Here is a 115,343-nt window from a genome sequence, read left to right on the forward strand (position 1 = left end):
TGCTCAATCTCTTCCGGCGCCGGCAAGTAGGCCACCATCGCGTCGAGCAAGGATTCCACGCCCTTGTTCTTGAACGCAGACCCCAATACGACCGGCACGAAGGTGCCCGACAGCGTGCCTTTACGGATGCAGCGCTGCAATTCCTCAAGCGACGGCAAATGTCCGTCCAGATAGCGCGACAGCAGGGCATCGTCCTGTTCCACCGCCAATTCAACGAGCAACTGTCGATAGCGCAGCGCCATTTCGAGCATATCGGCCGGAATCGGCAGCGATTCGTACGGTTCGGCATCCGCCGTTGTCCAGACCAGCGCCTGCATCGCCACAAGATCGACCAAGCCACGGAAGTCGCCTTCCGCGCCGATGGGCAGTTGCAATACCAGCGGCACCACATCCAGCCGCTGCTCGATCATTTCGACCACGCGGAAAAAGTCCGCGCCCACCCGGTCCAGCTTGTTCACGAAGGCAATCCGCGGTACCCGGTATTTATCCGCCAAGCGCCAGTTGGTTTCGGTCTGCGGCTCGACACCCGCCACGCCGTCGAACACGACGACCGCGCCATCGAGCACGCGCAGCGAGCGGTTGACCTCGATATTGAAGTCGATATGGCCCGGCGTATCGATCAAATTGATCTGGTGATCGCGCCAAAACACCGTGGTGGCCGCACTATTGATGGTGATGCCGCGCGCTTGCTCCTGCGGGTCGAAATCCATCGTGGCCGCGCCGTCGTGCACTTCACCCAGTCGATGTTGTTCGCCGGTGTAATACAGGATGCGTTCGGTCGTTGTCGTCTTACCTGCGTCGACGTGCGCGATGATGCCGATGTTTCTACGTTTTCTGGTTTCCATGATGTACCACCTAAAAAGACAAAACCCCTGTCAGGGGACGCCTGCCAGGGGTTTTGTTTTACCTGGAAGGCGCTAGAGGCCTTCCAGACACAATGGTATGGAAAGGCTATGCCGTGTCTTGCGCGGTGGCGCAGGCGCCATGCGATACGCACGCGCCAAACGCCGATGCCATGCCAAAGGACGAGCGCAAGCTCCCGGTCCCTTGGCCAGTGCAAATCGTGGCGATCAACTTGTCATAGGTGCGCATTACAAACTCCTGCGGGTGGTAAACCCGAAAACAAAAAAACCCGGTGGGCAGCAGGCCAACCGGGGTTCTGGTACATCATCCCGGAAGGCAACGGCCTCCCGAGCGAAAGCTCAAGAGGCTAGACGAAAATGGCCAACGCCACGCGCTCGCCCTGCGGCGTAGCGGTGTTGCGATTGAAGGTGCAAAGTTGCGTGGTCATTTTGGGTCTGGCTCTCTAAGGAAAGTGAACTCTAACACCATGGCAGGGGGAATTTCAAGTGGACAACGAGCAGGCAACCGCAGCAAAAAGTCATATCGCGGTGTCCGAAAATACTTGACCACTACACAATGGTCGCTGTGGAAAGCCTACACGGCACGCGTTTTCAATGGCGCCTTCTCGACTACACAAGGCACCTTGCTGCCTGCTTTCTTCCAAGGCCTCTTGCCGGAGGGCGTATTCAGGGACGTTGTGGCGGAACTGCGCGGTTGCCATGCAAAGATCACTTCGAAATGCTTGCTGCCTGCGGCGGTGACCTTCCTGGAAACATATATGCCAGGCCGATTGAACATTATGGATAACCGTCTACTTCAACGTTTTCAATTTTCGGATCGCCTTGAGAGAAAATACTCATGCAGCCATTCCCCGTAACAATCAGCCATTCGGTTCGGCCGGTATCGAACCCTTGCAGATTATTTTCCTCAGCGGACCAACCACCACCATTGATTTTCAGGACGTGATGGCCGAGCGGGAAATTTGTTGCGCTCCAATAACGCGCCAAATCAAGCTCATCGAGCAATCGGAATCCCGTAGCGCATTCGAATTGAATCAGCAAGCCAGATATTTGCTTGCTTGCCAGTATTTCACGCGCCACCAGAACTTGCAGCTGCCCATCTTGCCATTCAACGCTATGGATATCCGAGCCGAAATGTATCGCTTGGGCTTTGCTATATGGCTGGGCATCAATATGCATAAAAAATTCTCATCCCGAATGAATGGCAAAGCCGCAATACACCGAAGTGCCCCCACAGTATTTCCATACCTCACCGCTGAGATCGAAAAGGGGAAACACGCGGCACTTCAAAATGATTCCCGCGCGGAAAGGCTTGTCAGTTTTCCCGTTGACGGTATTGGGCAATCATATCCTTGGTCACTTCACGTTCATAGCAGATCGGTGCGTAGCCACCCCCACGGCTCCAGGCGCTACGCTTGCCACAACTGCGCCCCCGGGCATCTGCATTGTAAGGACAGGGACAATTGCCCGGGTAACCGGCTTTCGATTCCTGCATGATAGCTTGCCTAATCTGGGCGTCTGATTTCTGGGTTTCCTTGGCTTGGGTGGAGAACGAAATTAGTCCGGTGGCCAGCGCGAGCAAAAGCGCGCTCGACACAATGCGCATAGTCGTCTCCATGTCGGTTTGAGGTCGCTACGAAACCCGACCAGAAGCGAATGGTAGACTCTGGGTGTCTTGTTCTCCAGGGAATCTTTAAAAACTTAACGCAGCAGGTCAAGCCTGGCCCGTACCCAGTCAAACCCAATATGTTCCTGCTCCAACCGCAAGTTAGCGCGGATACGGTTGTCCCGCAGATCGTTATACAACTCGTGCTCCTCCCTGGTCAGCCGGTGTAGATCGATACACTGCGGCTTATCCTCAATACCCCATAACTCGGAATAGGCCTGCAAGGTGTCTCGATCCATCGACAACGACGTGACGTGGGGAAAATACTTTCGTAGTTTATCCAGGATGGCAAAGCCGTGAGTATCAATATCACCCCAATAGTAGACCTCGCATCGCTCAAGCCAACGCGCTTTAGCCAACGCCTCCCAGCCATATCCCGAGCCAAAAACAATCATTGAGCCGGATACACATGGAAAGGCCAGGAAATTGGTTTCGTTCTCCGTGATAAACACCCGCCGAACTTCCAGCTTCAATTGGCTAAAGCTGTCCGCATCCAATGTGATATCGGGGCAAGAGATACCCGGCACCACTTGAACGCCCGGATCCAGAATCCGGGAACGAATTCGTATTGGCTTCCCCAGAAAGCCATATCGAGCGGAAAACTGACCCACCCCGGTTTTCGTCAAGTCCATACCCTCAACTGGCAAGCTCAAATCAAGCAACTCGGCCAGCACAGAGCGATGTGATTCAATGAACTTGCTATGAACACCAAGGTAGGCCACCAACTCAGCCAAGCCCTGTTGCAAGGGCTGGGTTGCCACCAGCTCGCTCAAGGTGATCTGCGCCTTGTCCTGTAAAGCGTGGTGGATGTGGCGGATCAGGTGAGCCTTGTCCAGCACCACCTGATCGAACAGCGCTTGCGCATCGATGTCTTCTTCGCCTGCCTGCAAAGCCAGGTCGGTAATCACCGGCTTCACCGCCGGCGTGAACAAGGGGCGCTCCATCGCCAGCTCGATGTCGGCCTGCGCCTCGGCCATCTCCATCACATTGCCCGGTGGCGGCGACTCGCGCAGGGCCAGCGCCTTGCTCTCGATGCCATGCAGGATGTCCATGATGCGGCGGTTCTCCAGCCACGCCTGTCGGGTGCTGCCCAGTCGTTCAGATACTCGAGTGCGGGTTTGGGGAAGGCCGTCTCGCCCTTCTCGCCCAACTGCAACCGCAAGGCATATAGTTCATCTTCCAGCGCCTCGGCCAGGTCCGCTGCTGCCTTCCCCCGTACGTTCGGTGCCACGAACACGCGATGCAGAAAACTCGCCACCAATGGCGCATGGTCCGAGCGCAATAACCGCCATGCCGGGTTGTGGGTTCGGAGGACTTCCAAAGTGGAGAAGTCGAGGGTCATCGAGCATCAATCCTGAATATTTACGACCAGCAACCGAGGACGTGTCGAAACCGTCCTTGGTAGGTACGATGGGGGAGCATTAGGCTGCCTGGTCGCTCTGGACACTGGCCACCTGAGCCAAGTCGAGGCTGCGAAGCTGACTCTCCAGCTCTGCAATAGAACCCCAAGGCAGGACTGGCGAGTTCTGCCTTTCGTCCGGAGGATTCGACGGAAGTTCGTTGGACCATCCATCACCACCAACGAGCGGGAGCAGTGGCCGCTTGTGCAACCAAGCCACGCAGACTTCCGAAATTGTGCCGGCCCGTCCGCCGAATGCCGTCGCAGTATACCTTCAGCAACGACAAGCATGATTCGTCATCGACTGGCGGCGGCTGTAGATAGATCGGCTTCGGTACGGCTTCGCGTAGCAATGACGGAAACCAAGCCGAGTCACCGCGACTGGTTTCTAATGAGAAGATTCGGGAGAGGGTGTAGCGCGTTATGGCAACAAGCGGTCGTATTCCTCCTGTACGACCGAATAGCATTCACACACGCACTTCTCGAGCTTGGCGCGGTTCAAAACGCTGAGCCGACCTCGCGTGCTTTTTTCGACGGCGCCATCGCGCTGAAGCTGGCCTACCGTTTCGGTGATGCTCTCCCGGCGCACACCGAGCAAGTTCGAGATCATTTCCTGCGTAATCACGACTTCGGTGCCATGCAAGCGGTCCATACTCATCAACAGCCAGCGGCAAAACCGTTGCTCGATGGAATGATGTTGATTGCAAACGGCGGTTTGCGAGGTTTGCGAGATCAATGCCTGCGTATACAGCAGCGCCAGATGCTGCAGCTTTCCTCCCAGCGAAAACTCCTGTTTCATGACTTTGCGGCTGAGACGGTAGGCAGCCCCCGCGCACTGCACTTCCGTACTACTGGGCATGCTTTCCCCACCCATGAAAATGGACACGCCGACCAAGCCCTCGTTCCCAACCAAAGCGACTTCACTGGATGAACCATCCTCCAGTACATAGATCAGCGATACGATGCCGGAGATCGGAAAGTGAAGATAATTCACGTGATCGCCCGATTCCGACATAGTCCAGCCCAAAGGCATATCGACGAGCTGCAAATCAGGCAGCAAACGTTCGAAGTCTTTCTTGGGAAGCGCTGCAAGTATGAGATTTTCCCTCGGGTCGGGATTTTGACCTTTTGATTCGCTTGGCATGGGTTATTTCACCGATAACGTAGATTGGACCGCTTGAAGCACTGGCAAGGCCAATGGGAGTATTCCAAACTACCCGGTGAGTTTCCGTGCGCCAACGCACGGACGATTGCGTCAGACACGCGGAGGATTCTTGCGGAAATCTCAGTTCATGGGTTGAGCAAAGAAGAATCTAACCATCTCCTCGCTAGCGTTGGGGCCATGCGCATCTGTAAAACTGCCCTTCCGGTTCCCGCCCGACCATGCGTGTCCTGACCCGTGTACTAGCCAGTGTTCGATCATTGGACTGCCATCCGGATAGTGGTAAACCGTGACCGTATAGCGATGCCCACGCGGAATTTTGCCGTGTTGGACCGAACGGCGTGCGTGTTGAGCCGATGTCTGAGCGGTCCCCTGCAAGGCAAACTCAGCCTGCTTCACCAGCTGCTCGCCATTCCCGGGATGCACGGTTTTATCGTGGTCGCCATGAAACACAATGGTCGGCAGCCCTTTCTCGCTTTGCGGCCGCCGTCCCTGACCACCTTTACCCTGCTGCATGGCCTGTAGCGCCGATGGCATATCGGTTGCGGCGCCGTAGGGGAGGCCGGAATGCACGCCGATGGCCGCATAGAGGCCCGGATAAGTGGTGCCCATGATGACGGCCATGGCGCCGCCCGCCGACAGGCCGGCGATAAATACCCGGCGTGGATCAATGTGGTAACGGTGCACGATATCTTGCGTCATACCCGCCAGAATGGCCGGCTCACCCCTACCCGGCTTCTGGTCCGTTTCTTTAAACCAGTTCCAGCAACGGCTGTTATTTGCCTGGCTGGACTGGGCGGGATAAAGGACAAAGCAGTGCTTGTTTTCTGCCACCACATTCATCTGCGTACCAGCGGCAAAGTCATCCGGATTCTGCGTACAGCCGTGCAGCATCACGATCAAAGGCAAGGGCTGGCCGTGATACGCACCCGGTATATAGAGCTTGTAGGCGCGGCTACCGGCTGCACAGCTGTAGGTGCCGTCGATAAAACCGTGCCCCCCGTGCTCGACGAAAGTACTGCGCGCGTCGCTTCCTGCAGCAATGTCGACAAACACCTCGTCTTGCGGCGGCGCCGGGGTATCGACCACATAGAAAACACCCTCGATAGGGTCTTTTTCCATGCCAGGACCTGTCTCTGCTGTCGGCGGCTCGGGCAAATCTTTACGAAGGGCGCGTTGAATCAGCGCAGTTGCCTCCGCCAAACTACCTTTCGATGTTAAACGGGTTGCTTCCTGCAACTGGCTTAACAAGCGTTCATCCATATATCGCACCTTTCGATCTTGCTTGCTCAATTACAGCCTGATGCCAGGTTCAAACAAAAAATACCGCCAGGCTACGCTTGGCAATTCCGGCGCACTGGCTAGTATGCTGGCTGAACCCCGTTGCACCAAGGTGCAACGGGGGCAAACGACTACTTGGCATGCGGTTTGGCGGCCGGTTTAGGGTCTGTTTTGGTGCTGGTCGCCGTGTGTTTGGCTGGCTCGGGTTTCGAATCCGACTTAGGGCTAGTTGCAGCAGTTTTTCCTGCTCCGGCTGAGAAGTTTTTTTGGGCAGACATATTCAGGTTGACCTCTTGGAGACGCCTGATCTCCGCGGGATGCGGGGCGTCAGGATGGTTGCGACATGGCGACAATGGGTGCAATTGAAATCGCTGTCCGTACGCCAGCGAACGATCACTGGCCTGGACGTCGCCGGCTAACTAGATCAGCAACCTCGGCAGGGCGTAAAAAAGCCCCGCAAACTACCGCTCTCCCGCCATTGTGGAGATTGGTTGAATCGACAGGGCCTTATGGTGCCGCGTATGTGCCAGGTGTCTAGACGACTACTGGCGAGCTATGCGCGCTGATTTTGCAAGCGGGTGTCGGTACGCGCACCATCCGTCCTTGAACGCTGTGAATAAGGCAATTCCGCTGCCTTGCGCGTAGCGGTATCCCCTTCCTCGAAGGCCCGTCCGGTACTGGTGAGCTCTTCTCGGAATGCATCGAGATAGGCGTTGACTGCTTGGCAATAACGCTGGGTATTACGCTCGATAATGGCAAAGTAACGCTGAATCACGTCGCTGGTCACCATGCTGATGGCTTGCGAGTAGGCGAGAAATTGCTGGGCGTCCTGTTTGACCGCTTGCGTGGATCTGTCCACCTCTTGCCTTGCGACTGCTGCCATAGCCCCATCTTGAGTGGGGTCGTTCGCAGGCCGGGTATAGGCCGGTTCACCAAGCGGGTACTTTGGGCCTAGCACTGGCGCTGGCTCACCAGGGGCGGGCATCACTTGCTGGTCGCCTGGTTTCGGATCGATGCCATCGGTTTTGCCGGCGTTGTAACGGGTAGTGGATTCGCTGGGATTGTTCATGGTGACCTCTGAGAAAATCCTGCTGCCTGCGAAATTGCAGGGTTCTGGGATCAGGACGCATGAACCTTGGGCGAGAAAAAAGCAGGTGTCCGTGCGCTAGCGCGCTAAGTCGATTGAGTGGCCAGAGCAAAGATTGGCTTGGCCTCAAGCTGGCGCACCAGAAGCTGCCCACGCGACCGCCCTTTTTCGGGCGTTCTCGCGCTGGCTACCATGCAGCGATCCCCCACGGGCCTTGATCACACCTGCTTCTCAGCCCTCCTACTACATCCAGGATGCGCAGCTGGAAAGTTAACCGAGTTTGGACGCGTAATTCGTATATCAAATAGGCATTGTTAGGCTTCAAAACGAGCTACCGACTCAAAGTCGTGCGCAGTTGCGAGAACTGGTATTCGTTTCGCAAGATTAGTCTCCTTCAGGGCCAAGCCAACAAAATCAGCGAACTTGGCCATGACAAGCAACATGGCTGCCTCGTAGACGGGCTCAAAGTCAGGCTGGAATTTCCAAATGCGCTGCTCGTGGTACCACGCGAATGCCTCTCGAGCAGCATCCATACCAAAGAGCTCAACTTCAGGCCAGTGAGGTGACTGCCACTCACAAAGCCATTCCGTTTCATCGAATTCCGGTAAATAGCTGGAATAGGCAAACAGATCGAAATACCATCGGTCGTAGTTGATGTCGAAACCATTCATCTCAAGATAGACGGCCTTCACTTCGAACTGCGTTTCATTTGCATGAATGAATCGGTTTATTTCATCGACAACCGACGAACTTGGATTCGAGAACGACGCGCCGATAAGGCAGGAAAACTTCTGCGCATCCCGGCTAGAAAGGAACGCTTCGAGTTCCAGTATTGCATTCGCAATATTGCTGTTCCTGAAGTGATTATGTACAGCTTGCCATAGCACCATGGTCTGAGTCCGGACTAGTTTTCGCACACAAAGCCGTGGTCCTGCTTGTAGCGTGCAACCTCTTCCTTCGGCATTGTCTTGAAGAGGACGCAAACGGTAAAGCTACCTATCTGCTTTCCGTTCAGCTCATAGCCCCAATCGGTAATCTGTTCGCGCTTGAAGGCATAGACCTGGCCAGCAGTTACCGAATTGACGATCGACGGATCGTTGGCAAGAACGCCAGCAAAGCCGCCTTTGATTTCCTTGAACGGAATAAACCAAAAATGCTCAACCCCGTTGTCGTCCGACAGCATCACCTTCAATTTGAAATTGATCGCGCCTTCCGGGGGTTCCCTATACAAGGCCAAAAATTTGTCCAGCGTTCTCCTGGCCCGGCCGATGGCAAGGTTCATGTCCCTGTCCTCGGCGCTCACGTTCACTATCTGGTCATCGATCTTGTCGGCGGCCGCGCCGAGGCTTGCGATTCCCAACAGTATTGCCAATACAAATTTCGTCATTGAAAAACCCCCTTGGAAGTAAAGGTCCAGACTGCATATAGGCTGCGGATCCCTACCGATCGCAGGGTTGTCCAGTTGACCACATTGCTAGACAATATACCCCCCGGCCAACACTGCAACTGATGAGACTACATGTGCAATCCCGGTCGGCAGCAGCCGACTTGCGCGGACAGTGAACGCTTCTGCTATGGCGAGAGCTACGGACACCGTAAAAAAGACCAAGAACAGCATTGGCAACGAATGCACGCCAAACCATGCTCCAGCCATTGCGAAACACTTTAGATCCCCATGGCCGACGAATTCCTTCCCGGTTCGGAACTTAACAAACAGGGATAGGCTATAGGGCGCTAGATAAGCTACACATGCACCAAGGACGAAGTTTGATGGATCGCCCACGAGCGCGTGATATAACAGGCCAACCCAAAGCGTTGACTGAACAATGACATCAGGAAGCAATAAGTGCTTCAGATTGATTGCCAGAAGCAGCAGCATTGCAAAAAAATAGAATGTAGCTACCAGCGTCGTCGTGCTTAAGTTGCCGAAATCGAGTGCAATTGCCGAGATGGTAAGGGAAGATGCAATTATTGCGATCCGTTCAATGAATGTGATATTGAATCTGCCTGGATCCAGTGGTTGCGCCAATTCCTTTCCCGATTCAATTACTTCACGCCTCCACGATTGCTCAAGCCGCAGCGGGATGAGACGAGCAAGTACCGGAATGAAAAATGCCCCGAGCAGCGCAGATGCTGCTGCGAAGGCGAGGGACGGAATGTTCTCGATCACTGGGCACCCTTGTGTTCTAACAGTCAAATAGATGGACCGATGGTGACCTGGGCCGAAGGCCACGGGCAAACTCCTCCCGCACCTTGGCAAGCGACGGCTCATGGCCCATTTGAGCTTCGATTTCGCCAACGCAGCCCCAGCAATCTCCGCCGCAATCTACGGAAAGCGGATCGCCAGGATGCTCTAAAAATCGTTTGCAGATCGAGCAATTCATAAGCCTACTGCCTAAGATGATAGGCCAGGCCCGGCTTGCTGGGACTAGTCCTATTGCAACAGACGGCAGGACAAATCAATCAGCTTGAATGATTTGGCCTCACTGTAAGTGGGGCCAAACAAACCTAGCGTCGATCACCATGGCTAGACGAGGCCTAGACTCTAGCCCCAATCGCACTGCTTGTATGGGCATATCCGAGCCGTAGTCGACGACATACACCGAGCATCGTTATGTGTCCAAAAAACAGCTTCATGTGTCCGTGACCAACAACAATTTGTGCATAGCAGTGAAAGCTGAAATTTTTATCACATACGAATCAAAGAGTTGCATTAATAACCGCAGGAAAAAAAAGAAATCAGATTGAGGCAAATCGTGAAATTCTCGCCAAACCGTGGCAAATCGTGAAATTATTGACTTGCCGCTTATGAATAGAGCGCTAGTGCTGATTCTAGAGTGAAGTGCGCCTAGGCCGCAACAGCATCGCTACTTGCTCCCGTTCCGTTCACGCTGCCTAAGGCGCTTCCCATATGCCTCATCAACCCGATCGTCAGGTTCAAGGCGTAGTTCGCCAACGAGGCTAGCGCCGTGTCCGCAAGCTTGAAGCCTCGGGGCAGTGGGCCATTATTCTCCACGCTTTTTTCATCTCCCGTTGGCCGGTCAAAGTCCCCCACCTCTGGCCACGCCACCCCCCAATCCACCCAAGTTAAGAACAATTCTATTTAAAATTAGATAGTTGTGTTGGATTCGTGATCTGTCGCCACGCCGGACTGGGTAAGCGGCAAAGAGTCGCCAGCTGATTATTCCAACGGAGTTAAGTAACGAGTCCGGCGTGGCGATCAGCCAGAACGGCAATATGACCATATTGACCCGTTAGCGTGGCTAGAGGCAGCCTTTTATCTGTTCGATATTTGAGCGATCTGAGCTTTGCCTGCCAATCATGTGGAAGCTCTGTCCGGGCCTTTACGCCTCCCCTTGCCGCTCTTTGCATTGCAGAGGCGTCTGGGGCCGATGCCACTTACGGCGCTGCTAAGTACCCGTAGATAAAGTGCTGCCGGCATCACTTTATAGCATTGGTTTCCCTGGTCAGAAAACCGCTATGTGCGGTCACGAACAGACCTGTGCTTTTCAGCCGAGTATTGCTTGCTCCTCGTTGAGGTGTAGTGCCAGTCCATGGGGCCGTACCTCAGTCATTACGTTAACCAGGTCATTTAAGCCTTGGTTTGCTGGATCTGACTGCAAAGGGGAAGCACATGAATACGATGGCGAGATACACCAGGAAACTGGGGGAATGCACCGCGCTGCTGCTAGTGGCATTGCTGGCGGCCTGCGGTGGTGATGACGGGAGCCCTGATCCGATACTAGGCACAGGCGGCGTTGTGCCTATTGCCCCCACTGTAACGGCCGTCGCACCAACGCCCAATGCCACGGCGGTACCCATCAATACCAAGATCATCACCGCCGCCTTCAGCAAGGCGATGGACCCCAACACACTCACCAGTACCAGCTTTACGTTGACCTGCCCTGCCACCGCAACCCAAACAGGCAGCGTGACTTACAAAGCGCTAGGCAGCGTGGCCTCGTTAACGCTAGCCAACAATCTACCCGCCCGCACCACCTGTACCGCCACCATCACAACAGGCGCCAAAGACACCGGTGGCATCGCGTTGGCCAGCAACTTCAGCTGGACATTCACCACCGGCATCGATGCGGCGGTCGATATCACCGCACCAACCGTCAGCTCGATCATCCCCTTGGCAAACGCAACCGGCGTGGCGCTGAACTCCCGGATCACGGCCAGTTTTAGCGAGCCCATGGATCCACTCACCATCGACACCAACCACTTCAGCTTGGCCTGCCCGGTCGGTACACCTGTCGCCGGTACCACGGGTTATACGGTCAGCGGCAACGTTGCCACCTTCATACCCAATAGCCCACTGCCGGCCAACATCACCTGTACCGCAACAATCACTACGGGAGTCAGGGATGTGGCAGCCAATGCCATGGCTGCACCCTTTACCTGGACTTTCACTACCGGTACGACTGGCGATACGACTGCACCTACGGTGACCTCTACCCTGCCGCTGCTTGGCGCTAACAACGTCGCCACCAATACCCAGATAACCGCCACGTTTAGCGAAGCCATGGCGCCGCTTACCTTCAATTCCGCCAGTTTCAAGCTTGCCTGCCCGGCCAACACGCCGGTTGCCGGTACAGTCGGCTATGCGGTCAACAGCCGAGTGGCAACGTTTGTACCCATCAACCCCTTGCCATCAGGCGCTACCTGCTTGGCAACCATCAGCACCGCCGTGACCGATGTGGCCATGAACGCCATGGTCATGCCGTACTCCTGGCAATTCACGATTGGAGTAGTAGCAGACAACACCGCACCGACCCTGCTTTCCACCTTCCCAGCAGCGAATGCCACCAACGTTGGCACTGACACCCTTGTCACCGTGCTTTTCAGCGAGGCGATGTCGCCCCTGACGCTCACCACAACGCAATTCACCTTGCTCAACGGCAACGCATCGGTAGCAGGCACCGTTCAATACGATGCCACAAGCCACATCGCAACCTTTACGCCGCTGGCACCACTGATGAACAGCACCACTTACACGGCGCAGATTTACAGAGGCGTGACGGACGTAAGGGGTAACGAGCTGGCTATTGGGCCGGTACCCAATAACTGGACCTTCACGACCGCAGCAGCGCCTGTCTTTGAACCCGCCGTCCCGCTAGGCACCGTGGCGCCATTCGGTACCTTCGGCGGCACCGCCGGCATGACCAATACCGGTACCTTGACGCTGATCAACGGCAATATCGGCACCACTGCAACCGGCACGTCGGCAATCACCGGTTTTCACGATACCGCAGGGGACATCTACACCCAGACCCCAGCCAATATCGGTGCCGTTAACGGGACGATCTATACCTGCACCAACTCCACGACCGGCCCTACCTCGGCGGGGGCCAATGCCCCCGCCTGTGCCATCGCCACCCAAGCCAGACTGGATGCACAAACCGCCTACCAGGCGCTCGTAGCAATGCCTCCTGGCGCCAATCCCGGCGGCAATCTGGCTGGGCTCACCCTGACACCGGGCGTCTATACCGCGCCGAGCGGTTCCTTCCTGATCCAGGGTGGCGATCTGACCCTGGATGCGCAAGGCAATGCCAATGCAGTCTTTGTCTTTCAGATGTCCTCCACCCTGGGCGTGGGCGGTCCTGGAGCGGCCTTCCCGCAAAGCATCATTCTCACAGGTGGGGCATTGGCCAAGAACGTTTACTGGCAGGTGGGTAGCGCCGCCATCATCAATGCGGCCGGTGGCGGAACCATGGTTGGTACCATCATCGCCCAGTCCGGCGTTGCGTTCTCCACGGCTGGCAACACCTCGATCCTGACCTTGAATGGCCGGGCCTTGTCGCTAGGCGCTGCGATCACGCTGGTTGATACGGTGATCAACGTTCCTGCGCCATGACCGCCATACACAACAAGTGAAGGCTGACAGGCAATGCCTGTCAGTCGTCCGGGATCACCCATCTGCCATTACCAGCAGTGGTTGCCCGGATACGGATCAGCTCAATCCACTCTGGAGAACACAATGCAACCAATAAGCGGCCCCAAGGCCATAGGCTTGCTGACGCTGGCAATCGCAGTCGGCCAATATGCCATTGCTGACGATGCCGGCTGGTACGCCGGATTCAATGCCGGCCAGTCACGGGCAAAAATTGACGAAGCACGCATCAACAGTGATTTGCTGGGTAGCGGCTATACCAGCACCTTAATCGACAGCGATAACCGAAGTACGGGCTACAAGCTGTTTGGCGGCTATCAATTCAGCCCCTACTTTGCGATGGAGGGTGGTTATTTCGATCTCGGTAAGTTCGGTTATACCGCCACTACCGTGCCGGCTGGCACCCTGAGTGGCGAGATCAAACTGCGGGGCCTGAATCTCGATCTGGTCGGCTTGCTGCCTTTCACTGACCGGTTTGCCGCATTTGGCAGGCTGGGCGCTACCTCTATTCGCGCCAAGGATCGATTTAGCGGTACCGGCTCAGTCGTCGTGCTCAATCCGACCCCCAGCAAGCGCGATACGCTCTACAAATTTGGCTTGGGCCTGCAATATGCCTTTACCGACTCACTCGGCATGCGCACCGAGCTAGAGCGCTACCGTATCAACGACGCGGTAGGGAATCGTGGCGATATTGACTTGATCTCGGTTGGCCTGCTCTACCGCTTTGGTGGTAAAGCGCCAGCGCCGGCCGCACCCATACGGCAGCCTGAGCCCGTGTATGTCGCACCATCACCTCCCCCTCCCGTGGTGATGCAGCGTCCACCAGTGCCACCACCCACACCGCAAAAGGTGAGCTTCTCAGCCGATTCGCTGTTTGATTTTGATAAGTCCACCGTCAAACCCGAAGGCAAGCAGGCACTCGACAAATTTTCAGATGGTTTGAAGGGCAACAAGCTAGGCATCATAACGGTAGTCGGACACACCGACCGTATTGGTTCGCACACTTACAACCAAGCGCTCTCAACACGCCGCGCTGAAGCCGTCAAAGCCCATCTGGTTAACTCGGCCGGTATTCCGGGTGATCGGATCGATGCACGCGGGGTGGACGGTGCGGAACCCGTGACCAAGCCCGATGAGTGCCCTGGTTTGAAAAAGACCAGGAAACTAATCATCTGTTTACAACCAGACCGCCGGGTAGAAGTTACCGTTTCCGGTACGGAGTAAAGCCGCCAGCCATCCCAGCATTGGAGATTGGCAATAAGTACATCAAGGTCTGTTACTTCGAGGCGACAGACGTGCAACGTCTCGCCAAGGAAGTCTTGGCTGCATAACTCAGGCTACAAGCAAAATAACGCTAAGCGTTTGCATCGCTAAATCATTGCCCGTCAACAAGCAAAAGCCCTGCAGTTTGCAGGGCTTTTGCTTGGCTACATATTGTCGGCAGCACAAAAATTGCAGCTTATGGGGGCGAAATTTCAACTTATGCCCCCACGCACACAATTCCTCAATCCCAACTCAAAGCCCCACCACTCTGATATTCAATCACCCGCGTCTCGAAGAAGTTCTTCTCCTTCTTCAAATCAATCATCTCGCTCATCCAGGGGAAGGGATTGGTCGCGCCCGGGAACATCGCTTCCAGGCCGATCTGCTGCATCCGGCGATTACAGATAAAGCGCAGGTATTCCTTGAACATCGGCGCATTCAGACCCAACACACCGCGTGGCATGGTGTCCTCCGCGTAAGCATATTCCAGCTCAACCGCCTTCTGGAACAGGCTCGTGAGGCTGGCCTTGAATTCCTCGGTCCATAGCTGCGGGTTTTCCAGCTTGATGGTGTTGATCAGGTCGATACCGAAGGTGCAGTGCATCGATTCGTCGCGCAGGATGTACTGGTACTGCTCGGCGGCGCCGGTCATCTTGTTCTGGCGGCCCAGCGACAGGATCTGCACGAAGCCCACGTAGAAGAAGATGCCTTCCATCATGCAGGCGAACACGATCAGGCTCTTGAGCAGGGCTTGGTCGGCTTCGAGCGTGCCGGTCTTGAAGTTGGGGTTGGTCAGGGTGTCGATAAACGGGATCAGGAAATCATCCTTGTCGCGGATGGACTTGATCTCGTGATAGGCGTTGAAGATCTCCGACTCGTCCAGGCCCAGGCTTTCCACGATGTATTGGTAGGCGTGGGTGTGGATGGCTTCCTCGAACGCCTGGCGCAGCAGGAACTGGCGGCATTCCGGCGCGGTGATATGGCGGTAGGTGCCCAGTACGATATTGTTGGCGGCCAAGCTATCGGCGGTGACGAAGAAACCCAGGTTGCGCTTGACGATGCGGCGCTCGTCCTCGGTCAGGCCGTTGGGGCTCTTCCACAGCTCGATATCGCGCTGCATATTCACTTCTTGCGGCATCCAGTGGTTGGCGCAGCTGGACAGGTATTTCTCCCAGGCCCACTTGTACTTGAACGGTACCAGCTGGTTGACGTCGGTGCCGCCGTTGATGATGCGCTTGTCTACCGCGCTGATGCGGCTGGTGGTGGGAGCTTGCACGCTGGCCGTGTTGAAATCGGCTACCGCCGGGGCAGATTCGAACGAGTACCGGGGAGCGGCGGGCTGCTGAGGGGCAGTCGGCTCGTCGGTGGTTTTCTGCGTATCGGGGTTGTCGTCCCATGACAGCATGGCGGGGGTCTCCAAATTGGGGGTTGCACGGACGCCGATGCGGCATCCAGCGTGGTGGTCGGGTCAGGCGCGATACGCTGGTGATCGGGATTGCGTCTATCTCATTCGAAGATATGCCGCCAAATCGCTGTCGCCCGGCGGTGTGGTCCACCGTGTGGCGGACTGGCCGGGGCGGGACCGGCATGCAGTGCATGACCAGGACTGCGCCTGAGTGTGATGCCCAAGAATTCTTGAAAATTCATGAATTATCTGCTCTGGGCCGCCCCTCTAAAGGGGACTGCACTGAAGCGATAATAGCATTGGCAGCCCCCCCTCGAAAAGTGCGGATTCACTAAATACCGGGCCGGACAGGGCAAGCAACCACTAGATGTAGTGTTATCAAGTGCTTGCCGCCGTGACATGAAAGGCCTTGACCGATCGTCGGAAAAGTTGTCGCAACACTTCCCGGCAAGCCGGAAGTGTTGGGGTAAAGCCAATCGATTCCATCGCCCGCCCCCCCTACTCCACCCTCGACACCTCGTTCAAAACAAAGTCGATCAACGCCTTCACCCTGGCCGGCAGATACCGCCGCGACGGATAGACCAGATGAATGGGAATATCGGTCGCATCCCACCCCTGCAGTATGGGCACCAGCTTGCCGGCCGCCACGCCCGCACTGGCATGGAAGGTTGGCAGCTGGGCGATCCCCAGGCCCGCCATGGCGGCATCGGTCCACGCTTCGCCGTTGTTGAACAGGGCGACGGCATCGAGGGCGTCGATCAGCATGGGCTTGCCTGCCTGCTGGTAAAGCAGCTTGCGCACCCGGCCGGAGGGATAGGTGTAGGCCAGCAGGCGATGCCCGGCCAGCTCGTCCGGGTGGCTTGGCTGGCCGTGGCGGGCAAGGTAGTCCGGTGCTGCATAGGTGCCGAGGTGGACATGGCCGAGCGGGCGGGCGACCAGGTCGGAGCTGTCCAGTGTCCCTACGCGCAGGGCGAGGTCCGCGCCCTCGGCGACCAGGTCGACGAAGTGGTCGCTCATGCGCACATCCACCCTGAGCGCAGGATGGCGGTCGAGGAACTTGACCAGGTGCGGCAGGAATAGCAGACGGCCGTAGACCACCGGCATTTCGATGCGGATCAGGCCCCGTAGTGCTTCTTTGGCCGATAGCTCCGCCTCGGCATCGGCGTAGTCGCTTAGCAGCTGCTTGGCGCGGGCGTAGAAGGTGGCGCCGTCATCGGTCAGGCTGACCTGGCGGGTGGTGCGGTTCAGCAGCCGTACGCCCAGGCGGGCTTCCAGTTGCCTGATGGCCTTGGCGATACCGGAGGTCGATAGGTTCAGGCTTTCGGCCGCGCGTACAAAGCTGCGTGCTTCGGCTACCCGCACGAACTCTTCCAGTCCGGCGACCCTTTGGCTGAATCGTTCCATGGTCGGCACCTTGATTAAACACTTTCAGTTCACAGTGTATTCGCCGTGGACTGGTTTATACCTCTTCTGACCACCAGCAGAATGGCAACGCCTCGGGGCCAACCTTGCCGGCCCGCTCCACTACTCATAAAAGGAATTCCCATGAAAGCCATCGTCGCCGTCGAACAAGGTAGCCCCGCCGTCCTCCAACTGGTCGATCTGCCCATGCCCAAGCCGGGTCCTGGCCAAGTATTGGTCAAGGTCTACGCCAGCAGCGTCAATCCCATCGATACCAAGGTCCGCCAGTTCAAGCTGCCGATGACGCCGCACCAGTTCCCGGCCATATTGCATGGCGATTTCGCCGGGGTGATCGAAGCGGTGGCCGATCCGGTTTCGCGCTTTCGGGTGGGTGACGAAGTATTCGGTTTTGCGGGCGGTATTCGTGGCCAGCATGCCGACCTGGCCGGCGCCCTGGCCGAGTACACCGTGGTCGATGCCGAACTGATCGCGCTCAAGCCGCGCAGCCTGGGTTTCCGCGAAGCGGCCGCCCTGCCCCTGGTCGCCGCGACTGCTTGGCTGGCCTTGTGCGACAAGGTCAAGCTGAACAAGGACACGACGGTGCTGGTACACGGTGGTACCGGCGGCGTGGGCCATGTCGCCATCCAGTTGGCCAAGGCGGCCGGCGCCAAGGTTTTTACCACGGTGTCGTCGCAGGCCAAGGGCGATATCGCCCGCTCGCTGGGTGCCGATGTGGCCATCAATTACCGCGAGACGCCATCGGACGAGATCCTTGCCCGCCATCAGCTCGGCGATGGTTTCGACGTGGTATTCGATACGGTCGGCGGCGCGGTGCTGGACCAATCCTTCCTGCTGGTCCGCCCCGGTGGCGATGTGATCACGGTGATGGGTGCGAGCAGCCATAACCTGGCCCCGCTCTATCTGCGCGGCGCCAATCTGCACACCGTGTTGGTCCTCAGCGCCATGATGTATGGCCGCGGCCGCGAGCAGCAGGGCCGCATCCTGGACGAGGTCCGCCATCTGGTGGATACCGGCCGACTCAAACCCCTGGTCGATGAAGAAAGATTCGATCTGGCCCGGGCGGCGGATGCCCACCGCAAGTTGGAAGCGGGCAAGGCACTGGGCAAGCTGGTGATCGACGTGCAGTCATAAGTTAAAAAAGCCCTGCAGAATGAACCACAGGGCTTTTTTATTCCTACGGGACCGGGATTCAGCCAATCGTCACGGTATTCGCGACGTCCTGGTAGTCCTTGATTTCATTGAAGTTGAGGTAGCGATACACCTCGGCCGACTTGGCATCCAGCACGCCCACCGCAGCCATATACTCTTCCTTGGTAGGAATACGGCCCAGCTTGGAGCAGATGGCGGCCAGTTCGGCGGAACCCAGGTAGACATTGGAGTTCTTGCCCAGGCGGTTGGGGAAGTTACGGGTGGAGGTGGACATCACCGTGGCGCCTTCGCGCACTTGCGCCTGGTTACCCATGCACAGCGAGCAGCCCGGCATTTCGGTACGGGCGCCGCTCTTGCCGAAGATGCCGTAGTAGCCTTCTTCGGTCAGTTGCTGCGCGTCCATCTTGGTCGGCGGGGCGATCCAGAGCTTGACCGGGATATCGACATTGCCGTCCAACAGCTTACCGGCGGCGCGGAAGTGGCCGATATTGGTCATGCAGGAACCGATGAACACTTCGTCGATCTTGGCGCCGGCGACTTCGCTCAGCGTCTTTACATCGTCCGGGTCGTTCGGGCAGGCAACGATGGGTTCATGGATATCGGCCAGGTCGATTTCGATCACGGCGGCGTATTCGGCATCGGCGTCGCCCTTCAACAGTTCCGGCTTGGCGATCCAGTCCTGCATGGACTTGATGCGGCGTTCCAGCGTGCGGGCGTCGGCGTAGCCATTGGCGATCATGGTCTTCATCAGGGTGATGTTGGACGTCATGTATTCGATGATGGGCGCCTTGTCCAGATGCACGGTACAGCCGGCGGCCGAGCGTTCGGCCGATGCGTCGGACAATTCGAATGCCTGTTCCACCTTCAGGTCGGGCAGGCCTTCGATTTCCAGGATCTTGCCGGAGAAGACGTTGGTCTTGCCGGCCTTGGCCACGGTCAACAGACCGGCCTTGATGGCGTACAGCGGAATGGCGTTGACCAGGTCGCGCAGGGTGACGCCAGGCTGCATCTTGCCCTTGAAGCGGACCAGCACCGATTCCGGCATATCCAGCGGCATCACGCCGGTGGCGGCGGCAAAGGCGACCAGGCCGGAGCCGGCCGGGAAGGAGATGCCGATGGGGAAGCGGGTGTGCGAGTCACCGCCGGTGCCGACGGTGTCCGGCAGCAGCAAGCGGTTCAGCCAGGAGTGGATCACGCCGTCGCCGGGGCGCAGGGCCACGCCGCCGCGGGTGGAGATAAAGGCCGGCAGTTCCTTGTGCATCTTCACGTCCACCGGCTTGGGGTAGGCCGCCGTGTGGCAGAACGATTGCATGACCATATCGGCGCTGAAGCCCAGGCAAGCCAGGTCCTTCAGTTCGTCGCGGGTCATCGGGCCGGTGGTGTCCTGCGAGCCGACGGTGGTCATCTTCGGTTCGCAATAGGTACCCGGGCGTACGCCCTGGCCTTCCGGCAGGCCGCAGGCGCGGCCGACCATCTTCTGCGCCAGCGAGAAGCCCTTGCCGGAGTTGACCGGGTCCTTGGGCAGGCGGAATGCCGTGCTGGGCGCCAGGCCCAGTGCTTCGCGGGCCTTGCTGGTCAGGCCGCGGCCGATGATCAGGTTGATACGGCCGCCGGCGCGGACTTCGTCGAACAGCACGTCGGATTTCAGTTCGAAGTTGGCGACAACGGCGCCATTCTTCTCGATCTTGCCGTCATACGGGTAGACATCGACCACGTCGCCCATGTTCAGGGCGGACACATCGACTTCAATCGGCAGCGCGCCGGAGTCTTCCTGGGTATTGAAGAAGATGGGGGCGATCTTGCCGCCCAGGCACAGGCCGCCGAAACGCTTGTTCGGCACGAAAGGAATATCTTCGCCGGTATACCAGACCACCGAGTTGGTGGCGGACTTGCGGCTGGAGCCGGTACCGACCACGTCGCCGACGTAGGCGACCAGGTTGCCCTTGGCCTTCAGTTCGGCGATCAACTTGACCGGGCCGACGCTGCCGGCGTTGTCCGGCACGATGCCTTCGCGGGCATTCTTCAGCATGGCGATGGCGTGCAGCGGGATATCGGGCCGCGACCAGGCATCCGGCGCCGGCGACAGATCGTCGGTATTGGTTTCGCCGGTGACCTTGAAGACAGTGATGGTGATCTTCTTTTCCACTTCCGGGCGGCTGGTGAACCATTCCGCATCGGCCCAGCTTTGCAGCACGGCCTTGGCGTGGGCGTTGCCGGCATCGGCCTTGTTCTTCACGTCATGGAAGTAGTCGAATACCAGCAGGGTCTTCTTCAGGCCGGCGGCGGCGATGGCGGCCAGTTCGGCCACGTCCAGCAGGTCGATCAGGGGCTTGACGTTGTAGCCGCCGACCATGGTGCCCAGCAGCTCGGTGGCCAGGGCGCGCGAGACCAGCGGCGAAGCCACGCTGCCTTCGGCCACGGCGGCCAGGAAGGAAGCCTTGACCTTGGCGGCGTCGTCCACGCCTGGCGGTACACGGTGGGTCAGCAGTTCAACCAGCACGGCCTCCTCGCCAGCAGGCGGGCTCTTCAACAGCTCGACCAGGTCGGCAACCTGATGGGCATTGAGTGGGAGCGGTGGGATACCCAGTGCGGCGCGCTCTGCGACGTGCTGGCGGTAGGCTACTAGCATGATGGTGACCTTTGCGGTTGCGGTTGCGATTTTTCCGGGAAGCACTTGCTTGCTGCCCATCCGGCCGGGACTGCCGGATCAGCTCGATGCTTTCGCACGAAGCTGCCTATTTTATATGCGATTCGGGTAGGGCGGCGATTTGCCGCTATACGGTGCTTGCCTTGATGCGCGCCAAGCTGCCCGGCGGCGGTAAAAGCGAACTCATCCCGAAGCGATTGGCGCGCAGGTTACGCGTAAGCCCGGTCGCGCACAAACGAGTAATTGCGACAGCCTCTGTGAGATAAAATCACAGCTATGAGCCAAAACCTACCGCCCTTGAATGCCCTCCGCGCCTTTGAGGCTGCCGCCCGATTGGAAAGCTTTTCGGCGGCGGCCAACGAGTTGTTCGTTACCCATGGCGCTGTGAGCAAACAGATAAAGCAGCTGGAAGAGTGGCTGGGCGTACGCCTGTTCGAGCGCAGCGGCGGCCGGGTCAAGCTGAGCGAGGTCGGCTGGCGCTATCTGGTCCAGGTCCAGGATGGCCTGGACATCATCGCCAATGCCACCGCACAACTGATGCAGCCAAACCGCCAGCGCCGCCTGGTGGTGAACTCCACCCCCACCCTGGCCATGCACTGGCTACTGCCCAGGTTGACGCAATTCCAGCGCCTGCACCCGGAGATCGAGCTGCGGCTGATGACCTCGGACCGCGATATCACCCGCCTGGACAATCCTTTCGACGTGGCGATCCGGCGCGGACCGGGCGACTGGCCCGGTTATTTCACCCACCCCTTCCTGGAGGAGTGGGAAATGCCGGTCTGCAGCCCGTCCTTGCTGGCCCATGCGCCCATTCGCCAGCCGGCGGACCTGGCGCGGCATACCCTGTTGTATGCCGATACCCGCCCGACCGCCTGGCAGCGCTGGCTGACGCGGGCCGGCGTGCCGGACCTGAAACCGGCCGCCACCCAGCAATTCGACCATTTCTACCTGGCTTTGCAAGCGGCCATGGATGGCCTGGGCGTCTGCCTGGGGCCGCTGCCGATGATGCAGGCGGAGATCGAGGCGGGAACACTGCTTGCTCCTCTGCAGGGTCCCAGCGTGCCGGTGCGGGGCTACTGCTGGATCGTACCGCGGGCTTTGATGAATGACCCGGCCATTACGGCCTTTTGCCAATGGCTGGAAAGTTGCGCACCGTCGTTGAAATCGCCACGGCAGCGCGCGGAAAAATAAAACCACGCTCGACTATCGTTATATATATGAGAAGCGCCTCGCATCCGGGCTTGCAAGTCACGGAAGCAGGACAAAGATAAAGCGTTCGCGCCAGCGTCCCGCCGCATGCGGCTCGACGCCATTGCCACTCAGGCCACTTCCCGGGCCGGTAAGAGGAGTTCACCATGCCGCACAATCTGCATAGCACGCTCAAGACACTGAACCTGCCTTCCGGCGGTACGCTGCAGTACTACAGCCTGCCGGCCCTGGAAGCCGCCGGGGTGGGACCGGTCGGCAAGCTGCCGGTTTCCATTCGCCTGGTACTGGAATCGGTGCTGCGTAATTGCGACGGCAAAAAGGTCGATGAGGACAATATCAAGGAGCTGGCCAACTGGCAGGCCACGGCCGCCCGGGTAGCCGAGATCCCTTTCGTGGTGGCGCGCGTGGTCTTGCAGGACTTTACCGGCGTGCCCTTGCTGGCCGACCTGGCCGCCATGCGCAATGTGGCGGACCGGATGGGCAAGAATCCCAAGACCATCGAACCGCTGGTGCCGGTGGACCTGGTGGTGGACCACTCGGTCATGATCGATTACTACGGCACGCCCAATGCCTTGCGGCAGAACATGGAACTGGAATTCCAGCGCAATAGCGAGCGCTACCAGTTCATGAAATGGGGCATGCAAGCCTTCGACACCTTCAAGGTGGTGCCGCCCGGCATCGGCATCGTCCACCAGGTCAATCTGGAATACCTGTTCCGCGGCGTGCAGATACGCAATGGCGTCGCCTTCCCCGACACCTTGGTGGGCACCGACAGCCACACCACCATGATCAACGGCGTGGGGGTGGTCGGCTGGGGCGTCGGCGGCATCGAGGCGGAAGCCGGCATGCTGGGCCAGCCGGTCTATTTCCTGACCCCCGACGTGGTGGGGGTGGAGTTGAAGGGCAAGCTGCGCGACGGCATCACCGCTACCGACCTGGTGCTGACCGTGACCGAGATGTTGCGCAAGGAAAAGGTGGTGGGCAAATTCGTCGAATTCTTCGGTGAAGGCGCCGCCAGCCTGAGCGTGGTGGACCGTGCCACCATCGGCAATATGGCGCCGGAGTATGGCGCCACCATGGGCTTCTTTCCGGTTGACGACAAGACGGTGGACTACCTGCGCGGCACCGGCCGGTCCGATGCCGAGGTGGAAGCATTCGAGGCCTACTTCAAGGCGCAAGGCCTGTTCGGCATGCCCGCGCCTGGCCAGATCGAATACACCACCACCCTGTCGCTGGACCTGAATGTGATCGTTCCCAGCCTGGCCGGTCCGAAGCGGCCACAGGACCGGATCGAATTGCCGAAGATGAAAGACACCTTCAACCAATTGTTCGCCGCGCCGCTCGCCAAGAATGGCTTCGGCAAGCTGCCGGCCGAACTGGGCAAGCGCTTCCCTGCCCCTCGCCCATCCGACGAAGGCGTGATGGACCTGGGACACGGCGATGTGCTGATCGCGGCCATCACCAGTTGCACCAACACCTCTAATCCCGGCGTCCTCCTGGCGGCGGGCCTGTTGGCCAAGAAGGCGGTGGAAAAGGGGCTGCATGTGCATCCGCGCATCAAGACCAGTTTCGGCCCGGGTTCGCGCGTGGTCAGCGAGTACCTGAACGAAACCGGTCTGCAGCCCTATCTGGATAGGCTGGGTTTCAATATCGCCGCATTCGGCTGCACCACCTGCATCGGCAATGCCGGCGACCTGGCGCCCGAATTCAACGAGGCCATCGTCCAGCACGACCTGATCGCCGCCGCCGTGCTGTCGGGCAATCGCAATTTCGAAGCGCGCATCCACCCCAATATCCGGGCCAACTACCTGGCCAGCCCACCCTTGGTGGTGGCTTTTGCCTTGGCAGGGCGGGTCAATATCGATCTGGAGCACGAAGCTTTGGGTACCGGCAGCGATGGGCAGCCGGTGTTCCTGCGCGATATCTGGCCCGCTTCCGGCGAAATCGAGGCGCTGATGCACCACGCCATGAATCCGGCCACCTTCCGCCGCCTATATGGCGATTTCACCCGCGACCACGATCTGTGGAACGCCATTCCGGCGCCAGCCGGGCAAGTCTATACCTGGCCCGACTCGACCTATATCGCCAAACCGCCCTTCTTCGACCATTTCAGCATGCAGACCGGCCAGATCGGCGATATCCATGGCGCCCATGCGCTATTGATATTGGGCGATTCGGTCACCACCGACCATATCAGCCCGGCCGGTTCCTTCCGCGAATCCACCCCGGCCGGCCGCTACCTGCTGGAACGGGCGGTACTCAAGCCGGATTTCAACAGCTATGGCAGCCGCCGCGGCAATCACGACATCATGATACGGGGCACCTTCGCCAACGTTCGGGTGAAGAACCTGATGCTGCCGCCGAAGGAAGACGGCAGCCGCGTGGAAGGCGGCTTCACCTTGCTGGATGGCCACCAGGCCACGGTCTACGACGCGGCCATGCAATATATCCGCAGGGGCGTACCGACCGTGGTGTTCGCCGGGGAGGAGTACGGCACCGGCTCCAGCCGCGACTGGGCCGCCAAGGGTACGCAACTATTGGGCGTGAAAATGGTGATCGCACGCAGTTTCGAGCGCATCCACCGCTCCAACCTGGTGGGCATGGGCGTCTTGCCGCTGCAATTCAAGGGTGACGACAGCCACGAAAAGCTGGGACTGAAGGGCGATGAAAGCTTCGATATCCTGGGCGTGACCGAAAACCTGCGGCCCCAGCAGGATCTGACGCTGGTGATCACCCGCAAGGACGGTAGCAGCCAGGCGGTGCAGCTGCTGTGCCGTATCGATACGCCGATCGAGGTCGATTACTACAAGCACGGTGGCATTCTGCCCTTCGTGCTGCGAGAACTGATGGCAAGGGACTAGCTCCCTCAGCCCTTCGCCGGCACCGGCTGTGCCGGCGGCACCGTGCCGTCGGCCCGCTCCAGCAGTTCGGCGATGCGCAGTGCGAATGCGTCGGCGGGCAAGGGACGGCTGAAATAATAGCCCTGGATGTAATCGCAGCCCATCTCGCGCAATAGCTGCCATTGCTGTGCTTGCTCCACGCCTTCGGCGGTCACGCTGGCGCCCAAACCCTTGCCCATGGTGATCATGCTGCGCACCAACAGGCGCGAGGCTTCGTTTTGCAGGTCGTCGATAAACTGCTTGTCCAGTTTGATCTTTTCCACCTGGTAGCGTCGCAAATAGCTGAAGGTGGCATAGCCGGTACCGAAGTCGTCGATGGCGATATTCACCCGGGCTGCTTGCAGGGTGCTGAGATTGGCGGAGATTTCCGGCGAGTCGTCCAGCGCCAGCCCTTCGGTAACCTCGAATTCCAACTGCGAACTATCGACGTCATGGCCTTGCAGGATAGCCAGCAGACGGGCGGCCAGATTGGCATCGGTCAGTTGCCTGGGCGAGAGATTGATGGCCAGCTTGAGCCGTACCGGCAGCGTTTGCTGCCAGCTGGACAGTTGCCGCAAGGCCGTATCCAGCACCCATTCGCCCAACTCCACGATCAGCCCGGTTTCTTCGGCGATAGGGATGAATTCGACCGGCGAGATCGGTCCCAGTTCGGCATGCGTCCAACGCAGCAGGACTTCGGCGCCGACCGGCTTACCGGTACGGGCATCGACGAAAGGCTGGTAAGCCAATGTCAGCCCGCCCTGTGCCACGGCTTGCCGCATGGCTTGCGCCAACGCCAGACGGCGTTCGGTACTGGCGCGCAAGTGTTCGCCAAACCAGACCACGCTTTCCTTGCTGTGGTAGGCCTGATCCAGCGCCAGCGTGGCTTCCTGCAGGCGGGCAACACCCAATGCCTCCGCCGGGCAATGCGTGGCGCCAATGCGGCATTGCGGCCGATAGGCGTGCTCGCCCAGTTGATAGGGCGCCATCAAGGCGTCCACCATGGCCGCCAGGCGTGCCTGTACCCGCTCCGGCGCGGCGGCATGCAAGAGCAGATCGAAACGTTTGCCGCCGCTGCGCGCGACCAGTTCGTCCTCCTCCAGCAAATCCAGCAGCCGGTCGGCCAGTTCAACCAATAAGCGGTCGCCGCCTTCGCGGCCCAACAACAGGTTCACATCCTCCAAGCCCTCCAGCCGCAGTACGGCCACCACCACCATCCCGCTCCAGCTGTGCCGCAGGCTATCCAACTCCTGGCTCAGCCGCAGTGCGCTGGAGAGGCCGGTGAGCGGATCGAAATGGACGTGGCGGTGCAGCGCGTATTCGATACCGCGCCGGCTGCTGGCTTCCAGGGAAAGTGCCGCCAGCGCAGCCGCCGACACCAGGAAATTGCCTTCATCCTGCTGCCAACCCAGCCGGCCGCCACGCTCGGCGATCAATTCGCCCACCAGGCGACCATCGCGCATGATGGCAGCGCTCGCGCGGGGGAAGACATCGTGGTGCATCAGCACGAAGTCGCGCGCCAACTCCGCACGGCGAGCCAGCGGCACCCCGACGATATCCATGCCATCGATCGCCCGATCAGCCGGCACCACCACATCGAATATCACCTGCTCGGGCGCGTGTTCGCCATATAAGACCAAACTGAAGCGGCGTCCCTGCAGCGTTTGGGCCAGTATCCCCGCGAAGAGCCGCCAGAAGTCCTCGTCTATCCCATCTTCGCTCTGGCGGTGCGAATAGACCAGTTCGACCAGGGCGACGGTCGCGGCACGCTGGCCATCCTGTCGGCGTCCAACCGCCAGCAAGGCACGATGGTAGGAGCGGGCATTGCGCAGCAGGGCGTAGCAGATCAATAACACCATCACCACCAGCCACATCGCCGGCTGGATAATGGCGCGCAAGAAGGCACTGCCGCTGAGGGTCGGCGTCCAACTGGCGTAAAGCGGCTTTGTCAGCCTGGTGGTGACGACATTCGCCGCATCAGGCCTGGCGCCGGCAACAAGCACCAAGTCCTGCAAGCGCTGCGCCGCGAGAATGTCGGAGAGGCGCGCCTGATCGACGCAGCGGGCGAACAGCAATACCCGGCTACTATCCGCTTCCGGCTGGGTCTGCGACTGCACCCGCTGGGCCACTACCCAATAGACATGCTTGTCCCAGACAAGATCGCGCGCCAATACTTCACCCGGCGCCAAGGCCAGCGTATCGCGCAAAAAACGCTGCCAGTCCGGCTGCCGGCCCAGATCGAACTCGGCTGGCTTGTGCCATTGGCCTTTCAGCATCAAGCGAAAGACGGGGCCTTCGGCCTCGCTCAGCAACATGAGATCGATATTCAGTTTGGAGTAGAGTGTTTCGGTCGTACTGCTGTCGAACCAGTCCAGGTCCGGACGCTGCTTGCCGCCGACGCGCTGGTACATATCGTCCCAGACCGCGTACTCGGTGATGCTGGAGGCCAGTTGCCGGCGCGATTCGTCCAGCATGGCTTGGACCAGTACTTCTTCGGCCTTGATCGATGCTTCGTTTTGCTGATTGGAAGTATGTAGCAGCAGCAGCCCAATGCCGACGATCAAACATAACACCAGCGCAAGCAGCAGTGCGGCGAAGCGGTCGAAAAAGCTGAAGGACCATCGCAAACGAATACTCATGCAGGGTTCCCGAAAGACGGCGTGTCTAGGTTCGCTGAGCCAACTATAGCCTAGACTGGTCGGGATGCCCCTCGCGTTGCGCGGCGGGGGCATGTGATGGTATTGGATGCGTTGACTGGAACCTATTAAACCAAGCTCGTTCCCACCTGCATGTTTTTGTAGGTTGCAAGGGCCGTGGATATGGTGACTGGCAACGCACATACGGCGCCACCCAATCCGAGCGAGAAAATGATCTTGCAGGCAAGTGGCCACGGCACGGCAAACGACGCGGCAACAAGCCCGGCCCCTAAAGCTATCGGGCAGGAGGCGCCAGCGATTACCGACCCCAGGAAGATACGGCGTGCCAATTTTGCTTCATCGGAATCATTCGATGGGGCTTGGGCTTGATGATTGCCTGAAAGACCCCTGGAATAAGCTGGCGAACCGCTGATCGGCTGAAGCAGCCTATCGCTCGCATTAGCTGCCGTATTACCGGATGGATAAAATCTGCCCGATGACGTATTGATGGTATTTTTCATGGGAATGCACCTTTATCCGCGTATGAAATAAGAATGGGAAAAGCATACCCACAATGCCCCGCTTGCATATATGGCATATCAATTCATGTTTAAATTCAAATAAAATGACTTCTGTAATTCAAGAAAAATTATGATTTTTCATTAAAACAGCGAACGCATGGAAGCCGCGCTTATTCCACCATGGGCTCGCTGGGTCCCGGTACATCGAGCGTCAATCCCAACTCGGTGCACACCACCTCGGGCTCACGGGTGGCGAATACCAGCGTCTGGCGCATGGAGCCCTGCCGTAGATTGACGCCGATGGACTTGGTGATCTTGTCATAGCTGGCGCTATAACCCTGATCCTCGGTGTTGTTGTCCACCAGCATGGTGCCGGGCTTCTGGTAGATCCGGCCGAAGGAGACACGGCTGCAAGCTTCCAGGCTGTCGACCTTCTTGACGATGGCCGGCAGGTCCAGCTCGCTGACCTGCAAGGCCAGCACGGCTTGACCGTCGAGCTTCTTGCCCTTGCAGCTCACCGTGAGGTAAGGCTCTTTCTTCTTGCCCAGTCCGAACATCTGCTTCTCCCTGGTGGAAGTGCGCGCGCCGATCCGTTCCGCCGTTTACCTGCTAACCCTCCCGGGTAACCCGCAGAATCTCTTCCAGTGTAGTGCGTCCGGCAATGACTTGCGTGATGCCGTCGTCGCGCAGGCTGGTCATGCCGCGGGTGTTGGCGTAATCGCGGATGCGTGCTTCGCTGGCGCCATCATGGATCAGGCGGCGGACTTCGTCATCCACCGACAGCAATTCATAGACCCCTGCCCGGCCCTTATAGCCCAGTTGATTGCAATGATCGCAGCCGACGGCGCGGTAAAGCGGGCGCGGCTCGGACATGCCCAAGGTGGCCATTTCCACCTGGTCCGGGGTGTAGGGCTGCTTGCAGGCAGGACAGAGCTGGCGGAACAGCCGTTGTGCCAGTACCCCGATCAGGCTGGATGCCAGCAGGAAAGGTTCGATGCCCATATCCACCATACGGGTGACCGCGCCGGGTGCATCGTTGGTGTGGATGGTGGCCAGTACCAGGTGACCGGTCAACGAGGCCTGCACGGCGATCTGCGCGGTTTCCAGATCGCGGATTTCGCCGATCATGATCACATCCGGGTCCTGCCGCAGAATGGCGCGCAAAGCCCGTGAAAAAGTCATTTCGATGCGGGCATTGACCTGGGTCTGGCCCACTCCGTCGAGGTCGTACTCGATCGGGTCTTCCACCGTCATGATATTGGTACTGGTCGCATCCATGGCCGCCAGGGCGGCGTACAGGGTGGTGGTCTTGCCGGAACCGGTCGGGCCGGTGACCAATACGATGCCGTGCGGCTGGGCGATCAGGTTGTGCATGGTATTGAGCGTATGGCCCACCATGCCGAGTTTTTCCAGATCCAGGCGGCCGGCGGACTTGTCCAGCAGCCGCAACACGGCCCGCTCGCCATGGCCGGTAGGCAGCGTGGATACCCGCACATCGACCGGCCGGCCGGCGATGCGCAAGGTAATACGGCCGTCCTGCGGCAAGCGCTTCTCGGAAATATCCAGGTTGGCCATCACCTTGATCCGCGACACGATGGCGGCATGCAACTGGCGCTTGGGCTCGATCACGTCCTTCAGCTTGCCGTCGATCCGAAAACGCACCACCGACCGGGTCTCGAAGGGTTCGATATGGATATCGGATGCCCCTTCGCGCAAGGCTTCGGTCAGCAAGGCGTTGATCAAGCGGATGATGGGCGCGTCGTCTTCGGCTTCCAACAAGTCTTCGATGGCCGGCAGATCCTGCGCCAGGCGGCTCAGATCCAGGTCGGCGGCCACGTCTTCGGCCACATCGGCCGAATGGCTGTCGCTGCGGGCGAACAACTGCGCCAGGCGCGCATCGAAGGCGCTGCTGGGCATGGTCTCGACCTGCACCGGCCGGCCAAGATTGCGGCGCAGCTCCATCAGGCCGGCCAGATCGGCGCCTTCGCGCAAGAGTACCGACACCGTCCCGTCGTGCTCAGCGATATCCACCACGCCACGGTTGCGGGCAAAGCTGTAAGTAGTGACACGTGCGTAAGTCATGGCTTGCCAAGCGTCTTCACGGTGACGGCGGTCTTGTCTGCTGCCGGCTGCGGATCGGCGGCCGGCACCGGCTCGGCCTGCGGCATCGGCTCGGCGGGCGCGACAGGCGCGGCCTGGTCGGCCACGCCGATCTTGTCGGTCGACCCATGCGCGGCGATCGGCACCGAGGCCGAGGAAGGGCGACGAAGATCGATCGCCGGCAACTGCACCTTGGGCAGGTCGGGCAACATCCAGCGGCTATCCATCTTGTAGGCGCCCTGGGCATCGCGCAACTGCTGGTAGCGCTCGCCACTCAGTGCGCCGGCACTGACACCGTCACGCAGGATGACCGGCCGCAGGAACACCATCAAATTGGTGCGCTTGCTTTCACGATGCTCAAAACGGAACAAGTTGCCGATCAGGGGAATGCTGCTGAGCAGGGGTACCCGATTATCGGTCTGGCTGACCTTGGTTTCGATCAGGCCGCCCAGCACGATGACCTGGCCGTCGTCCACCAGGACCTTGGAATCGATCTTGCGGGTATTGATGGCCACGCCATTGCCCGAGGTATCGACGGTGGGGGCGGCACTGGACACTTCCTGCGAAACCTGCAGGGTGATGGCGCCGCCTTCGGAAACCTGCGGCTTGATCTTGAGCTTGATGCCCACTTCCTTGCGTTCGATCGTGTTGAAGGGGTTCTGTCCGGCGAGGGTGGCCGCCTGCTTGCCGGTCACGATGGGCAGATCCTGCCCCACCACGATGGAGGCTTCTTCATTGTCCAGCGTCAGGAGATTCGGGGTGGACAACACATTGCCTTCACCGCTGGCTTCGATCGCCGTGGCGATCATGGCCAGGTTGGGTTTCTTGCCCGTGCCGTCCACGCTGCCATTGATCAAGCCCAGGGTGAAGCCCGCCGGAATACCCGTCTTGTTCGCGATGCCGGCGATGATGCTGCCCAAATTATTATCCTTGGTCCCAATATTGCCGATCCCCACCGCGTTGACGCTCTTATTGCCGCCGCCGACCAGCCACTGGACACCGAAATCGCCGCCCTTGTCGATCAGCACTTCCGCGATCATCGCTTCGACATAGACCTGGGCGCGCCGCACATCGAGCTTGTCGATCACCGCACGGATATTGTTGTAGACATTGTCCGGCGCGGTAACGATCAAGGCATTGGTGGTGGGATCGGCCTGGATCGCCACGCCCGGCGAGATCTGCCCGCCGCCGCCGCTGCTCGGCGCCGACGAGGGAATCGCGGCCGGGGTCTGGCCGCTGTTGTTGGTACTGCTGACGCTGGTAAAGGTGCTGCCGGGCGTCGCCGCCACATCGGTGCCGGTCAGGATGGCCTTGAGCGTGGCCGCCAGCTTGGGCGCTTCGGCATTGCGCAGATAGATCACATGGATATTGCCGCCGTTGGCGCCCTGCTTGTCCAGGGTATCCGCCAACTGCCTGATCTGCGCCAGGCTGGTGGCGTTATCGCCACGGATAAGCAGCGCGTTGGCGCGCAGATCGGCCACCACCACGGTCTTGCGTATACCTTCGAACTGGGCGCCGGGAATGCCGCCGCTGGCGACGCCGGAAACGCTGACCTCGGGCATCAGCCGGCCTATCATCTGCGCCACATCGACCGCCGAAGCATATTTCAGCGGCAAGGTGACCATATCGCCGGCGGAGGGCTGGTCGATGTTGCCGATGATCTGGTTCAAGCGCTTCACATTGTCGGCGTAGTCGGTGATCACCAGCATATTGGAGCCGGGATAGGCCGCGATGGAATTGTTCGGCGTGATCAGCGGCCGCAGGATGGGCACCAGCTGAGCGGCCGACTCATACTTGAGCGGATAGACTTGGGTGACGATGCGGTCGCCACCGACATTGAATTTCTTGCTGACGGTCGCGCCGAAATTCTGCTTTGCATCGGCTTCCGGCACGATGCGCACGGATGTCGGCGTTTCCACCACCGAAAAGCCCTGCAGGCGCAAGGCGGACAAGAGGATCTCGTAGACCTCGCTCTTGCGGACCGGGCTGGACGAGACGATATTGATCGTGCCCTTCACCCGCTGGTCCAGTACGAAGTTCTTGCCGGAGATGAGTCCGACCGCCTTGACTGTCGAATCGATGTCCGAATTGACGAAATTCAGCATCACCTTGTCGTCCGCCGCCATGACCTGGCCGGCAAGCATGAGCGCAAGGGCGATAGTTTTAATCTTCTTCATGGCGCGGTAGGGCTCTCAATGCGGTAGCGCAAGTTCATGGGGGTGCCATTGCGCTTGATTTCAACGGATATTTGCGAGGCGCGACTGAACGCCGAGTAAAGCGCGGAAATGTCGCCAACGTGGGTCAGCGGTGCGCCGTTCACGGATTTCAGGATATCGCCGCTCTGTAGACCCAGCGGGGCGGCCAATGGTTGCGAAGCAGCGTTCTGTACGGTAATTCCGCCGCCCGGCGCTTCGCCCAGGCCGCGCGACCAATCGGCCACGTTCAGGCGCTGCAAACCCTCGACCAGTTCCTGGCGATGGAGAGAGCGTTCGTTTTCCTTGCGCAATTCGAAGCGTTTTTCCGTTTGCGGCTCGGCCGGCGGCGCTTCCATCGGCGCGGCGGTGATCAGCGACGAATCGCCCCCCCCGGCCGGCGTGGTATCGGCGGTGCCGATGGTGGCGGCCGGCTTGGCGTCCAGTTCCATCCGCTCGCGGCGGCCACGGTTATCCAGCAACACATATTCGGCATTGACTTCGACCAGGCGTACGCCGGCTTCCACTTCGCCGCCGGTCTTGATCGCCAGGGCCGGTTGGCCTGGCACTTCAAACACCGCCACGGCCGGCGATGCGGTGGCAATCACGCCGCGTAGCTTGAAACTGAGGGTGGAAGGTTGCGGCTCGCCATTGGAAGGGCTACCGAACAGACCGTTCAGGGCGCTCATATCCAGTTGGGGCGGGCGTTGCAGCTGCTTGGAAGGCGCGGCCACCGGCGGCAGGGGGCGCGGCGAGAATATCTGCCAGAACAAGCCGGCGGCGAACCAGGCCACCAAGACCAACAGGATGGCATGCAGGCTGCGATAGAACCAGGGCGTTGCGGGCAGGGAAACAATCATCCGGTTTGGCTTATAAGTTCGGTTCTAAAAGGGTTGCGCATTAGTCAAGCAATGCGGAGGGGCCAGCATTTATATCAGCAAGCCCGACGGGCCGCCATCCTGTCGTTGCCTTAGAAAGCGCGAGAAAAGCAGCCTGCCCCGCGCCTGGCAAGGCTACTTACCGCGACGACGGCGCGTGGGCGGGGACCGAAAATCGAAAAGTCATTGATTTAAAATAAACGATTGGCGCCAATGTTTTTCGCGCCGCGAACATGATGCCCGGCATGCCAATTTTTATCGGATTTCCTTTGTGCAACAGCGTTGACACAATTCGAAAGGCTATGCTTTAATCCGCCCCCTTGCAGCAAACGATGAGTTGCAGCGAGGCCAACGCGGAGTGGTAGTTCAGTTGGTTAGAATACCGGCCTGTCACGCCGGGGGTCGCGGGTTCGAGTCCCGTCCACTCCGCCAGAATCAAGATGGTCGCCGCAGCAGCAAGCGTCGGCCAGCCAAACGACGAAAGACTTGACGTAGTTTGGCAGCGCATGTTTCAATGCGCCCCTTTCCGAAATCGGAAACACGGATTTCGGGCGGTTAGCTCAGGGGTAGAGCACTGCCTTCACACGGCAGGGGTCACTGGTTCGATCCCAGTATCGCCCACCAAAGTCATGTAGTTGCAGTACTGGAGTGGTAGTTCAGTTGGTTAGAATACCGGCCTGTCACGCCGGGGGTCGCGGGTTCGAGTCCCGTCCACTCCGCCAATAAAGAGAAAAGCCCAACCTGTGAAGGTTGGGCTTTTCTTATTTCCACTGCCGTTTATACCTTGAAGCGATTCACGGTGTCCTGCAAGCGTCCTGCCAACGATCTCAGCTTGTCGGCCGAGCTGGCGGCAATCGCCACCGACTGCGCATTGCCCTCGGTCATCATGGCGATCTGCTCCATATTGCGGGCAATCTGATGGCTGGCGGTGTTTTGCTGGTCGGTTGCGGTGGCGATCTCGCCGATATGCTGACCGGCCGTGTTCGCGGCGGTATTGATCTGCTGCAGCGATTCCGCGGCACGGCGCGAGAAGGATGAGCCGCGGCTGACCAGGTCGGCATGGTGCGCCATGGCGTCGCCCGCACTGCGTGATTCCTGCTGGATGGCATCGATGGTGGAAGCGATTTCGCGGGTTGCCACGCTGGTCCGTTCCGCCAGCTTGCGCACCTCGTCCGCCACCACGGCAAAGCCCCTACCCTGCTCGCCCGCCCGGGCGGCCTCGATGGCCGCATTCAAGGCCAAAAGATTGGTCTGGTCGGCGATATCGCGGATGGTATTGGCGATCACGCTGATCTGTGCCGAGCGTTGGCCCAGCTGGCCCACCACGGCGGCCATGGTTTCCACCGCGGCGGCCACCCTGTCCATCTCGCCGGCCGCCTCTTGCGCCACTTCACCACCCTCGCGCGCCAAGCGGCTGGTCGCGGCCGACTGGTCCGCCGCTTCGTGCGCTTCGGACGACACATGGCCGATACTGGTACTGACCTGCTCCACCGAAGCGGAAACGGCGGCCGCCAGATCGCTCTGCTGCATGGAAGACTGGCTGACCTTGGCGGCTGCATCCGCCAGCCGAACCGACTCAGCCAGCACCTGGTTGGCGTCTTCGCGTATCTCGCTGATCACGGCACGGAAGTGATTCAACAGGCTATTGAAGGCCTTGGCGATACCGGCGATTTCATCGTTGCCCCGGACCGGCATCGCCAAGGTGAAGTCGCCGCTGGATTCGACCTGGCCGGCGCGTTCCGCCAACTCATGCACCGTACCGGCGATACGGCGGGTCGCCATGATCGTCACCGCGGAGATGGCGAAGAAGCCGGCCAGCACCGCCAGCCCCACGCTACCGATGCCCTTGTTGATCTGGCCGGCCACCTGGTCCACCGGCACCGTCACCGCCACCACGCCCCGTACATCACCCACTTTCCAGTCCTTCTTGGGTGAGTCCGGCCGGGAGTTATGGCAAGCAACGCAGCCCTCCTTCATGATGTCGGCCACGGCATAGCGCGCGTACAACTTGTCGCCGCGCTTTTCCATCTTGGTCTGCGGGACCTTGGGTGCTTTTTCGAGGGCGGCAATGGCGCTCATCTCGAATTCGTCGTAGCGCTCATTGGTCCGATTAGGGAAGGGGTGGCGGCTATAGAGCCGGATCGCCATGCCCGGGTGGTCCTTGGTGATGCTTTCACCCAGGGTCTTGACCAGGGTGGCGGGCAGCGGCAACGTATTGTCCGCCGTGAAGAAATCGAAATTGAGCTTCATGCCGGCCTTCTTGGCGCGCGGACCGATCTCGGCGGTATAGAAGCTGCGCAATGTCACGATCTGGCTGGCGAGCGCTTGCGCGGTATTCATGCCGGCCGCCTCGACGGTGCGTTCGCGGATATGGGCCAGGATGGCCATCACCGCACATAACATGGCGACACCCGCCAACAAGACGGGAATCATTAGCTTGCGACCCAGACCACCGCGCTGCAGCATCGTGCTCTCCTTCCATCCGACCCACCTACCCGGCCGGAGCAGAAAATTAATGAACGCTGACGCCTATATATATAGTTCACGCCCGTTCTGATGTCTGCCCGACTGCGCAATCGCCACAGCACCAAGAATTGTCTTCACCCGGCCACATCGTTGGCGCTATCCTGCCCACCCGCACCCCAAGCCAAGAGCGCCCCTTACCATGGAAAACGCCCGCCAGTTCTTTGAGCAATTGAATCGCGACTATCTCGCCGTACATAAACACAAGGAAGACCTGTTCTGGTCCACCTATATGGCAACCAGCGACGATCACGCCGGTTTTGCCCAGGCGGAACAGGCTTACAAGGATTTTATTTCCGCGCCCGATCGGCTGGCCGAAACCCGCGCACACCTGGCCAGCCTGGATGCCGCGCCGGAAAGCGCCGACCGCGATGCGTTGCGACATGGCCTGCAGGGCTGGCTGGCGTTGTTCGAGAGCAATATCGTGGACAACGAAACCGCCCGCACCCTGATGCGCGAGTTGATCGAAACCGAGTCGGCGCTGTTCGCCAAGCGCCAGCAACTGACTCTGCAACATATCAATGAGCAAGGCGAACGCGAGGACGCTTCGCTGTCGATGCTGGCCACCAACCTGTCGATGAATCCGCAGGAAGCCTCCCGGCGCAGCTCCTTCGAGAGCCTGCGCTCGCTGGAAACCTGGGTATTGGAAAACGGCTATCTCGACATCGTGCGCCTGCGCAACCGCTTCGCCCGCTCGCTGGGTTTCCGCGACTACTTCGACTACAAGGTGCGCAAGAACGAGCAGATGTCGCCCGAAACGCTGTTCGGCATCCTGGACGACTTCGAAACCCGTACCCGCGCCGCCAATACCCGTGCCCTGCAAGGCTTGCGGACAGCGCACGGAGAGGATGCGGCGCAACCGTGGAATCTGCGTTTCCATATGAATGGCGATGTGCTGCGGCGCATGGATCCCTATGTGACCTTCGGCAAGGGCTTGCGCCGCTGGGTGGAAAGCTTCCGCCGCCTGGGCATCCAATACCGCGGCGCCACCATGCAGCTGGATCTGCTGGAGCGTAAGGGCAAGTACCAGAATGGTTTCTGCCACGGCCCCATCCCCAGCTACTTCGACGAACGGGGCAACTGGATTGCGGCGCAGATCAACTTTACCGCCGAGGCCAAGCCCGATCAGGTCGGCAGCGGCTGGCGCGCGCTCAACACGCTATTTCACGAAGGCGGCCATGCGGCCCACTTCGCCAATGTGACGCAAAATTCGCCCTGCTTTTCGCAGGAATTTGCGCCGACTTCGATGGCGTATGCCGAAACCCAGTCCATGTTCTGCGATAGCTTGCTCGAAGATGCCGATTGGTTGAAGCGCTATGCCGTCAACGAGACCGGCGAAGCCATTCCGGATGAGCTGATCCGTGCACGGATCGAAACCAGCCAGCCCTTCGCCGCCTACAACGAACGGTCGATCGCCGTGGTGTCTTACTTCGAATCCGCGCTGTATGGCATGGATGAACGCGAGTTGACGCCTGCCGGCGTGCTGGCCTTGGCGCGCGCCACCGAACAGCGGGTACTGGGCGTGGAAAGCCCCCGTCCGATGCTGTCCATCCCCCACCTGCTGAACCAGGAATCGGCCGCCGCCTATCATGGTTATCTGCTGGCCCATATGGCGGTCTACCAGACCCGCGCCTACTTCCTGGAGCGCTTCGGCTACCTGACCGACAATCCGGCCATCGGCCCCTTGTTGTCGCAGCATTACTGGGGACCGGGCAACAGCATCAATCACAACGCCACCCTGCTGAGCCTGACCGGCGAAGGATTCTCGGCCCGTTACCTGGCGGAGAAGTGCAATCTGACCGTGGATGCCGCTTGGCAATCGGCCCAGGCCAGCATTGCCGCCGCCAAGCAGCGTGATTATTCGGCGGACTATCCGGCCCAGCTGGATGCCATCATCCGTATCGTCCATGGCGACCAGGTGCTGGCGGACAATAGCGTGTCGGAAACGGCGATGTGTGCCGACTTCGAACAGTGGGTGGCAAGCAACTATCCCGCCACTATCCACTGACCAAGGCCACTCAAGCGGCCAGCACCAGACAGGCGGGAACGGGCAAGCCAGCTCGTTCCCGCCGCCAGCCCAGGCCAAGGGTGTCCTCCAATATCAGCCCGGCCCGGATATAATGCGGCCGGCAAGACCCGCGACCCTCGCGCGGGTCTCCCTACGCCGCCGCACCTTGCTCCAAAGCGTGTGGCGCTCGTATCGATTCCGCTTATCAAGTCCTAGCCAGCCATGCTCCCAGCCCAGTTCGATCTCGCCCTTTCTTCCTGTCTGTTGCGCGATCACCATACCTTAAGGCAGAAACTGCGTTCGCTGCGTGAACGGCACAAGCAGGGACAGCCCACCGAACGTGCCGACGCGGAACTGGCGCAGGCCGTCGCCGCCTCGCAGGCCAAGTACGCCGCGCGCCTGGCCAAGCTGCCCAAACCGCAGTTCGACGAGTCCTTGCCGGTCAACCAGCGCCGCGACGAAGTGCGCAGTGCCATTGCAAAGCACCAGGTGGTCATCCTCTGCGGCGAGACCGGTTCGGGCAAGACCACCCAGCTGCCCAAGATCTGCCTGGAGTTGGGACGCGGTGTCGCCGGCCTGATCGGCCATACCCAGCCGCGCCGCCTGGCGGCCCGCACCGTGGCCAGCCGTATCGCCCAGGAGTTGAAGACCGAACTGGGCGACACGGTCGGCTACAAGGTGCGCTTTACCGACAAATCGTCCGAATTGAGCCTGGTCAAGCTGATGACCGACGGCATCCTGCTGGCCGAAACCCAGACCGACCGCTTTCTCAGCCAGTACGACACCATCATCGTCGACGAGGCGCACGAGCGTTCGCTCAATATCGATTTCCTGCTGGGTTTCCTGAAGCAACTGCTACCGCGCCGCCCCGACCTGAAATTGATCGTCACGTCCGCCACCATCGATGCCGAGCGATTCAGCCAGCATTTCGACGGCGCCCCGGTGATCGAGGTATCGGGCCGCACCTATCCGGTGGAGGTCCGTTATAAGGAGCTGCGTTCCAAGGACCAGGACGATGCCGACCTGGAAATGGAAGAAGCCGTGGTCGATGTGGTGCAGGATCTGTGGCGCAACGACGGCATGGGCGACGTACTGGTATTCATGCCGGGCGAGCGCGAGATTCGCGAAACCGCCGAGCAGCTGCGCCGCGCCAAGATCATGGGCGCCGAGATCGTGCCGCTGTTTGCCCGCCTGTCGGCCGAAGACCAGCAGAAGGTGTTCCGTCCCTCCAATGGCCGCCGCATCGTCCTCTCCACCAATGTGGCGGAAACCTCGCTGACCGTTCCCGGCATACGCTATGTGATCGACTCGGGCCTGGCACGGGTCAACCGCTACTCGCCGCGCGCCAAGGTCGAACAATTGCAGATCGAAAAGATCTCGCAGGCCTCGGCCCGCCAACGCGCCGGCCGCTGCGGCCGGGTGGCCGCCGGTATCTGCGTGCGGCTTTATAGCGAGAAGGATTTTCTGGGCCGGCCGGCCTTTACCGATCCGGAAATCCTGCGCTCTTCGCTGGCCGCCGTGATTCTGCGCATGCAGGCGCTCAAACTGGGACGGGTGGAGGACTTCCCTTTCCTGGAAGCGCCGCCCGGCCGCCTGATCGCCGACGGTTATGCCCTGCTGCATGAGCTGGGCGCGGTGGATAGCCTGGGCAGCCTGACCCGCCTGGGCCAGGAATTGGCCCGCCTGCCGATCGACCCCAAGATCGGCCGCATGATCCTGGCCGGCCGCGACGAAGGCTGCCTGGCCGAGCTGCTGATCATCGCTTCCGCCCTGAGCATCCAGGACCCGCGCGACCGCCCCTTCGAAGCGCGCGACGCAGCCGACCGCGCGCACGCCAAGTTCGCCGACGATAAATCCGATTTTGTCAGCCTGCTCAACCTCTGGCACTTCTTCGAACAGGCCCTGCAAAACAAGCAATCCAACAAGCTGCTGGTACAGGAATGCCATACCAATTTCCTCAGCTATCTGCGCATGCGCGAATGGCGCGAACTGCACAAGCAGCTGGCCGATATCGTCGAGGATATGGGCTGGAAGGTGCGCGACAGCCGCCCCGTCGACACGCCGGCACCTGCGGCACTGCCCGAGGCTGCACCCGGTGCCGGCAAGAAAGCCGAGAAAGCGCGCCAGCAAGCGGCGCAGAACCATCACGACGCCCTGCATCGGGCGCTGTGCGCCGGCCTCTTGGGCCAGGTCGGGATGAAGCAGCCGGACGAGGACGAGTACCTGGGCGCCCGCGGCATCAAATTCAGCATCTTTCCCGGCTCGGGCCTGAAGAAGAACCGGCCCAAATGGGTCATTTCGGCCGAACTGGTCGAAACCACCAAGCTATACGCCCGCTGCGTGGCGGCCATCCAGCCGGAATGGCTGGAAAAGCTGGCCGACCACCTGGTCAATCGCGACTATTTCGAACCGCACTGGGACGAGGGCATGGCCCAGGTCACCGCCAGCGAACGGGTCACCCTGTACGGCTTGCCGGTCATCGCCCGCCGCAAGGTGCACTTCGGTTCGATCCGGCCGGCCGAAGCACGCGAAATCATGTTGCGCGAAGGCCTGGCCGGGCGCCGCTTCAATACCCGCGCGGCGTTCTGGCTGCACAACGAAAAGCTCATCAGCGAGATCGAGGAACTGGAGCACAAGGCCCGCCGCCAGGACGTGCTGGTGGACGAGACGGTGCTGTTCGATTTCTACGACCAGCGGGTGCCGGCCGAGGTGATGAACGGCCAGGGTTTCGATGCCTGGCGCAAGCAGGCGGAAAAGGAACAGCCGCAGCTGCTTTTCCTCAATCGCGACGATCTGATGCGCCATGCCGGCGAGTCCATCACCGTGCAGCAGTTCCCCCCCACCCTGCCCTTGGATGGCCTGGAACTGCCGCTGGCCTATCGCTTCGAACCGGGCCATCCGCTGGACGGCGTCAGCGTGCAGTTGCCCTTGCATCTGCTCAACAAGGTCAATGGCCATGCTTTCGACTGGCTGGTGCCGGGCTTGATACGCGAGAAGATCACCCATCTGGTCAAATCGCTGCCCAAGTCTATCCGCCGCCTCTGCGTACCGGTGCCGGATTTCGTGACCCGCACCCTGGTCACGCTGGACAAGGCCGACCATCGCGCCGCACTGCTGCCGCAACTGGCCCAGGCCGTTGGGCGTGGCATTGGCCAACCGGTCGGCGTGGACGAATTCGATAGCGGCGACCTGCCCGGCCACCTGCGGATGAATATCCGAGTGGTGGATGACGCCGGCCAGGAATTGGCCAGCGGCCGCGATCTGGTCAGCCTGCGCGCCCAATTGGGCGAAGCGGCGCAAATGACCTTCCGCGAAGTAGCGGCCCAACCGGCCAAGGCGCCCGCCCCTGCCACCGCCAAAGGAAGCAAGGCGGCTGGCGCGCCGCCGGCTGGCGCACCCGCCTCACCCAAACCTGCCGCCGCCGGCCCCGCCATCGAAAAGGACGGTATCGTCAGCTGGAATTTCGGTGATCTGCCGGCCAAGCTGACCTTCGAGCGGGGCGGCGCCAAATTGACCGGGTATCCAGCCCTGGTGCCTTTCGAAGCCGCCTGCGCCATCCGTCTTTACGATACCGAGGCGGCGGCCGAAGCCGCCCATCGCCAGGGCGTGGTCCGGCTGATGCAGATGGAACTGAAGGAACAGGTCAAGCAGCTGCCCAAATGCTTTGCCAATTTCACCCAGAACGCCCTGCAACTGCGTGGCGTGGCCGATTCCGACAGCCTGATGAACGATCTGGTGGCCTGTGTCTGCGACCGCGCCTTTATCGGCGAAGACGCCCTGCCCCGCTCGCAAAAGGACTTCGACAATCAAAAGCAACGCGCCAAGGCACGCCTGCCCGCCGTGCGCGACGCCGCCTATCGCGTCCTGCAGGAGGTGGGCGGCGAGTACCAGCAATTGCAAGCCCAGCTGGCCAAGCCGGTCCGGCTGCAAAGCGAGCTGAAACAGCAGTTGAGCCGCCTGGTCTATCGCGGCTTCCTGCAAGACACGCCGTGGGAGCAGCTACCGCACCTGGGACGCTATCTGAAGGCCATCAAAGTGCGTCTGGAGAAATACAACGCCAACCAGGCACGCGATGCCCAGCGCGGTACCGACGTGGCGGCGCTATGGGCGCGCTGGGAGGCGGAACAGGACAAATGGCGCAAGTTGGGCCGCGACCCTGCCCCCTTGGCGCCCTTCCGCTGGATGCTGGAGGAATTGCGCGTCAGCCTGTTCGCCCAGGAACTTCGTACGCCCTACCCGGTATCGACCAAGCGGCTGAACAAGATCTGGGAGGATTTGCTCAGGCAATGAGGAAGCACTGAACCATGCGTGATCGGCTAGCTCATACGCAGACAAGCCATGCATGACCTTTCGGAGGCAGCAAAGAAGGAAAAATATCAACCTATTGCGTCAAATACTTTATTTAGCGCAATAGGTTGATATTTTGCATCTCAAGAAAATTTGAAATGCTTAACCTATTGATCCAGACTCATGAAATATTCTCAATAGGTTGATCCAAATGCCTCGTTACCGCGATGATATCAAACCGAACCTGCCGATTGCACTCCAACTGCAACTCGAGTCGCTAGGCGAAGCCATTCGCCACGCAAGGAAAGAACGCGGCCTCAACCAGCGTGCGCTGGCCGACATGATAGGCGTGGCACCAAACACGGTGGTGGCCATGGAGCAAGGCATGCCGACCGTTCAGATCGGGTCATATGCCCTTGCCATCTGGCACCTTGAAGTGCCTGGTGTGAACTTTGGTCCCCTGGACCGACTGCTCACGAGGGTTTGATCATGGCTCGGGAAACGCTAGTACATGTATGGCCCGCCGACGCTGTTGATCCCATAGTCGCGGGAGTCTTCCGGCTTGAACCTGATCGCAGAGTTGGCACCTTCACCTACGACGACCAATACCGTGCGGGCCATTTTCCCGGCTTAGCACCGGATATGCCGATCAAGAACAAGCAGATCAAGGTGATAAACGGTGATGCCATCTTCCCGTTATTTCGCGATGCAGGTCCAGACGACTGGGGGCGTCGCGTACTCGAACGCCGCCTGGGGCGTCCTGTGGATCTGTTCGAATCGCTAGTTCTCTGCCCTGTAGACGGGGTAGGCAATATCGCGTTAGGGGAGCTGGATTCGTCTCGATCAATTGCCTTAACGCTGGACGAGTTCCTTGAGCACTATGAGGCACTGGATACTGCAAAGAAACTTGCAGAAACCCATGTCGAAACGGCGGTGCTACAAGCGGTCAACAACGGTACCAGCCTGGGTGGGACTAAACCCAAACTTTCGATCGAGCGAAAGGATAAGCAATTCCTACTTAAATTTCCGGCGAACGGCGATACGCCTTGGTTACCTCACGTTGAGGCGGCATTGCTTTGCATGGCAACAAAATGCGGCATCAATGCCTGTAAAGCCGAAGTGTATCGCCTGCCTGGCAAAGAGAAATTCGGACTGCTTGTCGAGCGATTTGATAGGTACAAGGTTAACGGAGGGTTTGCGCGCATCCCTTACGTCAGCGCCCATTCGGTTTTAAGAATGGATATCGCAGAACTGAGGGCAGACCCTAGAGACATCGCACTTTACGCTACGCGAGGTTTCGATCCACAGTCTCTGGCCAGAAGCTATCCTGCATTCGCCGACGCAATGATGAGGTGGTGCGGTGGAAAAACCCATCATGCCGAGCAACTTCGCGAGCTGTGGCGCCGTATTGTTTTCAATGGCTTGGTTCGCAACATCGACGACCATACACGGAACCATGGTCTGATTTGTAGCGACCCCCATGCGGGCATCTGGCAGTTGTCCCCGGCCTTCGATGTCGTCACACCGGTTGCAGCCATGCGGCGACCTGCGATGTCAAGCGCCTACCGGTATGTGAAGGCGGGGCGACACGGCACAGGTACGAATACACCCCGTCTGGTTTGGAGCGCGAACCGAGAAGATCTTATCGAGGCAGCCGTCAGTCATTATCAGTATGAAAGGGAGGAGGCTTCAATGTGGTTTGAAGCAACCCAGCAGTACGTGCGGACGCATTGGCAAACCTCCCTGTTGGAACAAGGCATGCCGAATGAAGAAGTTGCCCGTTATGAAAATGCGCTTGGATTGGGTTGGGAATAAGCACTAGTGGATTACAAGCAGGGCACAGTCCCCAATTCGTAAGCGGTACTGCGTGCATGGGTTTGTCCTCCCCCTGCTCCCTGCCCGCCATTCATCCTCGCCCGCAACAAACCGTCGCAGGCCATTCAGTCCGGCACGGCAGGACGTGTACCATCGCCCTTTTTGTCATGTCTCACAAAAGGGATGGGCTGTGTTCAAACTATCGCGCGTTGCATTGACCACGGCGGCCGTGCTGGCCGCCTGGCCGGCTTGGGCTGCCGGCAATGGCTACTTCCGTTTTCCGTCGGTACGGAACGACACCCTGGTGTTCACCGCCGAGGGCGACCTCTGGTCCGCGCCGGCGAGTGGCGGCAACGCCCGTCGGCTGACCACCCACCCGGCCGAGGAAAACCGCTCGTCGATCTCGCCCGACGGTAAGTGGGTCGCCTTTTCCGCCGCGTACGAGGGACCGACCGAGGTCTACGTGATGCCCTTGGCGGGCGGCCTGCCCAAGCGTGTCAGCTTCGAGAACAGCCGTGCCTTTACCCTGGGCTGGACGCCGCAAGGCGAAGTCCTGTTCAGCGCCCAGCATGCCACCGGTCCGAACGCGCAGCGGGTGGTAGCGGCCGTCGCGCCGAAAACCCTGGCCAAGCGCATCTTTCCGCTGGCCGACGCCAACGACGCGGTGCTGGATGATAGCGGCGAGTATCTCTACTTCGTGCGCTTCGGCCTGGCCACCACCGGCGACAATGCTCGCCACTACCGGGGCGGCGCCTTGTCGCAACTTTGGCGCTATGCGCTGAAGGGCGGCCGGGAAGCGGAGCGTATCGGCCCGCAGGACAGCAATCTGCGCCGGCCGATGTGGTGGAATGGCCAGCTGGTGGTAATCAGCGACCAAAGCGGCCGCGATAATCTGTGGAGCATGCAGCCGGACGGCAGCAATTTCAGCCCGCTGACCCAGCATACGACTTTCGACGTGCGTTCGGCCAGCATGGGCAACGGGCGTATCGTCTATCAATTGGGCGCCGATCTGCGGCTATACGAACTGGCCGCCAAACGTGACCAGGCCGTGCCCATCAGCCTTGCCTCGGACTTCGATCAAATGCGCCCGCGCTGGCTGGAAAAACCACTGCGCTATATGAGCTCAAGCAAGCTCGCAGCCGAGGGGGACAAGGTTGCCATTACCGCCCGTGGCCGCGTCACCGTGGCCGGCATCGGCCCCATCCGCCGGGTCGATATCACGCAACCGCCCGGCAGCCGCCTTGGCGCCGCCGTGATCGGCAAGGACGGCAAGTGGCTGTATGCCATTTGCGACGCCAGCGGCGAGCAGGAAATCTGGCGCTTCCCGGCCGACGGCGGTAGCGGGGGCCATGCGCTTACCCATGATGGCAGCGTCGCGCGGGTGGACATCTACCCCTCGCCTGATGGCAAATGGTTGGCGCATAGCGACAAGCGCGGCCGCTTGTGGCTGTTGGAGCTGGCCAGCGGCAAGAATGAATTAGCGGATGACGGCAGCCTGGTCGGCAGCGATGAGTATGCCGACATCGTCTGGTCACCCGATAGCCGCGCCATCGCCCTGGTCCGGCCCACCAATAACCGCCAGCTGAACCAGATCGGCCTCTATTCCCTGGAGCACAAGCGCACCCACTGGCTGACCAGCGACAAGTACGAATCGACTTCGCCCAGCTTCAGCCCGGACAACAAATGGCTGTGGTTCCTGTCCAATCGCAGTTTCCAACTCCAGACCGGCAGCACCTGGGGCGATCGCAATACCGGCGCCCATCTCGACCGCCGCGGAAAAATCTATGCCTTGGCGCTACAGGCGGCCAATCGCTTCCCCTTCCAACCCAAGGATGAATTGCAGGCGGCCAAGCCCACGGTGGAAGACAAGCCGGCCGATGCCGCCAAGCCGGAAGCGAAGGAAGCCAGGAAATCCGACGCCAAGCCCGCCGCCATCCAGTTCGAAGGCCTGGCGGAGCGGCTGTTCGAAGTTCCCCTGCCGGCAGGCAATTTCAAAGCCGTGCAAAGCAGCGACAAGCGCCTCTACCTGCTGGAGCGCAACGACGGCAAGGATGAGCTGAAGAGCCTGGCAATCGACAACACCGTCCCCAAGGCCGAGTTGTTCGTCGCCGATGTCAACGAATTCGCCCTGTCGCAGGACGGCAAGAAACTGTTCTACCGCAAGGGCGACGACGATGGCGCCACCATGTATATCGTTGACGCCGCCGCCAAGGTGCCGGCCGAGCTTGGCCCGTCCAGCGTGCGTATAGGCGACTGGCGCATGCGTATCGATCCGCCGCAGGAATGGCGGCAGATGTTCGCAGATAGCTGGCGCGTGCACCGCGACCAGCTGTACGACCGCCAATTACGCGGCGTGGACTGGCTGGCGGTGCGCAAGCAGTATTTGCCGCTGCTGGATCGGGTGAGCGATCGCAGCGAGCTGGACGACGTCCTGGCGCAAATGGTGGCGGAAGTAGGCAGCCTGCATTCGCAGGTGGTGCCGGGCGATGTTCGCCGCAGCCAGGACGGCGCCACCGCAGCGGGATTGGGCGCCTTGCTGGAGCCGGTCATCAATGGCTGGAAAGTGGCGCATATCTACAAGAGCGAACGCGAACTGCCAAGCGAACGTTCTCCCTTGCAAGCGCCTGGCGTGGATGTCCGGGTGGGCGACGTGATCGTGGCGGTCAATGGCTACCGCAGCAACGAGATGCAGGATATCTCAGAATTGCTGCGCAACCAGGCCGGCCAGCAGGTGCTGCTGGAGGTCAAGCGTGGCGAAACGGCGGTGCGCCGCGTGGTGGTGACCCCGGTCAATGCCCAGCAGCACGCCGCGCTACGCTACACCGACTGGGAACAGCGCCGCCTCGAGTTGGTCGAGCGAGCCGGCCAGGGCAAGCTCGGTTATCTGCACCTGCGCGCCATGGGCAGCACCGACATGGCCAGCTTCGTGCGGGAGTTCTACGGCCAGTACGAACGGGATGGCTTGATCATCGACGTGCGCCGCAACAACGGCGGCAATATCGATAGCTGGATTATCGAAAAACTGCTGCGCCGGGTCTGGGCCTACTGGGCGCCCCCGGGTACCGCACCTTACGCCAATATGCAGCAGACCTTCCGCGGCCATCTGGTGGTCCTGACCGATGCGCTGACCTACTCCGACGGCGAGACCTTTGCCGCCGGCATCAAGGCGCTGAAACTTGGCCCGCTGATCGGTACGCGTACCGCCGGGGCCGGCGTATGGCTGTCCGACCGTAACAACCTGGTCGACGCAGGCCGGGCACGGGTAGCGGAATCGCCCCAATACGGCATGGATGGCCGCTGGATCATCGAAGGTGACGGGGTTCAGCCGGACATGGAAGTGGACAATCCCCCGCATGCGACCTTTATGGGCGAGGACAAGCAATTGGCCGCCGCCATTGCCTATCTGCAGCGCAAACTGGCCAGCGAACCGGTGGCGCCGCTCAAGCCGCAAGCCGTGCCGGCATTGCGATGAATCTGGATGGAGCCCACCAAATGACCGAAACCTGCCGCTGTTCCTGGGCCAACCCGAAGAATCCGCTTTACCTCGCCTATCACGACGAGGAATGGGGCGTGCCCTGCCACGACGAAGCCACGCTGTTCGAGATGCTCAATCTGGAAGGCGCGCAAGCCGGCCTCAGCTGGGAGACCATCCTGAACAAACGCGCCAACTATCGGGTCGCTTTCGATGGCTGGGATGCGGAGCGGATCGCCCTTTACGATGCGGTCAAGGTCGCCAGCCTGCTGGCCGACCCCGGCATCGTGCGCAACCGACTCAAGGTGGCGGCGACCATCGTGAATGCCCAGGCTTGGCTGCGGCTCCGCGACGAGGGGCTGAGCCTGGATCATTTGCTGTGGGATTATGTCGATGGGCGGGCCATTCAGAACAACTGGGCCAAGGGCGAAGTCCCGGCCAAGACGCCGCTGTCCGACCGGATCTCGAAAGACTTGTCCAAGCGGGGCTTCAAGTTTGTCGGCTCCACCATCATCTATGCCTATATGCAGGCGACCGGCCTGGTCAACGACCACACCGTGCATTGCTTCCGTCATGCGGCCCTGAAATAGCGCCGTGTTAGTTTCACCGTCTTTCAAAGGAAATAGCCGATGAGCCAACTGCTCGACGCGATCGAAATGGAGACCAAGCCCCAGGTGGCCTGGTCGGTAATCTGGATGCATGGCCTGGGCGCCGACGGCAACGACTTTGTCTCCATCGTGCCGGAACTGGGCCTGGCCGAGCAGGCCGGCGTACGCTTTATCTTCCCGCATGCACCGATGATTCCGGTCACCTGCAATAACGGCTATGTGATGCGGGCCTGGTACGACATCCTGGAGCTGGACAGCATCAGCCGCCGGGTGGACGAAGCAGGTATCCGCCTGAGCTGCAAAGCGATCCAGGCGCTGATCGCCCGTGAGAATCAGCGCGGCATCCCCAGCGAGCGCATCGTGCTGGCCGGTTTTTCGCAAGGCGGCGCCATGGCTTATAGCGTGGGACTGACCCACCCTGAGCGGCTGGCCGGCATTATCGCCCTATCGACCTATATTCCCTCCGCCAGCCTGCTGGCCACGGAAAGCAGCCCGGCCAACCGGACCACGCCGGTATTCGCCGCCCACGGCCTGCAAGACCCCGTCGTGCCCTACGCGCTGGGCGAAGCGGCTGCCAATCAGGTAGCGGCGGCCGGCAATCCGAGCAGCTGGCATAGCTACAACATGCCGCATTCGGTATGCATGGAAGAGATCATGGCGATCGGCGTGTGGCTGAAGGCGCGGATGGCGGGGGCTTAGGGAACGACAAAGAACTCATTCCGGTGAGTCCAAAGGTACGCATGCCGAACTGCCGTACCTTTGCTCTCATCACTAGCCGCTAGAGGGACCTTGCTATGCTTCCCACGGATTGATGACGGAAACGCCGGCGGCCTCGTAAGGGGCCATATCGCGCGACGCCACGATGAAACGCCGCGACGCGGCAATCGCAGCGATGTAGCCGTCAGGTATTGGGAATCCTCGTCCGCCAGCCTTGGCGTTCACTGCAAGCTCGGCATAGTGCCGTGCCGCATGGGTATCGAAGGGCAGCACCCGCTCGCCGAATAGGCCCATCAGGCCATCAAGGGTCCGTGCCAGACTATCCTTTCGCCTACCAGCTGGGAGTGCAGCGATGCCAAACAGTAATTCGGCCTGAGTCACACTGGACAGATATAACGTTTCGGCAGCTTGATCGTTCAGCCAAGCCCGCACGGCTGGATGCGGCTCGGGTTTCATCGCCTCTGAAACGACGTTGGTATCGAGGACGATCATTCAAATCTCAGCGGCTCGGCCGGCGTTCTATCTTTTACTCGGTCGAAGATCTCGAAATCCTCGTTGCTCAGGCCGTTCTGGCGGCCCAATGCCGCCAGGGCATCACCCATGCGAACACGCTCTTCCGGCTTGACCGCCATCGCCAGAATTTCTCGGACCTCAGCCTCGGTACTGCGCCCATGTTGCGCTGCCCGTACCCGTAAAGCGCGATGCACATCGTCAGGCAGATTGCGTACGGTCAGCATTGCCATGTAAGCACCATGCATAAATGATTTCGACGCATTCATTGTAAAATTTTGAATGCATCGCCGCAAGCCATTAAAAGCTTACAACCATAGCAAAGGCAAACCATCCCCACGCACTGTGGATAAATCCAGGCATAAGTCGCGAGTAAGTCCTGCAAGTCCCTGTTCGCCTTGGCTTTGGAAGGCGCCGCCTGTTTTTTAAGCAGACGCGCCTTTCAAGCGTCGCGGCGCAGCAGCTCGACCGAGGTCCAGATCCAGTCCGGTCCCTTTTCGAGGGTTTCGCCGATCCGGATCATAAAGGCCTTTTCCCTGGCCACCAGATGATAGAGCCGCCCTGGCGCATAGTCGGCCGCGTGCATCAATACGGTATTGATGCGTTTGCCCTCGCCCAGATACGGGATATAGAGGGCATTCTTGCGCAGTACCAGGCCGACCGTATCGATGCCCTCCCCCACCACCGGTACATGGCGTTCTTCATCCAGCGATTTCATGCTGGCGGCTACCGGCGTATTGGTCAGGATCTGCACACCGGCGTAGATCTGCTCGGGGTTGATTCGGTTGAGCCTGCGGATAACGGCGATCATCCAGCTCGATTGCTCGTCGTTGCGCACGGCCAGTAGTACGCCCAAGCGTACCCAGTCGTGTCCTTCGACCGGCAGGATGGCGCCGAAGCCGCCGGCCGATTGGTTTTCCACCACCCATTCGTCGTGCTCGATGGACTTGGCCTTGTTCGCATAGGCATGGTTGCGCGACTGCGCCTGTACCAGCTTTTGCCGGGTCCGTTCGGTCACGTAGCCGTACAGCTTCATATCCATCACTTCGTCGCCGTCCGGCGTGCCGCGCACGCTGGCACGCGCCATGGCGCGCTCGTCGTCGAAGCGCACCGCGGAAAACACCGTGGCAAGGCCGGAGGTGATCTGCACCAGCTTATTGACCTTGGTACGTTCGCTGCGATTGGTATCCTGGCTACGCTCGCGCGACCAGAGGATCTCCAATTGGCGCAGGAATTCCAGGCAGGACGGCATGCGCGCATCGTCGCCCAGGCCCAGGCGGGCAGGCGAATCGCCGGCTTCCAGCTGGTTCATCAGCTTGCCCATCTCCGCCAGCAAGGCGCCCACGCCCCAGAAGCGCAGCATATCGCCTTCGATCGCTTCGTTGATCTTGACCGCGCCCATGGGCTCGGCCAGGTTGACGCAGAACTGGTGTACACCGTCGCGGTACTTGCGTTCCACCTGCACATTGCCGGACCAGATCGACAGCCAGCGGTCAGCCCAGTCGAACTGGCGCAGACTGAAATTGCCGTTATGCAAGGACGACAGCATCTGGATACGGATAAATTCATCCGCGCAGGAGGTCGGCTGGGTTTCCTGGTCGGGATAGAGGCGGAAGGCCTGGCTATCCACGCCGCTGACTTCCGCCAGCCGGTAGAGTTGATTGGCCGTTGCCCACAGCGTGGCCGGCGGATTCTGGAAGCGGAAGTAATGCCACTTCACCTGGATGCCGACATAGTGCATGGCGCGGGCCAGCATCAGGGCGGTCGACTGGATAAAGCCGGCTTCCTCGCCCAGGGCGGGTTCCTCGAGGCGGACGAAGGGCTCATAGGCTGCCAGCATGGCGCGCGCGAAACCGACGATATCGTCCCATAGCTTTTCTTCTATGGCCTTGCCGGCACGGGGATTCTGAATGTATTGCTGGCGAACCTGCTCGTAGGTGGGCTGGATTTTTTCGTCGATGACGAACAAGGCCTGCAGCGTAGCCAGGTTGACGGAATTACGGCCTTCTATCTTGGCCACCATATCCCGTACGGCGGATAGCTGGGTACTGATGTCTTCCTGTTTGATCTCGCGCATCCAGGTCATGGCCGTGCGCGGCTCGGACAGTGGATCCGTGTCGCGCTTGACCATGCCGGTCAGGGATTCGAACAGACGGCGCATCAGCCTTCCACCGGTTGTATTTCAAGCAACCAGCTTTCCGCCTGTTGCAGATTATCGAAGACCAGCACGTCGCTATCCACGAACAGACGCGCCACCCAGGTCGCCCAGGTCGTCCATTGGTCGCTGGTCACCACGGCGATGCGGCCGAACTCGGTGGCATGCTGGCGGGAGAAGCGTATTTCCTCCCACACCACATCCAGGGTGTAGCCCAACATGCCGCTGAGATCGAACAGCAAATTGGGTCGCCCGCGAAACTTCAGCTCATACAGTACGTTCTCTTCGAACTCCCGGTAATCCGCCAAGGTGAATTCGCCGGCAATCGAGGCGAGCACCGCGTGATCCTTGTGTTCGATGGCAATCATCTAGGAGTGTCCTCTTGGTATGACGGTTGAATGGTAACCCGTATGACCCAGTTATAGGCAAGCCGTTCCGGCGCTTTCCAGTATAACGAAAGCCACGGCGGACAATCGTTCATCGCTGAGCGACAGATGGGCATTTTGAATACCCTGTTGTCGCAATAACTGCTGGATCGCCGGATCGAAAATCAGGATGGGTCTGCCGGCTTCATCATGACCGACACCAATGCCGGCCAGCGTGACCGGTGGCCGGATACCGGTACCCAAGGCCTTGGCGAAGGCTTCCTTGGCTGCCCAGCGTTTGGCCAGGAAGCGCGCCGGATCGCTCGCGGCGGCGAACTCGACCTGCTCGTCCGGTGCCAGCAGGCGGGCGAGCAGGCGTTGGCCATGTCGCTGATAACTGTGGCCCAGGCGGGCTATTTCGACAATATCGGTACCGATTCCAAAGATCATTTCAAAGCTTATGCAAGTCGCGCAGAATTTTTCGGGTATGCAGCGGGGCGTCGCCCAGCAACTCGGCCAGCAGTACCCGCATCAACTGTTTGGCCTGCAGTGCCGATTGCGGCTCGCTATAGTCACCCGCGGCCATGGCAGCGAGACTTCGGCCGGACAAACCCACGCCCATGCCCGCCGGGATTTCGTTCGCGGGGACAATGCCTCGTCCACTCAGGAAACGATACTCCCTGGCCGCTTCCACGGGCTGGCCATGTAGATCGCGTGCCAAGGTCAAGCCATATCCCAGCTCGGTCAGCAAGGTCAGTTCGAAGCGCCGCAGGACGGGTTCGACCTCGGTAGGCGCCTTGGCAAGCGCGATCGCGGCGAGCCGATAAGCGTCGAACAGGCCGGGATGGGCATCTTCACGCGGCACCAAGCGCAGCAGCAACTCGTTCAGGTAGAAGCCGCAGATCAGCGGCAAGCCCGTCAGCTGCGCTACCCCGCCCTGCCATTCGGCGGCATGCAGGGTTTTCAGCTCGCCGCCGCCGAACCACGACAGCATCAAGGGCTGAAAAGCCAGCAAATTGCCCCGCAAGCTGGAAGTCGGCCGCCGCGCGCCACGCGCCACCAAGGCCACCCGCCCATGCTGGCGGCTGAGTACCTCGACGATCAGGCTGGTTTCCTTGTACGGATAGCTGTGCAACAACCAGCACGGCGTGGCTTCGACGCGCTGTTTGCTGCGGGCAAAAGTAACGGCGGCCATCAGCAGTTGCCGCGGTCAAGGGCGATGCCGGTCACTCGTAACCGAATTGCCGTACCAAGCGGGTGTCGTCCGCCCAACCGCTCTTGACCTTGACGAAGACCTCCAGATAGACCGTGCAATCGAACATTTTTTCCATGTCGGTACGCGCCTGGGTGGAGATTTCCTTGAGCTTGTCGCCATCGTGGCCGATGATGATGGCCTTTTGCGCGTCGCGGTCCACCAGGATGGAGGCGAAAATGCGGCGCAGATTGCCTTCCTCTTCGTACTTCTCGATCTCCACCGCGGTGGAGTAAGGTAGTTCGTCGCCAACCAGGCGGAATATTTTTTCCCGTATCAGTTCCGAAGCGAGGAAACGCTCGCTGCGGTCGGTGACCTGGTCTTCCTCGTACATCGGCGCGCCTTCAGGCAGCAAGGGCTTGATCACATCGACCAATACATCGATCTTCATGATCTTCTTGGCCGATACCGGCACGATGGCGTGGAACTCGAACTGGGTCGCCATGCGCTGGATAAACGGCAGTAGCTGGCCCTTATCCTTCAGTAGATCGGCCTTGTTGAGCACCAGGATGACCGGGCGATGCTTGGGCAACAGCTTGATGACTTCCAGATCGCGCGCATCGAATTTACTGGCCTCGATCACGAACAAGACCGCATCCACATCCGATAAGGTGGTGGTGACGCCACGGTTCATGGCGTCGTTCAAGGCGCTCTTGTACTTGGTCTGGAAGCCCGGCGTATCGACAAAGACGAATTGGGCATCCGGATCGGTACGGATACCGGTAATGCGATGGCGCGTCGTCTGCGCCTTGCGCGAGACGATGCTGATCTTCTGGCCAATCAAACGATTGAGCAGGGTGGACTTGCCCACATTGGGGCGCCCGACAATGGCGATATAACCAGTGCGGAAGGGAATTGCTTGTTCGGTCATGGCTTGTGCGCTTTCCTGACTGTGGGCAGAGCATCGAGCGCGCGGGTTGCGGCTTCCTGCTCGGCGGCCCGGCGACTCGCGCCTTCGCCCTTGGCAGCCAACGCCAACTCGGCAATCTGGCATTCCACGACGAAATGCTGATCATGCGCCTCGCCGTGCTGGCTGACGATACGGTATTGCGGGAGGGCCAGCCTGCGTGCCTGCAACCATTCCTGCAACTTGGTCTTGCTGTCCTTGCCATGCGTCTCTGGATCGATGGCGGCGATCTTGGGGCCCAGCAGCAAGGCGATGGTCCGGCTGGCCGCGACAAAGTCCTGATCCAGGCAGATGGCGGCGAAGATCGCCTCCAAGGTGTCGGCCAGGATGGACGGCCGTTGAAAACCGCCGCTGCGGGCTTCGCCATCGCCCAGGCGGACGTAATCGCTCAGCTTCAGTGCTTGCGCCAGCTCGGCCAGCGTTTCCTTCTTCACCAGGCTGGCGCGTAGCCGCGATAATTCGCCCTCGCTGCGTTCGGGAAAGGCATCGAACAGCAGCCTGGCCACCACGGCATTGAGTATGCTGTCGCCCAGGAATTCCAGGCGCTCATTATGCGGCACGCCAAAGCTGCGGTGGGTCAGGGCTTGGCCGAGCTTGCCCTGATCGCGAAAATGGTAGGAGAGCGCGGTTTCGAGCCGCGCGGTTTCACCACTCACTTGCCGGCGCCGCCATGGCGTTCCTCGGCGGTGAAGTCGAATAGCAGGCTGACATTGGCGACCAGCGGTATCACACGCTGGTAGGCCACGGTAACCGTGGTGCCCTGCTGATCCTGCAAGATCTCCAGGTCTTCGCCCTTGACCGAGGAAATGTTCTCGATATTGGCCCGCTTGTCGAACGACTCGCGGATATCCGAGACCGGTGCACCGGATTGTTCGACCACCAGCTTCTTGAGCACCGATTTGACGCCGAAGTACTCGCTGTAGGCGGGAATCAATTTAAGCGAGAGGACCAGGGCGCCCCCGAGGATAATGCCCCAGGCAAGCATGGTCACCATGCTGAGGCCACGTTGCTTTTGCATGCTATTTCCTTTTTTATAAGTACGTTGGCGCGAAACAACTAGGACGCACTGAAATATTGCGCGTACTCAAATCGCAGTTCACCACCCGGCAAAGCCGGGTGTTCACGGACTTTGATAAATCAACGATTCCCTCGCTGACTTATCCCACTCCCCCTTACCCGGGCGGCCCCGCCCTCGCCCTGCGAGGGAGCCTCGCTGACGCTCGTTGGCGAGTTAGATCAGTGTATCTCTACGTGATCCGCGCCATTCTAGGGAGACTCGCAAGTTTTGTGAACTTCCGATACGTCCCCGGACTATTGGATACGTGTTCCGATGCGGCTGAAGTCGCCGAAATTCATCCAGATCAGGAAGGCCCGTCCGGCCAGGTGGTCGTCCGGTACGAAGCCCCAGTAGCGGCCATCGTTGCTGTTGTCGCGATTGTCGCCCAGCATCAGGTATCGATTGGGCGGCACGGTGCAGGTAAAGCCGGTCTCGTCGTGCTGGCAATTTTCGCGCATGGGAAAATCCACCACGGAAGCGGGTTGCAGGGTGGGCGTGCCCGGCACATTCAAGGTGTCGTGCGGCTTGTTGCCCAGGGTTTCGCGCATCCTGATCGCCTGCACGGTTTCTACGCCGGTGTCGGAATAAGGATAGTCGCCGACCGGAATGCTATCCACCTTGACGCCATTGATGGTCAGCAGCTTGTTGTGATACTCGACCTTGTCGCCCGGCAGGCCGATCACCCGCTTGATGAAATTGATCTTGGTATCCTGCGGATAGTGGAATACCACCACGTCGCCACGTTCCGGCTTGCCCATCGGAATGATAGGGATATTCAGGAAGGGAATCCGCACGCCATAGGCCGACTTATTGATCAGGATGAAGTCGCCCACCACCAGGCCGGGCCGCATGGAACTGGACGGGATCTGCATCGGTTCGACCACGAAAGTCTTGCCCAGGCCGATCAGGGCCAACACCAGGGCGTTGGAAAAGCCGAAGGCGGCCCAGTCGGGCAGGTTCCGTTCATTGCCCTTGGCCTTGTAGCCGCGCAGGCGGGCGATCAGCGCCAGCACGCTTGCCACCATCATCACGACGAAGAACAGATCGCTTGGGTTGGCGATCATGGAGAGCGCACCCCACGCCCCCACCAAAATCAGGAAGTAGCCCCATAAGGCACCTTCGTTCATCTGCTCGGCATCGTAGACCGGCGTGGCGTTTCGGCGAGCACGCCAAATCAGGATGGGCCCGAGAATCAGGGCGGCAAAGGCGAGCAAAGTCCATTTCATGCGGGCTTCCTTGGCTTTTCTAGTAGTTACGTGGAGCTTGCAGCCTAACGGGAACAAGGACCGCCAGGGATGCTGAAAAGACGAAACGCGGTTTGATGCGTTCGAAACACCAAACCGCGCGATTCATTTACTTATCGCTTACCTGCAGGATGGCCAGGAAAGCCTCTTGCGGAATTTCGACATTACCTACTTGTTTCATCCGTTTTTTACCAGCCTTTTGCTTGTCGAGCAGTTTGCGCTTACGCGAGATATCGCCGCCATAACACTTGGCCAGCACATCCTTGCGTACCGCCTTGACCGTTTCGCGGGCGATGATCTGGGCGCCGATGGCTGCCTGGATGGCGATGTCGAACATTTGGCGCGGAATCAGCTCGCGCATCTTCGAAACCAGCTCGCGACCGCGATAATGGCTGGTGGCACGGTGCACGATCAAGCTGAGGGCATCCACCCGTTCGCTATTGACCAGCACATCGAGCTTGACCAGATCGTCGGCACGGAACTCCTTGAAGTCGTAATCGAGCGAAGCATAGCCACGCGATACCGACTTGAGGCGGTCGAAGAAGTCCATCACCACTTCGGCCATGGGCATGTCATAGGTCAGCATCACTTGCCGGCCCATGTATTGCATATTGCGTTGGTTGCCACGCTTGAGATTACACAGCGTCATGACCGCGCCGACGTATTCCTGCGGCATCAGAATGGTGGCGGTGATGATGGGCTCGCGTATCTCCTCGATCTTGCCCAGGTCGGGCAGGCGCGACGGATTCTCGATTTCGATCAGATCCCCATCACGCATCAGGACCTGGTAGACCACGGTGGGTGCCGTGGTGATCAGGTCCATGTCGAATTCGCGTTCCAGACGTTCCTGCACGATCTCCAGATGCAGCAAGCCGAGGAAACCGCAACGGAAACCAAAACCCAGCGCTTGCGAGACTTCCGGCTCGAAATGCAGGGAGGCGTCGTTGAGCTTGAGCTTTTCGAGGGAGTCGCGCAGCGAATCGTAATCGTGCGATTCGACCGGGTAGAGCCCGGCGAAAACCTGCGACTTTACTTCCTTGAAGCCTGGCAGCGGCTCTTCGGCGGCCGGCTTGACCAGGGTAATGGTGTCGCCCACCTTGGCGGAGGCGATGTCCTTGATCCCGGCGATGATAAAGCCCACCTCCCCGGCACGCAGCGCATCGCGCTGTACCGACTTGGGCGTGAACACGCCGACCTGTTCGCATAGATGCTGCGCCTTGGTGGACATGAACAGCAATTTGTCCTTGGGCTTGACCTGGCCATCCACCACCCGGACAAGCATCACCACGCCGACATAGTTGTCGAACCAGGAATCGATGATCAGCGCCTTGAGCGGACCGTCGGGATTGCCGCCCGGCGCGGGGATCTTGGCAATCACGGCTTCGAGGATATCCTCGATGCCGATACCGTTCTTGGCCGAAGCACGCACCGCATCGGTCGCCTCGATACCGACGATATCCTCGATCTCGGCGATCACCCGGTCGGGCTCGGCTGCCGGCAAGTCGATCTTGTTCAGCACCGCGACCACTTCCACGCCTTGTTCCAACGCGGTATAGCAGTTCGCCACCGTCTGCGCTTCGACGCCTTGCGAGGCATCCACGACCAGCAGCGCGCCTTCGCAAGCGGCCAGGCTGCGGCTTACTTCGTAGCTGAAGTCGACGTGACCGGGGTATCGATCAGATTGAGGTTGTAGATCTGCCCGTCGCGCGCCTTGTAATGCAGCGCCGCGGTCTGGGCCTTGATGGTGATGCCGCGTTCCTTCTCGATATCCATCGAGTCAAGAACCTGCTCACTCATCTCGCGCAGCTCCAGGCCACCGCAGAACTGGATAAATCGGTCTGCCAGCGTGGATTTGCCGTGGTCGATATGGGCGATGATGGAGAAATTGCGGATGTGATTCATAGACTTCGAGCCTTAGCGGCCGGGACACCAATCAAGGTAAGGCGGCATGAAAAATGGGCACGTTGCTACGTGCCCACGTTGAATTTCAAGTGATTTTACCGGATTCGGGCCAGATAAGCATCCAGCGCCATTCGATTGAGGTGATAGAAGCAGATGATCTCGTCCTGATCGCCCGTCAGGACAGGCACCATCCGGTCATATTTCTCTTCGGCGGCGTCGCTATCGTCGATATCGAACCAGACGATATCGAGATGCAGATCCGGCGCCAGCAGACGCAATTCCTCCCGCATCTGCTGGCACAACCCGCAATATTCACGCCCGTAGAGGGTGAGCAGTGCGAGTTCAGTCACTGGATTTCTCGGACTTGTCGCCCAGCTTCAGGCTGACGAACATGGCCGCTTCGCCGCGACGGATCCGCAATGCCACCGAACTACCCGCCTTGGCGGCGGACAGCACACCGTCCAGGTGCGCCAGGGACTTCACGTCTTCCCCGGCGATACCCACGATCACATCGCCTGGCTGGATACCGGCCCGCGCCGCGGGGCCATTGACGTCGACAACCTGCAGCCCGAATTTCAGGCCCAGTTGCCGCAGCAGGCGCGGATCGGCTTCGCGCACGGCCAAACCGGATTTGGCGCCCGCCTCGCTCTTCCTGTCGGCTTTCCGCTCACGTTGCGCGGAACGTCCGTCAGCGGCCTGCTCAAGCTCGACTACCGTTACGGTCAGGGTCTTGGCAGCCTTGTCGCGCCAGATCTCGACCGGCACGCTGGCGCCGGGCTTGGTCGCACCCACGGTGCGCTGCAGGTCGGCCCCGTCGCCGATCTCGACACCGTTGAACTTGAGGATCACGTCACCCGCCTTGATACCGGCTTTACCCGCGGGGGCATCCGCCTCGACATTGTTGATCAGCGCGCCTTTGCCGGATTTCAATCCGAAATCGCGCGCCAGGTCATCGGTCAGGGGCTGGATGGTCACGCCCATGCGGCCGCGCGTTACCTTGCCATGGCTTTTGAGCTGGTTGACGATCTGCATGGCGGTATCGATGGGAATCGCGAAGGACAAGCCCATATAGCCGCCGGAACGGCTGAATATCTGCGAATTGATGCCGACCACTTCGCCGCGCACATTGAACAGCGGGCCACCCGAATTGCCCGGGTTTACCGCGGCATCGGTCTGGATAAAGGGAACGAAGTTCTCGTCTGGCAGGTTACGGCCCTTGCCGCTGACGATACCGGCAGTGACCGAGTTATCCAGGCCGAAAGGCGAGCCGATTGCCACCACCCATTCACCGACCTTGAGTTTTTCGCTGGACCCCAGGTCCACCACGGGCAAACCCTTGGCTTCGATCTTCAGCACCGCCACATCGGTACGGGCATCCGCGCCGATGACCTTGGCCTTGAACTCGCGCTTGTCGATCAGCTTGACGGTAATCTCGTCGGCGTTGGCCACCACGTGGGCATTGGTCAGGACATAGCCATCGGCATCGAAGATAAAGCCGGAGCCCAGCGATTTGGCTGTTTCGTCACGCTGCGGCCCAGGCCGTTGCTGCTGTCCGCCGGGCGGTACGGGGAGGCCGAAGCGACGGAAGAATTCGAACGGATCGTCTTCGCCGAATTCGGGCATCTGGTTGCGGTTGGCCCGTATGGTCTGGGTAGTGCTGATATTGACGACAGCACGCCCTTCCCTGTCGACCAGGGCGCTGAAGTCCGGCAGGCCGGCAACCAGGGGCGCGGCGGTGGCGGCCACCGCCGGCGCCAGGGCAGCTACCTTGGAGGGCGTTTCCACGGCGGCGGCTTCGGTACAGGCGGTTAAACCGCAAGCAAATAACAAAGCGGTCAACAGGCTGTGTTTCATACAAGCTATCCTTTTTTTAGTTGACGGAGAAAGGGGAGACGCAATCGCGGCCACCACAATAGCGGCCGCTTGAGTTCGCTATTTCGAGCACGCCCCGACACATGAGTTCCCTTAGGGACCTCACCTGCGACGGACATGCCGAAAGCGCCGACCAACGGTTCATTTCAACGAACTATCGGGGCGAAAAAGCCAGGGAGAACAGCTGGACGGTGCGCAAGGGCACTTCTCCCAGGGCCGTGATACGCCACCCATCGGCCTGGCGCGAGAAGAAGTTGAAGTTGCTCTTGCCCTGCGTCAGCGGCAGGCTGACCGGACCATTGCCGGCCGGCTCGATAAAGACCGAGACCGTCGCCATGCCATCGCTGTAGAGATAATGCAGCACGGGCAGCTGTTTGCCGGGCAACTGGCTGCGCGTTTCCTTGATCAGCCTAAAACCGCTGGGGAGATTGACGGTGTCGAATTGCGCCATTGCGACGGCCGGCGCCAGACCGGCGGAGGGACGCGGTGGATCGGCCGGCAGGGCGCGCGACGCCAATACCGACTTCAGCAAGCGCTTTTCGATCTGGCCGCCGATATCGAGCTGGGTAAAGGAAAAATGCTCCAGCACTTCACCGTGTTCCGGCCCGTACATGGTGCTCTTCAGCATCAGGCCGGAGTTCGGTTCCACGCACAGCTTATGTGGATGGCGCAGCCTATCCTTGGGCTCCAACAGGATGGACTGACAGTCATGGCCAGCTACCCGTTCGATATTCAGGCGCTTGAAATTGTAGTTATTCAATACGTCGACGGCTTGGTCGGGGATGACGCCAGGAAAGAATTTGTTGGCGGCACGCCTGTCCAGGGTAAACGGCTTTAGATCAGGCACATAGCCGACGATCTGGTCGTTGTTGCGCACGAACTCTCGCGGCAGGCCATCCAGCGACTCGCGCCTTTCCTGCTCGCCGGCCGCATCGAATTGATGCACCAGCCGGAAAGTCTCCATCACATCGGCGTGCTGATAAAAATACACGCCGCTGTAATTGAGCGACCTGGCAGCCACGCCCATTTTCTTCAGCAGATTCGCCGACTCATTGGTCGTCATCAAATCCGCGGCATGCGCCGAAGCAGCCAGCAGCAGCAGGCCGCACAAGCCCGATCGCAGTCTCATGGCAGGCCTTACGCGTCGCACGGCGGTAGCGGCACGAATATCAATGGCGCGCGGTGCCACGTTCAGCCTCCGCCCCGGTCAGGACGACTGCACGATGGTTGAAGCCAGGGTTGCCCAGCAAGGCCTGATGCGCGACCAGGTACGGATTGACCTCATCGACCGCCGGCTTGATGGCCTGGTTGGCGGCGAACTGCGCCTGCGGCGCGGCGACGACACCCGTCCCATTGCCCACATACCAGGCAGTGGCACTGACCAGGGCAACGGAGGCTGCCATGGAAAAGGCAACCCAGCGTTTATGGGGCCGCATATGGAACATGGAGGCACCCTGCCGAACCACGTCTCGTCGGATCGCGCTCTGCTTCATTGCATTAGGCGCCAAGATCGTCGGTTCGGCTTCCAGCCGGGCCGAGAAATTGGCAAGGAAGTTGTCGGAAAGGACTGGCCGACCATGCATCGCGTCGCCAATCAAGTGGTATTCGTGCCAAGACTCCGCGCAGGCGTCGTCTTCGTCGATAGAAGCGATCAGCTCCGCAAGCTCATGGTCATCCCACTCGCCGTCCATCAATGCCGAGAGTTTTTCCTGCATGTTCAGCACCCATCTGCCCTGTAGGTTTTTACCAACGCCGGTCTTTGCCAGCTGATTCGATCATCGGCCGTAGCCGTGTCGCAATCGCTTCACGTGCCCGAAAAATCCGCGAACGCACTGTCCCGATCGGACAATTCATCATCGCGGCGATATCTTCATACGATAGGCCATCCATCTCACGCAGCGTTATCGCGGTACGTAACTCTTCAGGCAACGCATCTACCGCTTGGTTCACCGTCCTGACGATTTGCCGGTTCATCAACTCGGTTTCCGGCGTATTCATATCCGGCAACTGCGATGCGGTATCGAGGGTATCACCATCTTCATCTTCGTACTCGGTCGACAGCAAGGGCCGACGTTTGAGCGAAGCAAGATAGTTCTTCGCGGTGTTGATCGCGATACGGTACAGCCAAGTGTAGAACGCGCTTTCGCCACGGAAAGCCGGCAGCGCGCGGTAGGCCTTGATAAAGGCTTCCTGCGTCACGTCTTCGATCTCGGCCTGGTCGCGTATCATGCGACTCAACAAGCGTCCGACCTTGCGATGGTACTTGGCTACGAGCAGCTCGAACGCCTTCTTGTCGCCGCTCTGCACGCGCAGTACCAATTCGTGGTCGATGTCCCGCTCACTCGACATAGCTACTGTTTTCCCCTGGCTATTGGCGACCACCTGCGGCATTGCCGCCTCAACCGGGGACACATGCGGGCGGGCCGGGATTTTTTCACGGGTCCGTGCCGTTGCGCGCGTTTTTGTTCGCTCGGCCCCCCAGGCATCAAGCAAGTCTACGGGCTGAAGTGTAATGGATTCCATCTGAAGTGGGCCTTTCCGCTCTCTTCCCTTGCGGGTAACAGGTCAAAGACCGGCCGGTTTCAGGAAAGTTCAAACTATTTTTGGTCCAACTGAAAATTTATCCCGCGCGCCGCAGCGCCGGCATCGCCAAACGCCACTCGCTCCCTCTCCTGGCCCGGTGCATCCCGGGGTCTCGCCCTTCGCGCCGGTGCTTGACCGAGCCGGGCGCGGCGATGGTGGTGGCGTCCACAACTCGATCCGCAAGGCGGCCCAGGCCGGGAAAGGCTACTGTTTTTCCTCCGGATAAATAACCGAATTCCCCTTCGGTTTCATCCAGATGTCTTCTTCGCTTAAATTCGTCTCGACGAACTCGATCGGCGCGCCGCTATTTTCGTCAATGATGGCTGCCACTCTAAATCCTTCAAATGGACAGTATGGTCCCAGCACGACATTTTTCCCATTTATCGCCTCGTCCAGGTTGCTCACCTTGAACGCGACATGGGGAACCGTTTTCAGTATCAGGTGCAAAGGGCAATCGTCATCAAAGCGATGATATTGCACACGAAATTCACTGTCCTCGCCGCCCGATGTGTACATTTTGAATGTTGGGCTATATCTTTCGCCCTCCCTTTTTTGAGTGGTAGGGATACCGAGGTGGTGATATTCATAAGTTACCGTCTTGGTATTCATGAATCGTCCTGTTCAGGGTGAGAAATGCGATGTTGTCCGGATCGACGGCAATGCCGAAAACGGCAAGCCGAGGGCTTGCCGTTCGTAAAAACAAACACCTTGGTCATTCTAAGCATGTACTGATGCAAGATTTTTCGGGAATGCACGGATCTTTTGCAATTTTCCCCAGGATCCCTGGGACGATGCCCTCGGCACCGTACGGCGCACCTACGCACGCATGATAACCATTCGCACTGATCCGGGGCCGCCCTTGGTATAGTAGGCGGCACCCGTCCCCTAGATCCTTTCCCATGCAACATTACGACGTATTGATACTGGGCAGCGGCCTGGCCGGCATGACCTTGGCCTTGCAGCTCGCAGAAACGCGCAAGATCGCACTGGTTACCAAACGCACGCTCACCGACGGCGCCAGTCAATGGGCACAGGGCGGGATCGCCGCCGTGCTCGACCAGACCGACAGCATCGACGAGCATGTGCGCGACACCTTGATCGCGGGCGCCGGGCTCTGCGACGAAGCGGCCACGCGCTTCATCCTGGACCGGGCTCGCGAGGCGATCGAGTGGTTGATCGAGCTGGGCGTTCCCTTCACCCCCGATGCGGCGCATGAAACCGGCTTCCACCTGACTCGCGAGGGCGGCCACTCGCATCGGCGCATCATCCACGCCGCCGATGCGACCGGCGCCGCCGTGGTGGCGACCCTGGCGGCCAAGGTCGCGGCGCATCCCAATATCCATTTGCTGGAAGAGCATATCGGCCTGGACCTGATCGTCGGCAAGAAGCTGGGCCACCCCGACTCGGGCTGCCTGGGCGCCTACGTGCTGGACAAGCGCAGCGGCCAAGTGCAAACCCTGCTGGCCGACCACACCGTGCTGGCCACCGGCGGCGCCGGCAAGGTCTATCTCTATACCACCAACCCCGACACCGCCACCGGCGACGGCATTGCCATGGGTTGGCGCGCCGGCTGCCGGGTGGCCAATATGGAATTCATCCAGTTCCATCCCACCTGCCTTTATCACCCGCATGCGATGAGCTTCCTGATCTCGGAAGCCGTTCGCGGCGAAGGCGGCCTGCTCAAATTGCCGGACGGCAGCCGATTCATGCCGGCGCACGATGAGCGGGCCGAACTGGCGCCGCGCGATATCACGGCCCGGGCGATCGACTTCGAGATGAAAAAATACGGTCTCGACTGTGTCTACCTGGACATCAGCCACCAGCCGGCCGAATTCATCCGCGAGCATTTCCCCAATATCCACCAGCGCTGCCTGGAACTGGGCATCGATATCACCCGCCAACCCATTCCGGTCGTACCGGCCGCGCATTACACCTGCGGCGGACTGCTGACCGACCTGGCCGGCCGCACCGACGTGGCCAATCTCTACGCCATCGGCGAAACCGCCTGTACGGGCCTGCACGGCGCCAATCGCCTGGCCAGCAATTCCTTGCTGGAAGCCCTGGTACTGGGTCGCGCGGCGGCGCAGGCCATCCTGTCGGCGGCACCGGTCCAACGGATTCCGGTACCGGCCTGGGATGCCAGCCGCGTGAGCGATGCGGACGAGGAAGTGGTGATTGCGCACAACTGGGATGAATTGCGGCGTTTTATGTGGGACTACGTCGGCATCGTCCGCACCGATAAGCGACTGGAGCGGGCCGCCCATCGCATCGCCTTGCTACGCAGTGAAATCGACGAGTTCTATCGCAATTTCCGTGTCAGCAACGATCTGATCGAGCTGCGCAACCTCGTCGATACGGCGGACTTGATCGTACGTTCGGCCCAATTGCGCCATGAAAGCCGCGGCCTGCACTTCAGCCGCGATTACCCGGCCACGCTGGGGACGGCCGTCCCGACCATCCTAGCCGCCAGGGGCGAGTAGACCGGAATGCGCCTGAACCCGTGCGCCCCAGCGCAGCCAGGCCCGCAAGCGCCGCAGTTCGGCCGGTGCGGCGCTGTCCGGCCACAGCACCAGGCGTATGCGACGGTCATCGGTTAGGGCAAGTGTCAGCACCAGCAGATGCGGGGTGCAATGGAAGGTGGGCATCAGTAGCGCGGCGAAATCCTCGTCGCCGAGCCGCAAGGCCCAACTGCCATCCGCCAATAGCCAGGCATGGCTGGGCAGCTCGCGCCGACAGGAACGCAGCCGCCATAGCGCCGACAGCAGCACGGCGCAGCCGAGGAGCAGTTGTGCCGCCAGTGGCAGGCTGGCCAACCTCGGCATCGGTAGCGCCAGCAGATGCAGCGCGCCCACGCCAAGGCGTTCCAGATTCGAAGGGCGTAATTGCAGCAGCAATTGTGGAGCGGCTTTCAATCCGTACTCCAGAATGTGACAGAGCGGCATTTGCCGCTCCGTCTACCAGCATCCGGCAAGCCATGACGACTTGCCGATATCACGCTTACTGGATTTCGATCGTACCCGACACGCCCACCTGCACCTGGCTGTCGCCCGCTTCCATCGGCGGCGGCGCCATTTCAGCCGCCATGCCGCCGCGCATTGCCTTCATCAGCATGGGCGGTTGCGGCGCATAACCGCCGCTATTGACGCTTAGGTTGACCAGCTTGTAGCTGCCGCCGCCAACGCTCTTGCGTACCACTTCCGCGCGGCCGCGAAACGCCTTGACCGCTTCGTCGATCAACTCGGTCTCCACCCGTTCGCGGGTAGCCGGCGCTACGCCAAAGCTGACACCAGCCAATTGCATATTGGCTTGCAGCTTGCCGATCAGTTCCGCCGCCGCCTTGAAATCGGTGGATTCCAGCCGGATATCGGAGCGGCCGCGCCAGCCTTCGGCCTTGTTCTTGTTGTTGTAGATGGGATAAACGCCATTGCTGCCGGACGAAACCTTGACCGCCGGATAGGTCTTGGCAATCTTGATCGCCTCGGCGGTAGCGCGATTGAGCTTGTCGGCCAGGATCGCGGCACTGGCGTCGCTGAACTCGACATAGAGCGAAGCCTGGGCCAGGTCGTTCGGCACTTCGCGGCGCGCTTCTGCCTGCAGGCCGACGATATTGTATTGAATCGTCTCGGCGGCGAAGGCTTGACCGGCCAACAGGGCGGATGCGATCAGGAGCGGGATTCGCTTCATGGTTTTCCTCTTCTGCAATTTGAATATGAAAGCTGACAAGATTCCCCCGTCGAGCGCCGGGGGGGGAGGCGCTCCAACGGTGGCACGGGCAAAACCTGCGCCCGAACGACGAGCAGTCTCTCCGGTGCCGCCTGAACCCGTGGTGAATCAGTGCAGACCGTGATCGGTAGTGGGGCTGTTGTGAATGTCCTGGTCCACGCTATCCATCAGCACGGTATGGATTTCGACATCGAACCAATCCCAGAAGGTCTTCAGGTTGCGGCTCTTCGGCCACAGCTTGCTATCCTGCGCCCAGGACGCCAGTTCCATTTCGAAAACCTTGTCGGCCATATCGTCGATATAGGCAATACCGTCTTCCTGCTCATTCACCTCGGGAATCATCAACACTGTGCAATCACTGCGGATATCGTCGAGGCTAAGGGTCACTTCGTTCTCGGGCAAACTATTGAGCCACTCGAGAAAAGGCTTCTTGGGCTTGATAACGGCAATCGAACGATCCACAAAATACATACTTTTTTCTCCAGATATACCTGCGTCCGAGCATAGCATGGCACTACCGGCCCGCTATGCAGGCAGCGCAAAAGGGACACACTGAAATATTGCGGGTTCTCGAACCACAGCTCACCACCCGGCAAAGCCGGGTGTTCGAGGTCAGTGAGAAATCAACGATCCCTCGCTGTTTTATCCCACTCCCCCCGCCCTCGCCGCCGCGAGGGAGCCTCGCTAGCGCTCGTTTGCGCATTAAATCAGCGGCCAAAGCAGGATTATGCGACGTTCCCGCTTCGGCCGCAGTGGAACAAGCGAAGCTCACTTGCATTGCTCGCCTATCGAGCACCTCGCCCATCGCTTAGAATTCAACTTAATACAAGACAAGCAAAGGCCAGCGCATGTTCGACCAACGCACATCGGGTCGTAGATTGGTTCGCTGGAAAGCGGCGGTGATCCCGCTCAACCGGCCGGACCATATTATCCAAAGCCACGCCACCGAAGTGGCGCAAAAGGGTATCTCGCTGTTTTGCAAGGAACAATTGTTCCCTCATATCACCTATCGCATCATCATGCAGATCCCCGACGCCATGCATATCAGCGTGTCTTACGTGGAGGTCGAAGGCAAACCGATCTTCTCGTCGCTGGTCGGTTCGATGGGGGAGTTCCGTACCGGGATGAAGCTGACCGATATCAGCAATGAATATCGCAGCAAGATCGATGCCCTGCTGCGCGGGATTGGTTAGCGAAACCTAAGCATCGCCCTGGACCGCCATCGCTGCCAAGCAGTCACCCATGGCAGCCAACAAGGCGGCGTAGGACTGTCGATCCAACTCGCCTCGCCTGGCGGCCAGCTCGACCCGCAAGGCTTCGGCCGCCGCGATCGAGGCGGCAAGCGCGCCGAGACTCCCCCTTAGCGTATGCGTTTCCTGCTGTAAGGTCAGCAGGTCTTCCGCTACCAAGGCGGCTTCGAGCCCGGCCCGCCGCGCCGGCCATTCCGCACGGAACAGGTTCAGCATCTCGGCCAGCAGGGCGGCATTGCCGCCGCAGCTTGCCAGTGCCGTTTCGCGGTCGAACGGCATAGCGGCCTTCTCGACGCTCATCGGCGCCACCGCATCCCGCAGGTTCGCGACGCGTGCCAGCACGGCACGCAGCTTGGCCAGCGAAATGGGCTTGGAGAGGAAATCGTCCATGCCCGCCGCCAGGCATCGCTCACGGTCCTCCGGCAGCGCATTGGCTGTCATGGCGATAATGGGTAGATGGATATCGCCTTCGAGCGCACGGATGGCACGCGTGGCGGCCAGCCCGTCCATTTCCGGCATCTGCATATCCATCAGGATCAGGTCGAAGGTTTCATTGACGAAATGGTCCACCGCCGCGCCGCCATGCCGCGCCAGCCTGACCTGGTGACCATCGCGCTCCAGCAAGGCACACGCCAGCTTTTGATTCAGCAGATTGTCTTCCGCCAGCAGGATGCGCAGTGCGGTCGCGACACCGTCGGGGCGTATCTCGGGCTCCGCTCCGGCCTCTGCCAGCTTGAGCGGCACCTTGAAATTGAATACGCTCCCTCGCCCCAAGGTGCTCCGCACCGACATTTCGCCGCCCATCGCGCGAATCAGCCGGCGCGAAATGGTCAGGCCCAGACCGCTGCCGCCATAGCGGCGACTGATGCTGTCATCTGCCTGGGCAAAGGCATCGAAGATACTGCCCAGCTTCTCCGGTTCGATGCCGATGCCGGTATCGCGCACGGTCACTTCCACCCAAGCCACGCCGCCCTCCTCGCGCGCGCAGCGCAGATGCAGGCCGACCCGCCCTTGCTCGGTAAACTTGACCGCATTGCCCAGCAGATTGACCAGCACCTGCCTTAGGCGGCCTTCGTCGGCCTCCACCCAGCGCGGCAAGGTGGGTTCCATGCTGAGGCTGAGCACCAGCCCCTTATCCTCGGCGTTAAAACGCAGCAGTTCACAGGTACGGGCCACCATGGCGCGAAAGTCAAAGGCGCGGACTTCGATGCTGAGCTTGCCCGCTTCTATGCGCGAGAAGTCCAGGATATCGCCCACCAGCTCCACCAGGCTTTCCGATGAAAACCGTACCATTTCCAGCCATTGCCGCTGGCTTTCGGCCAGATCGCCATCCAGCAACAGGCCGGTCATGCCGACAATGGCATTGAGCGGCGTCCGTATCTCATGGCTCATATTGGCGAGGAACTGGCTCTTGGCCCGATTGGCCGCCTCCGCCTCCTCCTTGGCTTCCAGCATCTGCCGCTCGATCAGCTTGCGGAAGGACATGTCGTACCAGATTGCCAGCAGTAATTGACTATCCCCCACGGTCACCGGCGAGAGCGTGATCTCCACCAGGAACTCGGTGCCGTCCGCGCGCAAATACTGCCACTCGTAGCGATGCCAGCCCAGTTTGATCGCCCGCTCGGCCGCTTCGGCGGCCTGTTGCAGCGAATCGCTGCCGTCCGGCTGCCTGACCGGAAAGAAACGGGTCGGGTCGGTATCGATCAACTGGTTGCGGGTCGCCAGCCGCATCGCCTGCGACGCGGCGCGGTTGCAATCGATCACGCGGTGGCTGTGCGGGTCGTACAGCAGCATGGGATTGGCCGACTGTTCGAACAGCACCTTGAACTTCTGCTCCGACTGCATCCGCTCCGTTACATCCTGGGCGGTCAACAGCATGGCCACCTCGTTGCTGACGGGGTCCATGACACGGTGCAGGCTATAAGCATACCAACGCGGGGTCGGCTTCGCGGTGAATCGCCGCTCGCCCTGATCGGCGCCGTATTCCATCGCTGCCTGCCAGATCCGCCGCGATTCAAACGGATCATCGAGCAAGGCGTTGAAGAAAGTGCCCATCTGCAAGTCCAATTGCGGAAAAGCACGCAAAGCGGCCGGATTCCGCATCAGTATCCGGCCTTCCATATCGAACATCATCACCGCCAGCGAAAAATGCAGCACGGCTTCGACCCCGCGCATGGCGGCCGGGTCGATGCGCGCGGCATCCTGCCGCTGGGCATGGCAGCACAGACCTGCTCCACCGTGTGGCATCACGATCGGCACCGCGGCCAGCACCACATCGATGGATTTGTCGGCCCAGTCCAGACGCCAGTCGGCCCGCGCCCTGCCCTGGCTGGCAATCTGCTCGCGCAGCTCGCTCAACAGTGGCGCCGCACCCTCCGCCCACACCGACATATCGCGCGCCTGCAAGGTGGCGGGATTCTCGGCGGACCATAGTGACGCGGCCGCCGCATTGGCCCAGGCGAAGCGCCGGCTGGCCGGGTCGTACACCCAGACGGGCGTGTCCAACCAGGCATAAGCATCCAGATCAGTCCAGGCAAGAGACGCCATAGCCAGCCTCAGCGCAAGATCGCCATGCCGGTGGAGGCCGGCGGATTATTCACATGCCAGGCCCGCTTATTCCTTGGCCTTTTTCGGCTTCGCCGCCGGTTTTTTCTCGGCCGCCGGTTTCTTCGGCGCCGTCCCCGCTTTCTTCTCCGCCGCCGGTTTCGCCGCTACCGTCCTGGTCTTCGCGACATCAGCCGGTTCGGCTGCAGCGGGCCGTTTTTTGGCAACCGGCGGTGCCGGCACTTCTTCGGATCTACTGATGGCCATCGCCCGGGCTGCCGTTTGCGCAGTCAGGTCGGCAGCCGATTTGGAGGTCAGCTTGGCGACCGAGCGAGCGGCTCGTTTGGGCTCGGGCTGAATGCTGAACTGGTTGGCCACCTTATCCAGCGGCGATTCGAACGTCGCGGCCCCTTCCACTCGCTTGGGCTGGAGCAAGGCAGCGACTTGCGGCGCCCGCTTGACCGCCGGCGCCGCAGTGGCCTTGGCCGCGACAGGCTTGGCCGCTGCCGGCTTGGCTTGGGCGGGACGCGCCGCCGGCTTTGGCTGCTCGACCACGACCGGCGGGTTGGCCGCCGCTTTGTGACCCCCCGTTTTGCGGGCCGGCTTCTTGGCCGGGGCCGGTGGCGCCGTTTCGGCCGCCGCCACGGCTTTCCCCTTCACCGCCGCACGGGGTTTTGGCGCCGCCGGTTCGACAGGTGCCGGCGCAACGGCCGGGAGCGCCGGCTTGGCCGCCTTGCGGGTCTTGGCCGGCTTGGCCTCATCCGGCGCAGGCGCCGCCGCCACAACGGGCTGGGCGATATCAGGCGTGCCGGATTTCTTGCGCTTGCCCCGGCCCTCGGGCGCGGATGCCTGTTGCGCATTCGCAGCCGATTTTTCGCGGGCCTTGTCGAACAAGGCAAAATCGATCTTGCTGGTTTCGAGATCGACCCGCGCCACGCGAATGGTCAGTTTGTCGGTCAAGCCATATACCTTGCCGCTGCGTTCGCCGCGCAAGGTGTGGCTGGCCTCGTTGTATTGGAAATAATCGGTCCCCAGCTCCGAGATATGGACCAGGCCTTCCACGAACAAACCTTCGAGCTGGACGAACAAACCGAAGCTGGTGACCGCCGACACCACGCCGTCGAATACCTCGCCAATGCGGTCGCGTACGAAATAGCACTTCAGCCAGTTTTCCACATCGCGGGTCGCTTCGTCGGCGCGCCGCTCGGTCTGCGAGCAATGTGCGCCGATCTCATCCCACTTGCCCGGGCTATAGGTTGTCTTGGTCAGCACCGCCTTGATGGCGCGATGCACCAGCAAGTCCGGGTAGCGCCGGATCGGCGAGGTGAAGTGGGTGTATGCGTCATAGGCCAGGCCAAAGTGGCCCAGGCGTTCCGGGCTGTAGACCGCCTGCTGCATGGATCGCAACAGCATGGTCTGCATCAGGCCGACATCCGGCCAGGCCTTGACCTGTTCCATCAGCCGCGCGTAGTCGCCGGCTTGCGGCGAATCTCCACCGCCCAGGGACAAACCGCGCTCGTTCAGGAACTTGCGCAGATTTTCCAGCTTGCGCTCGGTCGGACCTTCGTGGATGCGGTACAAAGCCGTGTGCTGATGGCTGCCGAGGAAATCGGCGGCGCAGACATTGGCGGCCAGCATGCATTCTTCGATCAGGCGATGGGCGTCGTTGCGCCGAACCGGGTCGATCCGCTCGATCTTGCCGGTCTCGTTGAAGATCATCTGCGTTTCGGTCGTCTCGAACTCGATGGCGCCGCGTTGGCCACGCGCCTTGAGCTGAGCTTGGAACAGCGCCTGGAGATCGAGCAGATGCGGCAGCAGGGCCTTGCGCTCCTTGGCGGCTTTGCCCTTGGGTTGCTTCAGTATCTCGGCCACCTCGGTATAGGTAAAGCGCGCCTTGGACAGCATCACCGCCGGGTAGAACGTGTACTTGACCACTTGGCCGTCGGCATCGACCTGCATATCGCAGACCATGCAGCAGCGTTCCACATCCGGATTCAACGAGCAGATACCGTTGGAAATCTGTTCCGGCAACATCGGTATGACGCGGCGCGGAAAATAGACCGAGTTGCCGCGCTCGTAACCGGTGGCATCCAGCGCATCGCGGGGCCGCACATAATGGCTGACGTCGGCGATGGCGACCACCAGGCGCCAACCCTTGCCCTGCCGCTCGGCATAGACGGCGTCATCGAAGTCCCGGGCGGTTTCACCGTCTATGGTCACCAGGGGCATTTCGCGCAAATCCACGCGCTTGAGACCTTCCGGTGTCTTCCAGTCCTTCTTGGTCACCTTTTGCGGCGTCTTGCCCGCCTGGCTCTCCGCCTCGGGCGAGAACACATGCGGCAGATCGTGCTTGCGCAAAGCGATTTCGATTTCCATGCCGGGATCGGCGTAGTTACCCAATACCTCGACGATGCGGCCAATCGGCTGGCCGTACTTGCTCGGCTGGGTGATCATCTCGACCGACACCACCTGGCCCGGTTCGGCCTCCAGGCTGCCTTCCGGCGACACCAGGATCTCCTGGCTGATGCGCTTCTCCTCCGCCCGCACAAAACGCACGCCGCGCTCCACCACCAGCCGGCCGACCAGCCTCGTGTTCACATGCTCCAGCACTTCGACGATCTTGCCCTCGCGGCGGCCGCGGCGATCCACGCCGATCTCGCGCACCATCACGCGGTCGCGATGCATCACCTTGTGCATTTCCTTGGGCCCGATAAATAGATCGGACGATCCATCGTCCGGCACCACGAATCCGAATCCATCCGGGTGGCCTTGCACGCGGCCCTTGATCAGGTCGAGCTTATCGGCGATGCAGATAACGCCCTTGCGGTTGATCACCACCTCGCCTTCCCGCGCCATGGCGTTCAAACGGCGGGTGAAGAATTCGGCCTCGTGCGGCTGGATGGAAAACAGCTCCACCAACTCGTCCGGGTACATGGGCGCGCCGCGCTCGGTCAATATCTGCAGAATGTAGCTGCGGCTGGGAAGCGGCATCTCGTACTTGCCAACTTCCTGTTCATAAAAGGGATCCGCCTGGCGCAGCTTCAATGCAGCCTTGGGTAGTTTGGCCGGTTTTCCGGGTTTTTTTTCTTTACTGGTTGACATAAATCGTTCACTCTCTATAATGCGCATCTCTCGACGCGCTGCTGCGTATCATGCAGCGAAGTTCGAAGCCCAGGTGGCGGAATTGGTAGACGCACTAGGTTCAGGTCCTAGCGATCGCAAGGTCGTGGAAGTTCGAGTCTTCTCTTGGGCACCAATACAGCAAGGGCGTATGTAGTTTGTCGGGCGGTTTGCCGACAATGCCGCATAAGCTCCACAAACAACCCAGCCTCGTGCTGGGTTTTTTGTTTTTGGAGTCTTGGCCGTCTGCATAGGCCGGCATTGTGCCATAGCCTTCCCTTCCCACATAAGCGCCGTCTTACGCCAGCCTAGCCAAGCTTGGGGGTTTTTGCCCGAAATGACGGCACTGGGGAAGAAGCGGCACTTATTAATCAGTCGTCCCGCGTCAACACTTCCAACAGCTCGATCTCGAAAATCAGATCGGCATTCGGCTTGATATGGGCACCGACTTGTCTTTCGCCGTAAGCAAGGTGGGCAGGCACCATGAGTTTGCGTTTGCCGCCAACCTTCATGCCCATCAAGCCAATATCCCAACCCTTGATCACGCGACCGGTGCCGATCACGCACTGAAAAGGCTTGCCGCGATCATAGGACGAGTCGAACTTGCTGCCATCTTCCAGCAGGCCCAGGTATTGCGTGGTGATCAAGGCGCCCTTGACGACCGCCTTGCCCTCGCCCTCCCGTATATCTTCCACTTGCAGTTCGCTGATCATCGCACTCTCTTGTCCACCGGACCGGATATACCTGCCGAAGCAGGGCTTCCAACGCCGCCCAATTCGCCATGGCATCGAATTGGGCGACGGCGTGTTTATATACCTGGGTCCGCGGCATTTATCCAATAGCTCGGATTAGCCAAATGGTTAAATTACGGCTTCCTCAAACGTTGACATCGGTGGCTTCGGCCACCGATTTTTTTGCGTGCCGTTTGCGCCGCAACCCTACGATCCCGGAACGTTAGCCAAGTAGTTCGGCATCGGGCCGATGGGCGCGGAAGTGGGCTTGATCCACCAGGAAAATATTGGTCATCCCATCTATCGTGGCCCGCATATAGCGCAACGGGTAATCCAATTCGGCCATCTCGTCATTGAAGGTCAGCAGGGCGGACCTTACCTCGTCGACGTTGTCGTACAGCCAATTCAGTTCATCCGTTTCAAAATCCACCGCGGCGGAACAGATAGCCTGTTGTGCCGCTTCGATAATATCAGCCAGGGCCAGCCAGTCGATTGTCATCATGGTTTCCAATGCGTAGCAGAAATAGGCGCCGCATCATAAAGGATGTAATTGCCTTTGCAAAAGAGTGTGACGATCCAATCTTCAACGGCATGGCCGGCTGCGGCAGTGGACTCCCTGTCGGGAACGCCTCTTCGCGGCTTAACCCCGCACCCTTGCCACCAACTGGTCGAGTGCCTTGTTCCAGCCATCGTGAAAGCCCATTTCCTCATGCTCCTTGCGGCCGGCTTCATCGCCATGCAGCAATCGCACACTGTAGCGGGTACCACTGCCCAAGGGCTCCAGCGAAAGGACGGCGGTAAAGAGAAAATGGCCGCAGTGCCCGGACGCCGGCGGCAGGGCCGGACGAAAGCCCGGCTCCAAGGCATTGGTCCAGACCAGTTTGCGATTCTCGACGATTTCCAGGTAGCAGCCCTGGTTGGGAAAGTCCTGCCCTTCGGGCGAGCGCATCACGGTGCGGAACCGTCCGCCCGGACGCAAATCGATGTCGCATTCCACCGTGCGCCAGGGGTCGGGCGTAAACCATTTCAGCAACTGCTCCGGATCGGTCCAGGCCTTCCATACCAAGGCGGGCGATATATCGAGATCACGGGTCAGCGTCAGATCCAATTGTTCGGTCATTTTTGGGTTCCTCCTGCATGCTGGGTGGACCATCTGCGCGTCGGCGGCTGGACAATAACTGTAGATGCAATCGCCTCCCACCGCCAGAACGCACCCGTAGGTAGCGGGTGACTATCGGTAACGGCGTTGGCGGAGGCCCGTAAAACCTACAGCAAAGGGTCGCCAACATGACCGGCTTGGCCCGGATATCGCGTCGCCGGACAGGCACGCCTTTTGCCCTTCCCTCAAGGCCGTACGGACCGGCCGCCTCTGGCGATCCACACAATCGGTACCGCCACGGCGCCTTGCAGGGCCTAAAAGGAAAGGACACCTTATATGGATTCGGATTACGATCAAACGGGCATTGACTTGGACAAGCCCGGTTCCACGGCATCGGAGGATGACGCGCAAGACAACGCGATCGAGCGGAAGCGGGAGCCTTTGGACAATGGCGGCAGCGCCCGCGAGCTCGACCCGATAGGCGAGGATGACGCAAGGGGCGGAGCAAGTGTTCTCGGCGGCTCGGGGCAGCGAATGTTCAGGGACATGACCCATCTCGTCGCGGCGAACGACCCCGGTCGTGGTGGCAGATCCGTTTGAAATCGCGGGGTGGACGGGGCACCGACTTGGGCGGCGCCCCCTCGCCCGCTTCCGCTATTGCAGGACAATATCGAAGTACTTCTCCACGCACTTCTCATAGTCGCCGGCCTTGAGCGCGCTATAGGGCGTCTGATAGCCGACCAGCTTGCAGGCATAACTGCGCCCATCCGGCCAGTTCGATCCCCAACTCCAATCCTGCTCCCAATAGATCTGCAAGGCGCCCGCTCCGGCAGCCGGAAAAGGCTGCATGCCGGCGCAGTTCAGCACTTCGCCGGCGGCGATCGGCACGCCCAGATAAGCGGCCATCTCCCGGTAATAGGCGATGCGGTTCAGCGCCTGCGGTTTATCGTAGCCATGGCCGCACTCTATCCCGCCGTTGATGATATGGATGGTGGCGCCGTATCCAGCCGAAATGCCGGCGGCCCGATCGGCTGCATTGGCTTGCCAGCTACCATCGACGATATGCAGCATGGAAGGTTTGGGCGGTTGCGGGTAGACGAAGAAGAACACCGCGGAGGCCAGGTTGAGCCAGCTATCGGCTACCCGTTCAGGGTTATCCAGCAGGGTGCGGACCGTGCCGTACATCGCATCCGAAAATGGCCCGTAGTTATAGTTGTACGAGAGCTGCTTGGCTCCCCGGCCGAAGTATTTCTTCCAACTGCCATCCGCTTGCTTGCCGCAGGGCCAGGTCTGCCCCTGCCAGGTGCCGGGCGCGCACTCGGCATTGTAGGTACAAGCCGCCCCGTCCTCGCTGCAACCGGCTTCCCGCAGGTAGTACAGACCTTGCCGCCACTGTGGAATGGCGGACGAGGGATCGTGTGCGCCGGTTTCCTGGGCGAAATGGGCGAATTGGGTGGCCAGCGTCTTGCGGCAGATGGCATCGGCGTCGCGACCGCCGGCTTGATCGCCGCAGACGGCGGGGAATTTGGCGATGGCTTGCAGGAAATTGGCGTAGCTGTAGCTGGCATGGCGCTGCGGAAACAATACCTCCCAATCGGTCGCGGCCAGAATGCGTTCGACCCGCCGAACATTGGCGGGATTGTCGCTTCTGCCCGGTCGAACGGCTTCGACGCTGGCGTTGTCCAGCGTTCGCACCGAGGCTCTCACGCTTTGAAACACGGCGCTGGCAGTCTTGGCCTGCTCATCCGCCCTGACCTGCGCCCGCGTCGGTACGCTGCCGCCCTCCCCGCCTCCGTTGCCAGGCGTACATTCACCGGCCGGACGCGCCTCCCATACGGCGTTACCGCCCGGCGCTTCATTGCGGGTCCACCATTTGGCGCGCCAGGCTTGATTGCTATGCAGCACGTATTGTCCGGCGGTATAGACCTGACCACTTTGCCAGGAATCGCAGGGTGGTAGTAACAACTTCGCCCGCTGGAGCGGCAACTGGGCGGCGTGTGCAACACCGCTACAAGCAGCCGCCAGCATGACAGAAAACAAGAGCTTATCGATTGGGGCTTTCATTCCATCCTCCGGTGTAGTATTGCTGCCTTCAGGCAGCTTAGAACCACTGAAATACCACTACACCGTAGACGAATTTACCTGGCTCGCCAGTTGACCCACTCGCGTCTCAAGCGTCAGAGCCCGCGGACTCTGGCAGCGGCGTTCCCGGCCTTCTCCGGGTGGCCGCCGTCTCATTGATATGGACAAAGGTCCTGGCCACACGCTTGGAGCGTAGGAAATAAGCACCCCATACCAGGATCTGCATGGTGACGATCGGCAGTGCTCGCGCCCATTCCTTGGCGTCATTCTCGGCGCCCGGGATGGCGGAAAGGCCGATCACGCAGATAAGCGCGCTCAGCAGCGACCCTACCCCAAGGCCGATATAGACCCTTGGCAAGAGACGACGTTTCTGGAAGAACAGTACGGCGGTCAATACGGTAAAGACGACCTGTGCAAGCTGCGCCGCCAAGGCGAACAGCAGGGTCGGCGCCCATAGCGGGTGGTAGGCGGCACCATCCAGGCTGGTGATAGCGGCCCAGGAGTCCAAGGAATACACCGGCAGCATTTCGAAAAGCTCCTTCAATGCCCGGAATGGATTAAACGACACGCCAATGGCAACCAGTACCAGCCAACCGCCGATTTTCTCGCCCGGCCCGGTAGCCTGGCCAGGCTTGGCCGGTGGGTCGTAGCGATACAGCATGATGGCAAGCGCGATCCACACTCCCGTCAACATCAAGCCAAGCAGGGCGATGGTCCAATTGAAGTGCACCTTGCCGCCAGCCGGCGCAGGCGCCTCCCGCTCCACCTGCTTGCCCTGTTCATTTGTATACAAGGAATAGCCGAGCCAGTCGAAGGCGACTTCCAGCTTGGCGCTCACCCGCGCCATATCGGCCGGCATGATATGGTCGGTGCGGCTACGGAAACGGTCGTAGATACTCACCAAGGTGCCTTGCACATTGACCGTCTGCCGATATTCGAAAGCCGGATCCTCCACGACGTGGTTTTCCGCTTCCAGCTTCCAGCCGACCGGCAGTTCCACCCGGCTGATTTGCTCGATATCGATGGGAAACGCCCAAGCCAGCGGAGCATTGCGTATCAGTTGATCCGGCTTGCGCAGGTATTCCCGAATATCGGGGGTATATATCTGCGCTTCGCGCCTGCCAGCCTGTTTGTTGCGTGTCCAAAAGTCGGCAATGCGATAGTGCTCGGTAACGGTTACCAGGTTGGCTTGCTTATCGTCTTCCACGGTGAGCGGCGCGGCTACGGTAATACCCGGGTAGAAGCGAGCGTAAAAATTCAGGTAGTTCTTTTGCAATTCATCGCGGTTCTGCGAAGCCAGTTCATTGCGCAGCTTTTCCGCACCGCCGCCCTGCACCTGGGTCTTGACGGTGTAGCCCACCGGCTGATCGGGTCCGGCCTTGGCATCGAACACGGAAGTGATCGTCCGCTGGTGCGGCAGCTCACCGCGAGGGTGCATGGGCAACAAATCGCGCGATCCCGGCTCCAGCAGCAGGGCCAGACCAAAGTCGGGTTGGTAGAAGCTAGCCAGATTGCCGTGCTGGGTAGCGCGGGTCGGATCCATCCAGTAGTTCGAGCCATCCTGCGAGCGTACCGCCACCAGGACATGGTTGAAAGCCCCCGGCGATGGCTGCCAGCCGGCAATGCCGCGCCGCGCCGCGCCTGGGTATTGACCAAGGCTGGCCGCGCCTTGATGCCCAGGGCGTCCAGCATGGCAATGGTCAGCATGGTCTTGTCCTTGCAGTCGCCAAAGCGACGCTCCAACACTTGCAGGGGCGAGCTGGGCGCATGCGAGCCGGCGCCGACCTCCACACCCAGGTAGCGGATTTCACCCTGTACGAACCGCAGCACCGCCATCATCCTGCCGGCCACATCGGGATGCGCGGCGGCGATCTTGTCGACTTCGGCCTGCAAGGCGGGGCTGAGCTGCGCGGGAAGCCGGTATAGCGGCAGCGCCCATTGCACCACGGACGCCCAATCCTTGAACTCGCCCCATTGCACCATCGGATAGGGATCGAACCAGCCAGGTGCATTCTTATCGACCAGCAAGGCCGCTACGTCTTTCCTATCCCACAGATATTCGCGGAAATCGCCGATCTCGCGCACTTGCGGCGTGAGATCGGTATTGCGTGCTTTCAGGCTGATTTCACGGCCCGACGGTACGAGCAGGCGGGCATGCAGCCGTTGAACCGGCGCAGTCCATTGCAGATCGAAGCCGCCGAATACCTTACCGCCGAATACCGGGTTATCGCCGTTCACGGAAAAGGCATACTCGACAATATCGCCGACACGAATGTCCTTCAAAAAGATGTTGGCGGTTTTGCTACCGTCATACATCTGGTATTCCAATTCGGTCTCGCGCTGCAATATATTGATGGTCGCATTGTCCAGCTTACCGATCACCTGCTTGTCGCGAATGACATTGATGGAATGCAAGACCAAGGTCTGGTAAGCGGGATCGAAGCCGATCTTGATGTTGGCCACACCGTCCAGGCCGCTGGCGTTCATCGCACGCGTGGCATAGTGCCGATAGCTGGACTTGGCTTGAGGGCCAAGCCGCACCTGTTGGTCGCTGAGCAGATAAAGCACGCCTTCACCTACCCGCTCAGGCGGCACCGTCCCCTGCGCAGGGTAAGTCACCGGCAGCACCCATTGCGGCGCCGCTGAAATCAGGTACTCCCGTGGCGCGGTATAAGCCGGCAGGGCGGCGAGCAGGGCCAAACCGCAAAAGAGGACGGCGATAAGCCAGGCGCGAGACATTGCAAACGAATTAGGCATGCGGAAATTCATCGCGCTCGGAAGCGCGTTCCAGGAGTAAAGCTGCACGCCGGCTTGGCGGGCAAACTATTGGAGGCGGAGGTGACCGCCACTGGCCAAGCAGGCGGTAAGAACACGAAAGGGATGCGCCGCCTTCACTACGGCAGCAAGCAAGGAAGCATAAACAAGGGGCAAAATTATATAGAAATATCAGTATCTTGCAAGCAGCCCCAATGGATTGGCCGACCAAGCCTTCCTGAAAGTCCTGGCCGGCATTGCCTAGATCCGCTTGATTCTGGAACCACCGATCAGGGGCTTTTTGATTTCCGGTGTGCCTGCCGCTCCCGCTACCGGATTGGATAATTCCAGCTCAAGCGGAAACGGCATGTCATCCCGCGACGCACCCGTCTTGGCCGCGGTGGATGACATGGCCTCGCCGATAGCGGATGCCTGCGGCTCATCGGTTTTGATCCCCAGGCTTTCCTCCAGCAGCTCGATCACCACATCCAGTGCCGCTCTATCCGCCGACTTTCCCAAGTCGAACAGGACTTCATCCTTGTCGGGCACGTGAGCGGCAGGTAGCCAATTGGCGCCGACCGACCGAGCGCTTGCGGGCCAGCCGGCTTCAGCATGCATTGCGTCATGGGAGAACAACCATTTATTCAAATTGTCGAAATGGTTTGCCGCACCAGGCGAAGGTTTTTTTAGGCAATGCCGTTTGTTCGGGCACGAACGGGGTAGCGGCACGCCGACCTCGACAATATTATCCAGGCTGCTTTGCAGGCGGGGGCGTGCGATTGCGTGACTGTCGCGCGGCCGAGGCAGCGCATTTTCCAGACTGCTTCGGCGAACGGCGGGTGCGGGGGCCAGGTGGGATTGGGAGGGTAAGGGAGAAAATACCTCGCGGAGGGTTTTCAGCATGATTATTTTCCAAGCGTATGGGTAGAGAAAATGGCTTCATTTATCATCACCTGCAAGAAAATACCTACAGCCGCCCTTTATGTTCACCCACGCTCTCGGCATTGCCAAAACGTATATAACGGCATAGGGCTTGATCACGGATATTGGCCGGACTACTCGCTGCCATCCTCCCGCTGCCGGCCTCGGCCTGACGACAGACGTCGTTTCGGCACGTTGCACGGCATCCGGCTCCTTACTCGTTTCCGGTCATATCCAGCCTGGAAGACTCGATTTGTGACGGACTGGACAAGATATCGTTGCACGCCTATTCGGCAGCAATTCCCGAGCCTGGTGTTAGCCGATCGAGGTAGGTGAAATCAAGATCGGTGAAGTCGAGATCGGTGAAATTGTTGCCGCTGGCGCGGTAAAACTGGTCGGCGTGAATGGAAGAATAGTACGCTGCGGAAATCAGGGAGTCGTCAGGATCAAGCGAAGGATTTTCGGGGGAAGCCGGCAGCGGCTCTGGGGCCGGAACCGGGATGCCGATGAATTGATTTCGGCACTTATCGTGATTTTCCATAAATTCGTACTTACAATGCATAAAAATTCGATTTTGCATTTTATGGCGAAATAAGCTATCGAATTTATAAACAATTTATCGAAATGTGAATTGTCACCATTAACGGCGAGCGGCGCCGGACCCGGCGGAATGCGGGCCTTGTCCAACCGGGTGGAGAAAGCCATCGTATCCGGCAAGGATGGTCTACGCTGGTTTTAGGCCTCGCCCGCATCGAAGCCGCGTGCAGCCAAGAAGAGATCCGCCCGGCGGATCCGAAGCTGGAGGAAATATGACGAACAACTTCTCCGCCGCGCTGATCGTGGACCCGTCCTCCGCCATCCGGCAAGCGCTGCGCTCAGCCCTGATGAGCCTGGATATCCTCCGTGTCGATGTCGCGTCCTCGGTGGCCGAGGCACGCCGCCGCCTGGTGGAGTCGACCTACAATATCGTGCTGTGCGAATACCACCTGGGCAACGAGGAAAGCGGTCACGACTTCCTGGAAGAACTGCGCAAGAACAAGGCGCTGCCGCTGTCCACCATCTTTATCATGATCACCGGCGAAGCCAGCTACCCCTGCGTGGTGGCCGTGGCGGAAGAAACGCCGGACGACTATATGCTCAAGCCGGTGCAGACCGGCGACCTGACCGACCGCATCCGCAAGGCCTTCACCCGCCGCAATGCCCTGATGGATATCTATGAAGCCCTGCACAAGGGCGACGATGAAGAGGTACTGAAAGTCGCGCAGTGGATGATCAGCAATAAATCGCCCTATATCAGCGATATCGTCCGCCTGGCCTCGCAAAGCCTGTTTCGCCTCGGCCGTTACGACGAAGCGACCAAGATGTACCGCGATATCCTGGCCAAGCGCAGCCTGGCCTGGGCAAAGTTGGGACTCTCCAAGATCGCCATCAAGCAGGGCGACCTGGCGGCCGCCGAGCAGGCCATGCTGGGCCTGGTGGAACAACACCTGCTTTATCTGCCGGTCTACAACCAGTTGACCGAGCTGTACCAGATCCAGGAACGCTACGGCGATGCACTCGCAGTCACCGAAAAGGCCATCAAGATCACCCCGCGCAGTATCCGCCGCCTGCAATATGCCGGCCAGCTTGCCTACAGCCTGGGTGATGCGGTCAAGGCCGGCGACTTTCTGAACCAGGCGGTACGTTTCAAAGGCAATGTGGTCGATCTCGACTATCGCAGTATCTTTTACCTGGCGCTGTTGCAACTCGATACCGGCCAGACGGCCGAGGCATCCAGCCTGATCAAGCAGATGGGCGCCAAGCTCAGGGCGGACCCCCATTCCTCGAAGAACCGTTGCGCCACCTGGTACGGCGCCTTGGCGCAGGCAACCGAGATGATTGCCAAACGCGAAACCATGGCGGTGATCGATATCATGCGGCAGTTGGCCGACCAGTGGAACCAACCCGATTTCGACTTCGATTTCGCCCTGGACTATCTACGCGTGGTGGACCGGCTCTATGCCGCCGACCTGGCCGAAACCTTGGGCGATTGGATACGTCCGCTGGCCGGACGGTTCGCCAGCAGCCGCTACGCGCACGAATTGATGGTGCAGCGGGTAGCCGAGCATCCCACCTTGGCCGAGGTGATCAATCTGGCGGCGGGAGAGATCGCCACCATCACCGAAGAAGGCGCGCGCCTGTTGATGGAGGAAAAACCGGGCGAGGCAGCCGAGCGGCTGGCCGACGCCGGACTGAAGAACTACAACAACCGCCTGCTGGCCGCAGCCGCGAACGCCGCTGCCCGCAGCTTCCAAGTGACCCGCGACCAGATGGACAAGATGCAGGTGGAGATGTGCCTGGCCCGCATTTATCCGCAGGACGACAATCTGAACCAAAGGTTGAGGATGCAGATTAATGGTCCGGGGGGGTGATTCACCTAGTACAGCGAAGTGAATACGAGCACGGGTTTAACTCATACGGCCATTGGCTTTGGCGAAACTGTCGGCGTATTCATCGTTATTAAATTGAAACGTTGTGCCAAAATAGGTTTTTCCAGCAAACCTTACGGGCGTGGCACTTCTTGCCCAGAAGAAAAGACCCCAATATAGTGTCGTGTAGGTAACGGAACCATAAGGAAAATCTTCGGTTTCCTTGCCATGGAGTAAATTGCCTGTTATCCGATAGATGGCTAGCGACGCAGCCAGGGCGGTAAACATGGATAGAACGCCCAGCATCAGATAGAACAAACTTCGCTGAGATAGGCCGCTGGCAAACCAACCAGATAAGAAATGCCTATTGCAAACGGGATATCTAATTCTCGTAACTTTACCTATTGTAACGACACCCGCCCCAAAAGGGACCACTGCTTTCGTCTCCTTGCTGTCAACGGTTAGGACTCTGGTTGCGGAGCCATTGCAGGCAGCGCATTTGTTTGGCCATTTTAATTTTTCTAGATCAACGGTAACTTTCTTCATTTTATATCACTCAAAAAAAGATTCATGAACGCACGGGTTTGAACCAGCGGCTAGCAGGTTGGTGAGAAATTCTTGGCTTCATTCGAGCTGGGGGATCTGACCGAATGGGAGACGATCGCTCAGAAAATAGGCAAAAAAATATCCGCTGCTTGAGCGGACTCTTCGGATTATAAAGCATTTCCGCCCTTTTGTGCGGGTCCGACTAATCTCCCCCAACCAGTGTCATGGCTGACGTGCGAAAATTAGGTAGAGAGCCTCTGGTCCTACTGGTATATATGAGTTCATATAACTTCTAGCCGGCTTTGACGGGAGTCCCTGATGTTTGCCACACGCAGAGCCAGCTTATGGATTAGATTCTTCGAGCAGTTGAGAGCCATTGACGTGCCGGACGACTTCATGACCGAACGCCCGATGAACGCGCCAAGGGAGGAAGACGGGGTATTCGATGACGAATTGCCGCTTCATACCCGGGTCGGAGGGCAATGAGGTGGCCTATGCTGGATGCCGACCCGGCAAACTACCCCGTTAATGAGAAGCCTTTCGCCATTGAAACATACTAGCTACGGTGCCGGACACTACCCCATACGCTCACTCATATAATCCAGAAAACAAGCAATCCGCGCCGCCAGCGCCGTGTTGCGGTAGTACACGGCGTGCACCGGCTGCCGCACTTCGACCGTGTGCTCCGTCAGGATAGGCACCAGCTCGCCACTTTGGCGGTCGGCCGCGGTCATGAAGTCGGCCAGGCAAACAATGCCCTGCCCGGCCAAGGCCAGCAGGCGCAGGGTCTCGCCGCTGGATGCCCGCAGGCTGGGGGTGATGCTCCACCGCTCGCCCAATGGACGGCGCAAGGGCCAGTTGTTCAGGCTGTCCGGCTGGGTAAAGCCCAACAGACTATGGTTGGCAAGGCTTTCAACATCACGGGGAATACCGTGCAAGCGCAGATAGGCCGGGCTGGCCAATACGCGTAGACGGTGGGCGCCCAAGGGTTTGGCGCGCAGGCTGGAATCGCCCAGTTCGCCGATGCGGATAGCGATATCGGTGCGCTGCTCGATCAGGTCGATGATCTGGTCATTGGTGTGCAGCTCCAATTCGATGGCCGGATAGGCTTGCCGGAACCCGCCCACCAAGGGTACCAGCACATGCTGCATCAGGGGCGCGGCGGCATTCACCCGCAGGCGGCCGGCGGGCCGGTCGCGCCGGACCGCCATCTGTGCTTCGGCTTCTTCGACTGCGGCGAGAATTCGTCCGGCCTGCGCCAGGAATAAGCGCCCTTCTTCGGTCAATTCCAGCTTGCGTGTGGTTCGGTGCAGCAGGGTGACGGCCAGCTTGGTTTCCAGCCGCCGCAAGGCACGGCTGATGCCGGAGACGGTCTGGCCCAACTGCTCGGCCGCGGCGGTGATGGAACCGCTCGCCACCACCGTGCTAAAGGCTTGCAGCTCATCCAGGGTCGTTTTCATTCTTGCATTTCAGTCAATTATCTACTGCTTGTCCACGGCTTTTTCGGCAAGCAACACGGGTGGACACTGCGGCCCTCGACCTACCGCAGGATAGCTCCCATGCCCAAAGCCTTGCTGGCGCTGACCATCAGCGCCTTTGCCATCGGCACCACCGAGTTCGTTATCGTGGGCCTGATACCGACCATTGCCGCCAATCTGGCTGTCAGCCTGCCCTCGGCCGGCCTGCTGGTCAGCCTGTATGCCCTCGGCGTCGCCATCGGCGCGCCCTTGCTGACCGCCCTCAGCGGCCGGCTGCCGCGCAAGCAATTGCTGCTGGGGCTGATGCTGCTGTTTACCCTCGGCAATCTGCTGGCCTGGCAAGCGCCCGGCTATACCTCGCTGGTGGTGGCCCGCGTGCTGACCGGCCTGGCCCATGGTGTATTCTTTTCCATCGGCTCCACCATCGCCACCAGCCTGGTCAGCAAGGAAAAGGCGGCCGGTGCCATCGCGACGATGTTTTCCGGCTTGACGGTTGCCCTGGTCACGGGCGTGCCGCTGGGCACCTGGATCGGCCAGCACTTTGGCTGGCGCGCGACCTTTCTGGTCGTCGCGGCCCTGGGACTGCTCGCCTTTCTGGCAAGCTTGCTGTTCGTCCCCCGTAATTTGCCTCACACGCCGCCGGCCTCGCTTTGGCAACAATTGCAGGTATTGCGTCAACCACGCCTGTTGCTGGTGTATGCCATGACCGCGGTGGGATATGGCGGCTCCTTCATCGCCTTCACCTATCTGGCACCCATCCTGCAACAGGTGGCGGGATTCAGCGCCGGCGCCGTCAGCCTGGTCTTGCTGGTGTATGGCGTGTCGGTGGCCTTCGGCAATATCCAGGGCGGCAGACTGGCCGACCGCCATGGTCCCATCGCAGCATTGAAGCTTATCTTCGCCGGATTGGCGGCCGTGCTGTTCGTACTGACCGTTACCTCCCCCCACCCTTGGCTGGCTGCGGCAACCGTGCTGATCTGGGGTGCCTTCGCTTTCGGCAATGTGCCAGGCTTGCAGGTTTATGTGGTGCGACAAGCCGAACGCTATGCGCCGCAGGCGATCGACGTTGCCGCCGGCCTGAATATCGCTGCCTTCAACCTGGGCATCGCCCTCGGCGCCTGGGGTGGCGGACTGATCGTCGAGCGGATGGGACTGATGCACACGCCCTGGATAGGCGGGCTGATCGTCTTGGGCGCGTTGGCCTTGACCGCATGGAGCGGCCGATTGGATAGCCGCGACCCGGCGGTCGGCCGGGCCGTACGTGCAGACCGGCCGGCTGTCGCGCATTGAAAGCCAGCCAGCTGCCTCTCTCGCCTTATTGGACTGTGAATCCGCCATCCATGGTCAAGCCCTGGCCGCTGATATAGCTGGCCGCGCCGGATAGCAGGAACAGCACCGGTTCGGCTACCTCATCCGGCTCACCGGGACGCCCGCCGGCGAATCCACCATCATGGCATGCAGATTATCCGAGCCGCCCATGGCCAGTTCCGCCATGGGCGTCGTGATTGGGCCAGGGCAAACGGCATTGATGCGTATACCTTGCTTGAAATATTCCAGCGCGGCGGTGCGGGTCAGTCCCATGACCGCGTGCTTGCTGCTGTTGTAGGGGGCGATATTGACGAAGCCTACCTGGGCGGCGATGGAGGCATTGTTGACGATGGCGCCGCCGCCGGTCTTGAGCATGGCTTCGATCTGATATTTCATGGACCAGAACACGCCCATGACATTGGTACGTAGCACTGCTTCAAAGTCCGCCGTGCTGGCTTGATGCAAGGGTGCGGCGCTACCCAGCAACCCGGCGTTATTGAAGGCGCCGTCCAGTTTGCCGAAACGATCCACGGCCGCCTCCACCAGGCGGCGATTGTCCGCTTCGACGGAGACGTCGGTCTGCACCACCATCGCCCGGGCGCCGGCGGCAACGATCTGGGCCGCGAGGTCTTCGCACACCGCCTGCCGGCGCGCGGCCAGCACCACGTTGGCGCCGGCATGCCCCAGCGCCAGTGCGGTAGCGGCACCGATGCCGGAGGAAGCGCCGGTGACGATATAGGTCTTGCCGGCCAGATCGGATAAGAGGTTCTTCATGGTTTGTTCCTGGAAAAGGTTGGGAAATGCCACGCAGCGAAGACTACCCGTCGGTACACTGTGCGAGAATCCCCATTCTCCAGTACAAATTGATGAGTTATTTTCAGCAATATGATGCCCAGCAGCACCATCGCCTTACAGGCCTTCGCCACGGTCGCCCGCTTGCGCAGCTTTCGCCGGGCTGCCACGGAACTGGGTGTTTCCCCCTCGGCGCTGAGCCATGCGCTGCGCGGCCTGGAGGAAGGGCTGGGTGTGCGCCTGCTCAACCGCACCACCCGCAGCGTGGCGCCGACCGAGGCGGGTGAGCGGCTATTGGCACGCATCACCCCTGCCCTGCTGGATATCCAGACCGCGCTGGATGAAGTGAATGACTTCCGCGACTCCCCCATTGGCACATTGCGGCTGAATTCGCCGCGCGCTGCCGCCGAGCTGGTGCTGGCGCCCTTGTTGACACGTTTTCTGGCGGCCCACCCGGGCATGAAGGTGGAGTTGGTCTGCGACGATGCCCTTACCGATATCGTGGCGGCGGGATTCGACGCGGGCGTGCGCTTCGGTGAACGGCTGCAACAGGATATGGTGGCCATTCCACTTGGGCCGCCACAGCGCTTCGTCGTGGTGGCTGCGCCCGCCTATCTGGCCAGGCATGGCATGCCAAACCATCCACAGGATTTGCAGCGGCATGCCTGCGTGGGCATCCGCTTCCCGAGCGGCGGTATCTACCGCTGGGAATTCGCCCGCGGCGCCGAGCAGCTGGAAGTGGAGGTAAGCGGTCCGCTATCGGTGGAGGATATGCCGCTGATGATCCATGCCGCCGAGAACGCCGTCGGCTTCGCCTATGTCTATGCGCAATACGCCGCACCGGGTCTGGCGGCGGGCAGGCTGGTCACGGTGCTGGACGATTGGTGTCCTGAAATCCCCGGCTTCTTTCTCTACTACCCCAGCCGCCGACTGATGCCGGCCGGTCTGAAGGCGTTCGCCTCCCTCGTCCGGGCGGACTCGCTGGATCGCTAAGCCGGGGAGCACGTCTCGGCCTGGCCCAGATACCCCATCAGCACTTCGGTAATCGTCGCGGCGATGTCCTCCGTCGAAAACCGGGCCGGCGGATCGATCACCGCGGCATGCACCAGCGATTCCATCACCTGCAGTACGGTCCAGGTGGCCAAGTCGAGATTGCCCGGCCGCAGCTGGGCCCGATGCGCATCCAGCAAGGTCCATACGCTGCGATAAATAGCATTGTCGGCGGCACTTTCTGCCTTGGGCGCGTCAAAGAATGGGAATTCCTTTTCCAGCACCTTGTGCAAGGCCGGCTCCAGTTGGTGGGCGGTCAGCAAGGCCTGCACGATGGCTTCGATCCGGCCACGCAATCCAGGCGGCCGGGACCCGGCCAGCACCCGCTCGATGGCCTGGCCCATTTGTGCGGCATGGCGTTCGTGCAGCGCGGTGACCAGCGAGTCCTTGTTGGGAAAGTATTGGTAGATCGATCCCACGCTGACGCCGGCGCGTTCCGCTACCAGGTTGGTGTTGGTTCCCGCGTAACCGCGCTCGGCCAGAACGCGAGCCGTTGCTTCGAGAATCACCTCGACCATCTGTTGCGAACGGGCCTGGCGCGGCGATTTACGGGCTTGCGGGAGCGCTGGCATGGCGGCTTTCCAATGCGAGTTTTAAACACGAGCTATTACTCATATTCTAGCCGGAACCTGGCAGCAGCTTGGCTTTATCTGGAGATTTACATGAACAAGGCGCCTCTTGCCTCCCCTGCCGCCGCTACCACCGCAGCGGCTTCCCCCTCGGTATTTATACGGTTACTACCCATCACCCTGGCTGTGTTTATCGTCTTCCTCACGATCGGCCTGCCGTTGCCGGTACTGCCGCTGCATGTGCACGGTACGCTGGCAATGAGCACCCTGGTGGTCGGTGTGGTCATCGGCAGCCAGTTCGCCGCCGCCCTGCTCTCGCGCGCTTGGGCCGGCGGCATGGCCGACACCGTCGGCGCCAAACGGACCATGCTGGTCGGCAGCTGCATGGCAGCCTGCTCTGGGCTTGCCTATTTGCTGTCCGATGCCTTTTCTGCCCTGCCGGCCGGCGCGGTAGCCGTCTTGCTGTTGGGCCGGCTGCTATGGGGTTGCGCGGAAAGCCTGCTGGTTACCGGCGCCTTGAGCTGGGGAGTGGGTCTGCTCGGTCCGCAACATGCCGGCAAGGTCATGGCATGGGTGGGGATGGCCATGTATGGCGCTTACGCGCTGGGTGCACCGATAGGCGTGTGGATCTACCGGCACTACGGTTTTACCGGTATCGCCGCTGCCTGCACGGTCATCCCGCTGCTGGCCTTGGCCCTGGTCGCCACGGTACGGCCCAGCGTACTGGGCTCGGTCAAGCGGGTGCCTTTCTATCGGGTACTGGGTACGGTCTGGCTGCCCGGCGTGGGGCTGGCCTTGTCCAGTGTCGGTTTCGGCGTGATCACCGCCTTTATCGCCCTGCTGTTCGCCGCCCGGAACTGGGGTAATGCATCCATGGCCTTTACCGCCTTTGGCATGGCTTTTATCGCGGCCCGTCTCCTGTTTGGCCATTTGCCGGACAAGCTGGGCGGCGCCAAGGTAGCGCTGGTTTCCGTGCTGATCGAAGCGGTGGGGCAATTGCTTATCTGGCGGGCGGAGGGCGTGATGTTGGCTTATCTCGGCGCGGCCTTGACCGGTTTTGGCTACTCGCTGGCCTTCCCGGGCTTCGGCGTGGAAGCCATTCGACGGGCGCCGCCGGAAAGCCGCGGTGTAGCGATGGGCGCGTATGTCGCTTTCCTGGATGTCGCATTGGGCATCACCGGCCCGCTGGCCGGCATGATCGCCAGCCATCACGACCTGGACACCATCTACCTGGCCGGCGGCATTGCGGTTTTCTGTTCGACCGCGGTCGCCTTGTCGCTGCTGGTGCGGCCGGCCGTCGCTATCCCACAGACAGGTAAAGGTGGCTTGCAGAAATCACCACTTTGAAGCGCGGACGATGGGGGCTGGGGGCCGGGGAACTGCGATGAGGGGAGCATTGCGAGGGAGGGAAAAGCGATTGGCGGACCCTACCTCCGCCTGGCGGTTTCCCGCGTTACAGTGTCGCAAACTGTTCGTGCCGGCACTTCTGTTGCCCGGTAGCCGGCCACCGCGCAAGCTAGGCGTTAACCTTAAGCAACATTCAAGTACTGATCCCCGTTAGCCGGAGTCGGTACATCGAATTGCTGCATTACTTGCAGATTAGAAGGTTGGTTACCATCTAAGGATTTGCGCGGATTACGTCCGTCGCCTTTCGGGCTGCGTCTCTTCCTTCGTATACCCCGTCGAAACCAAGTCAGCCCCGTCGATGGTGGAGCTGGCGGGATTCGAACCCGCGTCCGAAATACCTTGGGTTGAGCCGGATTACAGCCATCAATTGCCGTGTTGCCTTTCGGCTTCACTGCAATTGAATGAAGTGTCGCTTACTCCCGCTCTCCAGACTTCCGAAAAATATCTGTTCCTTTTGTTTTTCGGAATGTTGCGGGATATAAGCCTGAGCGGAAGTCCGGACGAGCGCGTTCAAACGCAGTGTGCGACCAGCGTGGCGTCAATCGGAGAAAGTATGATATTTGGAAACAACGCGACCATCCTGGGAAAATCCAATATTCCAAGCGCTGAGGAAGTATTCATAGCGCACTTCGGTAACGCAACGTCCATCGTTCTTGCCACGATATTTGTTGTCGCTACCCCACCAGAGGTTTTGGCTGCACGCATGTACGCCACTTGGCTCGCCAAGAAGGGCAACGACCTTCTGCCTGGTCGTACCCATGGCGACTTGCTCGAATGCGTTTCCGGCACGACTGTCGAAAAATAGATTAATAAAATAGGCGACAATCAGACCAGCCACCAAAACAAATGGCGAAATCAGGAAAAGCACCAGGATATTATGAGCTACCGGGCGAGTTATTTTTTTACAGCTCGACATATATTCCTCAGGATTTTATGAATATTGCAGAATCAACATCACCAAGATTTAAAACCTACGCAGCCGGGCCACGCGCGTCCGCGCACCAGGAAGGAAGCCGACTGTTTGTCGGCTCCCAACAGCACAAAGCACACACTTCTGGCTTGGCTGTCTTTGCGGAAATTGCTGAATACCTGTCCCTGCTAACCGAACGGCGCCACCTTCAGCGCCCGCAAGGCCTCTTTCAAGCTGTCCAGGCTTAGCGGCTCGATAAATCCATCAATGCCGGCATCACGCGCGGCGGGCTGATCGGCTTTGAGCTTGAGCACGGCCGCCTTGATCTTGGCCGCGACCTGGGGATCGAGCTTGTTCGATGCCACCAGGAACCACTCCGGATAGAGCGGGGTGCTGTGCAATAGCTTCAATTCATCGTTCTTGCCGTCGACCAGGGCGAACTCGGTCAACTTGATCTTGCCCTCCTTGGCCATCGATTCCAGCAGTCCGCTGCGTACGAAGCCGACATCCACTAGCCCTTTTTGCACGGCCAGCACGATATCGTCCTGCTTGTTGGACTGGCGCAAGCTGAAGTCCTTTTTCGGGTCCAGCCCGTTGGACTGAACGTAATACATCTGGAAGACATAGGCGCCGGCCGAGGAAGTCTGGAAGGCCATCACATTCTTGCCCTTCAGGTCGGCGACCGTCTTGATCGGGCTATCGGCGCGGGTGATGATGGCCCCGGCGAACTGGGCGGTTCCCTTGGCCTTGAGGGTAGCCAGCGGCTTCGCAATGTTCTGCTGGATCACATCCGCGGCCGATACCGGGTTCATCAAGGCCAGCTTGATGGCGCCCGATTCGACTTCCTTGTCGATACGTGCCGGCGGGGTGCCCGAAACGGTGACCTTTTCGCCGGTCTCGGCACTCAGGTAGGCCGCCAGGGCATTCCACTTCTGGATATCTTCCTGTCCGCGCGGTGCATTGACGGCAAGACTCAATTCGCCAGCCTGCGCAACCACCACGCACAAGGACAGCAAGCTGGTAATCAGGACTGCGAATCGCATGATGTACTCCTTTCACGTCGGATACCCGGGGCTTTCCCATGCGATTCATCGTAGTCCGCCACCGTCATCCGGACAGTTCTTCTTGCGTATATTAGATTATTAGCATATTGTCTAATCAACGACACGCTTCAGCGCCGACGTGGCAGCCAGGAGCGGCCGGATAGTCCCAGGAGGAATACCAGAATGCCGCTCTCCCCCGCCGCTTTCGATTTCATGCGCGTGCAGTTCGCCGTGACGGCCAGCTACCACTATCTGTTCGTACCGATCACGCTTGGCTTGATCCTGTTGATCGCCCTGATGGAAGGGGCCTATCTGTACAGCCGCGATACCGGCTGGCGGACGGGCGCCCGCTTCTGGAGCCGCTTCTTTTTCTTCGCCTGGTGCGTGGGCCTGGCCACCGGCCTGCCGCTGCGCTGGCAGCTCACCCACAACTGGGCTGGCTATAGCGACTATGTCCGCGAGGTCCTGAGCCGCGTGCTATCCATCGAGGGCATCGTCGCGCCTATCATGCTGGTGTTGACCTGCATGATGGTGTTCGGCTGGGACCGTCTCAACAAATATGTCCACTTTGCCGCCACCTGCCTGCTGGGCCTTGTACTGTGCATCCAGGCATCCACCATCCTGACCATGAATGCCTGGATGCAGCATCCGGTCGGCGTGACCGTGGCCGAGGGACGAGCCGTGGTGATCTCGCTGGAGGAAATCTTTCGCAGCCCGGTGGCTTTCGACAAGATCTCCCATGCGCTGCCAGCAGCCGTCGTGATCGGTTGCCTGTTTGTGCTGGCCATCTGCGCCTGGTACTGCCTGCAAGGCAAGCATCTGCCGATCGCACATCGCTCTTTCAAGCTGGCCGCCGTGGTGGGCCTGGTCGCAACCCTGGCCACGGTGGTTTCCGGCCATCATAGTGCGCGCAGCGTAGCCCGACACCAGCCGCTTAAATTCGCCGCCATCGAAGCGCTATGGCGAACCGAAGCGGCTCCCGCGCCCTTGACCTTATTGGCCGTGCCGGACCGTGCCAGCCGGAGCAATCGCTACGAAATCCAGCTACCCTACCTGCTCAGCCTGCTGGGAAACCACCGCCTGGACCAAGCCCCCAAGGGCATGGACGAGCTGGTGGACGAGGCCGCCTCGCGTATACGCCATGCTCGCCACGACGGCGTGGAGGATGGCTATGACCTACTATCCCGCGATCTGGAACAACGTACCGGCCATCGCGTCCAGGAAGCCGATATCGCTGCAGCGGCCAATCGCCTGGTGCCGAATGTACCGGTCCTGTTCTACTCGTTCCGGCTGATGGTGGGGTGTGGACTGGTTCTGTCGCTACTGTTCGGCCTGGCCGTCTGGCGGCGCAAGCAGCTGGCCGCGGGCGGACAGCGCTGGTTGCTGCGCCTTATCCTGGTCTGCCTGCCTCTCCCCTGGCTGGCCACGCTGGCGGGCTGGATGGTGGCGGAGGTCGGACGGCAGCCTTGGGTGGTATATGGCATGCTGCCCACCGCCAAGGCCGTCACGGTGGGCGGCAGCCTGCTCAGCCCACAGATGGGCATGCTGGCCGCCGCCGGCTATCTCCTGTTGGCGCTGTTTTTTTGCCGTGCCACGCTACTCACCATTGCCCTGGGACCGCAACAGAGCCCCTTCAGCTGGGACAATTTCCTGCGTCTGTTGGGCTGGCGCGCCATTCGGCCACGCGCCGGCACGCTGACCCTCCATGCCACCCCGCTCACGCTCGCTACCCGCGGGCTGAGGTAAGACCGTCCAAGCGCTGCATACCGGAAGTTGGATTCCAGTCTTGTGCGGGTCCCAAACATGCGAAAAGCGCCATTCCTGGCGCTTTTCCTGGTCCCAGGCCGCTGGCCCGGCCGTCCCGCTTAATTGGAACGGGCTATCGTGATGTTGTTACGTACATCCTTCACGTCCGGCACATTGCGGGCGATCTGGGCGGCATGGGTTTTTTCCGTATCGGAGGTGGCGAATCCCGATAGTTGCACCACGCCCTTCAAGGTTTCCACATTGATGCGCATGGCGCTGACGGTCTTGTCCTCGGCGAAGCGCGCCTTCACCCGGGTGGTGATGGTGGTGTCGTCGACAAATTCACCGACGGAACTCTGGCCGCTGGTGACGGCACAGCCGGTGGTGCCGAAGGCGGTCATGATGGCCAGCGAGAGGGCGATTAGCAGCTTGTACATGGCAGGTCTCCTTGTTGTTGAGCAGGTACGGCGCCATTGGGAGGGCCGTTGTTGAAGCAAGTGCAAACGTTGTGCCTGCTTGCCGGCCGGGCAGGTCTTTCTGCCTGGATATTCACGCCGGCACGGCGTCCTGGCTGCACCTTTGCCAATGGCGGTGCGCGCCGATCGCGTCGATAAACTGCGCCGCGACGTCGGCCAGCAGGGTCTCGCCGGTTTGGTAGACCACCCCAGCCGGACAGGTCTCCGGTGGAATACCGGCCTCATCCAGTAGTTCCAGGCCGTCGCCACTGGCGGCAATGGCCTTGCCGTGCTTGTAGGCCTCCAGCACGAAACGCAGCGCGTCGCCGCAGGCACGCAATCCATGGCTACCGCCAGGCACGAAAACCGCATCGAAGACCACCGAAGGCGTGGTGAGCAAGGTGTGATCGACCGACAGTGCGTCACCGCTTGCGCTGGTCACCGTACCAAGCGTCAATGCGACCAACTTGCAAACCGCACCGGCTGCTTCCAAGGCCTTGCGTACTCTCTCGACCGCCTCGCCATCGACGCCATCGGCCACCAGGATGGCGATCTTGCGGGTGCGGATGGAATGGTCGCCGCTGCCCAGCATGCTCAGCTGCGGAGACGGTTCCGGCTCCGGTAAGGGGGTAGACCGCACCGTGGCTTGGTGATCCTTGAGACCCAGGCCGCGCGCAACGCGGCCGGCCAATACCGGATCGACGTTTTCCAGTGTGCGCACCATGCGCTCGCGAATGGCCGGCACCCCGACCTTGCTCAACTCGAAGGTAAAGGCCAGCACGATATGGTCCTGCTCGACCAGGCTCTGGCTTACCCAAAAAAGGCGCGCCTGGCTGAAATGGTCGGCAAAGCTGGGGCTGCGGGCCCGGATCTTGGGTGATTCCATTCTTTCCGCCACGCTGGCGAAACCGCCCAGGGCCGGCTCGATTTCGTGCGGTTTGCCGTCCGCCAGGGAATTGGGTTCGTAGGCTACCCGGCCGATGGCGATGGACTGTCTATGCATACCGTCGCGCTGGTTGTTGTGGAAGGGGCAGCGCGGCCGGTTGATGGGGATTTCGTGGAAATTCGGACCACCGAGACGTGACAGCTGGGTGTCGGTATAGGAAAACAGCCGTCCCTGCAGCAGGGGATCGTTGCTGAACTCGATGCCGGGCACGAGATGACCGGGATGGAAGGCCACCTGCTCGGTCTCGGCAAAGAAATTGTCGGTATTTTGGGTCAGCGTCAGCTTGCCGATCTTCTGCACCGGCACCAGGTTTTCCGGGATCAGCTTGGTGGCATCGAGCAGATCGAAGCCCAATTTTTCGGCATCGGCTTCCTCCACCACCTGCAGGCCCAGCTCCCATTCAGGATAGGCACCGCGGTCGATCGCCTCCCATAGGTCGCGGCGATGGAAATCCGGGTCCCGCCCGGCGAGCTGCTGCGCCTCGTCCCAGGCCAGCGCATGGATGCCCAAAACCGGCTTCCAGTGGAACTTGACGAAACGCGACACCCCTTCGGCATTGACCAGGCGGAAGGTGTGCACGCCAAAACCTTCCATCATGCGATGGCTGCGAGGAATGGCACGGTCCGACATCACCCACATGATCATATGGGTGCTTTCCGGCATCAGCGAGATAAAGTCCCAGAAGGTGTCGTGGGCGCTGGATGCCTGCGGCATCTCGCTATCGGGTTCGGGTTTGAGGGCATGCACGAGGTCGGGAAATTTGATGGCGTCCTGGATGAAGAACACCGGAATATTGTTGCCGACCAAGTCGAAATTACCTTCACTGGTGTAGAACTTGACGGCAAAGCCACGGGCATCGCGGGCGGTGTCGGCCGAGCCGCGCGAGCCGGCCACCGTGGAGAACCGGACAAACACCGGCGTTTTGGCGGCCGGGTCCTGTAGAAAGGCCGCGCGGGTCAGCTTGCTCATCGGCTCGTACACTTCGAAATAACCATGCGCGCCTTCACCACGGGCATGGACAACCCGCTCGGGAATACGCTCGTGATCGAAGTGGGTAATCTTTTCCCGGAGTATGAAATCCTCCAGCAAGGTGGGGCCACGCGCGCCGGCCCTTAGCGAATTCTGGTTGTCGCTGATGGCCAGGCCCTGATTGGTGGTCAGCACCTCACCCGCCTCGCGGCGGTCGGCCTCCAGGTCCTGCGACTTCATGTCAGAGGGCACACCGGTGCTTACCGGGTGGGATGGATGCTGGGTGGATGACATGGGAAGCTCCTGAACATGGCCGCGCAAAGCGGAATATCCTTGTTCAGGCAAGCCTCATACCCATTCGCCCGCTGCGGTTTGACGCGCGTGCCGGACGCCGGCGCCGCAATGTTTTCCGCACCCTGGTAAATCCTGCGGCAATCCTCGATACGACCACCCATAGCGAAACAGCCACCCAGGCCGGCGTGGCTGTCAATCGGCAAGGGCGTGCCCGGATAGGATGGAAAGCGGGCTACGGGGAGGGGATCGCAACCGGAATCGCCTTCCCTCCTATCTGGCCCGGGTACGCGGTCTACTTGCCCTTCGGCATTTTGTCAGGGGTATTGGCACTGACACCGCTATTGCCCAGCGTATTGTTGTTGCCTAAGGAGTTGCTGGTGCCGGTGCGGCCGGCTGCGTCGCGGTCGCTGCCGCCGCCGCCGCCGCCGACGCTACCGCTGGACTCGCGGCTCCTGCGCCATTCGCTGAACTCGTCGGCGAATTTGCCGTAACGTTCCTGGCGCCAATTGTCGTAATCCTGGTCGAGCTTGCTCACCTGCTCACTACGCCATTGGTGGTAGTCGGGATCATAGTGGCGGGTCCCGGGCTGCGGGCCGAACTGCTGTTCGCCGCCTTGATAACCGCGATCGAAGCCGCCTTGGTACGGGTCATGGTGAGCGCTGCGATATCCACCCTGGTCATGACCATAGGGACCTTGCTGGCCTGAGCGGAAGCCGCCAGGGTGGCTGGACTGGAATTCACCGCGCTGTCCGAATTGGCCTTGGTCGGCATTGCCGTAGCCGCCCCGCTCCATCCCACGGTGTCCGGATTGGCCCTGTCCATATTGGCTATACTGGCCCGGGCCGTCGTAGCCCTCGATACCGCCGCCGCGTTGATAGCGCTCATCGCCTTGGTAGCCGTACTGGCCCTGCTGGCGCTGTCTGTCTTGGCCATGAACGCTATTGGGACGATTGCCCTGGTAGCGATTGCCACCATAGTACTCATCCTGATAGGCGCCCTGGCGGGATTGACCTTGCCGGCCGCCTTGTTCCATTGGCCGATTGCCTGGCGTACCGGATTGCCAGACATCACCACCGACAGGCTCGTTGCCACTGCCTTGCATGTCATTTTCGTAGTCATTGCGCGGATAGGCGCGATTGCTTTGGTTCATCATTATTCCCTTCTAAATTAGTTGAGAGAGAGGGGGAGAACTTCTGCCAACACGCCGGGAAAAGTACTTAATTACCTACATTTGTAAGCTTTTCCAAAGCCATGGTAACTATTTTTGAATAGTGGCTTCTTGCTCGCTGGCGCATAAAAAGGGAGCAATCGTTGTTCCTGGCCTGATCCGTCCTACATGAAGTAGTAAGGGCCGGGACAACTGGCTTGGGCAGCTTGCGCCTGCAGCCACGCGTACTCACGCTCGCAAGTCGGCTCGACGCGATCCCGTTCGTCGTCCCGCACCTTGAGTGGCGGCTGCACTGGCAGCACGGGCGGATCGTCGGAGGGATTCGGCGGTAGCTGCCCGGGGGCTTCCTCAGGGACGGGATCGGCGAGCGGGTCCGGTGCGGGCATGGCCAGCCACAAGGCCCGTTTCCTGGTGGAAATAGGTAAGGCCCGTGGATCGTTCTGTGTGACGGCTTGCATGGCGTGCTCCTGTCCGTGAGGGAAGTGTTGCTGAAGTAATAAGAGCAAATAGCTCGCCCACGGTCCGTGGCATGAAATATGCCCCTCGAAAAGGTGGACCCAGCTACTGGGCATCCCGTTTACCGACCATCGAGGAGAAGCGTCATGAAAACATTGATCACCGCTGTATCCGTATCCCTCTTAGCCGCCGCATCCCTTCCCGGCTGCAGTACCTCGCGCCAGGATCAGGCTCCGTTGCTACTGGCGGAACGACAGGCCGACCACTCCCCCTACGGTGTAGTGCAATCGGTGGAAGAAGTGGTCCAACCAGGCAAGCGCGGCCCGGGTGCCGGCGCCGTGCTGGGCGGCGTGGTGGGTGGCGTGCTGGGCAATCAAGTCGGCAAGGGTGACGGCAATACCGCCGCAACCATCGTAGGCGTGGTAGGTGGCGCCGTCGTCGGCGATAAATTGGACGATAGGCACAAGGAGCGCGTCGCCTACAGGGTATCGGTCCGCATGGACGACGGCAGCTATCAGGCCATCACCCAGGACAGTGCCAATTTTCGGCGTGGCGATGTGGTTGCGGTACGCGATGGCCGCGTGTGGCGGCGTTGAGGCCTTGCCGGAAAAAAACAGCCGCTCTGCAAAGAGCGGCCTGTTTTTTTGGCATCTATTGGAGCGCGGTCAACCTCGGCCTCGCCTAAAGAGGCCCATGACCAGCGTCACCACAAAGATGACCAGGAAGATAAAGAACAGGATCTTGGCGATTTCGGCGGCACCAGCGGCAATACCGCCAAATCCCAGTACCGCGGCAATCAGGGCAATAACAAAGAATACGGCAGCATAGTGCAGCATGATGCTCTCCTTGAGTGGGAGGGACGCGGGTTAAAGCCTGCGCCCCCTGCTTGGTCCGACGGCAAGGCGTTCAAACCATATGCCGACTGGCTTGCTGGATCATCGGCACGGTAGCCGGCTCCAATGGCCGGAATTCGATCCGGCGTGGTCGTCTATCGCGCCTTGGCTGAACCGTCGGCAACTCCAATACGGTTCTAGCCAGCGAGATCTGGAAGGGGCGTTCCGTGCGCGCCGCATACTTGGCCGGAGTTGAAGCGTCCGACCTGACGGCATGGATGGCTATCGTCAAGCTGCATATCACGGCGGTGACGATAAACAAGGCAAGTGCCTGTCTGATCGATTTGCGTTCCGAATCGTTCATTTGCCTTCCCCTTCCTGCCCGGTGACCGGCCGGTGCTTTACCCGACCGGTCGGCAGTCAGCCTAGTGACGGCTTTCCCAGGACTTCAGCTGCTCTTCCGCCTCGTCCTTGGTAATGCCGTAACTTTCCTGGATCTTGCCGGCCAGTTGATCGCGCTTACCGGCAATCCGGTCGAGGTCGTCATCGGTCAACTTACCCCATTGCTCCTTGATCTTGCCGGTAAATTGCTTCCAGTTTCCTTCTGCGATATCCCAGTTCATGGCTTGGCTCCTTGATATGTCTAGTTTGAAATCCGGCGACGACATGCCACCGACAATCCCTATTCAGCAATGCGCATGCCTACGATATTCATGTTTAATTTCAATAATTTACGCACAGCCACAGAAACTCGCGCCGAAACTGCCCAAGTAAGGCTTACCCACGATCTGTAAAAACTGCGGCGACCTGAACACCCTTAAAGCCAGTACTGCCAGATTCGGGCACCCGCCTCCTTGATACGCATCAGCAAGGAACGCCGTGACCATTGGGAGGCGATGATTTCGTCCGAGCTCTGCAGGTCGCGCTGGAACATGGCCTGCATCTGGCTGGCAAAGCCACTGCCCAGCACGGCGGCGTCGACCTCGTTGTTATGCAGGAAGCTGCGCCAATCGAGGTTGGTGGAGCCGACGCAAGACCAGACGCCGTCGATCTCGGCGGACTTGGCATGCAGCAAGGCGCCACGGCGCTCGAATATCCTTACCCCTGCCGCCAATAACTCGGCGTAGCGCGAACGGCCGGCGTGGTAAGTCGCCCAGAAATCGGAAGTGCCGGGCAGGATGAGTTTGACTTGTACACCGCGCCTGGCGGCCTGCTTCAGCGCATTCAACAACTGCCTGTCGGGCACGAAATAGGCATTGGTGATGGAAATATGATCACTGGCGCTATCGATGGCGGATAGCAAGGTCAGGTAGTTGACGCTGTGTTCGGCGTCCGGCGCGCTGCCCAAGGCGCGTACCAGCTCAGGCCCCTTCTGCGCCAGCGGCGGAAAATACTTGCGGGCGGCCAACGCTTCGCCCTTTTGCTTTTGCCAGGTTTCCAGGAATAGGCGCTGGAATTCGGCGACCGCCGGCCCCTGGATCCGCAGATGGGTATCGCGCCAGGGGGTCTTGTCCTTGTCGCCGCTGGAGCGGGCAAAGGAGCCGCGCGAATACACACCACTGATATTGATGCCGCCCAGGAAAGCGGTTTCGCCATCCACCACCAGCAATTTGCGGTGATCCCGGCTATTGAGTTCCCAACCCTTGCGTGCCTTGAGCGGATTGACCGGATTGAACTCCAGCACCCGTATACCGGCATCCCGCAGCCGATCGAAAAAGGCACGCGGGGTATTGATACTGCCCACACTGTCATAGATCAGATTGACCTGCACGCCCTGAGCCTGCTTGGCCAGCAGCATCTCGGCCACTTTGCGGCCCAGTTCGTCATCCTCGTAGATATAGGTTTCGAGATTGATATGGTCGCGGGCAGCCTCGATGGCCGAGAACATGGCTTGGTAAGTAGCGGGACCGTCTATCAGCAAGCTAACCTGATTGCCCACCAAAAGCGGTCGCCCCACCACCGCCTCCTCCACCGCGATATGCCGTCCCAGTAGATCGCTGTCGCCAAACCGGCGGCGCAGCGGCTCGAGAATCGCCTTGCTTTGCTTGATACTCAACGGCCCACGGGAATTCGCCAGTTGGACCTGGCCGCTTTGTTGCGGTAGGTCGGCAGGCGCGCTGGAGGGGAGCGAACTGCAGGAGACGGCCGTAAAGACACAGCAAGCGCTGATCAGGCCGATGCGAGTGGCGTGTTGCGGGATTTTCATGGCGATGCACCTCGTCGGCTGCCGTATGGCGCGCTTTTGCCAGACTCAGCAAATTGGGTGCCGGGGTGGATGGCCATATTGCCAGGGGAAGGGTGATCCTTTATTTGCGGGGCATCGCGGGATGGGCAAGTTCGAATATGGTGGCAATCAGATCATTCGGCCGCAACGGCTTTGCCAGGTAGCTATCGAAACCGGCGGTCAGGGCCAGCTGTTTGTCTTCCGCCCGGGCGAAAGCGGTCAAGGCAATGGCAGGCAAGCGTAGGCCGCCACGTTCACGTTGCCGCACTTCGCGAATCAAGGCATAGCCATCCTGGCCCGGTAAGCCGATATCGCTGATCAGCAAGTCCGGCCGCTGCTGCTCGAGGCAGTGCAAGCCTTTGGCGAAGTTGCAGGCGGACCGCACACGCGCGTCGCGATCTCGCAGTATCAGACATAGCATCTCCCGCGTTTCGGCATCGTCCTCGACGACAACAATGTTGAGGCCCGCCAGACTGGTAGCCAATTGTGCGTCGCCGCCGTCAGCGTCTTTCGTGCTCCTGCATGGTTGTGGCGCATCGGTCTTGATGGGGAAGACGGCAATAAAGGCGGCGCCTTGGCCGGGACCGGAACTGAGCGCCGAGACCGTGCCGCCATGCAGCTCCACCAACTGTTTGACGATGGACAGGCCCAGACCCAGCCCACCGTGATAGCGGTTGCTGGCATAGTCGCTTTGGGTAAAGCGATCGAAAAGAAAAGGCAGGAAATCCGGTTTGATGCCTTGTCCGTCGTCACTCACCGTCAGCGTCAGATTGCTGTCGTCCTGGCGCAGGCCGATATGGATCTGCCCGCCCGACTGGCAAAACTTGATGGCATTGGTCAACAGGTTCCAGACAATCTGCTGTAGCCGAGCGGGGTCGGCAACCATGGGCCTGCTCACCTCGTTTGTCTCGACCTCCACCCGCAGCGCCTTGTCGCGGATGGAGCCGCCCAGCGCGGATACGGCCGAGTTCACCAGATCCCCCACATTGACCATTTCCAGATCCAGGCTCAATTTGCCCAGATCCATGCGCGACACATCGAGAATGTCGGAAATCAGCCGTGTCTGGGTCTTGGCATTGCGTTCTATCGCTTCCAACCCGCGCGTCAGATGCTGCGCCGGGTCCTGCTTGAGCACATGCACCCAGCTGAGAATCGCATTCAGCGGTGTACGCAGCTCGTGCGACAGGATGGCGACGAATTCGTCCTTGGAACGGCTGATCCGTTCCGCCGCGGCACGCGCCGCCTGTTCCCGCTCCAGCAATTGATCGCGCTGGTGCGACAAGGCAATGCGCTCGGAGATATTGGTGGCGATCGCCATGCTGACGCCCGGTTCCAGATGAGCCGACCAGCTCCACTCCAGATGCACCAGGCCAGCGTTGCTATCCAATAAGGGGAACTCGCCGAACCACATGCCGGTACGGCTGTCGGCCAGGTAGGCATCGATACGCTCGACCCAGCAGGATGGCGCGAAATCGACCAGGCGCCGCCCCACCACCTCGCTCTGGCTGCGCTTGAGGAGGTCTAACATGGCCGGATTGGCTTCGATAAAGCAACCGGCCGTATCGAACAGGCAAATGCCGTTCAATGCCTGCTTGTAGATGGCCCGAAAACGCGCCTCGCTACGGCGCATGCCATCCTCGACCGCTCGCATGCGCATCAAGGTCCGTACGGTCGCCACCAGGAGGGCCGGTTCGACCGGGTGGGTCATATAAGCATCGGCACCGCAATCGAGACCGCGCACCTTGTCGTCATCGCTCACATAGGCCGCGGAGAGATGGATAACCGGCAGCTGGAGGGTCCCCTGGCGGCTACGCAGGCAACGGCAGACTTCGAAGCCGTCCAGATCGGGCAGATGCACGTCCAGGATGACCGCCGAGATGCCGGCATCCGCCAACTCGATTGCCTCGGTACCGGTGCCCGCCTCCTGTATCTGGAAACCCGCCGCTTTGAGTACGCGCGAGGTGGAATAGCGGGTCGTGGGATTGTCATCCACCACCAGCACGGCCGGACCATCGATCGGTGGTTCGTCGAAAAGGCTCATGATTGCTCCGCCCCCCTTGTACCTGCGCTTTGATTGGGCAGACGAAGCGGCAGACGGATCGAGAAGACCGCCCCATTCCCCAATTCACTTTGCAAAGCGACCGTGCCGCCCAGCAATTCGGCCAGCCGCTTGCTGAGAGACAGGCCCAGACCGGTCCCGCGCAAGCGCTTCTGGATAGGTGAATCGACCTGGACAAAATCCTGGAAGATCGCGTGATGGAATTCCGGCGCTATGCCGATGCCGGTATCGGCCACCGCGAAAGTCACGGTATCGTCGTCGTTGCGGCGGGCGGATAGGCGGATTTCGCCCTTCTGGGTGAATTTCAGGGCATTGGAAATAAAATTTCGCAGGATTTGCGCCAATTTGCGGTCGTCATTGAACAGCGACGGCACCTCGTGAGGTTCTTCGAATACCAGCGCCACATCATGGTTGGTCAGCATGGGTTTGAACATGCCGCGCAGGGCCGAGAACAGATCGACCATCTCGAACCATTCAGGGCAGATCTCCAACTGACCGGCCTCCACCTTGGCCAGATCCAGCAGGTCGTCCACCATCTCGGAGAATTCCGCCGCGGTGTCCTGGATAAAACGCACCTGGGTCTCCTGCTCGGCCGTCAACGGACCATCCACGCGGTCCATCAGCAGGCGGGCAATACTGCGGATCGCACCGATGGGCGTGCGGAATTCGTGGCTCATATAGGTCAGAAAGCGACTTTTCAGCTCGGTGGCGTGAAGCAGGTCTTCCGCCCTTATATCGAGTTCGGCATGGAGCGCCAGTACGCCGCGATTGGTTTCATCCAACTCGGCCCGCAAGGCTGCTATCTCAGCCACCTTGGCCTGCACTTCCGCGTGGGACGCGCATACCGCTTGTCGGTCAGGGTCTTTCATCAGACATCCCTCCGTTTCACCACCACTACGCTGGCATCGTCACGGCCACGGCAATATTCGCGCATCAGCCAGGCAGCGATAAGCCCTGGGTGGTGCTGCAGGATGTCGGCCGCGCCTTCCAGCTTCCAGCGCGAGAACAGTCCGTCGGAGTGCATCACCAGCACCGCATGTGCAGGCCAGTCGCAATCCACGACATGCAGGCTGCCCAGCCGTAGGCCCGCGGTGCCGTGCTGGGAAAGCAGCGAACGATCGACCAGGCCGGATATCAGCCGGCCGGCGATATTCCCTACACCGGCAAACCGTACATGCGTACCAGCCGGGTCGAGTTGGGCCAGGGCCACCGCCGCGCCGCGGCTTGTGCGCAGTGCCTGATGGATTTTTTGCAGCATGGCGCGGGAATCATCGAAGGGCGCCGTTTCGAAGGTAGCGAGGGCAAGGGATGTGGCTTGGGCCGCCTCCCAACCGTGGCCGAGACCGTCGGCCAACAGGACGGCGGTACCCGCCTCACCTTGCCTGACGGACCAGCCGTCGCCACATGCCGTCTCGCCGGGTAGCGCCAGCGCGACCGCACCTACCACGAAAGGGCCGCTCGGCGGAGGGGCCGGCCGGGTCGTCAGCCGGGCGAGGATGACCGTGCCGGACGGCACCGAGCTATGGATATCGAACTCGTCGGACAAGCGCCGCACCGCCCCCAAGCCGGTCCCCGACGTCCCGCCGGTGGAGTGGCCATCCGCCATGCAGGCGGACAAATCGGCGATGCCCGGACCGTGATCGAGCGACAGCATTTCCACCGCCAGCTTGCCTGGGGTGCTCTCTACCGCCGCCAACAGCACGCGTCCACGGTTGGCGTAGCGCACCAGGTTGCTCCCCAGCTCGGTGGCCACCAGGGCGACCCGCCCCCTGGTGGTCTCGTCGAAACCCAGCTTGGCGGCCATGGCAACGGCGACACGACGCAACTCGCCTACCTGGCTGTTGTCGTCCAACTCGAACGCAAGATGGCCGTTCCGCCGCGCTACTTCCCACGCCAACGCGTAATGATGACGCATGTGCCCTCACCCACCTTGCTGCGTATCTCGAACTCGTTAACCAGCCGCCGGCTACCCGACAAGCCCATGCCCAAGCCGTTGCCCGAGGTCCAGCCATCCCGCAGGGCTTGCTCCAGGTTGTCGATGCCGGGACCCCAATCCTCGAAATGCAGACGCAAGCCATGGCGTATCGAGTCGCTCAGCACTTCCCAACGCATCTCGCCGCCGCCGCCGTATACAACGGTATTGCGCGATAACTCGCTGGCCGCCGTGATCATCTTGGTCTGGTCGACCAAGGAGAATTTCAGCGACTTGGTCAGTTCGCGCACGGTCTGGCGACTGAAGACAATGTCCTGCTCGCTGCGAAGCGGAAGCACCCCGCTAGAATTTTGGGTCACATTCACGCTCCCAGGCGGCGGCAAGCATGCGCATGCCACGCTCGGCATTCAGGGCGGTGCGCACACCGCCGAACGACAGCCCCAGCTCCACCAGCGTGATCGCCACCGCCGGCTGGATGCCCACCACCACCACGCCGGCACCCAGCAAGCCGGCGATATTCGAAATTGCCGTCAGCATCCGGCCGATAAAGGAATCCACGATTTCCAGGGAAGAGATATCGATCAGTACCCCCTGGGCGCCGGTGGCGGCGATCCGATCGGCCAGGTCGCTTTGCAGGGTCAGGGCGATCTGGTCCCGCAAATCCACCTGTATCGTCACAAACAGACAGTTGCCCATCTGCAGAATGGGGATGCGTTCCATTGGACGCTCCCCTTAGGCCGTGGCGCGGGTGACGAGGTGGCCGGTGGCCTTCAGTGCCAGACCCAGGGCGTCAGCCAGGGTCGCCTTGGTGGTGATGCCTTGCAGTTCGATACCGAGATGGACGATCGTCTGGGCGATCTGCGGCCGGATTCCGCTGATGATGCAGTCGGCGCCCATCAGGCGGATGGCCGTAACGGTCTTGATCAGATGCTGCGCCACCAGCGTATCGACGGTAGGCACACCGGTGATATCGACGATGGCCAACTCGGAGCCGGTCTCGACCAGCCGCTGTAGCAGGGATTCCATCACCAACTGGGTACGGCCGCTGTCCAGCGTGCCGATGATGGGCACGGCCAGGACGCCGTCCCACAGCTTGATCACCGGCGTGGACAGTTCCAGCAACTCCTGCTGCTGCCGGTGGATCACTTCCTCACGCGAGCTTTGATACGCCCTGGCGGCGTATTGCGCCATCTTGTCGGCCAGGTTGGAATTCCACCAGATCGCCTCCATCAACGCCCGCACATCCTCGGTGATACGCAGCTGGAGGGCGGCGAAGATGGGACGCTTGATCGCCAGCACGAACCGGCTGGTATCGCCGGCCGACGCGCCCTGTGCGGCGCGCGAGGCCGACAGCTCATGCAGTACCGCGTGCAGGTTTGCCCAGGGCGGCGCCTCGAACTGCGCCGGCTCGCCGTCGGCGCGGATGCCGTCGCGCAAGGCCCGTACCAGCTTGGCGGCATCGGTCTGCGCACTTGCCGGCGCCCTGACCAGGGCGCCGTCCTGCAGCGACTCCGCCAGCCAATCCTCGATAAATTGCTTCAGATCGTTTTGCAGAATTTCATCCAGCACTAAATTTTGCGTCTTCATGACTTCCTCGTATCGATTGGCCAGCTATCGAACGCAGGCGGACTCGCGCCGCCGTATCCAGTGAGATGGCTTAAGACATGTGACAAATATTTCAATTTGAATGCATCAACAAAGGCACGTACCGCACCTTGCAAGCGTGCGACTTCGACGAACGGCCGTGGTTCCTCAAGCCAGGCGAATCGATGCGGCCAATTCGTCGAACAAGGTCACCACCGCGCGCAGGGCCCGGCAATCCGGGCGGGTCAGCAGCCATAGCGCGGTATCGCACGCCGGCAAGGGTGGGGTGAGCGGCAGCACATCCGGGAACCGGGGCAAGACGAACTCGGGCAGTATCGCCGCGCCCAGCCCGGCCCGAACCAGCTCGATGGCCGACTGCATGGAATTGCACTGGAAACGCGGCATCACGCCTGGCAAGTGCTGGCGGCGCCAAGCCACGGTGGCATGGTCGGGCAGGAAGTCGTCCAGGCCTATCCAGGCCAGGCCGGCCAGCTCCGGCGCCACGCCGGTGGCCAGGTAGGCTTGGGCCGCGCAGACACGGTAGGCAACCGCCCCCAGGTGCCGGCCGACCAGATGCGCCGGCGGGGCCGTGGTCAACCGCAAGGCGATATCGGCATCGCGCCGGCTCAGATTGGCGAACGCGTTCGATGTCGTCAGTTCAAGGTTCAAGGCCGGATAGGCGGGCATGAAGCGGGCCAGCGCCGGCAGCAGCAGACCTTGCAGGACCGAATCGGTACAAGTGAGGCGAACGGTGCCGCTGACCACATCGTGGCCTTGTTCGAGGCCGACCTGGGCAGCCAGCAAGGCCTTTTCGGCCCGCTCGGCTTGATCGGCCAGCGCCAGGGCCATGCTGTTGGGCACATAGCCCGCCCGGCTCTTGCCGAATAGCTCCCTTCCCAGCGCGGCTTCCAGTTTGTGGATGGCGCGAAAGACGGTGGAAACATCGACGCGCAACAAGGCGGCCGCCCGGGCCAAAGTCTTGCCACGCACCAAGGCAAGGATCAGTGAAAGGTCGGTATAACTCAGTCTACATTGCATGGCTGCACGATATGCTTGCGGAAATGCCAATTTTCATGGCGTCAGCACCAACTTATAGTCGCCGTCATCAAACGACAAGCCTTTTCGAGGGAGCAAGCAATATGAGCATGCAAACCGTGCATATCGCCCTGGTCGGCGACCATGACAAAACCGTACCGGCACACCAGGCCATTCCGATAGCGTTGCACCAGGCAGCGGAACAGCTTGGGCTGGCGGTCAGTTTCGAATGGCTGCCGACCGATGGCATCACCCACGCCCGCAGCCTGGCCGGATTCGACGGCATCTGGTGCGTGCCGGCCAGTCCCTATCGCGATATGGATGGCGCCCTGCTCGCCATCCGCCATGCCCGCGAGCAAGGGATACCCTTTCTCGGCAGCTGCGGCGGCTTCCAGCATGCATTGATCGAATATGCCCGCAACCAGCTGGGCTGGCAGGATGCCGTTCACGGTGAAACCACGCCGGACGGCAAGTGCCTGGTGATTGCACCGCTGGCCTGCGCCCTGGTCGAAGTACGTGGCGGCATCCAGCTGGTAGCGGGTTCGCATATCGCGCAGGCTTACGGCACGGTCGAAATCGACGAAGGCTATCATTGCCGATATGGCCTCAACCCGGCCTTCGCCGAGCAGTTGCTCAGCGGCCCGCTGCGCGCCAGCGGCCATGATGCGAATGGTGAAATCCGGGCGGTGGAGCTGACAAGCCATCCCTTCTTCGTCGCGACCCTGTTCCAATCCGAACGAGCCGCACTGGCCGGCCGGTTGCCGCCACTGGCAGCCGCCTTCCTGCAGGCCTGCGCGAAAGGATCATCATGATCGCCGCCACACCTGAACCGCCCTATTACGCAGTGATCTTCAGTTCGCTTCGTAGCGAAGCGGACGAGGGTTATGCGCAGGCCGCCGAGCGCATGCTGGCGCTGGCGCGGCAGCAGCCCGGATTCCTCGGGGTGGAGTCGGCACGCGGCGAAGACGGCCTGGGCATCACCGTGTCCTATTGGCGCGACGAAGCCGCCATCCTTGCCTGGAAGCAGCATGCCGAGCATAGCGAGGTAAGGCGCAAAGGCCGGGACAGCTGGTATGCGGCTTTTGCCACGCGGGTATGCAAGGTCGAACGGGCCTACGCCTTCGAACGCTGACGCAAGCGCGAAATATCGACCGTCTGCACGGCACGGGCGCGCAACTGGCCGCAACCGCCGTCGATGTCCTGGCCGGCGGAATTGCGCACCTTGGTCAATACTCCCCGCTCATGCAGGTAGCGGGTCATGCGCTGGATATCGTCGCGGTCGGGACGCTGGAATTCGTCCGATTCCAGGCTGTTGTAGGGGATCAGATTGAGCACCGCGAACTTGCCCCGGAACAGCCGCAGGATGGCGTCCATCTCTTCCTGGCTATCGTTGATGCCCTTGAGCAAGGTCCATTGATACTGGATGGGATAACCCACCCGCCGCGCGTAGGCCTCGCCCAGCTCCATCAAGTCCGCCGGATCGATCTGCGGTGCGCGCGGCAGCAGTTGCCGGCGCAGATCCGCGCGGCTGGTATGCAGCGATAGCGCCAGCGCCGGCTTGACCCGCTGCTGCGGCAGCCGCTCGAACACCCGCGGATCACCCACCGTGGAAAATACCAGGTTCTTATGCCCTACCCCGCCATCGGTACCCAGCAGGTCGATGGCCTCCAATACGTTGTCCAGATTGTGGGCGGGCTCGCCCATTCCCATGAACACCACTTTCTTCACCGGCCGCTCACGCCGGGCCAGCGCCACCTGCGCGACGATCTCGGCACTACCCAACTGGCGCAGCAGACCGCTCTTGCCGGTCATGCAGAACACGCACCCCACCGCGCAACCGACCTGGGTGGAAACGCACAGGCCATCGCGCGGCAACAGCACGCTTTCCACCATCTGCCCATCGGCCAACTCGACCAATAGCCGCGCCGAACCATCGCCGGCCGGATGCTGCGAACGCAGGCGCGCCAGCCCTTCCAACCCTTGCTGCAAGGCCGGCAGGCCAGCCCGTACGCTCAGCGGCAGATAGTTTTCGGATTGCTGGTGACGGGTACCGGTGTCCAGCGGCAGGCCTTTGAGCCAGGCGCGGCTTACCCGGCCTATATGGCAGGGTTTGGCGCCGAGCTCGGCGAGGGAATGGTGAAAGTCTTGAATGCGCATGGGGGGCGCATCGTACCATCGGTCGCGGTGCCATGGCGCCCGGGCGGATGGACGGACGGCGCCGCCCTACTTCGGCAAGGGCGCGGCAGGATCGAACCAAAGGCTCTTGTCGGCCAGCGGTGTCTGCGGTGGCAGCTCGCTGTTTTGCAGATGGAGCACCCGCCGCTCGTTCACATTCGCCCTGCGTATCCACTCGCCGTTGTAGCGCCAGAATATCTCGTCGAAGCTGCCGTCCTTGATCATGGCCCGCAAGCCTTGCTCGATACGTTGCGCCAGGCGGGTATTTTCCTTGGCGACGAAAAAGTAATAGGGATTGTCGTAGCGGATCAAAAAACTTTGTTCGATCGCCAGATTGGGAACGGCGGTCCGGTTGGCTTCGTACTCGCTGAATGCCTCGGACAGCCCGCGCGGGAACAGGTCTATCCGGCGGATTGCCAGCATGCGGAAGAGGCTGTCGTAATTGCTGGTGACGACATTCAAACCGGCGGCGGTCAGCAGCTCGTTGCCCGCCCACCCGTTGCCCTGCCCTACGATGAATTTCTTCAGGTCATCCAGGCTGCGGACCTTGTCGAATTCCCCCTGCCGGCCTTCCGCGATCAGCGCGATACGAAAGCCGCCCAGCCCCTTGCGCAGGCAAATGCGGATGGGCAGGAAATCCTTCTCCATATCCAGCGAGGTACTACCCCAGCCCAAGGTCAGATCCTTGCCGCTGGCGAGCGTCACCTGCTGGCGCGCCTTGTTCATCACAATACCGGCCGGCCGCATGGTGTAGCCACCGTACTGCTTGCGGGTGTGCTCCAAAGCGCCTTTGAGCAGCTCCAGCTTGTCTTCGTGACGCACATCATTGATACCCTCGGGTGCAGGGTAGATCACCTCATCGGAGGCTGGCGTAGCGGCGGCCAGATGCACACTGGCGAACAGGGCAAGCACGAAACGCATGGACGAAAAAGCAAAGGCGGGCATACCCCATCATAGCAGCGCCGATTTTATGTTCCGGCTTTCAAGACCCCAAGGCACGCGAGCGAAGCGTTCCCGCAGCTTTGGCGATCATGGCCGCCGACAGCAACGGTAGCCATACCCAGCAAAATTCCGACAGCAGTACCGCCAGGCCCCGTTCGGAAAGAAAACGCCCGACGCCTATCGGCGAGACGGCAATGACCTGCCACGGCAGAAAGTAACGCTCGTCCGACAAGGGCCATAAAAAAGCGACGCCCAAGCCTCCCGTGGTCAGCGCATCCAATACGCCATGCGAAGCCGCCGAGAGAGCGACGAAACCCACCACCGTGCTTTTCCTGGCTCCCATCCAAACCGACCACGGCATGGCGGCCAAGCCCAACAGGCCGGCAAACAGCAGTGAATGGCTGAACCCGCGATGCCCGAATGGGGATGCATACGGAATGCCGAACTTGAACGCGAGCACATCGGCATCGGGCAAGAGCGTCGACAGGATGCCAAGCATCAGCAAACGCGGTGGAATGGTCTTGCTGCCCAGCGCAATGGCGAGGGCAAGCGGCACGGCGGGGTGAGAGAGAAGAGAAGCCATGGGACGCGAGCTTCGCAGCCGCACGGACGCGCCGTCAAGTTCCTTGGTCCTCCCCTCGGATACATGCCAACAATCCAAGCGCGTGCCGCCTCAATACTCCTTCCAAAGCTGCCGGAACCTCGATCGAAAAGGAAAAGGGCAGCCGCGCCAACTCGCGCGCCATCCAATCAAGATCATCCGCCTGGCTATGCAGCAAGGTGCCGGCTGCCACTGATTCCAAAATACCCAAGCTGGTAAACACCGACGCGCTCGCCGTGGCCAGATCGGTATGCAATAGCACCCGCACGCTGTGCGCGCGCGGAATGGTGGCCATGGCGGTAGTCAGAAAACGCATGGCATCAAAGTCGGCCGGCCGGGCAAAACTGGCCGGCAGCAACTCGGCCAGCAAAATGCGGTCTAGCCGAAACGAGCGTTTGTCCTGGCGTAGGTGGCAAAAACCGACCACGAACCATTTGCCCCCTAGATAACTCAATCCGTAGGGATCGATTGCGCGTTCGGTCCGAGCTTGCCCCGGCGCGCCATAGCGCAGCCTTACCCGCTGCCGGTTCTGCGCTGCCGCGCTGAGCGTCGCCAGGATTTCGGTATCGCTGGCCGTCTTCGCGCGAGCGATATCCAGGCTCACCGTCTCGCCGACCGCGCGCATTCGCTGGCGCAATTTGTCCGGCAGCACCCGTTCGAGCTTGGACAAGGCGCTCTCGCCCGCCGGCGCATGGCTGGCCAAGCCCAGGCTGCGCGAAGCCACCAGGCCCAAGGCAAGCGCCAGGGCCTCGTCATTGGTAAATAGCATGGGCGGTAGCTTGAAGCCCTGCATCAACCGGTAGCCGCCGTCACGGCCCCGTTCGGTCAGAACCGGAATACCCAGCGCCTCCAAAGCCAGGATGTAGCGCCGCAAGGTGCGCGGATCGACCTCGAGCCGGCGCGCCAACTCGGCGCCACTGATCAGGCCATGGTTCTGCAATAGTTCGAGTAGCGCCAGGACGCGGGTGGTGGGACTAGCCATACGGACCATCTTATCCGCAATCAGGACAGGTTCTGTCCTAATTAAGCTTTAATCTTTGCAACAGAAAAACGACCTGACGAAAGGGAAAACCATGGCATCCACCTTCATCCGCCCACCCGCTTCCACATGGAGGTCCACCCCATGAGCGACACGACCAATCTCTGGCTGTATTTCCTGATGGTCTTCGGCGTCATTATCCTGCCGGGCATGGATATGGCCTTTGTCATGGGCAGCAGCCTGACGGGCGGACGACGGGCGGGTCTGGCGGCGGTGGCCGGTACCGTGGTCGGCGGGGTATGCCATATGATCATTGCGGCGACCGGCATCAGCGTGGTGCTCAAGCTGATGCCGGGCGCCCTGCTCGCCATGCTCTTGATCGGCGGCGGCTATATCGGCTGGATAGGCTGGTCGCTAATGCGCGTCAGCAGTTTGACGGGACCGACGCTGGCCAACGGCGGCCATACCGTCTCGCAAAGCTTCTTTCGTGCGTTGGCAACATGCATGCTGAACCCGAAGGCCTATATCTTCATGCTGGCGGTCTTTCCCCAATTCATCCACGCGGAACGCGGTTCCATCTGGGCCCAGGCCGGCGTGCTGAGCCTGATTACGGCGTGCACGCAAATCGGCGTGTATGGCGCCTTGGCCCTGGTGGCGGCGCAGGCACAGACGGCGCTGACGGAACGTCCACGGGCGAATGCGTGGATGGCGAAGGGGGTGGGGTTGGTATTGATGGTGGCGGCGGTGTTGACGCTTTATAGCGGTTTGGTGGGGCTGGTTTGAAGTACGACAACTCAGCCGCCACATGCTGCAATACGAATATTGGCCAGCGCGAATTGAAAGAACAATCGATGCATGGAGTTGTATATGTATATGAATCGAATCACATCAAACCCTGCCGTGATGATGGGCAAACCCGTGATCGACGGCACACGTATCACCGTGGAAAACATCTTGGACCGTCTGGCAGCCGGCGAAAGTATCGAGCAGGTATGCGAAGCCTTGCCACGAGTCCAACTCGATGATGTGCGTGCTGCGCTGGACTTCGCCTCAGGGCTTGATCCATATCAGCGCGACGGTAGCCGAAGCTGGGCTCAATTGGCGCAGTATATGAACGGGAAGGAGATCCGACTATGAGTCGTGGACTGATGAACAAGCTGGCCAACATGCCCACCACCGATAAGGAAGCGGTAAAAGCCTCTCTGTGCAGACCCGACGGGCGGCGCGGCGTCATGGTCGCGACCAACGCCGATGTTTTGCTGCCAAAGCGAAAGCCTGTCGGTGGGCCGCCAACCTTGAAACGCAAGACTGCTTGACACTACAACTCCGCCGCAGCGGGGTCGCATACTTCAATAGCGCTTTCTTAGCTGCCCCTAATCGCGGCCCGGCGCACCCAACGGAAAAAGTGGCCTGAAAGGCCGCGCCTCCTCGACCGCCCTCGCAAATGACGGTCGGGCAAGCAAGCGCGCGCGATAGGCGCGCAGCTCAGGGAAGGTGTCGGCTATCCGGTATGTCCAGTCCGCATAGAACAGCGAGGGCGCGGCGGCGCAATCCGCCAGCGTGAAATCCGCTCCTGTGGCCCAAGTCCTGCCGGCGAGTTGGCCTTCGAGCCAGGCATAGGCGCGTTCCAGCTTCTCTTCGGCAAATGCCAAACCTTCCTGGCGCTTCAGCGCCACCCCGGTCAGCGCGCCATCCACGGCGTGTTGCATCATGTTCATCACATGCAGGTCGAAGAAGCGGTCCAGAAAGCGCACATCCAGCGCGGCCATTGGATCGGCCGGCAGCAGACGCACGGGGCCGGGATAAGCAAGCTGCAGGTACTCGATGATGATGCTGGTCTCGACGATCGTGCGCTCGCCATCCACCAGCAGCGGAAATTTGCGCAAGGGCCAGCGCCTCAGCCACTCGGCCGTGTGCTGCGGCGTCTCCGCGCCGATACAGCGGAATTCGAAGGGCGTGTCGTTTTCGTACAGTGCGATCAGCACTTTCTGCGTGTACGAAGAGAAGGGATGACCGTAGAGCACGAGCGACATGGCGGGGCCTCTTTTTTCGAGCGCGTTCATTTGCGGGTACTTGAACATACTCATCCCCCTTGCCTGCCGCAAGCCGAGTCTGGTGCGCATCACCGCGTATTCGCTATTTAAAAAAAACGCCGACCACCCCTCAGGGTTGGTCGGCGCTTTCCATCAAGCTGGGCTACCAGTGCGGCCAGGCCATACGCCAGGCTTTCAGGCGCCCGCCGGCCGATTTACTGGCAGGCTTCGCACTCGGGGTCTTCGA

103 protein-coding genes, 4 tRNA genes, 1 other RNA gene and 2 pseudogenes (2 of these 110 only partly in view) are annotated in these 115,343 nt (G+C 60.4%); 31 read left to right on the forward strand and 79 right to left on the reverse strand.

The features are described 5' to 3' along the window. From fusA to FNU76_RS03565, 11 genes are all read right to left on the reverse strand, one after another. Positions 1-845: the 5' end (the start) of an elongation factor G gene (gene fusA / locus FNU76_RS03510; protein ID WP_143856422.1), read on the reverse strand. The gene continues 1,168 nt to the left of window position 1, outside the view; 845 of the gene's 2,013 nt are visible here — the first part of the coding sequence; its start codon is at positions 843-845; the stop codon falls past the left edge of the window. 795 nt (positions 846-1,640) lie between these two features. Further along, positions 1,641-2,042, reverse strand: a complete 402-nt coding sequence (locus FNU76_RS03520; RefSeq protein ID WP_143856423.1) for a hypothetical protein — start codon at positions 2,040-2,042, stop codon at positions 1,641-1,643. A 136-nt stretch (positions 2,043-2,178) separates the two neighbouring features. Beyond that, positions 2,179-2,469: a hypothetical protein gene (locus tag FNU76_RS03525; protein WP_143856424.1), complete on the reverse strand. Its 291-nt coding sequence runs from the start codon at positions 2,467-2,469 to the stop codon at positions 2,179-2,181. Between the two features lie 95 nt (positions 2,470-2,564). After that, positions 2,565-3,581: a DUF3375 family protein gene (locus FNU76_RS24990; RefSeq protein WP_308418607.1), complete on the reverse strand. Its 1,017-nt coding sequence runs from the start codon at positions 3,579-3,581 to the stop codon at positions 2,565-2,567. After that, positions 3,512-3,871 (reverse strand): DUF3375 family protein, encoded by a 360-nt coding sequence (locus tag FNU76_RS25160; RefSeq protein WP_373279707.1) that lies wholly within the window; start codon positions 3,869-3,871, stop codon positions 3,512-3,514. The genes FNU76_RS24990 and FNU76_RS25160 overlap by 70 nt, the downstream gene beginning before the upstream one ends. A gap of 478 nt (positions 3,872-4,349) precedes the next feature. Beyond that, positions 4,350-5,072, reverse strand: a complete 723-nt coding sequence (locus FNU76_RS03540; RefSeq protein ID WP_143856425.1) for a Crp/Fnr family transcriptional regulator — start codon at positions 5,070-5,072, stop codon at positions 4,350-4,352. Positions 5,073-5,213: 141 nt separating this feature from the next. Then, the gene (locus tag FNU76_RS03545; protein WP_143856426.1) at positions 5,214-6,353 is read right to left on the reverse strand and encodes an extracellular catalytic domain type 1 short-chain-length polyhydroxyalkanoate depolymerase; all 1,140 of its coding nucleotides are present in this window, start codon (positions 6,351-6,353) and stop codon (positions 5,214-5,216) included. A 571-nt stretch (positions 6,354-6,924) separates the two neighbouring features. Next, entirely contained in the window at positions 6,925-7,440 is a 516-nt protein-coding gene (locus FNU76_RS03550) for a hypothetical protein (protein WP_143856427.1), read from the reverse strand. A 332-nt stretch (positions 7,441-7,772) separates the two neighbouring features. Then, on the reverse strand, positions 7,773-8,348 hold the full coding sequence (locus FNU76_RS03555) for a hypothetical protein (protein WP_143856428.1): 576 nt from the start codon (positions 8,346-8,348) through the stop codon (positions 7,773-7,775). A gap of 14 nt (positions 8,349-8,362) precedes the next feature. Further along, a complete protein-coding gene (locus FNU76_RS03560; protein ID WP_143856429.1) occupies positions 8,363-8,845 on the reverse strand; it encodes a YegJ family protein in 483 nt (160 codons plus the stop codon). Between the two features lie 87 nt (positions 8,846-8,932). After that, on the reverse strand, positions 8,933-9,628 hold the full coding sequence (locus tag FNU76_RS03565) for a prepilin peptidase (RefSeq protein ID WP_179958332.1): 696 nt from the start codon (positions 9,626-9,628) through the stop codon (positions 8,933-8,935). A gap of 1,590 nt (positions 9,629-11,218) precedes the next feature. Here FNU76_RS03565 and FNU76_RS03575 point away from each other — a divergent pair. Then, positions 11,219-13,315, forward strand: a complete 2,097-nt coding sequence (locus tag FNU76_RS03575) for an Ig-like domain-containing protein (protein ID WP_179958333.1) — start codon at positions 11,219-11,221, stop codon at positions 13,313-13,315. A gap of 123 nt (positions 13,316-13,438) precedes the next feature. Further along, positions 13,439-14,575: an OmpA family protein gene (locus tag FNU76_RS03580; protein WP_143856433.1), complete on the forward strand. Its 1,137-nt coding sequence runs from the start codon at positions 13,439-13,441 to the stop codon at positions 14,573-14,575. A gap of 280 nt (positions 14,576-14,855) precedes the next feature. Here FNU76_RS03580 and FNU76_RS03585 read toward each other — a convergent pair whose 3' ends face one another. Both FNU76_RS03585 and FNU76_RS03590 read right to left on the reverse strand, forming a co-directional pair. After that, entirely contained in the window at positions 14,856-16,019 is a 1,164-nt protein-coding gene (locus tag FNU76_RS03585) for a ribonucleotide-diphosphate reductase subunit beta (RefSeq protein ID WP_143856434.1), read from the reverse strand. Between the two features lie 498 nt (positions 16,020-16,517). Beyond that, positions 16,518-17,423 carry a LysR family transcriptional regulator gene (locus FNU76_RS03590; RefSeq protein ID WP_143856435.1) on the reverse strand — a complete coding sequence of 302 codons (906 nt, stop codon included), beginning with the start codon at positions 17,421-17,423 and terminating at the stop codon, positions 16,518-16,520. Between the two features lie 141 nt (positions 17,424-17,564). On the opposite strand from FNU76_RS03590, the gene FNU76_RS03595 reads away from it, so the two are divergent. After that, positions 17,565-18,572, forward strand: coding sequence for a zinc-dependent alcohol dehydrogenase family protein (locus FNU76_RS03595; RefSeq protein ID WP_143856436.1), 1,008 nt, complete (start codon positions 17,565-17,567; stop codon positions 18,570-18,572). Between the two features lie 58 nt (positions 18,573-18,630). Here the strand turns inward: FNU76_RS03595 and acnB are convergent, their stop codons facing one another. Continuing rightward, positions 18,631-21,219 (reverse strand): bifunctional aconitate hydratase 2/2-methylisocitrate dehydratase, encoded by a 2,589-nt coding sequence (acnB, locus tag FNU76_RS03600; protein WP_143856437.1) that lies wholly within the window; start codon positions 21,217-21,219, stop codon positions 18,631-18,633. A 294-nt stretch (positions 21,220-21,513) separates the two neighbouring features. Here acnB and FNU76_RS03605 point away from each other — a divergent pair, with 294 nt between their 5' ends. Further along, positions 21,514-22,428 carry a transcriptional regulator GcvA gene (locus FNU76_RS03605; RefSeq protein ID WP_143856438.1) on the forward strand — a complete coding sequence of 305 codons (915 nt, stop codon included), beginning with the start codon at positions 21,514-21,516 and terminating at the stop codon, positions 22,426-22,428. A 164-nt stretch (positions 22,429-22,592) separates the two neighbouring features. Beyond that, the gene (gene acnA / locus FNU76_RS03610; RefSeq protein WP_143856439.1) at positions 22,593-25,307 is read left to right on the forward strand and encodes an aconitate hydratase AcnA; all 2,715 of its coding nucleotides are present in this window, start codon (positions 22,593-22,595) and stop codon (positions 25,305-25,307) included. Between the two features lie 5 nt (positions 25,308-25,312). Here acnA and FNU76_RS03615 read toward each other — a convergent pair whose 3' ends face one another. The 6 genes from FNU76_RS03615 to FNU76_RS03640 form a co-directional block, all read right to left on the reverse strand. After that, positions 25,313-27,964 carry a bifunctional diguanylate cyclase/phosphodiesterase gene (locus FNU76_RS03615; protein WP_179958334.1) on the reverse strand — a complete coding sequence of 884 codons (2,652 nt, stop codon included), beginning with the start codon at positions 27,962-27,964 and terminating at the stop codon, positions 25,313-25,315. 125 nt (positions 27,965-28,089) lie between these two features. Next, positions 28,090-28,482 carry a hypothetical protein gene (locus FNU76_RS03620; RefSeq protein ID WP_143856441.1) on the reverse strand — a complete coding sequence of 131 codons (393 nt, stop codon included), beginning with the start codon at positions 28,480-28,482 and terminating at the stop codon, positions 28,090-28,092. A gap of 170 nt (positions 28,483-28,652) precedes the next feature. Then, positions 28,653-29,039, reverse strand: coding sequence for a hypothetical protein (locus tag FNU76_RS03625; RefSeq protein WP_143856442.1), 387 nt, complete (start codon positions 29,037-29,039; stop codon positions 28,653-28,655). A gap of 52 nt (positions 29,040-29,091) precedes the next feature. Continuing rightward, positions 29,092-30,564 carry a type II secretion system ATPase GspE gene (gene gspE / locus FNU76_RS03630; RefSeq protein ID WP_143856443.1) on the reverse strand — a complete coding sequence of 491 codons (1,473 nt, stop codon included), beginning with the start codon at positions 30,562-30,564 and terminating at the stop codon, positions 29,092-29,094. Further along, complete coding sequence (gene gspD, locus FNU76_RS03635; RefSeq protein ID WP_143856444.1) at positions 30,561-32,759, reverse strand: type II secretion system secretin GspD; 2,199 nt, start codon at positions 32,757-32,759, stop codon at positions 30,561-30,563. The genes gspE and gspD overlap by 4 nt, the downstream gene beginning before the upstream one ends. After that, a complete protein-coding gene (locus FNU76_RS03640) occupies positions 32,756-33,634 on the reverse strand; it encodes a type II secretion system protein N (protein WP_143856445.1) in 879 nt (292 codons plus the stop codon). The genes gspD and FNU76_RS03640 overlap by 4 nt, the downstream gene beginning before the upstream one ends. A 373-nt stretch (positions 33,635-34,007) precedes the next feature. On the opposite strand from FNU76_RS03640, the gene FNU76_RS03645 reads away from it, so the two are divergent. From FNU76_RS03645 to FNU76_RS03655, 3 genes are all read left to right on the forward strand, one after another. Further along, a tRNA-Asp gene (locus FNU76_RS03645) sits at positions 34,008-34,084 on the forward strand. Between the two features lie 117 nt (positions 34,085-34,201). Next, positions 34,202-34,276 (forward strand) — tRNA-Val (locus FNU76_RS03650). A 21-nt stretch (positions 34,277-34,297) separates the two neighbouring features. Further along, positions 34,298-34,374, forward strand: a tRNA-Asp gene (locus FNU76_RS03655). A 55-nt stretch (positions 34,375-34,429) separates the two neighbouring features. Here FNU76_RS03655 and FNU76_RS03660 read toward each other — a convergent pair. After that, positions 34,430-36,118 (reverse strand): methyl-accepting chemotaxis protein, encoded by a 1,689-nt coding sequence (locus FNU76_RS03660; protein WP_143856446.1) that lies wholly within the window; start codon positions 36,116-36,118, stop codon positions 34,430-34,432. 199 nt (positions 36,119-36,317) lie between these two features. On the opposite strand from FNU76_RS03660, the gene FNU76_RS03665 reads away from it, so the two are divergent. The 7 genes from FNU76_RS03665 (at position 36,318) to FNU76_RS03695 (ending at position 49,064) form a co-directional block, all read left to right on the forward strand. Further along, on the forward strand, positions 36,318-38,183 hold the full coding sequence (locus tag FNU76_RS03665) for a M3 family metallopeptidase (protein ID WP_143856447.1): 1,866 nt from the start codon (positions 36,318-36,320) through the stop codon (positions 38,181-38,183). 222 nt (positions 38,184-38,405) lie between these two features. After that, positions 38,406-42,473 (forward strand): ATP-dependent RNA helicase HrpA, encoded by a 4,068-nt coding sequence (gene hrpA, locus FNU76_RS03670; RefSeq protein ID WP_143856448.1) that lies wholly within the window; start codon positions 38,406-38,408, stop codon positions 42,471-42,473. Between the two features lie 208 nt (positions 42,474-42,681). Continuing rightward, the gene (locus FNU76_RS03675; RefSeq protein ID WP_143856449.1) at positions 42,682-42,957 is read left to right on the forward strand and encodes a helix-turn-helix transcriptional regulator; all 276 of its coding nucleotides are present in this window, start codon (positions 42,682-42,684) and stop codon (positions 42,955-42,957) included. Positions 42,958-42,959: 2 nt separating this feature from the next. After that, positions 42,960-44,285: a type II toxin-antitoxin system HipA family toxin gene (locus FNU76_RS03680; protein ID WP_143856450.1), complete on the forward strand. Its 1,326-nt coding sequence runs from the start codon at positions 42,960-42,962 to the stop codon at positions 44,283-44,285. 190 nt (positions 44,286-44,475) lie between these two features. Next, entirely contained in the window at positions 44,476-47,757 is a 3,282-nt protein-coding gene (locus FNU76_RS03685; RefSeq protein WP_143856451.1) for a S41 family peptidase, read from the forward strand. 20 nt (positions 47,758-47,777) lie between these two features. Then, positions 47,778-48,347 (forward strand): DNA-3-methyladenine glycosylase I, encoded by a 570-nt coding sequence (locus FNU76_RS03690; RefSeq protein WP_143856452.1) that lies wholly within the window; start codon positions 47,778-47,780, stop codon positions 48,345-48,347. 39 nt (positions 48,348-48,386) lie between these two features. Next, on the forward strand, positions 48,387-49,064 hold the full coding sequence (locus tag FNU76_RS03695; RefSeq protein WP_143856453.1) for an alpha/beta hydrolase: 678 nt from the start codon (positions 48,387-48,389) through the stop codon (positions 49,062-49,064). Positions 49,065-49,157: 93 nt separating this feature from the next. On the opposite strand, the gene FNU76_RS03700 is transcribed toward FNU76_RS03695, so the two are convergent. From FNU76_RS03700 to FNU76_RS03780, 17 genes and pseudogenes are all read right to left on the reverse strand, one after another. Next, complete coding sequence (locus FNU76_RS03700) at positions 49,158-49,574, reverse strand: type II toxin-antitoxin system VapC family toxin (RefSeq protein ID WP_143856454.1); 417 nt, start codon at positions 49,572-49,574, stop codon at positions 49,158-49,160. Beyond that, the gene (locus tag FNU76_RS03705; protein WP_143856455.1) at positions 49,571-49,825 is read right to left on the reverse strand and encodes a FitA-like ribbon-helix-helix domain-containing protein; all 255 of its coding nucleotides are present in this window, start codon (positions 49,823-49,825) and stop codon (positions 49,571-49,573) included. The genes FNU76_RS03700 and FNU76_RS03705 overlap by 4 nt, the downstream gene beginning before the upstream one ends. 209 nt (positions 49,826-50,034) lie before the next feature. After that, positions 50,035-51,753, reverse strand: coding sequence for a cyclic-di-GMP receptor FimW-related protein (locus tag FNU76_RS03710; protein WP_143856456.1), 1,719 nt, complete (start codon positions 51,751-51,753; stop codon positions 50,035-50,037). Beyond that, the gene (locus FNU76_RS03715) at positions 51,753-52,115 is read right to left on the reverse strand and encodes a SpoIIAA family protein (protein ID WP_143856457.1); all 363 of its coding nucleotides are present in this window, start codon (positions 52,113-52,115) and stop codon (positions 51,753-51,755) included. Before FNU76_RS03715 ends, FNU76_RS03710 begins: the two co-directional genes overlap by 1 nt. 51 nt (positions 52,116-52,166) lie before the next feature. After that, positions 52,167-52,562, reverse strand: a complete 396-nt coding sequence (gene acpS / locus FNU76_RS03720) for a holo-ACP synthase (protein WP_143856458.1) — start codon at positions 52,560-52,562, stop codon at positions 52,167-52,169. Between the two features lies 1 nt (position 52,563). Beyond that, positions 52,564-53,307 (reverse strand): DNA repair protein RecO, encoded by a 744-nt coding sequence (recO, locus tag FNU76_RS03725; protein ID WP_143856459.1) that lies wholly within the window; start codon positions 53,305-53,307, stop codon positions 52,564-52,566. A gap of 31 nt (positions 53,308-53,338) precedes the next feature. Next, positions 53,339-54,235, reverse strand: a complete 897-nt coding sequence (gene era / locus FNU76_RS03730; protein WP_143856460.1) for a GTPase Era — start codon at positions 54,233-54,235, stop codon at positions 53,339-53,341. Beyond that, on the reverse strand, positions 54,232-54,927 hold the full coding sequence (rnc, locus tag FNU76_RS03735; protein ID WP_143856461.1) for a ribonuclease III: 696 nt from the start codon (positions 54,925-54,927) through the stop codon (positions 54,232-54,234). Before rnc ends, era begins: the two co-directional genes overlap by 4 nt. Continuing rightward, positions 54,924-55,289 carry a DUF4845 domain-containing protein gene (locus tag FNU76_RS03740; protein ID WP_143856462.1) on the reverse strand — a complete coding sequence of 122 codons (366 nt, stop codon included), beginning with the start codon at positions 55,287-55,289 and terminating at the stop codon, positions 54,924-54,926. Before FNU76_RS03740 ends, rnc begins: the two co-directional genes overlap by 4 nt. Before the next feature lie 293 nt (positions 55,290-55,582). After that, positions 55,583-56,554 carry a signal peptidase I gene (gene lepB, locus FNU76_RS03745; protein WP_143856463.1) on the reverse strand — a complete coding sequence of 324 codons (972 nt, stop codon included), beginning with the start codon at positions 56,552-56,554 and terminating at the stop codon, positions 55,583-55,585. 127 nt (positions 56,555-56,681) lie between these two features. Beyond that, positions 56,682-58,474, reverse strand: a pseudogene (lepA, locus tag FNU76_RS03750) (translation elongation factor 4). Positions 58,475-58,569: 95 nt separating this feature from the next. Continuing rightward, on the reverse strand, positions 58,570-58,824 hold the full coding sequence (locus FNU76_RS03755; RefSeq protein ID WP_223879210.1) for a glutaredoxin family protein: 255 nt from the start codon (positions 58,822-58,824) through the stop codon (positions 58,570-58,572). Beyond that, positions 58,817-60,328 (reverse strand): DegQ family serine endoprotease, encoded by a 1,512-nt coding sequence (locus tag FNU76_RS03760; protein WP_143856464.1) that lies wholly within the window; start codon positions 60,326-60,328, stop codon positions 58,817-58,819. Before FNU76_RS03760 ends, FNU76_RS03755 begins: the two co-directional genes overlap by 8 nt. A 172-nt stretch (positions 60,329-60,500) precedes the next feature. Further along, complete coding sequence (locus tag FNU76_RS03765) at positions 60,501-61,475, reverse strand: MucB/RseB C-terminal domain-containing protein (protein ID WP_143856465.1); 975 nt, start codon at positions 61,473-61,475, stop codon at positions 60,501-60,503. A gap of 40 nt (positions 61,476-61,515) precedes the next feature. Then, entirely contained in the window at positions 61,516-62,061 is a 546-nt protein-coding gene (locus tag FNU76_RS03770) for a sigma-E factor negative regulatory protein (RefSeq protein ID WP_143856466.1), read from the reverse strand. 28 nt (positions 62,062-62,089) lie between these two features. Beyond that, complete coding sequence (gene rpoE, locus FNU76_RS03775) at positions 62,090-62,695, reverse strand: RNA polymerase sigma factor RpoE (protein ID WP_144280568.1); 606 nt, start codon at positions 62,693-62,695, stop codon at positions 62,090-62,092. A gap of 438 nt (positions 62,696-63,133) precedes the next feature. Continuing rightward, positions 63,134-63,538, reverse strand: coding sequence for a hypothetical protein (locus FNU76_RS03780; RefSeq protein ID WP_143856467.1), 405 nt, complete (start codon positions 63,536-63,538; stop codon positions 63,134-63,136). Positions 63,539-63,828: 290 nt separating this feature from the next. Between FNU76_RS03780 and nadB the strand changes: the two genes are divergently transcribed. Continuing rightward, positions 63,829-65,409, forward strand: a complete 1,581-nt coding sequence (gene nadB, locus FNU76_RS03785) for an L-aspartate oxidase (protein ID WP_143856468.1) — start codon at positions 63,829-63,831, stop codon at positions 65,407-65,409. On the opposite strand, the gene FNU76_RS03790 is transcribed toward nadB, so the two are convergent. The 3 genes from FNU76_RS03790 to FNU76_RS03800 all read right to left on the reverse strand — a co-directional run bounded on the left by FNU76_RS03790 (position 65,389) and on the right by FNU76_RS03800 (position 67,123). Continuing rightward, positions 65,389-65,841, reverse strand: a complete 453-nt coding sequence (locus tag FNU76_RS03790) for a protein YgfX (RefSeq protein WP_143856469.1) — start codon at positions 65,839-65,841, stop codon at positions 65,389-65,391. The two genes, nadB and FNU76_RS03790, sit on opposite strands and share 21 nt — an antisense overlap. A gap of 85 nt (positions 65,842-65,926) precedes the next feature. Next, positions 65,927-66,613, reverse strand: coding sequence for an SIMPL domain-containing protein (locus FNU76_RS03795; protein ID WP_143856470.1), 687 nt, complete (start codon positions 66,611-66,613; stop codon positions 65,927-65,929). A gap of 147 nt (positions 66,614-66,760) precedes the next feature. Beyond that, complete coding sequence (locus FNU76_RS03800) at positions 66,761-67,123, reverse strand: hypothetical protein (protein ID WP_143856471.1); 363 nt, start codon at positions 67,121-67,123, stop codon at positions 66,761-66,763. Positions 67,124-67,500: 377 nt separating this feature from the next. On the opposite strand from FNU76_RS03800, the gene FNU76_RS03805 reads away from it, so the two are divergent. Further along, positions 67,501-67,845 (forward strand): hypothetical protein, encoded by a 345-nt coding sequence (locus FNU76_RS03805; protein WP_143856472.1) that lies wholly within the window; start codon positions 67,501-67,503, stop codon positions 67,843-67,845. A gap of 6 nt (positions 67,846-67,851) precedes the next feature. On the opposite strand, the gene FNU76_RS03810 is transcribed toward FNU76_RS03805, so the two are convergent. Together FNU76_RS03810 and rnr are read right to left on the reverse strand one after the other, a co-directional pair. Further along, positions 67,852-70,449, reverse strand: a complete 2,598-nt coding sequence (locus FNU76_RS03810) for an ATP-binding protein (protein ID WP_143856473.1) — start codon at positions 70,447-70,449, stop codon at positions 67,852-67,854. A 66-nt stretch (positions 70,450-70,515) separates the two neighbouring features. Beyond that, positions 70,516-73,548, reverse strand: a complete 3,033-nt coding sequence (gene rnr, locus FNU76_RS03815) for a ribonuclease R (RefSeq protein ID WP_223879211.1) — start codon at positions 73,546-73,548, stop codon at positions 70,516-70,518. Positions 73,549-73,615: 67 nt separating this feature from the next. On the opposite strand from rnr, the gene FNU76_RS03820 reads away from it, so the two are divergent. Then, a tRNA-Leu gene (locus tag FNU76_RS03820) sits at positions 73,616-73,702 on the forward strand. A gap of 235 nt (positions 73,703-73,937) precedes the next feature. On the opposite strand, the gene FNU76_RS03825 is transcribed toward FNU76_RS03820, so the two are convergent. The 3 genes from FNU76_RS03825 to FNU76_RS03835 all read right to left on the reverse strand — a co-directional run bounded on the left by FNU76_RS03825 (position 73,938) and on the right by FNU76_RS03835 (position 75,417). Next, positions 73,938-74,279 (reverse strand): FKBP-type peptidyl-prolyl cis-trans isomerase, encoded by a 342-nt coding sequence (locus FNU76_RS03825; protein ID WP_143856474.1) that lies wholly within the window; start codon positions 74,277-74,279, stop codon positions 73,938-73,940. Between the two features lie 241 nt (positions 74,280-74,520). Beyond that, positions 74,521-74,799 (reverse strand): hypothetical protein, encoded by a 279-nt coding sequence (locus tag FNU76_RS03830; RefSeq protein WP_143856475.1) that lies wholly within the window; start codon positions 74,797-74,799, stop codon positions 74,521-74,523. Between the two features lie 138 nt (positions 74,800-74,937). After that, on the reverse strand, positions 74,938-75,417 hold the full coding sequence (locus tag FNU76_RS03835; protein WP_179958335.1) for an SRPBCC family protein: 480 nt from the start codon (positions 75,415-75,417) through the stop codon (positions 74,938-74,940). A gap of 315 nt (positions 75,418-75,732) precedes the next feature. Between FNU76_RS03835 and FNU76_RS03840 the strand changes: the two genes are divergently transcribed. Further along, on the forward strand, positions 75,733-75,996 hold the full coding sequence (locus FNU76_RS03840; protein ID WP_143856477.1) for a hypothetical protein: 264 nt from the start codon (positions 75,733-75,735) through the stop codon (positions 75,994-75,996). A 54-nt stretch (positions 75,997-76,050) separates the two neighbouring features. On the opposite strand, the gene FNU76_RS03845 is transcribed toward FNU76_RS03840, so the two are convergent. From FNU76_RS03845 to FNU76_RS03865, 5 genes are all read right to left on the reverse strand, one after another. Next, complete coding sequence (locus FNU76_RS03845) at positions 76,051-77,460, reverse strand: glycoside hydrolase family 19 protein (RefSeq protein WP_223879212.1); 1,410 nt, start codon at positions 77,458-77,460, stop codon at positions 76,051-76,053. Positions 77,461-77,566: 106 nt separating this feature from the next. Next, a complete protein-coding gene (locus FNU76_RS24350; protein WP_308418636.1) occupies positions 77,567-78,337 on the reverse strand; it encodes a DUF2569 domain-containing protein in 771 nt (256 codons plus the stop codon). A gap of 398 nt (positions 78,338-78,735) precedes the next feature. Beyond that, positions 78,736-80,235, reverse strand: coding sequence for a DUF3857 domain-containing transglutaminase family protein (locus FNU76_RS03855; RefSeq protein WP_179958336.1), 1,500 nt, complete (start codon positions 80,233-80,235; stop codon positions 78,736-78,738). A gap of 258 nt (positions 80,236-80,493) precedes the next feature. Beyond that, positions 80,494-80,961: a hypothetical protein gene (locus FNU76_RS03860; protein ID WP_143856480.1), complete on the reverse strand. Its 468-nt coding sequence runs from the start codon at positions 80,959-80,961 to the stop codon at positions 80,494-80,496. A gap of 478 nt (positions 80,962-81,439) precedes the next feature. Then, on the reverse strand, positions 81,440-81,694 hold the full coding sequence (locus FNU76_RS03865; protein ID WP_143856481.1) for a hypothetical protein: 255 nt from the start codon (positions 81,692-81,694) through the stop codon (positions 81,440-81,442). 268 nt (positions 81,695-81,962) lie between these two features. On the opposite strand from FNU76_RS03865, the gene FNU76_RS03870 reads away from it, so the two are divergent. Then, positions 81,963-83,564: a response regulator gene (locus FNU76_RS03870; RefSeq protein WP_179958338.1), complete on the forward strand. Its 1,602-nt coding sequence runs from the start codon at positions 81,963-81,965 to the stop codon at positions 83,562-83,564. A 36-nt stretch (positions 83,565-83,600) separates the two neighbouring features. Here the strand turns inward: FNU76_RS03870 and FNU76_RS03875 are convergent, their stop codons facing one another. Next, a complete protein-coding gene (locus tag FNU76_RS03875) occupies positions 83,601-84,107 on the reverse strand; it encodes a hypothetical protein (protein ID WP_143856483.1) in 507 nt (168 codons plus the stop codon). Between the two features lie 318 nt (positions 84,108-84,425). On the opposite strand from FNU76_RS03875, the gene FNU76_RS24025 reads away from it, so the two are divergent. Continuing rightward, on the forward strand, positions 84,426-84,593 hold the full coding sequence (locus FNU76_RS24025; protein ID WP_179958339.1) for a hypothetical protein: 168 nt from the start codon (positions 84,426-84,428) through the stop codon (positions 84,591-84,593). A gap of 89 nt (positions 84,594-84,682) precedes the next feature. Here FNU76_RS24025 and FNU76_RS03880 read toward each other — a convergent pair whose 3' ends face one another. Further along, positions 84,683-85,567, reverse strand: a complete 885-nt coding sequence (locus FNU76_RS03880; RefSeq protein ID WP_143856484.1) for a LysR substrate-binding domain-containing protein — start codon at positions 85,565-85,567, stop codon at positions 84,683-84,685. Between the two features lie 99 nt (positions 85,568-85,666). Here FNU76_RS03880 and FNU76_RS03885 point away from each other — a divergent pair, with 99 nt between their 5' ends. Continuing rightward, the gene (locus tag FNU76_RS03885; protein ID WP_143856485.1) at positions 85,667-86,875 is read left to right on the forward strand and encodes an MFS transporter; all 1,209 of its coding nucleotides are present in this window, start codon (positions 85,667-85,669) and stop codon (positions 86,873-86,875) included. A 25-nt stretch (positions 86,876-86,900) separates the two neighbouring features. Here the strand turns inward: FNU76_RS03885 and FNU76_RS03890 are convergent. Beyond that, positions 86,901-87,667, reverse strand: a pseudogene (locus tag FNU76_RS03890) (SDR family NAD(P)-dependent oxidoreductase). 111 nt (positions 87,668-87,778) lie between these two features. Between FNU76_RS03890 and FNU76_RS03895 the strand changes: the two are divergent. Further along, positions 87,779-88,678 (forward strand): LysR family transcriptional regulator, encoded by a 900-nt coding sequence (locus FNU76_RS03895; RefSeq protein ID WP_223879213.1) that lies wholly within the window; start codon positions 87,779-87,781, stop codon positions 88,676-88,678. Here the strand turns inward: FNU76_RS03895 and FNU76_RS03900 are convergent. Then, positions 88,675-89,307 (reverse strand): TetR/AcrR family transcriptional regulator, encoded by a 633-nt coding sequence (locus tag FNU76_RS03900; protein ID WP_143856486.1) that lies wholly within the window; start codon positions 89,305-89,307, stop codon positions 88,675-88,677. The two genes, FNU76_RS03895 and FNU76_RS03900, sit on opposite strands and share 4 nt — an antisense overlap. A gap of 90 nt (positions 89,308-89,397) precedes the next feature. Between FNU76_RS03900 and FNU76_RS03905 the strand changes: the two genes are divergently transcribed. Next, the gene (locus FNU76_RS03905) at positions 89,398-90,651 is read left to right on the forward strand and encodes an arabinose transporter (protein WP_143856487.1); all 1,254 of its coding nucleotides are present in this window, start codon (positions 89,398-89,400) and stop codon (positions 90,649-90,651) included. Positions 90,652-90,791: 140 nt separating this feature from the next. Here FNU76_RS03905 and ssrA read toward each other — a convergent pair. The 3 genes from ssrA to FNU76_RS03915 form a co-directional block, all read right to left on the reverse strand. After that, positions 90,792-91,116, reverse strand: a transfer-messenger RNA (tmRNA) gene (gene ssrA, locus FNU76_RS24030). 133 nt (positions 91,117-91,249) lie between these two features. After that, a complete protein-coding gene (locus tag FNU76_RS03910; RefSeq protein WP_143856488.1) occupies positions 91,250-91,627 on the reverse strand; it encodes a hypothetical protein in 378 nt (125 codons plus the stop codon). A gap of 182 nt (positions 91,628-91,809) precedes the next feature. Further along, positions 91,810-92,664 carry a phosphate/phosphite/phosphonate ABC transporter substrate-binding protein gene (locus FNU76_RS03915; protein WP_143856489.1) on the reverse strand — a complete coding sequence of 285 codons (855 nt, stop codon included), beginning with the start codon at positions 92,662-92,664 and terminating at the stop codon, positions 91,810-91,812. 183 nt (positions 92,665-92,847) lie between these two features. Between FNU76_RS03915 and FNU76_RS03920 the strand changes: the two genes are divergently transcribed. Beyond that, positions 92,848-94,410: a cytochrome ubiquinol oxidase subunit I gene (locus FNU76_RS03920; RefSeq protein WP_143856490.1), complete on the forward strand. Its 1,563-nt coding sequence runs from the start codon at positions 92,848-92,850 to the stop codon at positions 94,408-94,410. Between the two features lie 119 nt (positions 94,411-94,529). Here the strand turns inward: FNU76_RS03920 and FNU76_RS03925 are convergent, their stop codons facing one another. The 4 genes from FNU76_RS03925 to FNU76_RS03940 form a co-directional block, all read right to left on the reverse strand. Next, positions 94,530-94,847 (reverse strand): BON domain-containing protein, encoded by a 318-nt coding sequence (locus FNU76_RS03925; RefSeq protein WP_143856491.1) that lies wholly within the window; start codon positions 94,845-94,847, stop codon positions 94,530-94,532. Between the two features lie 112 nt (positions 94,848-94,959). Further along, a complete protein-coding gene (locus FNU76_RS03930; RefSeq protein ID WP_143856492.1) occupies positions 94,960-97,074 on the reverse strand; it encodes a catalase in 2,115 nt (704 codons plus the stop codon). A 292-nt stretch (positions 97,075-97,366) separates the two neighbouring features. Beyond that, positions 97,367-98,227, reverse strand: coding sequence for a hypothetical protein (locus FNU76_RS03935; protein ID WP_143856493.1), 861 nt, complete (start codon positions 98,225-98,227; stop codon positions 97,367-97,369). A gap of 179 nt (positions 98,228-98,406) precedes the next feature. After that, the gene (locus FNU76_RS03940) at positions 98,407-98,700 is read right to left on the reverse strand and encodes a hypothetical protein (RefSeq protein WP_143856494.1); all 294 of its coding nucleotides are present in this window, start codon (positions 98,698-98,700) and stop codon (positions 98,407-98,409) included. 144 nt (positions 98,701-98,844) lie between these two features. On the opposite strand from FNU76_RS03940, the gene FNU76_RS03945 reads away from it, so the two are divergent. Further along, complete coding sequence (locus tag FNU76_RS03945) at positions 98,845-99,294, forward strand: glycine zipper 2TM domain-containing protein (RefSeq protein ID WP_179958340.1); 450 nt, start codon at positions 98,845-98,847, stop codon at positions 99,292-99,294. A gap of 69 nt (positions 99,295-99,363) precedes the next feature. On the opposite strand, the gene FNU76_RS03950 is transcribed toward FNU76_RS03945, so the two are convergent. The 11 genes from FNU76_RS03950 to FNU76_RS04000 all read right to left on the reverse strand — a co-directional run bounded on the left by FNU76_RS03950 (position 99,364) and on the right by FNU76_RS04000 (position 108,369). Continuing rightward, entirely contained in the window at positions 99,364-99,534 is a 171-nt protein-coding gene (locus FNU76_RS03950) for a DUF1328 domain-containing protein (RefSeq protein WP_143856496.1), read from the reverse strand. Between the two features lie 70 nt (positions 99,535-99,604). Beyond that, positions 99,605-99,895, reverse strand: coding sequence for a hypothetical protein (locus tag FNU76_RS03955; protein WP_143856497.1), 291 nt, complete (start codon positions 99,893-99,895; stop codon positions 99,605-99,607). Between the two features lie 61 nt (positions 99,896-99,956). Further along, complete coding sequence (locus tag FNU76_RS03960; RefSeq protein ID WP_143856498.1) at positions 99,957-100,154, reverse strand: CsbD family protein; 198 nt, start codon at positions 100,152-100,154, stop codon at positions 99,957-99,959. Positions 100,155-100,348: 194 nt separating this feature from the next. After that, entirely contained in the window at positions 100,349-101,737 is a 1,389-nt protein-coding gene (gene cls / locus FNU76_RS03965; protein ID WP_143856499.1) for a cardiolipin synthase, read from the reverse strand. 100 nt (positions 101,738-101,837) lie between these two features. Continuing rightward, positions 101,838-103,796 (reverse strand): response regulator, encoded by a 1,959-nt coding sequence (locus FNU76_RS03970; RefSeq protein ID WP_143856500.1) that lies wholly within the window; start codon positions 103,794-103,796, stop codon positions 101,838-101,840. Beyond that, complete coding sequence (locus FNU76_RS03975; RefSeq protein ID WP_143856501.1) at positions 103,793-104,683, reverse strand: sensor histidine kinase; 891 nt, start codon at positions 104,681-104,683, stop codon at positions 103,793-103,795. The genes FNU76_RS03970 and FNU76_RS03975 overlap by 4 nt, the downstream gene beginning before the upstream one ends. After that, positions 104,683-105,729 carry an ATP-binding protein gene (locus FNU76_RS03980; protein ID WP_143856502.1) on the reverse strand — a complete coding sequence of 349 codons (1,047 nt, stop codon included), beginning with the start codon at positions 105,727-105,729 and terminating at the stop codon, positions 104,683-104,685. Before FNU76_RS03980 ends, FNU76_RS03975 begins: the two co-directional genes overlap by 1 nt. Then, complete coding sequence (locus tag FNU76_RS03985) at positions 105,696-106,106, reverse strand: anti-sigma regulatory factor (RefSeq protein WP_143856503.1); 411 nt, start codon at positions 106,104-106,106, stop codon at positions 105,696-105,698. The genes FNU76_RS03980 and FNU76_RS03985 overlap by 34 nt, the downstream gene beginning before the upstream one ends. Then, positions 106,090-106,467, reverse strand: a complete 378-nt coding sequence (locus FNU76_RS03990; protein ID WP_143856504.1) for an STAS domain-containing protein — start codon at positions 106,465-106,467, stop codon at positions 106,090-106,092. Before FNU76_RS03990 ends, FNU76_RS03985 begins: the two co-directional genes overlap by 17 nt. Positions 106,468-106,479: 12 nt before the next feature. Continuing rightward, positions 106,480-107,334, reverse strand: a complete 855-nt coding sequence (locus tag FNU76_RS03995) for an STAS domain-containing protein (protein WP_143856505.1) — start codon at positions 107,332-107,334, stop codon at positions 106,480-106,482. A 165-nt stretch (positions 107,335-107,499) separates the two neighbouring features. After that, positions 107,500-108,369 carry a LysR family transcriptional regulator gene (locus FNU76_RS04000; protein WP_143856506.1) on the reverse strand — a complete coding sequence of 290 codons (870 nt, stop codon included), beginning with the start codon at positions 108,367-108,369 and terminating at the stop codon, positions 107,500-107,502. Between the two features lie 101 nt (positions 108,370-108,470). On the opposite strand from FNU76_RS04000, the gene FNU76_RS04005 reads away from it, so the two are divergent. Next, the gene (locus FNU76_RS04005; protein WP_143856507.1) at positions 108,471-109,178 is read left to right on the forward strand and encodes a CTP synthase C-terminal region-related (seleno)protein; all 708 of its coding nucleotides are present in this window, start codon (positions 108,471-108,473) and stop codon (positions 109,176-109,178) included. After that, entirely contained in the window at positions 109,175-109,498 is a 324-nt protein-coding gene (locus tag FNU76_RS04010; RefSeq protein WP_143856508.1) for an antibiotic biosynthesis monooxygenase family protein, read from the forward strand. The genes FNU76_RS04005 and FNU76_RS04010 overlap by 4 nt, the downstream gene beginning before the upstream one ends. On the opposite strand, the gene FNU76_RS04015 is transcribed toward FNU76_RS04010, so the two are convergent. The 4 genes from FNU76_RS04015 to FNU76_RS04030 form a co-directional block, all read right to left on the reverse strand. After that, entirely contained in the window at positions 109,480-110,523 is a 1,044-nt protein-coding gene (locus FNU76_RS04015) for an RNA methyltransferase (protein WP_143856509.1), read from the reverse strand. The genes FNU76_RS04010 and FNU76_RS04015 overlap by 19 nt on opposite strands. Positions 110,524-110,589: 66 nt before the next feature. Further along, the gene (locus FNU76_RS04020) at positions 110,590-111,486 is read right to left on the reverse strand and encodes a substrate-binding periplasmic protein (protein WP_143856510.1); all 897 of its coding nucleotides are present in this window, start codon (positions 111,484-111,486) and stop codon (positions 110,590-110,592) included. 37 nt (positions 111,487-111,523) lie between these two features. Further along, positions 111,524-112,066 carry a metal-dependent hydrolase gene (locus tag FNU76_RS04025; RefSeq protein ID WP_143856511.1) on the reverse strand — a complete coding sequence of 181 codons (543 nt, stop codon included), beginning with the start codon at positions 112,064-112,066 and terminating at the stop codon, positions 111,524-111,526. Positions 112,067-112,100: 34 nt separating this feature from the next. Then, positions 112,101-113,066 (reverse strand): helix-turn-helix transcriptional regulator, encoded by a 966-nt coding sequence (locus tag FNU76_RS04030; protein WP_143856512.1) that lies wholly within the window; start codon positions 113,064-113,066, stop codon positions 112,101-112,103. A 141-nt stretch (positions 113,067-113,207) separates the two neighbouring features. On the opposite strand from FNU76_RS04030, the gene FNU76_RS04035 reads away from it, so the two are divergent. The 3 genes from FNU76_RS04035 (at position 113,208) to FNU76_RS04045 (ending at position 114,379) form a co-directional block, all read left to right on the forward strand. Next, the gene (locus FNU76_RS04035) at positions 113,208-113,846 is read left to right on the forward strand and encodes a LysE family translocator (RefSeq protein ID WP_143856513.1); all 639 of its coding nucleotides are present in this window, start codon (positions 113,208-113,210) and stop codon (positions 113,844-113,846) included. Between the two features lie 84 nt (positions 113,847-113,930). Then, on the forward strand, positions 113,931-114,200 hold the full coding sequence (locus tag FNU76_RS04040) for a DUF433 domain-containing protein (protein WP_143856514.1): 270 nt from the start codon (positions 113,931-113,933) through the stop codon (positions 114,198-114,200). Then, entirely contained in the window at positions 114,197-114,379 is a 183-nt protein-coding gene (locus FNU76_RS04045; protein WP_143856515.1) for a hypothetical protein, read from the forward strand. Before FNU76_RS04040 ends, FNU76_RS04045 begins: the two co-directional genes overlap by 4 nt. 57 nt (positions 114,380-114,436) lie before the next feature. On the opposite strand, the gene FNU76_RS04050 is transcribed toward FNU76_RS04045, so the two are convergent. Then, positions 114,437-115,150 carry a glutathione S-transferase family protein gene (locus FNU76_RS04050; RefSeq protein WP_308418609.1) on the reverse strand — a complete coding sequence of 238 codons (714 nt, stop codon included), beginning with the start codon at positions 115,148-115,150 and terminating at the stop codon, positions 114,437-114,439. A 161-nt stretch (positions 115,151-115,311) separates the two neighbouring features. Further along, on the reverse strand, positions 115,312-115,343 hold the 3' portion of the coding sequence (locus FNU76_RS04055; protein WP_143856516.1) for a ribonucleoside-diphosphate reductase subunit alpha. Its footprint extends 2,878 nt past the window's final position; the window shows 32 of its 2,910 coding nt (coding positions 2,879-2,910); its start codon lies beyond the right edge, outside the window; it ends in the stop codon at positions 115,312-115,314.

Origin of the sequence: Chitinimonas arctica (assembly GCF_007431345.1) — a bacterium.
Lineage (GTDB): Bacteria > Pseudomonadota > Gammaproteobacteria > Burkholderiales > Chitinimonadaceae > Chitinimonas > Chitinimonas arctica.

Coding starts and splice junctions, on each gene's coding strand:
- FNU76_RS04015 (WP_143856509.1), bottom strand. CDS start 110,523: ATGCGCATTCAAGACTTTCACCATTCCCTCGCCGAGCTCGGCGCCAAA.
- FNU76_RS04050 (WP_308418609.1), bottom strand. CDS start 115,150: ATGAGTATGTTCAAGTACCCGCAAATGAACGCGCTCGAAAAAAGAGGC.
- FNU76_RS03770 (WP_143856466.1), bottom strand. CDS start 62,061: ATGCAGGAAAAACTCTCGGCATTGATGGACGGCGAGTGGGATGACCAT.
- FNU76_RS04005 (WP_143856507.1), top strand. CDS start 108,471: ATGAGCATGCAAACCGTGCATATCGCCCTGGTCGGCGACCATGACAAA.
- FNU76_RS03640 (WP_143856445.1), bottom strand. CDS start 33,634: ATGATTGTTTCCCTGCCCGCAACGCCCTGGTTCTATCGCAGCCTGCAT.
- FNU76_RS03560 (WP_143856429.1), bottom strand. CDS start 8,845: ATGACGAAATTTGTATTGGCAATACTGTTGGGAATCGCAAGCCTCGGC.
- FNU76_RS03915 (WP_143856489.1), bottom strand. CDS start 92,664: ATGCGATTCGCAGTCCTGATTACCAGCTTGCTGTCCTTGTGCGTGGTG.
- FNU76_RS03895 (WP_223879213.1), top strand. CDS start 87,779: ATGATGCCCAGCAGCACCATCGCCTTACAGGCCTTCGCCACGGTCGCC.
- FNU76_RS03900 (WP_143856486.1), bottom strand. CDS start 89,307: ATGCCAGCGCTCCCGCAAGCCCGTAAATCGCCGCGCCAGGCCCGTTCG.
- FNU76_RS03525 (WP_143856424.1), bottom strand. CDS start 2,469: ATGCGCATTGTGTCGAGCGCGCTTTTGCTCGCGCTGGCCACCGGACTA.
- acnA (WP_143856439.1), top strand. CDS start 22,593: ATGCCGCACAATCTGCATAGCACGCTCAAGACACTGAACCTGCCTTCC.
- FNU76_RS25160 (WP_373279707.1), bottom strand. CDS start 3,871: ATGACCCTCGACTTCTCCACTTTGGAAGTCCTCCGAACCCACAACCCG.
- FNU76_RS03945 (WP_179958340.1), top strand. CDS start 98,845: ATGAAAACATTGATCACCGCTGTATCCGTATCCCTCTTAGCCGCCGCA.
- FNU76_RS03855 (WP_179958336.1), bottom strand. CDS start 80,235: ATGCCTAATTCGTTTGCAATGTCTCGCGCCTGGCTTATCGCCGTCCTC.
- FNU76_RS03870 (WP_179958338.1), top strand. CDS start 81,963: ATGACGAACAACTTCTCCGCCGCGCTGATCGTGGACCCGTCCTCCGCC.
- FNU76_RS03545 (WP_143856426.1), bottom strand. CDS start 6,353: ATGGATGAACGCTTGTTAAGCCAGTTGCAGGAAGCAACCCGTTTAACA.
- FNU76_RS04040 (WP_143856514.1), top strand. CDS start 113,931: ATGTATATGAATCGAATCACATCAAACCCTGCCGTGATGATGGGCAAA.
- FNU76_RS04000 (WP_143856506.1), bottom strand. CDS start 108,369: ATGCAATGTAGACTGAGTTATACCGACCTTTCACTGATCCTTGCCTTG.
- FNU76_RS04045 (WP_143856515.1), top strand. CDS start 114,197: ATGAGTCGTGGACTGATGAACAAGCTGGCCAACATGCCCACCACCGAT.
- FNU76_RS03590 (WP_143856435.1), bottom strand. CDS start 17,423: ATGGAACGATTCAGCCAAAGGGTCGCCGGACTGGAAGAGTTCGTGCGG.
- FNU76_RS03935 (WP_143856493.1), bottom strand. CDS start 98,227: ATGATGAACCAAAGCAATCGCGCCTATCCGCGCAATGACTACGAAAAT.
- FNU76_RS04030 (WP_143856512.1), bottom strand. CDS start 113,066: ATGGCTAGTCCCACCACCCGCGTCCTGGCGCTACTCGAACTATTGCAG.
- FNU76_RS03690 (WP_143856452.1), top strand. CDS start 47,778: ATGACCGAAACCTGCCGCTGTTCCTGGGCCAACCCGAAGAATCCGCTT.
- era (WP_143856460.1), bottom strand. CDS start 54,235: ATGACCGAACAAGCAATTCCCTTCCGCACTGGTTATATCGCCATTGTC.
- FNU76_RS03625 (WP_143856442.1), bottom strand. CDS start 29,039: ATGTTCGGACTGGGCAAGAAGAAAGAGCCTTACCTCACGGTGAGCTGC.
- FNU76_RS03950 (WP_143856496.1), bottom strand. CDS start 99,534: ATGCTGCACTATGCTGCCGTATTCTTTGTTATTGCCCTGATTGCCGCG.
- FNU76_RS03865 (WP_143856481.1), bottom strand. CDS start 81,694: ATGGAAAATCACGATAAGTGCCGAAATCAATTCATCGGCATCCCGGTT.
- FNU76_RS03675 (WP_143856449.1), top strand. CDS start 42,682: ATGCCTCGTTACCGCGATGATATCAAACCGAACCTGCCGATTGCACTC.
- FNU76_RS03520 (WP_143856423.1), bottom strand. CDS start 2,042: ATGCATATTGATGCCCAGCCATATAGCAAAGCCCAAGCGATACATTTC.
- FNU76_RS03930 (WP_143856492.1), bottom strand. CDS start 97,074: ATGTCATCCACCCAGCATCCATCCCACCCGGTAAGCACCGGTGTGCCC.
- FNU76_RS03970 (WP_143856500.1), bottom strand. CDS start 103,796: ATGAGCCTTTTCGACGAACCACCGATCGATGGTCCGGCCGTGCTGGTG.
- FNU76_RS03705 (WP_143856455.1), bottom strand. CDS start 49,825: ATGGCAATGCTGACCGTACGCAATCTGCCTGACGATGTGCATCGCGCT.
- FNU76_RS03830 (WP_143856475.1), bottom strand. CDS start 74,799: ATGATGACAATCGACTGGCTGGCCCTGGCTGATATTATCGAAGCGGCA.
- rnr (WP_223879211.1), bottom strand. CDS start 73,548: ATGTCAACCAGTAAAGAAAAAAAACCCGGAAAACCGGCCAAACTACCC.
- FNU76_RS03555 (WP_143856428.1), bottom strand. CDS start 8,348: ATGGTGCTATGGCAAGCTGTACATAATCACTTCAGGAACAGCAATATT.
- FNU76_RS03780 (WP_143856467.1), bottom strand. CDS start 63,538: ATGAATACCAAGACGGTAACTTATGAATATCACCACCTCGGTATCCCT.
- FNU76_RS03960 (WP_143856498.1), bottom strand. CDS start 100,154: ATGAACTGGGATATCGCAGAAGGAAACTGGAAGCAATTTACCGGCAAG.
- FNU76_RS04025 (WP_143856511.1), bottom strand. CDS start 112,066: ATGGCTTCTCTTCTCTCTCACCCCGCCGTGCCGCTTGCCCTCGCCATT.
- FNU76_RS03760 (WP_143856464.1), bottom strand. CDS start 60,328: ATGAAACACAGCCTGTTGACCGCTTTGTTATTTGCTTGCGGTTTAACC.
- FNU76_RS03765 (WP_143856465.1), bottom strand. CDS start 61,475: ATGAGACTGCGATCGGGCTTGTGCGGCCTGCTGCTGCTGGCTGCTTCG.
- acnB (WP_143856437.1), bottom strand. CDS start 21,219: ATGCTAGTAGCCTACCGCCAGCACGTCGCAGAGCGCGCCGCACTGGGT.
- FNU76_RS03740 (WP_143856462.1), bottom strand. CDS start 55,289: ATGCAAAAGCAACGTGGCCTCAGCATGGTGACCATGCTTGCCTGGGGC.
- FNU76_RS03880 (WP_143856484.1), bottom strand. CDS start 85,567: ATGAAAACGACCCTGGATGAGCTGCAAGCCTTTAGCACGGTGGTGGCG.
- FNU76_RS03680 (WP_143856450.1), top strand. CDS start 42,960: ATGGCTCGGGAAACGCTAGTACATGTATGGCCCGCCGACGCTGTTGAT.
- FNU76_RS03595 (WP_143856436.1), top strand. CDS start 17,565: ATGAAAGCCATCGTCGCCGTCGAACAAGGTAGCCCCGCCGTCCTCCAA.
- FNU76_RS03795 (WP_143856470.1), bottom strand. CDS start 66,613: ATGAAGCGAATCCCGCTCCTGATCGCATCCGCCCTGTTGGCCGGTCAA.
- FNU76_RS03940 (WP_143856494.1), bottom strand. CDS start 98,700: ATGCAAGCCGTCACACAGAACGATCCACGGGCCTTACCTATTTCCACC.
- FNU76_RS03700 (WP_143856454.1), bottom strand. CDS start 49,574: ATGATCGTCCTCGATACCAACGTCGTTTCAGAGGCGATGAAACCCGAG.
- FNU76_RS04020 (WP_143856510.1), bottom strand. CDS start 111,486: ATGCCCGCCTTTGCTTTTTCGTCCATGCGTTTCGTGCTTGCCCTGTTC.
- FNU76_RS03585 (WP_143856434.1), bottom strand. CDS start 16,019: ATGCTGTCATGGGACGACAACCCCGATACGCAGAAAACCACCGACGAG.
- FNU76_RS04035 (WP_143856513.1), top strand. CDS start 113,208: ATGAGCGACACGACCAATCTCTGGCTGTATTTCCTGATGGTCTTCGGC.
- FNU76_RS03605 (WP_143856438.1), top strand. CDS start 21,514: ATGAGCCAAAACCTACCGCCCTTGAATGCCCTCCGCGCCTTTGAGGCT.
- FNU76_RS24350 (WP_308418636.1), bottom strand. CDS start 78,337: ATGCCGGCCGATATGGCGCGGGTGAGCGCCAAGCTGGAAGTCGCCTTC.
- FNU76_RS03695 (WP_143856453.1), top strand. CDS start 48,387: ATGAGCCAACTGCTCGACGCGATCGAAATGGAGACCAAGCCCCAGGTG.
- FNU76_RS03990 (WP_143856504.1), bottom strand. CDS start 106,467: ATGGAACGCATCCCCATTCTGCAGATGGGCAACTGTCTGTTTGTGACG.
- FNU76_RS03550 (WP_143856427.1), bottom strand. CDS start 7,440: ATGAACAATCCCAGCGAATCCACTACCCGTTACAACGCCGGCAAAACC.
- FNU76_RS03955 (WP_143856497.1), bottom strand. CDS start 99,895: ATGAACGATTCGGAACGCAAATCGATCAGACAGGCACTTGCCTTGTTT.
- FNU76_RS03995 (WP_143856505.1), bottom strand. CDS start 107,334: ATGAAGACGCAAAATTTAGTGCTGGATGAAATTCTGCAAAACGATCTG.
- FNU76_RS04010 (WP_143856508.1), top strand. CDS start 109,175: ATGATCGCCGCCACACCTGAACCGCCCTATTACGCAGTGATCTTCAGT.
- FNU76_RS03980 (WP_143856502.1), bottom strand. CDS start 105,729: ATGCGTCATCATTACGCGTTGGCGTGGGAAGTAGCGCGGCGGAACGGC.
- FNU76_RS03910 (WP_143856488.1), bottom strand. CDS start 91,627: ATGTCGAGCTGTAAAAAAATAACTCGCCCGGTAGCTCATAATATCCTG.
- FNU76_RS03920 (WP_143856490.1), top strand. CDS start 92,848: ATGCCGCTCTCCCCCGCCGCTTTCGATTTCATGCGCGTGCAGTTCGCC.
- FNU76_RS03810 (WP_143856473.1), bottom strand. CDS start 70,449: ATGGCGTCTCTTGCCTGGACTGATCTGGATGCTTATGCCTGGTTGGAC.
- acpS (WP_143856458.1), bottom strand. CDS start 52,562: ATGATCTTTGGAATCGGTACCGATATTGTCGAAATAGCCCGCCTGGGC.
- rpoE (WP_144280568.1), bottom strand. CDS start 62,695: ATGTCGAGTGAGCGGGACATCGACCACGAATTGGTACTGCGCGTGCAG.
- FNU76_RS03845 (WP_223879212.1), bottom strand. CDS start 77,460: ATGAAAGCCCCAATCGATAAGCTCTTGTTTTCTGTCATGCTGGCGGCT.
- FNU76_RS03660 (WP_143856446.1), bottom strand. CDS start 36,118: ATGCTGCAGCGCGGTGGTCTGGGTCGCAAGCTAATGATTCCCGTCTTG.
- FNU76_RS03885 (WP_143856485.1), top strand. CDS start 85,667: ATGCCCAAAGCCTTGCTGGCGCTGACCATCAGCGCCTTTGCCATCGGC.
- FNU76_RS24990 (WP_308418607.1), bottom strand. CDS start 3,581: ATGGACATCCTGCATGGCATCGAGAGCAAGGCGCTGGCCCTGCGCGAG.
- FNU76_RS03840 (WP_143856477.1), top strand. CDS start 75,733: ATGGATTCGGATTACGATCAAACGGGCATTGACTTGGACAAGCCCGGT.
- gspE (WP_143856443.1), bottom strand. CDS start 30,564: ATGACTTACGCACGTGTCACTACTTACAGCTTTGCCCGCAACCGTGGC.
- FNU76_RS03805 (WP_143856472.1), top strand. CDS start 67,501: ATGTTCGACCAACGCACATCGGGTCGTAGATTGGTTCGCTGGAAAGCG.
- FNU76_RS03615 (WP_179958334.1), bottom strand. CDS start 27,964: ATGAGTATTCGTTTGCGATGGTCCTTCAGCTTTTTCGACCGCTTCGCC.
- hrpA (WP_143856448.1), top strand. CDS start 38,406: ATGCTCCCAGCCCAGTTCGATCTCGCCCTTTCTTCCTGTCTGTTGCGC.
- recO (WP_143856459.1), bottom strand. CDS start 53,307: ATGGCCGCCGTTACTTTTGCCCGCAGCAAACAGCGCGTCGAAGCCACG.
- FNU76_RS03710 (WP_143856456.1), bottom strand. CDS start 51,753: ATGCGCCGTCTGTTCGAATCCCTGACCGGCATGGTCAAGCGCGACACG.
- FNU76_RS03875 (WP_143856483.1), bottom strand. CDS start 84,107: ATGAAGAAAGTTACCGTTGATCTAGAAAAATTAAAATGGCCAAACAAA.
- nadB (WP_143856468.1), top strand. CDS start 63,829: ATGCAACATTACGACGTATTGATACTGGGCAGCGGCCTGGCCGGCATG.
- FNU76_RS03540 (WP_143856425.1), bottom strand. CDS start 5,072: ATGCCAAGCGAATCAAAAGGTCAAAATCCCGACCCGAGGGAAAATCTC.
- FNU76_RS03665 (WP_143856447.1), top strand. CDS start 36,318: ATGGAAAACGCCCGCCAGTTCTTTGAGCAATTGAATCGCGACTATCTC.
- FNU76_RS03800 (WP_143856471.1), bottom strand. CDS start 67,123: ATGTATTTTGTGGATCGTTCGATTGCCGTTATCAAGCCCAAGAAGCCT.
- lepB (WP_143856463.1), bottom strand. CDS start 56,554: ATGAAATGGACTTTGCTCGCCTTTGCCGCCCTGATTCTCGGGCCCATC.
- FNU76_RS03580 (WP_143856433.1), top strand. CDS start 13,439: ATGCAACCAATAAGCGGCCCCAAGGCCATAGGCTTGCTGACGCTGGCA.
- FNU76_RS03825 (WP_143856474.1), bottom strand. CDS start 74,279: ATGATCAGCGAACTGCAAGTGGAAGATATACGGGAGGGCGAGGGCAAG.
- gspD (WP_143856444.1), bottom strand. CDS start 32,759: ATGAAGAAGATTAAAACTATCGCCCTTGCGCTCATGCTTGCCGGCCAG.
- FNU76_RS03715 (WP_143856457.1), bottom strand. CDS start 52,115: ATGATTGCCATCGAACACAAGGATCACGCGGTGCTCGCCTCGATTGCC.
- FNU76_RS03905 (WP_143856487.1), top strand. CDS start 89,398: ATGAACAAGGCGCCTCTTGCCTCCCCTGCCGCCGCTACCACCGCAGCG.
- FNU76_RS03620 (WP_143856441.1), bottom strand. CDS start 28,482: ATGAAAAATACCATCAATACGTCATCGGGCAGATTTTATCCATCCGGT.
- cls (WP_143856499.1), bottom strand. CDS start 101,737: ATGAAAATCCCGCAACACGCCACTCGCATCGGCCTGATCAGCGCTTGC.
- FNU76_RS03835 (WP_179958335.1), bottom strand. CDS start 75,417: ATGACCGAACAATTGGATCTGACGCTGACCCGTGATCTCGATATATCG.
- FNU76_RS03925 (WP_143856491.1), bottom strand. CDS start 94,847: ATGTACAAGCTGCTAATCGCCCTCTCGCTGGCCATCATGACCGCCTTC.
- FNU76_RS24025 (WP_179958339.1), top strand. CDS start 84,426: ATGTTTGCCACACGCAGAGCCAGCTTATGGATTAGATTCTTCGAGCAG.
- FNU76_RS03975 (WP_143856501.1), bottom strand. CDS start 104,683: ATGAAAGACCCTGACCGACAAGCGGTATGCGCGTCCCACGCGGAAGTG.